General features: G+C 52.9%; 93 protein-coding genes and 1 riboswitch. Of the genes, 45 read left to right on the plus strand and 48 right to left on the minus strand.

Features of this window, described 5'->3' with window-relative positions; genetic code table 11:
* Positions 1-117 precede the first annotated feature (117 nt).
* Positions 118-777, plus strand: a complete 660-nt coding sequence (gene pphA / locus ACLD4K_RS11695; RefSeq protein ID WP_411011926.1) for a protein-serine/threonine phosphatase — start codon at positions 118-120, stop codon at positions 775-777.
* Positions 778-795: 18 nt separating this feature from the next.
* Here the strand turns inward: pphA and ACLD4K_RS11700 are convergent, their stop codons facing one another.
* The 5 genes from ACLD4K_RS11700 to yebS all read right to left on the minus strand — a co-directional run bounded on the left by ACLD4K_RS11700 (position 796) and on the right by yebS (position 6,854).
* Positions 796-987: a YebW family protein gene (locus ACLD4K_RS11700; RefSeq protein WP_000457838.1), complete on the minus strand. Its 192-nt coding sequence runs from the start codon at positions 985-987 to the stop codon at positions 796-798.
* A 110-nt stretch (positions 988-1,097) separates the two neighbouring features.
* On the minus strand, positions 1,098-1,334 hold the full coding sequence (locus ACLD4K_RS11705) for a YebV family protein (RefSeq protein WP_024131167.1): 237 nt from the start codon (positions 1,332-1,334) through the stop codon (positions 1,098-1,100).
* Positions 1,335-1,451: 117 nt separating this feature from the next.
* Entirely contained in the window at positions 1,452-2,891 is a 1,440-nt protein-coding gene (gene rsmF / locus ACLD4K_RS11710; RefSeq protein WP_411011903.1) for a 16S rRNA (cytosine(1407)-C(5))-methyltransferase RsmF, read from the minus strand.
* A 77-nt stretch (positions 2,892-2,968) separates the two neighbouring features.
* Positions 2,969-5,602, minus strand: coding sequence for an MlaD family protein (locus tag ACLD4K_RS11715; protein ID WP_411011904.1), 2,634 nt, complete (start codon positions 5,600-5,602; stop codon positions 2,969-2,971).
* Positions 5,571-6,854 carry a membrane integrity lipid transport subunit YebS gene (gene yebS, locus ACLD4K_RS11720; RefSeq protein WP_411011905.1) on the minus strand — a complete coding sequence of 428 codons (1,284 nt, stop codon included), beginning with the start codon at positions 6,852-6,854 and terminating at the stop codon, positions 5,571-5,573. The genes ACLD4K_RS11715 and yebS overlap by 32 nt, the downstream gene beginning before the upstream one ends.
* A gap of 128 nt (positions 6,855-6,982) precedes the next feature.
* Here yebS and ACLD4K_RS11725 point away from each other — a divergent pair, with 128 nt between their 5' ends.
* From ACLD4K_RS11725 to htpX, 4 genes are all read left to right on the plus strand, one after another.
* Complete coding sequence (locus tag ACLD4K_RS11725; protein WP_002953015.1) at positions 6,983-7,480, plus strand: GAF domain-containing protein; 498 nt, start codon at positions 6,983-6,985, stop codon at positions 7,478-7,480.
* 97 nt (positions 7,481-7,577) lie between these two features.
* Positions 7,578-8,264, plus strand: a complete 687-nt coding sequence (gene proQ / locus ACLD4K_RS11730) for an RNA chaperone ProQ (protein ID WP_000431401.1) — start codon at positions 7,578-7,580, stop codon at positions 8,262-8,264.
* 19 nt (positions 8,265-8,283) lie between these two features.
* Positions 8,284-10,332 carry a carboxy terminal-processing peptidase gene (gene prc / locus ACLD4K_RS11735; protein WP_411011906.1) on the plus strand — a complete coding sequence of 683 codons (2,049 nt, stop codon included), beginning with the start codon at positions 8,284-8,286 and terminating at the stop codon, positions 10,330-10,332.
* Between the two features lie 192 nt (positions 10,333-10,524).
* Positions 10,525-11,406, plus strand: a complete 882-nt coding sequence (gene htpX, locus ACLD4K_RS11740; protein ID WP_183059767.1) for a protease HtpX — start codon at positions 10,525-10,527, stop codon at positions 11,404-11,406.
* 47 nt (positions 11,407-11,453) lie between these two features.
* Here htpX and ACLD4K_RS11745 read toward each other — a convergent pair whose 3' ends face one another.
* Positions 11,454-12,827 carry an MFS transporter gene (locus ACLD4K_RS11745; RefSeq protein ID WP_183059598.1) on the minus strand — a complete coding sequence of 458 codons (1,374 nt, stop codon included), beginning with the start codon at positions 12,825-12,827 and terminating at the stop codon, positions 11,454-11,456.
* A 175-nt stretch (positions 12,828-13,002) separates the two neighbouring features.
* Here ACLD4K_RS11745 and kdgR point away from each other — a divergent pair, with 175 nt between their 5' ends.
* Positions 13,003-13,794, plus strand: coding sequence for a DNA-binding transcriptional regulator KdgR (gene kdgR / locus ACLD4K_RS11750; RefSeq protein ID WP_411011907.1), 792 nt, complete (start codon positions 13,003-13,005; stop codon positions 13,792-13,794).
* A 212-nt stretch (positions 13,795-14,006) separates the two neighbouring features.
* On the opposite strand, the gene yobH is transcribed toward kdgR, so the two are convergent.
* The gene (gene yobH, locus ACLD4K_RS11755; protein WP_411011908.1) at positions 14,007-14,246 is read right to left on the minus strand and encodes an invasion protein YobH; all 240 of its coding nucleotides are present in this window, start codon (positions 14,244-14,246) and stop codon (positions 14,007-14,009) included.
* Positions 14,247-14,403: 157 nt separating this feature from the next.
* Between yobH and mgrB the strand changes: the two genes are divergently transcribed.
* The 6 genes from mgrB to rlmA all read left to right on the plus strand — a co-directional run bounded on the left by mgrB (position 14,404) and on the right by rlmA (position 18,759).
* Positions 14,404-14,547, plus strand: a complete 144-nt coding sequence (mgrB, locus tag ACLD4K_RS11760) for a PhoP/PhoQ regulator MgrB (RefSeq protein WP_000714547.1) — start codon at positions 14,404-14,406, stop codon at positions 14,545-14,547.
* 70 nt (positions 14,548-14,617) lie between these two features.
* On the plus strand, positions 14,618-14,905 hold the full coding sequence (locus ACLD4K_RS11765) for a YebO family protein (RefSeq protein ID WP_001000660.1): 288 nt from the start codon (positions 14,618-14,620) through the stop codon (positions 14,903-14,905).
* Between the two features lie 648 nt (positions 14,906-15,553).
* The gene (locus ACLD4K_RS11770) at positions 15,554-15,697 is read left to right on the plus strand and encodes a DUF2627 domain-containing protein (protein WP_001537930.1); all 144 of its coding nucleotides are present in this window, start codon (positions 15,554-15,556) and stop codon (positions 15,695-15,697) included.
* A 12-nt stretch (positions 15,698-15,709) separates the two neighbouring features.
* Positions 15,710-15,919, plus strand: coding sequence for a transcription antiterminator/RNA stability regulator CspE (cspE, locus tag ACLD4K_RS11775; protein ID WP_001062678.1), 210 nt, complete (start codon positions 15,710-15,712; stop codon positions 15,917-15,919).
* Between the two features lie 219 nt (positions 15,920-16,138).
* Positions 16,139-17,884, plus strand: coding sequence for a peptidoglycan glycosyltransferase FtsI (gene ftsI, locus ACLD4K_RS11780; RefSeq protein ID WP_000730322.1), 1,746 nt, complete (start codon positions 16,139-16,141; stop codon positions 17,882-17,884).
* Between the two features lie 65 nt (positions 17,885-17,949).
* A complete protein-coding gene (gene rlmA / locus ACLD4K_RS11785) occupies positions 17,950-18,759 on the plus strand; it encodes a 23S rRNA (guanine(745)-N(1))-methyltransferase (RefSeq protein ID WP_183059602.1) in 810 nt (269 codons plus the stop codon).
* Here the strand turns inward: rlmA and mntP are convergent.
* The 5 genes from mntP to manX all read right to left on the minus strand — a co-directional run bounded on the left by mntP (position 18,756) and on the right by manX (position 22,937).
* Complete coding sequence (mntP, locus tag ACLD4K_RS11790; RefSeq protein ID WP_411011909.1) at positions 18,756-19,322, minus strand: manganese efflux pump MntP; 567 nt, start codon at positions 19,320-19,322, stop codon at positions 18,756-18,758. The genes rlmA and mntP overlap by 4 nt on opposite strands.
* A 111-nt stretch (positions 19,323-19,433) precedes the next feature.
* Positions 19,434-19,535, minus strand: a riboswitch (yybP-ykoY riboswitch).
* A 196-nt stretch (positions 19,536-19,731) separates the two neighbouring features.
* Entirely contained in the window at positions 19,732-20,190 is a 459-nt protein-coding gene (locus ACLD4K_RS11795; RefSeq protein ID WP_411011910.1) for a DUF986 family protein, read from the minus strand.
* Positions 20,191-20,248: 58 nt separating this feature from the next.
* Positions 20,249-21,100, minus strand: a complete 852-nt coding sequence (locus tag ACLD4K_RS11800; protein ID WP_001518647.1) for a PTS mannose transporter subunit IID — start codon at positions 21,098-21,100, stop codon at positions 20,249-20,251.
* Positions 21,101-21,112: 12 nt separating this feature from the next.
* On the minus strand, positions 21,113-21,913 hold the full coding sequence (locus tag ACLD4K_RS11805; RefSeq protein WP_079986560.1) for a PTS mannose/fructose/sorbose transporter subunit IIC: 801 nt from the start codon (positions 21,911-21,913) through the stop codon (positions 21,113-21,115).
* Between the two features lie 52 nt (positions 21,914-21,965).
* Positions 21,966-22,937 carry a PTS mannose transporter subunit IIAB gene (manX, locus tag ACLD4K_RS11810; RefSeq protein WP_411011911.1) on the minus strand — a complete coding sequence of 324 codons (972 nt, stop codon included), beginning with the start codon at positions 22,935-22,937 and terminating at the stop codon, positions 21,966-21,968.
* Positions 22,938-23,254: 317 nt separating this feature from the next.
* Here manX and ACLD4K_RS11815 point away from each other — a divergent pair, with 317 nt between their 5' ends.
* On the plus strand, positions 23,255-23,422 hold the full coding sequence (locus ACLD4K_RS11815; protein ID WP_370739650.1) for a protein YoaL: 168 nt from the start codon (positions 23,255-23,257) through the stop codon (positions 23,420-23,422).
* The gene (yoaE, locus tag ACLD4K_RS11820) at positions 23,410-24,969 is read left to right on the plus strand and encodes a CNNM family cation transport protein YoaE (protein ID WP_000421815.1); all 1,560 of its coding nucleotides are present in this window, start codon (positions 23,410-23,412) and stop codon (positions 24,967-24,969) included. The genes ACLD4K_RS11815 and yoaE overlap by 13 nt, the downstream gene beginning before the upstream one ends.
* A gap of 21 nt (positions 24,970-24,990) precedes the next feature.
* Here yoaE and ACLD4K_RS11825 read toward each other — a convergent pair whose 3' ends face one another.
* From ACLD4K_RS11825 to pabB, 4 genes are all read right to left on the minus strand, one after another.
* On the minus strand, positions 24,991-26,592 hold the full coding sequence (locus ACLD4K_RS11825; protein ID WP_411011912.1) for an EAL domain-containing protein: 1,602 nt from the start codon (positions 26,590-26,592) through the stop codon (positions 24,991-24,993).
* A gap of 137 nt (positions 26,593-26,729) precedes the next feature.
* On the minus strand, positions 26,730-28,094 hold the full coding sequence (sdaA, locus tag ACLD4K_RS11830) for an L-serine ammonia-lyase (protein ID WP_411011913.1): 1,365 nt from the start codon (positions 28,092-28,094) through the stop codon (positions 26,730-26,732).
* Between the two features lie 263 nt (positions 28,095-28,357).
* Entirely contained in the window at positions 28,358-28,936 is a 579-nt protein-coding gene (locus ACLD4K_RS11835) for a CoA pyrophosphatase (protein ID WP_000381544.1), read from the minus strand.
* Positions 28,937-28,939: 3 nt separating this feature from the next.
* On the minus strand, positions 28,940-30,304 hold the full coding sequence (pabB, locus tag ACLD4K_RS11840; RefSeq protein ID WP_411011914.1) for an aminodeoxychorismate synthase component 1: 1,365 nt from the start codon (positions 30,302-30,304) through the stop codon (positions 28,940-28,942).
* Positions 30,305-30,384: 80 nt separating this feature from the next.
* On the opposite strand from pabB, the gene ACLD4K_RS11845 reads away from it, so the two are divergent.
* Positions 30,385-30,564, plus strand: coding sequence for a YoaH family protein (locus ACLD4K_RS11845; protein ID WP_000457328.1), 180 nt, complete (start codon positions 30,385-30,387; stop codon positions 30,562-30,564).
* A 5-nt stretch (positions 30,565-30,569) separates the two neighbouring features.
* Here the strand turns inward: ACLD4K_RS11845 and ACLD4K_RS11850 are convergent, their stop codons facing one another.
* Entirely contained in the window at positions 30,570-30,914 is a 345-nt protein-coding gene (locus tag ACLD4K_RS11850; RefSeq protein ID WP_000029550.1) for a RidA family protein, read from the minus strand.
* Positions 30,915-31,044: 130 nt separating this feature from the next.
* On the opposite strand from ACLD4K_RS11850, the gene ACLD4K_RS11855 reads away from it, so the two are divergent.
* The 5 genes from ACLD4K_RS11855 (at position 31,045) to rnd (ending at position 37,451) form a co-directional block, all read left to right on the plus strand.
* Entirely contained in the window at positions 31,045-32,955 is a 1,911-nt protein-coding gene (locus ACLD4K_RS11855; protein ID WP_000128801.1) for an ATP-dependent DNA helicase, read from the plus strand.
* Between the two features lie 57 nt (positions 32,956-33,012).
* On the plus strand, positions 33,013-33,708 hold the full coding sequence (tsaB, locus tag ACLD4K_RS11860) for a tRNA (adenosine(37)-N6)-threonylcarbamoyltransferase complex dimerization subunit type 1 TsaB (RefSeq protein WP_411011915.1): 696 nt from the start codon (positions 33,013-33,015) through the stop codon (positions 33,706-33,708).
* 71 nt (positions 33,709-33,779) lie between these two features.
* Complete coding sequence (locus ACLD4K_RS11865) at positions 33,780-34,361, plus strand: Slp family lipoprotein (RefSeq protein ID WP_410040162.1); 582 nt, start codon at positions 33,780-33,782, stop codon at positions 34,359-34,361.
* Positions 34,362-34,565: 204 nt separating this feature from the next.
* Complete coding sequence (fadD, locus tag ACLD4K_RS11870) at positions 34,566-36,251, plus strand: long-chain-fatty-acid--CoA ligase FadD (protein WP_411011927.1); 1,686 nt, start codon at positions 34,566-34,568, stop codon at positions 36,249-36,251.
* Positions 36,252-36,323: 72 nt separating this feature from the next.
* Positions 36,324-37,451 carry a ribonuclease D gene (rnd, locus tag ACLD4K_RS11875; protein ID WP_001109128.1) on the plus strand — a complete coding sequence of 376 codons (1,128 nt, stop codon included), beginning with the start codon at positions 36,324-36,326 and terminating at the stop codon, positions 37,449-37,451.
* Between the two features lie 121 nt (positions 37,452-37,572).
* Here the strand turns inward: rnd and minE are convergent, their stop codons facing one another.
* Genes minE through minC form a run of 3 tightly spaced genes read right to left on the minus strand, consistent with a single transcriptional unit; the run spans position 37,573 to position 39,386 of the window.
* Positions 37,573-37,839: a cell division topological specificity factor MinE gene (gene minE, locus ACLD4K_RS11880; RefSeq protein WP_001185666.1), complete on the minus strand. Its 267-nt coding sequence runs from the start codon at positions 37,837-37,839 to the stop codon at positions 37,573-37,575.
* 3 nt (positions 37,840-37,842) lie between these two features.
* On the minus strand, positions 37,843-38,655 hold the full coding sequence (gene minD / locus ACLD4K_RS11885) for a septum site-determining protein MinD (RefSeq protein WP_000101047.1): 813 nt from the start codon (positions 38,653-38,655) through the stop codon (positions 37,843-37,845).
* A 23-nt stretch (positions 38,656-38,678) separates the two neighbouring features.
* Positions 38,679-39,386, minus strand: coding sequence for a septum site-determining protein MinC (gene minC, locus ACLD4K_RS11890; RefSeq protein ID WP_411011916.1), 708 nt, complete (start codon positions 39,384-39,386; stop codon positions 38,679-38,681).
* A 125-nt stretch (positions 39,387-39,511) separates the two neighbouring features.
* Here minC and ACLD4K_RS11895 point away from each other — a divergent pair, with 125 nt between their 5' ends.
* The 5 genes from ACLD4K_RS11895 (at position 39,512) to ACLD4K_RS11915 (ending at position 41,907) form a co-directional block, all read left to right on the plus strand.
* Entirely contained in the window at positions 39,512-39,805 is a 294-nt protein-coding gene (locus ACLD4K_RS11895; protein WP_001537109.1) for a YcgL domain-containing protein, read from the plus strand.
* A 49-nt stretch (positions 39,806-39,854) separates the two neighbouring features.
* The gene (locus tag ACLD4K_RS11900; RefSeq protein WP_023196939.1) at positions 39,855-40,514 is read left to right on the plus strand and encodes a fumarylacetoacetate hydrolase family protein; all 660 of its coding nucleotides are present in this window, start codon (positions 39,855-39,857) and stop codon (positions 40,512-40,514) included.
* Positions 40,515-40,606: 92 nt separating this feature from the next.
* On the plus strand, positions 40,607-41,053 hold the full coding sequence (locus tag ACLD4K_RS11905; protein ID WP_001285703.1) for a YcgN family cysteine cluster protein: 447 nt from the start codon (positions 40,607-40,609) through the stop codon (positions 41,051-41,053).
* 351 nt (positions 41,054-41,404) lie between these two features.
* Positions 41,405-41,542, plus strand: a complete 138-nt coding sequence (locus ACLD4K_RS11910; protein ID WP_156010612.1) for a hypothetical protein — start codon at positions 41,405-41,407, stop codon at positions 41,540-41,542.
* Positions 41,543-41,733: 191 nt separating this feature from the next.
* Complete coding sequence (locus tag ACLD4K_RS11915) at positions 41,734-41,907, plus strand: GnsA/GnsB family addiction module toxin (RefSeq protein ID WP_001083583.1); 174 nt, start codon at positions 41,734-41,736, stop codon at positions 41,905-41,907.
* A gap of 71 nt (positions 41,908-41,978) precedes the next feature.
* On the opposite strand, the gene ACLD4K_RS11920 is transcribed toward ACLD4K_RS11915, so the two are convergent.
* From ACLD4K_RS11920 to nhaB, 3 genes are all read right to left on the minus strand, one after another.
* A complete protein-coding gene (locus tag ACLD4K_RS11920; protein WP_000018967.1) occupies positions 41,979-42,320 on the minus strand; it encodes a DUF1971 domain-containing protein in 342 nt (113 codons plus the stop codon).
* 108 nt (positions 42,321-42,428) lie between these two features.
* Complete coding sequence (dsbB, locus tag ACLD4K_RS11925; RefSeq protein ID WP_000943475.1) at positions 42,429-42,959, minus strand: disulfide bond formation protein DsbB; 531 nt, start codon at positions 42,957-42,959, stop codon at positions 42,429-42,431.
* A 141-nt stretch (positions 42,960-43,100) separates the two neighbouring features.
* Complete coding sequence (gene nhaB, locus ACLD4K_RS11930; RefSeq protein WP_076737124.1) at positions 43,101-44,645, minus strand: Na(+)/H(+) antiporter NhaB; 1,545 nt, start codon at positions 44,643-44,645, stop codon at positions 43,101-43,103.
* Positions 44,646-44,864: 219 nt separating this feature from the next.
* Here nhaB and fadR point away from each other — a divergent pair, with 219 nt between their 5' ends.
* Complete coding sequence (gene fadR / locus ACLD4K_RS11935) at positions 44,865-45,584, plus strand: fatty acid metabolism transcriptional regulator FadR (protein ID WP_000234826.1); 720 nt, start codon at positions 44,865-44,867, stop codon at positions 45,582-45,584.
* A 46-nt stretch (positions 45,585-45,630) separates the two neighbouring features.
* Here the strand turns inward: fadR and ACLD4K_RS11940 are convergent, their stop codons facing one another.
* A complete protein-coding gene (locus ACLD4K_RS11940) occupies positions 45,631-47,163 on the minus strand; it encodes a SpoVR family protein (RefSeq protein WP_000190832.1) in 1,533 nt (510 codons plus the stop codon).
* A gap of 322 nt (positions 47,164-47,485) precedes the next feature.
* Here ACLD4K_RS11940 and ACLD4K_RS11945 point away from each other — a divergent pair, with 322 nt between their 5' ends.
* The gene (locus ACLD4K_RS11945; protein ID WP_411011917.1) at positions 47,486-48,784 is read left to right on the plus strand and encodes a D-amino acid dehydrogenase; all 1,299 of its coding nucleotides are present in this window, start codon (positions 47,486-47,488) and stop codon (positions 48,782-48,784) included.
* 13 nt (positions 48,785-48,797) lie between these two features.
* Positions 48,798-49,868: a catabolic alanine racemase DadX gene (gene dadX / locus ACLD4K_RS11950; RefSeq protein WP_411011918.1), complete on the plus strand. Its 1,071-nt coding sequence runs from the start codon at positions 48,798-48,800 to the stop codon at positions 49,866-49,868.
* A 61-nt stretch (positions 49,869-49,929) separates the two neighbouring features.
* Here the strand turns inward: dadX and ACLD4K_RS11955 are convergent, their stop codons facing one another.
* Together ACLD4K_RS11955 and ldcA are read right to left on the minus strand one after the other, a co-directional pair.
* Positions 49,930-51,663 (minus strand): potassium/proton antiporter, encoded by a 1,734-nt coding sequence (locus ACLD4K_RS11955; protein ID WP_000338376.1) that lies wholly within the window; start codon positions 51,661-51,663, stop codon positions 49,930-49,932.
* 96 nt (positions 51,664-51,759) lie between these two features.
* Positions 51,760-52,674 carry a muramoyltetrapeptide carboxypeptidase gene (ldcA, locus tag ACLD4K_RS11960; protein ID WP_000051606.1) on the minus strand — a complete coding sequence of 305 codons (915 nt, stop codon included), beginning with the start codon at positions 52,672-52,674 and terminating at the stop codon, positions 51,760-51,762.
* A 170-nt stretch (positions 52,675-52,844) separates the two neighbouring features.
* On the opposite strand from ldcA, the gene emtA reads away from it, so the two are divergent.
* Complete coding sequence (emtA, locus tag ACLD4K_RS11965; RefSeq protein ID WP_000776974.1) at positions 52,845-53,456, plus strand: membrane-bound lytic murein transglycosylase EmtA; 612 nt, start codon at positions 52,845-52,847, stop codon at positions 53,454-53,456.
* A 13-nt stretch (positions 53,457-53,469) separates the two neighbouring features.
* Here emtA and ycgR read toward each other — a convergent pair whose 3' ends face one another.
* Complete coding sequence (gene ycgR / locus ACLD4K_RS11970) at positions 53,470-54,204, minus strand: flagellar brake protein YcgR (RefSeq protein WP_411011919.1); 735 nt, start codon at positions 54,202-54,204, stop codon at positions 53,470-53,472.
* Between the two features lie 168 nt (positions 54,205-54,372).
* On the opposite strand from ycgR, the gene ACLD4K_RS11975 reads away from it, so the two are divergent.
* The gene (locus ACLD4K_RS11975) at positions 54,373-54,627 is read left to right on the plus strand and encodes a GlsB/YeaQ/YmgE family stress response membrane protein (RefSeq protein WP_000511323.1); all 255 of its coding nucleotides are present in this window, start codon (positions 54,373-54,375) and stop codon (positions 54,625-54,627) included.
* A gap of 62 nt (positions 54,628-54,689) precedes the next feature.
* Here the strand turns inward: ACLD4K_RS11975 and ACLD4K_RS11980 are convergent, their stop codons facing one another.
* From ACLD4K_RS11980 to hyaA, 11 genes are all read right to left on the minus strand, one after another.
* Complete coding sequence (locus tag ACLD4K_RS11980) at positions 54,690-56,402, minus strand: alpha,alpha-trehalase (RefSeq protein ID WP_411011928.1); 1,713 nt, start codon at positions 56,400-56,402, stop codon at positions 54,690-54,692.
* 213 nt (positions 56,403-56,615) lie between these two features.
* Positions 56,616-57,890, minus strand: a complete 1,275-nt coding sequence (locus ACLD4K_RS11985) for a Glu/Leu/Phe/Val family dehydrogenase (protein ID WP_001526439.1) — start codon at positions 57,888-57,890, stop codon at positions 56,616-56,618.
* Positions 57,891-58,284: 394 nt separating this feature from the next.
* On the minus strand, positions 58,285-58,374 hold the full coding sequence (cbdX, locus tag ACLD4K_RS11990; RefSeq protein WP_000270306.1) for a cytochrome bd-II oxidase subunit CbdX: 90 nt from the start codon (positions 58,372-58,374) through the stop codon (positions 58,285-58,287).
* Positions 58,375-58,386: 12 nt separating this feature from the next.
* On the minus strand, positions 58,387-59,523 hold the full coding sequence (gene appB / locus ACLD4K_RS11995; RefSeq protein WP_411011920.1) for a cytochrome d ubiquinol oxidase subunit II: 1,137 nt from the start codon (positions 59,521-59,523) through the stop codon (positions 58,387-58,389).
* An 11-nt stretch (positions 59,524-59,534) separates the two neighbouring features.
* Positions 59,535-61,079, minus strand: a complete 1,545-nt coding sequence (appC, locus tag ACLD4K_RS12000; RefSeq protein ID WP_000263613.1) for a cytochrome bd-II oxidase subunit 1 — start codon at positions 61,077-61,079, stop codon at positions 59,535-59,537.
* 74 nt (positions 61,080-61,153) lie between these two features.
* On the minus strand, positions 61,154-62,002 hold the full coding sequence (locus tag ACLD4K_RS12005) for a hydrogenase expression/formation protein (protein ID WP_411011921.1): 849 nt from the start codon (positions 62,000-62,002) through the stop codon (positions 61,154-61,156).
* Entirely contained in the window at positions 61,999-62,403 is a 405-nt protein-coding gene (gene hyaE, locus ACLD4K_RS12010; protein WP_411011922.1) for a hydrogenase-1 operon protein HyaE, read from the minus strand. Before hyaE ends, ACLD4K_RS12005 begins: the two co-directional genes overlap by 4 nt.
* Entirely contained in the window at positions 62,393-62,989 is a 597-nt protein-coding gene (gene hyaD / locus ACLD4K_RS12015) for a hydrogenase 1 maturation protease (protein ID WP_079834964.1), read from the minus strand. Before hyaD ends, hyaE begins: the two co-directional genes overlap by 11 nt.
* Positions 62,986-63,717 carry a Ni/Fe-hydrogenase b-type cytochrome subunit gene (gene hyaC / locus ACLD4K_RS12020; RefSeq protein WP_000147031.1) on the minus strand — a complete coding sequence of 244 codons (732 nt, stop codon included), beginning with the start codon at positions 63,715-63,717 and terminating at the stop codon, positions 62,986-62,988. Before hyaC ends, hyaD begins: the two co-directional genes overlap by 4 nt.
* 18 nt (positions 63,718-63,735) lie before the next feature.
* Positions 63,736-65,529, minus strand: a complete 1,794-nt coding sequence (gene hyaB / locus ACLD4K_RS12025; RefSeq protein ID WP_000070982.1) for a Ni/Fe-hydrogenase large subunit — start codon at positions 65,527-65,529, stop codon at positions 63,736-63,738.
* Positions 65,526-66,644 carry a hydrogenase 1 small subunit gene (gene hyaA, locus ACLD4K_RS12030; protein ID WP_001058312.1) on the minus strand — a complete coding sequence of 373 codons (1,119 nt, stop codon included), beginning with the start codon at positions 66,642-66,644 and terminating at the stop codon, positions 65,526-65,528. Before hyaA ends, hyaB begins: the two co-directional genes overlap by 4 nt.
* Positions 66,645-67,138: 494 nt before the next feature.
* On the opposite strand from hyaA, the gene ACLD4K_RS12035 reads away from it, so the two are divergent.
* Positions 67,139-68,404, plus strand: coding sequence for a DUF4427 domain-containing protein (locus ACLD4K_RS12035; protein ID WP_411011923.1), 1,266 nt, complete (start codon positions 67,139-67,141; stop codon positions 68,402-68,404).
* A gap of 480 nt (positions 68,405-68,884) precedes the next feature.
* Here ACLD4K_RS12035 and ychF read toward each other — a convergent pair whose 3' ends face one another.
* The gene (ychF, locus tag ACLD4K_RS12040; protein WP_000505850.1) at positions 68,885-69,976 is read right to left on the minus strand and encodes a redox-regulated ATPase YchF; all 1,092 of its coding nucleotides are present in this window, start codon (positions 69,974-69,976) and stop codon (positions 68,885-68,887) included.
* 116 nt (positions 69,977-70,092) lie between these two features.
* Complete coding sequence (gene pth, locus ACLD4K_RS12045; protein ID WP_080186409.1) at positions 70,093-70,677, minus strand: aminoacyl-tRNA hydrolase; 585 nt, start codon at positions 70,675-70,677, stop codon at positions 70,093-70,095.
* 275 nt (positions 70,678-70,952) lie between these two features.
* On the opposite strand from pth, the gene ychH reads away from it, so the two are divergent.
* A complete protein-coding gene (ychH, locus tag ACLD4K_RS12050) occupies positions 70,953-71,231 on the plus strand; it encodes a stress-induced protein YchH (RefSeq protein ID WP_000823879.1) in 279 nt (92 codons plus the stop codon).
* Positions 71,232-71,275: 44 nt separating this feature from the next.
* On the opposite strand, the gene dauA is transcribed toward ychH, so the two are convergent.
* The 4 genes from dauA to lolB form a co-directional block, all read right to left on the minus strand.
* Positions 71,276-72,961 carry a C4-dicarboxylic acid transporter DauA gene (gene dauA, locus ACLD4K_RS12055; protein ID WP_001037181.1) on the minus strand — a complete coding sequence of 562 codons (1,686 nt, stop codon included), beginning with the start codon at positions 72,959-72,961 and terminating at the stop codon, positions 71,276-71,278.
* A gap of 124 nt (positions 72,962-73,085) precedes the next feature.
* Positions 73,086-74,033, minus strand: coding sequence for a ribose-phosphate diphosphokinase (gene prs / locus ACLD4K_RS12060; protein ID WP_001518537.1), 948 nt, complete (start codon positions 74,031-74,033; stop codon positions 73,086-73,088).
* A gap of 265 nt (positions 74,034-74,298) precedes the next feature.
* Entirely contained in the window at positions 74,299-75,150 is an 852-nt protein-coding gene (ispE, locus tag ACLD4K_RS12065) for a 4-(cytidine 5'-diphospho)-2-C-methyl-D-erythritol kinase (protein ID WP_115285961.1), read from the minus strand.
* A complete protein-coding gene (gene lolB / locus ACLD4K_RS12070) occupies positions 75,147-75,770 on the minus strand; it encodes a lipoprotein insertase outer membrane protein LolB (RefSeq protein WP_000174484.1) in 624 nt (207 codons plus the stop codon). The genes ispE and lolB overlap by 4 nt, the downstream gene beginning before the upstream one ends.
* A gap of 313 nt (positions 75,771-76,083) precedes the next feature.
* Between lolB and hemA the strand changes: the two genes are divergently transcribed.
* From hemA to kdsA, 6 genes are read left to right on the plus strand one after another with little or no spacing between them, the layout of a single operon-like run.
* Positions 76,084-77,340, plus strand: coding sequence for a glutamyl-tRNA reductase (gene hemA / locus ACLD4K_RS12075; RefSeq protein WP_000173208.1), 1,257 nt, complete (start codon positions 76,084-76,086; stop codon positions 77,338-77,340).
* 40 nt (positions 77,341-77,380) lie between these two features.
* Complete coding sequence (gene prfA, locus ACLD4K_RS12080) at positions 77,381-78,463, plus strand: peptide chain release factor 1 (RefSeq protein ID WP_000804703.1); 1,083 nt, start codon at positions 77,381-77,383, stop codon at positions 78,461-78,463.
* Complete coding sequence (gene prmC / locus ACLD4K_RS12085; RefSeq protein ID WP_000347310.1) at positions 78,463-79,296, plus strand: peptide chain release factor N(5)-glutamine methyltransferase; 834 nt, start codon at positions 78,463-78,465, stop codon at positions 79,294-79,296. Before prfA ends, prmC begins: the two co-directional genes overlap by 1 nt.
* Positions 79,293-79,682: an invasion regulator SirB2 gene (gene sirB2, locus ACLD4K_RS12090; protein ID WP_000150667.1), complete on the plus strand. Its 390-nt coding sequence runs from the start codon at positions 79,293-79,295 to the stop codon at positions 79,680-79,682. Before prmC ends, sirB2 begins: the two co-directional genes overlap by 4 nt.
* A 3-nt stretch (positions 79,683-79,685) precedes the next feature.
* On the plus strand, positions 79,686-80,495 hold the full coding sequence (gene sirB1 / locus ACLD4K_RS12095) for an invasion regulator SirB1 (protein ID WP_001257065.1): 810 nt from the start codon (positions 79,686-79,688) through the stop codon (positions 80,493-80,495).
* Between the two features lie 37 nt (positions 80,496-80,532).
* Positions 80,533-81,387 (plus strand): 3-deoxy-8-phosphooctulonate synthase, encoded by an 855-nt coding sequence (gene kdsA, locus ACLD4K_RS12100; protein ID WP_000811046.1) that lies wholly within the window; start codon positions 80,533-80,535, stop codon positions 81,385-81,387.
* Between the two features lie 53 nt (positions 81,388-81,440).
* Here kdsA and chaA read toward each other — a convergent pair whose 3' ends face one another.
* Positions 81,441-82,541 (minus strand): sodium-potassium/proton antiporter ChaA, encoded by a 1,101-nt coding sequence (chaA, locus tag ACLD4K_RS12105; RefSeq protein WP_000148418.1) that lies wholly within the window; start codon positions 82,539-82,541, stop codon positions 81,441-81,443.
* A gap of 266 nt (positions 82,542-82,807) precedes the next feature.
* On the opposite strand from chaA, the gene chaB reads away from it, so the two are divergent.
* Positions 82,808-83,038, plus strand: coding sequence for a putative cation transport regulator ChaB (gene chaB, locus ACLD4K_RS12110; protein ID WP_023176685.1), 231 nt, complete (start codon positions 82,808-82,810; stop codon positions 83,036-83,038).
* 79 nt (positions 83,039-83,117) lie between these two features.
* Here chaB and ACLD4K_RS12115 read toward each other — a convergent pair whose 3' ends face one another.
* Positions 83,118-83,471: a DsrE/DsrF/TusD sulfur relay family protein gene (locus tag ACLD4K_RS12115; protein ID WP_001179794.1), complete on the minus strand. Its 354-nt coding sequence runs from the start codon at positions 83,469-83,471 to the stop codon at positions 83,118-83,120.
* 177 nt (positions 83,472-83,648) lie between these two features.
* Here ACLD4K_RS12115 and ACLD4K_RS12120 point away from each other — a divergent pair, with 177 nt between their 5' ends.
* Complete coding sequence (locus tag ACLD4K_RS12120) at positions 83,649-85,073, plus strand: YchO/YchP family invasin (RefSeq protein WP_080079130.1); 1,425 nt, start codon at positions 83,649-83,651, stop codon at positions 85,071-85,073.
* On the opposite strand, the gene narL is transcribed toward ACLD4K_RS12120, so the two are convergent.
* Together narL and narX are read right to left on the minus strand one after the other, a co-directional pair.
* Positions 85,074-85,724: a two-component system response regulator NarL gene (gene narL / locus ACLD4K_RS12125; protein WP_001064598.1), complete on the minus strand. Its 651-nt coding sequence runs from the start codon at positions 85,722-85,724 to the stop codon at positions 85,074-85,076. It lies immediately after the preceding gene.
* On the minus strand, positions 85,717-87,513 hold the full coding sequence (gene narX / locus ACLD4K_RS12130) for a nitrate/nitrite two-component system sensor histidine kinase NarX (RefSeq protein WP_080108496.1): 1,797 nt from the start codon (positions 87,511-87,513) through the stop codon (positions 85,717-85,719). Before narX ends, narL begins: the two co-directional genes overlap by 8 nt.
* Positions 87,514-87,851: 338 nt before the next feature.
* On the opposite strand from narX, the gene narK reads away from it, so the two are divergent.
* The 5 genes from narK (at position 87,852) to narI (ending at position 96,299) form a co-directional block, all read left to right on the plus strand.
* Positions 87,852-89,249: a nitrate transporter NarK gene (narK, locus tag ACLD4K_RS12135; RefSeq protein WP_411011924.1), complete on the plus strand. Its 1,398-nt coding sequence runs from the start codon at positions 87,852-87,854 to the stop codon at positions 89,247-89,249.
* 387 nt (positions 89,250-89,636) lie between these two features.
* Complete coding sequence (locus ACLD4K_RS12140; RefSeq protein ID WP_411011925.1) at positions 89,637-93,380, plus strand: nitrate reductase subunit alpha; 3,744 nt, start codon at positions 89,637-89,639, stop codon at positions 93,378-93,380.
* Positions 93,377-94,915, plus strand: coding sequence for a nitrate reductase subunit beta (gene narH, locus ACLD4K_RS12145; RefSeq protein WP_000702614.1), 1,539 nt, complete (start codon positions 93,377-93,379; stop codon positions 94,913-94,915). Before ACLD4K_RS12140 ends, narH begins: the two co-directional genes overlap by 4 nt.
* Entirely contained in the window at positions 94,912-95,622 is a 711-nt protein-coding gene (gene narJ / locus ACLD4K_RS12150) for a nitrate reductase molybdenum cofactor assembly chaperone (protein WP_094897214.1), read from the plus strand. Before narH ends, narJ begins: the two co-directional genes overlap by 4 nt.
* A complete protein-coding gene (gene narI, locus ACLD4K_RS12155) occupies positions 95,622-96,299 on the plus strand; it encodes a respiratory nitrate reductase subunit gamma (RefSeq protein WP_000545594.1) in 678 nt (225 codons plus the stop codon). Before narJ ends, narI begins: the two co-directional genes overlap by 1 nt.
* Positions 96,300-96,525 lie beyond the last annotated feature (226 nt).

The raw sequence follows: 96,525 nt of genomic DNA on the forward strand, positions 1-96,525 counted from the left end.
CTGTCCGTGTCCAAACTGGCTGCGCCAATAACGCCTGGTGGGATAGGCTCTAAGCAAAAAAAATCTGCACACGCTATCTTTTTATATCTGTCCTGGGTAATGAACGACAGGAAAAACATGATGCGGCCTGAAGAGATTTATCAGCGAATAGAGGCAAAGAATTGGCGGCATGTCTGGGTGGTCGGCGATATTCACGGCTGTTTTTCAATGTTAATGAAAAGGTTACGTGAGTGTCGATTTGATCCGCAACAAGACTTGTTAGTTTCTGTGGGCGATCTCATTGATAGAGGCCCGGACAGCCTGGGTTGCCTGGGTTGCCTGGCTTTACTGCGTGAGTCCTGGATGACGGCGGTTCGCGGCAATCATGAACAAATGGCGCTGGATGCGCGGGCCTCATTGCCGTCAACGCTGTGGTTGATGAATGGTGGCGACTGGTTTACCCGCCTGACGGCTGAACACGCTGCGCAAGCTGAAGCGCTTTTTATCCTTTGTCAGCGGCTGCCCTGGATACTGGAAATTCGCTGCCGCCATAGCACGCATGTGATCGCTCATGCAGATTATCCAGCGTCAACCTATCAATGGCAAAAAAAGGTCGATTTACATCAGGTTCTCTGGAGCCGCGAACGACTCATAAATAAGCGCGGCGGGATTAGCGGTGCCGATCATTTTTGGTTTGGCCATACGCCGTTGCGTCGGCGCATGGATTTCGCCAACATACACTATATTGATACGGGCGCGGTATTTGGCGGGCAATTGACGTTAGCGCGGATACAATAGCGGTATCAGCGACCAGGGTTAAAAATCGCTATATTGCTGCGCAGGTCGCCAGAAGCCGTCGATAAAATCCTCTACCGGAAAACAGCCGCCATGGCGAATCCGTTGATCGTCCATCGAATAAAGACATTGCTGCTCGGTATCGTAGATGTCCACGACAATATCCTCGCATCCTCCATCCAGGTAACATACAAAAAGTACCAGTGCGAACATTACATCCTCAATGTTAACTACTTTACACGATAGTGTAGGAGAGGTTAGCGCAGGGGGGAAATGAGAAAAGGAAGAATAAATAACCCGCCTGGCGACGGGTTCTTTTTGAGTCAGGCAAGACGCATAACCCAGGCATCAGATTTAGGATCGTAATGATTACGGAACAAAACGGAATGTTCCCCGTTGAGAATGGCGGGAACGCTGGTTTCGGCATCCCAGGCGTCCAGTTGCATACATAAATCCGGATCGGATTTACAGGGAATAGTTAACGTTCGCTCCCCCGGCGATTCGCCATGTAATTCGGCATCGTCGATTTCAAAAGCGCCAATGCGCACACTGGTTTTCATCATCGTGCTCTCCGTTAATACGCTAATTGTGGTACGACCAGTTTAGCCGTCCATTTTTCAGCGTAGTCAACGTACGCAAAAGCGCCAGTCAAAAAGTGCGGTTTTTTTGTGCGCCTTTTAGCTGTTATCAGTAAAGAGTTTGCCATCACGTACCAGTTCACGCGGGTAACTGTTCTTTATTCTGGCGCCGATACGTTTTGCCAGACCAAGAGGCTGATGCTGGAACGTCACCAGGACATCATCAGCGGCAGGAGGTGTTTGCGGATAAATATCCCGACCGCGATACCACTCCTCCGCCTCTTGCGCAGAAAGTTCGAACGCGTGAGCATGAGTCGGGCAGGCAAGGGCTATCGTTGCCTCATGTTGCCAGCGATAGCCTTTATTATGACTTTCGGCCAGCTTAATGCCGAGCCGGGAAAAACGGACTTTTCCGATCAGTGATTCAATCTCTGCCGGGAACAGCCAGACCTCTTTTTCACGCTGCCAAAGATGGAGATTTTCATCCCATAGCAGTCCGACGGCGTTGGCCGCTTGGGTAACGTGTAATGCTTCACGGCCTTTGAGGGGGGTAAAAGGAAACGTCCCCACTTTATACCCCGGTGCGGGCATGGCTGGAAGGGATGACATTTTACGCAGACGTGCGACAAAGAATCCTTCGCAGTCGTAAATTTGCGGGAAGACGTGCAGGAAGCCCTCCGGGGTGAGGGCGCGGTCAGCGTCAGAAAACAGATCACCCAGCGGCAAAAATTCAACGGCGTCGGCGTAGGTCTCTTTCAGCCAGAGGCAGACCTCTTCGTTTTCCTGGCGATTTAACGTGCAGGTGGAGTAGACCAGCGTGCCGCCGGGTCGTAAAGCATGAAAAGCGCTGTCGAGCAGTTCCCGCTGTGTCGCCGCGATATCCAGATTGCTTTCTGGCGACCAGTTTTTTAGCGCATCAGGATCTTTACGTACTACGCCTTCGCCAGAGCAGGGCGCATCCAGCAGGATAGCGTCAAACATCTCCGGTAACGCAGCGCCAAATACGCGGCCATCGAAATGCGTCAGTGCGGTATTGGCGATTCCACATCGGCTGATATTAGCGTGCAGAACTTTGACGCGGCTGGCCGAAAATTCGTTGGCCAGAATGGCGCCGCGGTTCCCCATGCGGGCAGCGATCTGCGTGGTTTTGGAGCCAGGCGCCGCTGCCATATCCATGACCCGCTGCGGATGATTACCATCGGCGAACAGAGCCGCGACCGGCAGCATCGAACTGGCCTCCTGAATGTAAAACAGGCCGCTTAAATGCTCAGCGGTACTGCCAAGCGGCAATGCCTCTTCATCATCGCGCTCGATCCAGAATCCTTCATGACACCACGGAATTGGCGTGAGTGACCAGCCGTAGGGCGCGATTAGGGCAAGGAAATCAGCCACGGATATTTTAAGCGTATTGATGCGTATACTGCGGCGCAACGGGCGTTGGCAGGCCGAAATAAATTCATCAAAAGAGAGCGTGGAAGGCATTGCTTCACGCATTTGCGTCAGAAAAGCGTCAGGAAAATAGACAGCGTGTTGAGCCACAGGTGTATCGCCGGCAAAAAAACAGGCGCGCAGTGTAGCATAAAACGCTCCGGCGCGAGTACGCCGGAGCCTGGTGTTTAACGTGGCAGAGCGGTGCCCCATTCACGCCACTCTTTCGGTTCGCTCTCTTGTAACAGGAAATGCTTACCGGCTTGTGCTTTTGGCGCCAGCGGCGTACCAGGTGGAGTAGCGAAGGCGATACCGCCACGGATGAACTGATTAAATGTCCCCGTTTTCACCACGCCGCCTGTCAGACCAAAGTCGAGACTATAGCCGGAGGCAAGCCAGAATACGGAGTTATTACGCACCAGATATTGGTAACGCTTACTGATGCGCAAGGTGATCATCACGCGATCGGAGAGCGACCCCAGAGACATTCCGGTGACGGTTCCCACTTCGATACCGCGGAACAGGACGGGGGTGCCAATATTAAGCGAGCCTGCTTCTGGCGCCTCCACGACGATGCTTAACCCATCCAGATAGCGTGAGTCGGTAATCGTGGCTTCCTGCAGTTCAAAGTCGCGCCGCGCCGCGCCGCGTCCTGGCTCAACGTTAATATAGGGCTGGAGAATCGTATCCAGATGCTCGACGCCCGCCGCGGAAATTTGTGGCGTAATAACGGAAAAACGTGTCCCGGCGCGGGCAAATGTCTGTACGTACTCCGGATAAAGTACGGCTTTTGCCTGCACTTCATTACGTGCGGTGATCAATTCCAGCGTCTGGATCTGGCCGATATCAATACCGAGGTAACGAATTGGCATCCCTTCCGCCAGTTTTCCGGCGTCGAACGCGTGCAGCGTAATTTGTCCGCCTACCGCGCGAGCGGAAGTTTCTGAAGCATAAAGAATGCGTTTATCGCCTTTGTGCCGGCTGGCGCTGGCGCCGCTCAGGTTATCAAAACTAATAGCCCCTTTCAGCGCGCGGGAGAGTGGCGAGGCCTGTACCGTTAGGCCGCTGCCGTTAAGTTGCACTTTCGCGCCGCCTTCCGCCCAGAACACGCTATTGCTGGTTAACAGGTGGCGATACTCCGGCTTAATATGCAGGTCGATGTCAAAGGTATTGGCGCGTGGGCGAACGGTGATGACTTCGCCTACTTCAAATTTTCGATACAGCACGACGGAACCTGCCTGGACATCCGGCAACGTTTCGGCCGTCAGCGTCAGGGTGGTAGTCGGTAAGTCACTAAGGCTATTTTCAAGCGCTTTTTCCAGGTTAGCATAGAGCGGGTAGGTGGATTTCATCTTCCCGCCCGTACCGGGTAAAATACGAATTCCGCCGTCAATCCACTCGCGGGCGCTGGCGCCGAGGAACTCTACGCCGTCAAGGCCGACTTTGACATCCACCCGGCTGTTGACCACGAATTTACTGTCGCCCTGCACCAAATCCCGGTGCTGCGGTTCAATCGCGACGGTGAATGACACGCCTTTACTGGATAAGTTGCGCTCAATGACCTGGCCAATTTTTACACCATGTAAAATTAACGGCTGGCCCGGTTCGATGCCGTAACTTTCCGGGGCTGTCAGCGTCAGGGTTAAGGCATTCGCCTCATGCAGCAGGGCTTTTTCACCCGGCACCACCACAAATTCACTGCGCGGTTCGCCGTCGCCCGGCACCAGCTCGAAGGTTTTTCCGGTTAACAACGAACTGATATTCGCGTCGCTCAGCGACAGTTTGGGATTGCGTAACTCAATACGCGTATTTTCCCGCATCAGCGGAACAACGCTGGGATCGACGGTCATCTCTCCGGTGACTTTACCGCCAGGGTTGAGCGTCAGTTTAGAAAGCTCACCCACCTCCAGTCCCTGGTACATGAGCGGCGTAGATTCCGCCTTCAGACCGTCTCCGCTGGGCAGCTCAAGTTTAACGATTACCCCTCGTTGGCTGTGGGCTAAATCTTTATATAAGCCGAACGTGTCATCCTGGGCGGCGGGTTTGGAATTGTCCGGCGAGTCAAACGCAATCGCGCCATTGACCAGGGCCGCGAGGCTTTCCAGTTTCACCTTCGCGCCGCTCAGGCTTAGATCGGCGTCAACGCCGGAGACATTCCAGAAACGACTGCCTTTTTTCACCAGATCGGTAAACCGTCGCTCAATCAGAACGTCAATCGTAACGCCCTGTTTGTTAGGGTTAATCGAATAGTCATACACCCGTCCGACAGGGATTTTACGGAAATAGACCAGTGAACCGCTATTAAGCGAACCGAGATCTGGCGCATGGAGATGAATCATCAGATCGCCGTTGCTAAGCCGGTATTTAGGCTGTGTATCCAGGGCGACGAAATGATCTCTGGGCTTGCCTTTACCTGGCATCATACCGATGTAATTCCCGCCGACCAACGCATCCAGGCCGGAAACGCCCGCCAGCGAGGCTTTGGGCGTCACCAGCCAGAATTGCGTCTCTTCGCGCAACGCATCTTCCATATCTGATTTGATACTGACGCGAACTTCAATTTTGCGCAGATCTTTGCTCAGGCTGACATCTTCCACGGTGCCGACCTCTACTCCCTGATAGCGAACGGGAGTACGGCCTGGTACGATACCGTCCGCCGACATAAAATCGATAGTCACGCTATTGCCGCGATCCTGGTAGCTATCCCACACTAGCCACCCTGCGATCATTAGCGCGATAAGCGGTAGCAGCCAGAAAGGTGAAATACGGCGTTTGGTTTTAATTTGCGCTTCAGTCTTCGAAGCGGGCGTTTCCTGACTCATGTGCATCCCAAAGTAAGCGGCTATCCAGCCATTCCACTGCAAGAATAGTCAAAATTACCGCTGCGCCGAAATAAAACGCAGCCGGTCCCATAGTAAAAGCCAGAATCTGATCGCGATTAATCAGAGACATGGTTAACGAGATAACGAAAAGATCCAGCATCGACCAGCGGCCTATCCATGTCACCAGACGCAGCAACAGAATTCGCGTCCGCAGTCCCTGTTCGCATTTAAAATGGATACTCAACAGTAGCGTAAACATCACGATGACTTTGGTAAACGGCACCAAAATACTGGCGATAAAAACGACGGCGGCGACGGCGATATTGCTGCCGGCAAGCGACATAATGCCCGACAGGATAGTATCTTCCTGACGTCCGCCATTAATGTAGATTACCGAGATAGGCAGCAGGTTTGCCGGCAGCAAAAAGACAATAGACGCCAGCAAGGCCGCCCAACACTTTTGTATGCTCTGTTTTCTGCGTAACCGTAGCGGAATATGACAACGCGGGCAGCGTCCTTTCGCATCCGGATAGCCGCTAAAGTGGCAGCCAAGACAGACGCGCAATCTTTCGTCCGCACGTTGAGCAGGGCGCTGCGGGTAAAATCGTTCCCATAGTTGCTCCACATTCAGATGAATCATAGTCAGAATGCTAAGAACCACCAACGAGACGAACGCTAAAAGCCCGATGCCCGGCTGCAGAAAGGCATAGTCCTGCACTTTGATAGAGGCAACGCCAATACCGACCAGATAGATGTCCAGCATCACCCACTCTTTCAGTTTTTCCAGCATCAGCAGGACTGGACGCAGATTGATGCCGAGAAGGCTGCCAAACCACAGATAAGCAATTGAAAAAACTAGAATAAGCGGCGCGCCCACTACGCAAAAGAGCACCATTGCGGCGGTTAACGGATCGCCCTGTTGCGTCATTTGCCAGATGCCGTGCATCACATTGGCATCAATGCGTACGCCCAACAGGTAGATATGGAGTAACGGTTCGCTCCAGGCAAACGGCATCAATAGCAGCATGGTTACCGCCATCGCGGTCAGCCGCGTCAGCGACCAGTCGCGCCCATCGCGAATTTTGGCCTGGCAACGAGGACAATAAGCGCTTTGATGAGCGCTCATCTCCGGCAAGCTGAACAGCATGTCGCATTCAGGGCAGCGCTGGTAGTGGCTGCGCGGCAGCGCTTCGCTAATTGACCTGATCGTTAGCTTTTTTGTTGGCGTGACGTGCGAAGTGTTCAGAGCCATGTATCGTGAATCAAAGTGTTAGAATAATGTAATCTTAACTCATGACAGGAATAATCTTGAGCAAGAACGCATTTAATGCTTATTTTAATAGCCTGTGTTTAGGAGTAAGACCACGAAGTGATTATATAATGAGCAAAACAGAGCTATACGCGGCGTTAAACCGCGATTTTCAGTCGTTAATGGCAGGTGAAACCAGCTTTCTGGCTACGCTGGCCAATACCAGCGCGCTACTGTTCGAACGTCTTACCGAGGTGAACTGGGCGGGGTTTTATCTCCTCGAAGGCGATACTCTGGTGTTGGGGCCGTTTCAGGGGCGAATCGCCTGTGTGCGGATTCCGGTTGGTCGCGGCGTGTGCGGCGCAGCGGTAGCGCAGAATAAGGTTCAACGTATTGATGATGTTCATGCGTTTGACGGCCATATTGCCTGTGATGCCGCCAGCAACGCCGAAATTGTGCTGCCTGTCACGGTTGGCAAACGGATTATCGGCGTGCTGGATATAGATAGCACGGCGTTTGGCCGTTTTACCGAAGAAGATGAACACGGCCTGCGTACGCTGGTCGCACAGCTTGAAACCGTGCTTGCAACGACGGATTACAAAAAATTCTTTGCGAGCGTCGCAGGATAATCAACGGATAACGTAGCAATTACTGATGGCGTCATTATAATGACGCCTGTTCATGCCTGCTGCTTGTTGGCTACGTCCGTTGTAATCAGGAAATTTCATGGAAAATCAACCTAAGTTGAATAGCAGTAAAGAAGTTATCGCGTTTCTGGCCGAGCGTTTTCCTCACTGTTTTAGTGCGGAAGGCGAAGCTCGCCCGCTGAAAATTGGTATTTTTCAGGATCTGGTAGAGCGAGTTGGGGGCGAAATGAACCTCAGCAAAACGCAACTTCGTTCCGCTTTACGTCTTTATACTTCAAGCTGGCGTTACCTGTACGGCGTTAAGCCGGGCGCAACGCGCGTCGACCTTGATGGCAATCCGTGCGGCGAGCTGGAAGAACAGCATGTCGAACATGCGCGTAAGCAGCTTGAAGAAGCCAAAGCCCGTGTTCAGGCGCAGCGCGCAGAGCAGCAAGCGAAAAAACGCGAAGCTGCCGCGGCGGCTGGCGAAAAAGAAGACGCGCCGCGACGCGAGCGTAAACCTCGCCCGGTAGCGCGTCGTAAAGAAGGCGCTGAACGTAAACCTCGCGCTGATAAACCGACGACGAAAGCGCCGCGTGCGCCTCGCGAAGAGAAGCACACGCCGGTTTCTGATATTTCAGTATTGACCGTAGGGCAGTCCCTCAAGGTGAAAGCGGGTAATAATGCGATGGATGCCACCGTATTAGAAATCACCAAAGATGGTGTCCGTGTACAGCTGAATTCGGGTATGTCTTTGATTGTACGCGCAGAACACCTGGTGTTCTGAAACGGAGGCCAGGCCTGGCATGAACACTTTTTTTAGGCTTACCGCGTTAGCTGGCCTGCTTGCATTAGCAGGCCAGTCCTTCGCCGTGGAAGATATTACGCGTGCCGATCAAATTCCCGTACTAAAGGAAGAGACGCAACATGCGACGGTGAGCGAGCGCGTAACGTCGCGTTTTACCCGCTCCCACTATCGCCAGTTCGATCTGGATGAGGCATTTTCGGCAAAGATTTTTGATCGCTATCTGAATCTTCTCGACTATAGCCACAACGTTTTGTTGGCGAGCGATGTCGAGCAGTTTGCGAAAAAGAAAACCGTGTTGGGCGATGAGCTGCGCACCGGTAAGCTGGATGTTTTTTACGATCTTTATAACCTGGCGCAAAAGCGCCGGTTTGAACGCTACCAGTACGCACTAAAAGTGCTGGAACGGCCAATGGATTTCACCGGAAACGATACGTTTAACCTGGACCGCAGTAAAGCGCCCTGGCCGAAAGATGAGGCTGAGCTAAATGCGCTGTGGGATGGTAAAGTGAAATTCGATGAGCTCAGTCTGAAACTCACCGGCAAGAGCGACAAAGAAATTCGCGAAACGCTGACGCGTCGCTACAAATTCGCTATTCGACGCCTGACGCAGACCAACAGTGAAGATGTGTTCTCGCTGGCGATGACCGCTTTTGCGCGTGAAATCGACCCGCATACGAATTATCTTTCTCCCCGCAATACCGAGCAGTTTAATACCGAAATGAGCCTGTCTCTGGAAGGTATCGGCGCGGTGCTGCAAATGGATGACGATTATACTGTCATTAACTCATTGGTTGCCGGCGGCCCGGCCGCGAAGAGTAAGTCGATTAGCGTCGGCGATCGTATCGTCGGCGTAGGGCAGGCCGGAAAACCGATGGTCGACGTGATTGGCTGGCGTCTTGACGATGTGGTGGCGCTGATCAAAGGGCCGAAAGGCAGCAAGGTCCGACTGGAAATACTGCCGGCTGGTAAAGGGACGAAAACGCGTATCATCACGCTGACGCGTGAACGGATTCGTCTTGAAGATCGCGCGGTTAAAATGTCGGTGAAAACCGTCGGCAAGGAAAAAGTTGGCGTACTGGATATTCCAGGCTTCTATGTCGGCTTGACCGATGATGTCAAAGTTCAGCTTCAGAAGCTGGAAAAACAGAACGTTAACAGCATCGTTATCGATCTGCGTTCAAACGGCGGTGGGGCGCTGACGGAAGCCGTTTCGCTTTCCGGTCTGTTTATCCCTTCTGGTCCGATAGTTCAGGTGCGCGACAATAACGGCAAAGTGCGTGAGGATAGCGACACCGACGGCGTGGTCTACTACAAAGGCCCGCTGGTGGTGCTGGTCGATCGTTTCAGTGCCTCGGCATCGGAAATCTTCGCTGCTGCGATGCAGGATTATGGTCGCGCGCTGATTGTCGGTGAGCCGACCTTCGGTAAAGGGACGGTACAGCAATATCGCTCGCTAAACCGAATTTACGATCAGATGCTTCGCCCGGAATGGCCTGCGCTGGGTTCGGTACAGTACACTATTCAGAAGTTTTACCGTGTCAACGGCGGTAGTACGCAGCGTAAAGGGGTCACGCCCGATATCATCATGCCGACCGGCAATGAAGAGACGGAAACCGGAGAAAAATTTGAAGATAACGCCTTGCCGTGGGATAGCATTGATGCGGCGAAGTACGTGAAATCGGACGATTTGACCCCGTTTGGTCCGGAATTATTGAAAGAACACAACGCGCGTATCGCCAAAGATCCTGAGTTTCAGTACATCATGAAAGATATTGCACGTTTCAATGCCATGAAGGATAAGCGCAACATCGTCTCTCTGAATTATGCGCAGCGTGAGAAAGAGAACAATGAAGAAGACGCTCTGCGTCTGGCGCGTATTAACGATCGGTTTAAACGTGAGGGTAAACCGTTGTTGAAGAAACTGGACGATCTGCCAAAAGATTATCAGGAGCCGGACCCGTACCTTGATGAAACGGTGAAGATTGCTCTGGACCTGGCGCATCTTGAAAAAGAAAAACCAGTGGAGCAGGCGGCAGCCGATAAGTAACGCTAAACAGGCACAAAAATTGTGCCTGTTTTTTTTTAACAAGCGCAGAAGTCGTCAGGATAATGCTACAAAATGTAAAGTTGTGTTTTTCTCGTGACTTACCGCCTGGTGATGCTTGAAAATGGCCATAAGACCCATACGATGTGGGTAATCGCATAGTGCGCTTTGTTAAATTGAGGTTAAAAGAAAATTATGATGCGAATCGCGCTCTTCCTGCTGACGAACCTGGCCGTGATGGTCGTTTTCGGGCTGGTTCTGAGCCTGACAGGGATACAGTCGAGCAGCGTGCAAGGCTTGCTGATCATGGCGCTGCTGTTTGGTTTTGGCGGTTCTTTTATTTCATTGCTGATGTCCAAATGGATGGCGTTAAAATCCGTAGGAGGGGAAGTTATTGAACAGCCTCGCAATGAAAGAGAACGCTGGTTGATGAACACCGTAGCAACGCAAGCGCGCCAGGCCGGTATCGCCATGCCGCAGGTTGCTATCTACCATGCGCCGGACATTAACGCGTTTGCGACGGGCGCACGCCGTGACGCCTCATTGGTCGCTGTGAGCACCGGTCTGTTGCAAAACATGAGCCCTGACGAAGCGGAAGCCGTCATTGCGCATGAAATCAGCCATATTGCCAATGGCGATATGGTGACGATGACGTTGATTCAGGGGGTGGTTAACACCTTCGTTATCTTTATTTCGCGCATTATCGCGCAAGTTGCTGCTGGTTTTCTGGGCGGCAACCGTGATGAAGGCGAAGGAAGTAACGGTAATCCGCTAATCTATTTCGCCGTTGCGACGGTGCTGGAACTGGTCTTCGGTATTCTGGCGAGCATTATCACCATGTGGTTCTCCCGTTACCGTGAGTTTCATGCCGATGCGGGATCGGCGAAACTGGTAGGCCGTGAAAAAATGATTGCCGCGTTGCAGCGCCTGAAAACCAGCTACGAGCCGCAAGAAGCGACCAGCATGATGGCGTTTTGTATTAACGGTAAATCGAAATCGTTAAGCGAGCTGTTTATGACGCACCCACCGCTGGATAAACGCATTGAAGCGCTGCGTAGCGGTGAGTACCTGAAATAATAAACCCACTGGCAAGTATGAAAAGCGCGTCGAATGACGCGCTTTTTTTACGCCTGAACGCGTGGTTGCGTAATACGTAAACCGCTCACTACCGCCGCGAGAGTCGCCAGGATCGCCGCTGCGAGCAGCGAAAGGTGCGTACCGCTATCGCCAAACTGGTTCAACATCAGCGCTACCAGCGCGGCGCCAGTACTTTGGCCTAACAGTCGCGCCGTGCCCAGCATCCCGCTGGCGCCACCGCTGCGCTCACGCGGCGCGGAAGTGACAATGGTGTGATTATTCGGCGACTGGAACAGGCCAAACCCTGCGCCGCAAAGGATCATCGGCCAGATAATATTCAGATCGGAGGGGGAGCCTGGCAACATGACCAGCGCAAACAACCCGGCTGCCATTATCACCATTCCCAGCGCCCCCAGCAAACCGGCATGAAGACGTTCTATCAGGTATCCCGCCAGCGGCGCCATCACCATCGTTGCCAGCGGCCAGGGCGTCAATAACAGGCCGGTTTCTACTTCGCTACGGCCCAGCACGGTTTGCAGATAAAAAGGTAGCGAGACCATGGCTAACATTTGCGCGCAGAACGAGCAAATTGACGTGCCGATCGAGAGTGAAAAAAGCGGAATGCGTAACAAGTCGATGGGTAACAAGGGTACGGGCAAAGAAAGCTGGCGGCGCACGAAGAAAAACCCGACCACGACCAGAACGAGCAGTTCTGCGCCAATCAACATTAGCGACTGTCCCTGGGCAAAGCCGCTCAATGCGGTAATCAGCAGGCCAAATGTGAGCGCATTCATTACCGCGCTCGGTAAGTCAAAGCGCGGCTTAGTGTCATGGGCGATGTTTGCTGGTAAAAAGCGTATGGCCAGAATTAACGCGATGATACCTAACGGGACATTAATCAGAAACAGCCATTTCCATGATGAGATGGACAGGATCGCCGCGGCGATCGTCGGACCTGCGGCGGAAGAGACTGCGACGATAAAAGAGTTAATTCCCATGCCTCGTCCCAGATGGCGCTGGGGGTAGATAAGACGAATCAGCGCCGTGTTTACGCTCATTAGCGCCGCGCCGCCAAATCCCTGCGCGATGCGCGCCAGCGTCAGCATCTGCAGCGAGTCTGAAAGCGCGCAAAACAATGATGAAAGCAGAAATACCACTAAACCACATTTGTAGATCCGGCGATAACCAAACATGTCGCCTAAAAAAGACAGGGAAAGCAGTGAGACGACAATGGCGATTTGGTACGCATTGACAATCCAGATAGAGCTGGCAGGGGAGGCATGTAAATCAGTCGCAATGGTTGGCAGCGCGACATTAGCGATTGCGCCATCCAGAACCGCCATCGAAATACCGATAATAATCGTCAGGATAGCGCCGTATCTCTGCGGGAGGGGCAGGCCATCGGCCCGTGTTTTTTCCATAAGTATTTTGTAATAAGGGGGATTATGAGCTGAATAATAATGTTAGCATCAATACTGAGTCGTTATATCGCAGATTTGTAACGAAGTAAGCAAAGATGGATTGCGGGCGACCTGGCGTGAAATTATAATAAAAACTCGTTCTGAATTTTATAAAACGCTCGTAATGAGGTGATAAATGGCAAACGCAGATCTGGATAAGCAGCCTGATTCTGTATCTTCTGTGCTGAAAGTTTTCGGCATTCTGCAGGCGCTGGGTGAAGAGCGTGAAATAGGGATTACCGAGCTATCGCAGCGCGTCATGATGTCGAAAAGCACCGTTTATCGCTTTTTGCAAACCATGAAAACGCTGGGCTACGTGGCCCAGGAGGGGGAGTCTGAAAAATACTCTCTGACGCTAAAGCTGTTTGAGCTGGGCGCGCGAGCTTTGCAAAATGTTGATCTCATCCGCAGTGCGGACATTCAGATGCGCGAACTGTCTCGTCTGACAAAAGAAACTATCCATCTTGGTGCGCTGGATGAAGACAGCATTGTCTATATCCATAAAATTGACTCTATGTACAATCTGCGGATGTACTCACGTATTGGGCGTCGTAATCCGCTGTACAGTACGGCCATCGGTAAAGTGCTTCTGGCCTGGCGCGACCGTGATGAGGTTAAGCAGATTCTCGACGGCGTAGAGTATAAGCAAAGCACTGGACGTACGATTACCAGCACTGAAGCGTTGCTGCCGCTGTTGGATGAAGTGCGTGAGCAAGGTTACGGTGAAGATAACGAAGAACAGGAAGAAGGGTTACGTTGTATCGGCGTACCGGTATTTGACCGTTTTGGCGTAGTCATCGCAGGGTTAAGCATTTCGTTCCCGACGCTGCGCTTCTCAGAAGAACGCCTACAGGAATATGTGGCTATGTTACACGCCGCCGCGCGTAAAATTTCTGAACAAATGGGTTACAACGATTACCCCTTCTAAGCAACGTTATTAGCATGACGTTAAAAAAAAGCAGCTGCGAAAAATGTAGCTGCTTTTTTTATAACATAGAGCGGGATGAAATCGTAAAAGAAGATAATATCCGTCGGCTTATTTAACGGTTATTAAAATATTATTTAACAGTGCTTATAAACAACAGCCAAAATAGGAGAATTTATTGGTGATAGTTTCACTGTGAAATTATTTATTGCCGCTTAGCCATTATCCACTACGGTGGCGCTTTTTCTGAAAATGGGACAGTCGGAAAAGCCAATAATGCCGCTGTTGGTATGGAGATATTGCGCTGTGCTGGTGCCGCGTGCGGTCAGGTAATGGCACTGTAAACCCAGCCCCGCAGCGTTCACTTTACTTCCCACCAGGACGCCATAGCCGCTCATCAGCAGGCCTATCCACACCAGGGCAAACAATACAATTGCGCGAATGATCAAACGCATTACTACCTCTTTTCTTTTTTAGTTAGAATAAGAGTAGCGTGTACATTGATTGAAACAAGTGAATCATTCCTAAAAACATATAATGCCGCTACAGTTACTCCTGGTTTAAGTAACTCATGATAATTTAGCGACATAAGATGTAAGATCGGAGAGTGGAGTGAAAAAATTTCGATGGGTCGTCCTCGGCATCGTGGTGGTAGTATGCCTGTTGCTGTGGGCGCAGGTGTTTAATATCATGTGCGATCAGGATGTACAATTTTTCAGCGGTATTTGCGCCATCAATAAATTTATTCCCTGGTAAACGTTTTACACCAGAGATTTCCTTCCCGTGTAGCAGTGGTAGAATGACGTCTCTACATTGAGGTGGTGAAATGAACGACGTTTTAAACTCTGGTGCGTTTTCTCTTGCATCTTTAATAGTATCAATGGTGGTTCTGGTGGTGGGGCTGGCGCTCTGGTTCTTTGTCAACCGGGCAAGTTCCCGTGCCAACGAGCAGATAGAACTGCTCGAAGCGTTATTGGATCAACAGAAGCGGCAAAACGCGTTGTTACGCCGCCTTTGCGAAGCAAACGAACCAGAAAAAGAAGCGGAACCCGCAACAGCGGCAAGCGAACCAAAAGAGGATGAGGACATCATTCGTCTGGTTGCAGAACGATAATGCTTACCGGGGCGCAAATGGCGCCAGTGTCATACGCCCCATTTCCCCGTCGGATCTGTCCGCGTTGCCGTTTGCAACTGATACTACAGCATCAACACCTTACATAATATATGGCTTTATATGAAACATAGTTTTATATGTATAACAAATGGATATATGTCAATTTTGTGATACCGCTCATTCTCTATTAAAAGCGAAACGTTTCTCTCTCTTTATGGATTGTCATTGTTTGTTCATTATTTTAAGGCATTCTGTAAAGACGCAGAACATCACAAAAAGCGGTGTCGAAAATCGCTTTTCTTTTCTATTATTTTGATTAAAAGGTGTTTTTTATCATTGTGACAATTTATGCATAACTCAGCATAAAAAGTGATATGAAAAATACAGCTTTTAAATGTGATTTGATGCACTGGAAGAAGCGAAGTTATTGAGCTATGGTAGAAAAATGGCTTTTCAGCAGTGACGTTGTCAGGAGTCCGTCAGCGCGTGAGGATATATCTTTCGCAATTTTGTTGCATAAACGTGCTGTCAATTTGTGAAGGTTCTCGTAATTTGTGCGACGGATCGAGACACGTTTAAAAATGGCTTGCCATAATTAACGTTGTATGTGATAACAGGCTTTGGGTTAAACGAGGTACAGTTCTGTTTATGTGTGGCATTTTCAGTAAAGAAGTCCTGAGTAAACACGTTGACGTTGAATACCGCTTCTCTGCCGAACCTTATATTAGTGCCTCAAGCAGTAATGTCTCAGTTTTATCTATGTTATGCCTACGGGCAAAGAAAACACTCTAAGGAATTTTGCAAATGGCAAAGATTAAAGGTCAAGTTAAGTGGTTCAACGAATCCAAAGGTTTTGGCTTCATTACTCCGGCTGACGGCAGCAAAGATGTGTTCGTACACTTCTCCGCTATCCAGGGCAATGGTTTCAAAACTCTGGCTGAAGGCCAGAACGTTGAGTTCGAAATTCAGGACGGCCAGAAAGGTCCGGCTGCTGTTAACGTAACAGCTATCTGATCGACACCACTGATTTGATGCGTTTGTCGCGTCAGCCTCAGATATAAAGCCTCGCTAAAACCGGGGCTTTTTAATTCAATATCCTTCAAAATGTGTCTGGATGCACTCTCGTTAGCGATTTGTTGCAAAGGCGCGAGGTTATTAGCATTGTTTTTTCTGGTTTTTCCCGCCGTTTCCCGTTAAATCAATCACCTGAAAAATGATTCGGCTGGAGATCAGGTGAAAAAGAAAAGCGACGGCGATACCCGTAATTTTACGCCCATACGTTTTGCACTACTTTGCACTGCCATTCTGCTCAGTATGGCATTGTTGTTAGGGCGGGTGGCATGGTTGCAAATTGTTACGCCGTCGAAACTGGTGAAACAAGAAGATATGCGCTCGCTTCGTGAAGTGACTACGGCCTCTCCACGCGGCATGATCACCGACAGAGAAGGGCGGCCCTTAGCGGTGAGCGTTCCGGTTAATGCTGTCTGGGCCGATCCGAAGACTATCATAAGCAAAGGCGGCGTTGGCTACAATGAGCGCTGGCAGGCGCTGGCCAGCGCCTTACATCTGTCGCTCAGTACGCTTGCGGAACGGGTAAACAGTAACCCGGCAGGCCGTTTTATCTACCTCGCGCGCCAGGTTTCACCCCAGCAAGCCGAATGGATAGATAAACTGAATCTACCGGGTATTAACCTGCGGGAAGAGTCGCGCCGTTTTTACCCTGCCGGACACGTAGCGGCCAATTTGATCGGCTTTACCAATATCGACGGGCAGGGAATAGAAGGTATTGAAAAGAGCTTTAACGCGCAACTGACGGGAAAACCGGGCTCCCGGCTGGTGCGTAAAGATAAATTTGGTCACGTTATTGAGAACATTACGGAAGTGAATCCGGTTCCTGCTCATGAACTTCAGCTTAGCATTGATGAACGTCTGCAAACGGTTACCGAAGATGCGCTGGATAACGCCGTCATCTGGAACAAAGCGGAATCCGGCGCTGCCGTATTGATTAACATCCCAACGGGTGAAATTCTCTCGATGGCGAGTTACCCGGATTTCAACCCGAACAACCGTGAAGGCGCGCAGTTGGACGATTTTCGTAACCGCGCGATTAGCGATACTTTCGAACCTGGTTCTACTGTGAAGCCATTGGTCATTATGACTGCGTTACAGCAGGGCATCGTGCAGCCGGACAGCGTTATCGATACCCATCCTTTTACTCTCGATGGACACCGTATCCGCGACGTCGGTTACTATCCGGAACTGACATTAACCGGCATTTTGCAAAAATCCAGCGATACCGGCGTTTCTCACCTTTCTCTGGCGATGCCGGTGCAGAAATTAATGGATACTTATAAAAGCTTTGGTTTCGGCGTGCCTACCGGACTGGGTCTCACCGGAGAGAGCAGCGGGTTATTACCGAAACGCCGTTACTGGAGTGATTTAGATCGCGCTACCTTCGCTTTTGGCTATGGATTAATGGTGACGCCGCTGCAACTGGCGCATGTTTATGCCACGATTGGCAGCTTTGGTATCTACCGTCCGTTATCGATCACCAAAGTTGATCCGCCCGTGATCGGCACGCGGGTAATGCCGGAAGAACTGGTGCACGAGGTGGAACATATGATGGAGAGCGTCGCGTTGCCTGGCGGCGGCGGAACAAAAGCCGCAGTAAGAGACTACCGTATTGCGGTCAAAACCGGGACGGCGAAAAAAATTGGCGATGATGGTAAATACGTCGATAAGTATGTGGCATATACCGCAGGCGTCGCGCCGGCAAGTAACCCCAGGTTTGCGCTGGTGGTGGTGATTAATAATCCACAAAATGGGGCTTATTATGGCGGCGCGGTATCTGCGCCCGTATTCAGCCAGATCATGGGCGATGTGCTGCGGCTGGAAAATGTTGAGCCAGACGGTATGCCAGCCGATTCAGATCACCTTCTGGTGATGCATGGCAGCCACGTTGCGGTTCCGGGCTCGTAAAGGATTTTCCCGGGGCGCAATTCGCGTTACACTTGCGCCCTTTAGCGCCCCAGTCCGGAGTTGTCATGTCGTTTACCTGTCCGCTTTGCCATCAGCCGCTTACGCAGATGAATAACAGCGTTATATGCCCACAGCGCCATCAGTTTGATGTGGCGAAAGAGGGCTACATCAATCTGCTGCCGGTACAGCATAAACGTTCGCGCGATCCGGGCGACAGTGCCGAAATGATGCAGGCGAGGAGAGCGTTTCTTGATGCGGGCCATTATCAGCCGCTGCGCGACGCGGTGATTAACCTGTTGCGCGAGCGGCTGGATCAGTCGGCCACGGCGATTCTGGATATCGGCTGCGGCGAGGGGTATTACACTCATGCTTTTGCCGAGGCGTTGCCGGGAGTCACCACGTTTGGACTGGACGTTGCTAAAACGGCGATCAAAGCGGCAGCGAAGCGCTATTCGCAGGTGAAGTTTTGTGTGGCGTCAAGCCATCGACTGCCCTTTGCCGATGCGTCAATGGATGCGGTGATCAGAATCTACGCCCCGTGTAAGGCGCAGGAATTGGCGCGTGTGGTGAAACCTGGTGGTTGGGTCGTTACCGCCACGCCGGGGCCGCATCATCTGATGGAACTAAAAGGGCTCATTTATGATGAGGTGCGTTTACATGCGCCGTATACCGAGCAGCTCGACGGATTCACATTGCAGCAGAGTACCCGCCTTGCTTATCACATGCAGCTCACCGCCGAAGCGGCTGTAGCACTGTTGCAAATGACGCCATTTGCCTGGCGCGCCAGACCAGAAGTGTGGGAACAACTGGCTGCCAGCGCCGGACTTAGCTGCCAGACGGATTTCAACCTTCATCTCTGGCAGCGTAACCGTTAACCGTGAAAATGCGTCCAGAGGATCTGGACGCCAATTCCTATCAGTACGACCCCGCCGAGAATTTCAGCACGCTTACCCAACATTGGGCCGATAAAGCGACCGATCATCATTCCGAGGGTGGACATGATAAGCGTGGCGCAACCGATAGCTAATGCGGTAGCGATGATGTTTACCTGCAAAAACGCCAGACCGACGCCAACCGCCATCGCATCAAGACTGGTCGCGATAGCCGTCGTGACTAATAGCCAAAAGCTGTGGCGGCGTAACGGTGTTTCATCTTCATCGCTACCGCCGCGGATACCTTCGATGATCATGCGTCCGCCCAGAAAGATCAGCAGAACAAAGGCTATCCAGTGGTTCCATTCCAGAACGAATTTACTCGCCAATATCCCCAGCCCCCAGCCGATTAACGGGGTCAGCGTTTCAACCGCGCCAAAGATAAGACCGGTACGCAATGCTTCTGAGAATTTGGGTTTATGTAGGGTGGCGCCTTTGCCAATTGATGCCGCGAAAGCATCCATCGACATGCCGAAAGCGAGAAGAATAGTAGCAGTAAAGTGCATGACAACGTCCTGACCGGGGTATCCATTAAACACATCACTGCCCCCAGCAAACATGCATGTCGCCATTCTGTGACGAAATACACAGCAGTTGATGCGCCTATGGTCTCGCCTGACCAGCGGCGGCTGGTCCGTACGCGCCACGTTTTGCAACGAGTATGTTGACGCGTACATTTCCGGAGTCTGGAAATCGGCTACTCCCCAATTGACGGCGCAACATTAACATATTTTTAGAATATAAAACAACAGCGATAAAATATTATTTGCCTTCTAATTGAAAACGATTTTCATTTAGATTTATTCATCAATAAAACGTTAAATTAAATAACAATTGGTCAATAGAAAATATAGCCTTAGCTATATTATGATTCGAAATAAAATTCGAAAAACATAGTTGAGGCTATATCTTAGATTATTGATTTTCAATAAGAAGCTTATATATTTTTTCCAGATCGTCGATATTGCGTACACGGATAAGTAAGCGTCGTTGTTCTAATTGCATCACCAGTACGCCGTCCTCCGATAAATTCATCTCTTTAATACGGTTATATTCTATCCAGACATTGGCGAAGAAAAAGCCACGTTGTTTAAAGATGATCCGTGGCGTGCGGATCCAGAATATATAAAACCCCATTAACGCCAGCGCACTTAATAACCATGTGGTCATCTGCGCTCCGTGGCTGGTTACGTTGTTATAAATAAGGATGGCGACCAGCCCAACGAAGATAACGCTGTCTACGCGACCACGGCGAAGCAGGGCTATAGAAAGCAGAGTGGGGCCATTGCGACGGGGCATGATGAACTGATCGTAGAGAGCGTAAGCCAATAATGCGGCAACAAAGAGAATCAGCACCAGGTCCGTGATAGTCATTTATCCTCCAGAGAAATAAAAAAACGGGGCCGTTTGGCCCCGGTAGTGTACAACAGTCTTACTGGCCCAGCAGTCCTACGGAGTAGCCGGCGATACCGATGACGAAGAAGCCCACGATAATCCACAGCGGGTTAACTTTCTTACGCAGCAGCCACATACAGGCAAAGGTCAACAGTAACGGAACCAGACCCGGCATCAGCTGGTCGAGTATGGTTTGCACGGTGGTAACGCGTGTCTGACCATCCTGACCGGTGATGGTGGAGACCACCAGCGGGATATTCACATGCGTCCACTTGTTAACCAATGCCCCCATGACAAACAGGCCGAGGATTGACGCCCCCTCAGTCAGTTTTTGCAGGAAGCCGCCGCCCATATCTTTAACGATATCGACGCCTTTGCGGTAGCCATAAGCCACGCCATAATAACGGGTCGCCAGACGCACCAGGTTAAACAGGATGAAAAACAGCAGCGGACCAAGCAGGCTGCCGCTCATTGCAATACCTGCGCCCAGCGCCGCGAATACCGGACGGACGGTACCCCAGAAGATAGGGTCGCCGACGCCTGCCAGCGGTCCCATCAGACCGACTTTGATACCGTTGATAGCACCATCGTCAATCTCTGCGCCGTTCGCACGCTTTTCTTCCATTGCCAGGGTCACGCCCAGTACCGGCGCCGCAACGTAAGGGTGGGTGTTAAAGAACTCCAGGTGACGTTTAATCGCCTGTTTACGCGCGTCATTATTCTCCGGATACAGGCGACGAATCGCTGGTACCATAGAGAAACAGAAGCCCAGCGCTTGCATACGTTCGAAGTTCCATGACCCCTGGAACAGGTTAGAACGAAGAAATACGCCGCGAATATCGCTCGGAGTGAGTTTTTTCTCGGTGGTAGTTTTAGTCATATCAACCATTTCGCTCACCTGTTAGTCCAGTTCGTTATCGAGATCGTTATTGCCAGCAGCCGCTGCAGGCGCGCCCGTTACACGGTTGTATTTCGGGCTCAGCTGGATGTAAAGGATAGCCATCACTGCGCCGATGACACCCAGTGCGACCAGGTTGAAGTTTGTGAAAGCCGCGGTGACGAAACCGAGGTAGAAGAACGGCATCAGGTAGCCTGCGCGCATCATGTTGATAACCATCGCATAACCAACCACGACGATCATGCCGCCGGCGATGTTCAGACCGCCTGTGACGACTTCAGGAATCGCATTCAGCATTCCCTGTACTTCGCTGGTGCCTACGGAGATGGCAACGATAACCGCCGGGATAGCGATACGCATTGCCTGCAGGAACAGAGAAGAAACGTGCAGCCAGGAGAGCGCCGTCAGGTTGCCGTTTTCAGCCGCCTTGTCCGCCGCGTGCTGGAATGCCACGGTGATGGTACGAACGATAATGGTCAGTACCTGGCCTGCTGCCGCCAGCGGAATCGCCAGCGCGATACCGGCGCCAATGCTTTGATGCCCGGCGATGACCAGAACGGTAGAGATGATGGACGCCAGTGCGGCATCAGGCGCAACGGCAGCACCGATGTTCATCCAGCCCAGAGCGATCATTTCCAGAGTACCGCCGATGATAATACCGGTTTTCATGTCCCCCAGAACGGCACCGATTAAGGTACAGGCGATCAGCGGACGGTGGAACTGAAATTCATCAAGTACCGACTCCATACCCGCGATACATGCGACGATGAACACCAGCACAATCTGAAGAGTGGTAATCTCCATTGTACTTCTCCTATTGCTATCTTAAGTGTGAAAGCTAATTAAATGCCGGCGGTTATTTCGCCACTTTGGCAATTAAATCCATCATTTTCAGTTTCGGATCGGTGGAAACTTTACGCACCTCAAGCTCGATGCCGCGCTCGTTGAGCTTTTTAAAGGCTTCGATATCCTTTTCATCGACGGAAACGGCGTTGTTCACCTGCGTTTTACCTTGACGATAGGCCATACCGCCAATGTTCACGGAAGTGACTTTCACGCCGCCCTCAACGATGCGCTCGACGTCGGTAGGATTGGTAAACAGAAGCATCACGCGTTCGCCGGCGTATTTCGGGTTATTGTAGACGCGAATCATCTTCGCGACGTCAACCACATGCGCCGTAACGCCCGGCGGCGCAACTTGCGTCAGCAGCGTTTTACGTACGGTATCCGCCGCGACTTCATCGCTCACAACAATAATACGGCTGACATTGGTCTCTTTGGTCCAGCGGGTAGCGACCTGACCGTGAATGAGGCGGTCATCAATACGGGCAAGCCCGATAACCATATAATCATTCGGGCCCATCGGTTTTGCCGGCGTGGCCGCTTTTGGCGCGGCGGCGGCGGCTGGCGCTGGCGCGGCTTTTTCTACCGGTTTCGCTTTCAGCGCTTTTACGCCTTCACGACCGGTTTCTACCGCCAGTGCGACCAGCTCGTCAAAGCTCGGATCGTCGTCACGAGCCATAAACGTTTCGACCAGCATCGGGATGTTGACGCCGGCAATAACTTCATAGCGCTCTTTATCGACGACAATGCGGCTGGCAGCATTAAACGGACTGCCTCCCCATGTATCAACGAGAAATAGCACACCTTTACTGGTATCGAGTTTAGCCAACTGAGCGTTGTACTTTTCGATCAGCGTTTCGGCATTTTCGCCTGGAACGAAATCGATCCAGCCGACGTTTTCCTGCTCGCCTAACAGCATTTCGGCTGTTTTAAGTAACTGCTCTGCAGCCCAACCATGTGTGCCTATAACAATAGCAATGGTCACTTGCTACCTCCTTTATTATTGTCAACACATCAACTTGACAGATGTATTTTTTGAATCGCCGTCCGCAAGCGAATCGATTCAGATAAGGGTTACAACGAAAAACGCATGATTTTCGTGAATTATTTTAGATATCGAAAAAAATATTTTGTGTGATGGAGATCCGTAATTTTGTTTTCGATAATGAGAAATTTCGAAGTGTAAAATATCCCGGTTACATCTCTTTGCAAAGGAAGGTAAATCTTTGCCAAAAACCAGTTGTCTCTGTTATGTTTAGCTTCCGTTTAATTAGAATGGGGTATAGGGCAGCAGCCCGTTGTATGGATCGTCACCGACGTCATTTCACTCTTTGGCCGTTTTGCGCCTGTCAATCTGGCATATCTTGCCATAGCCTTACTTTGTTTATTGCGTTACCGCCTGCATCCTTTGAGATGTTGTGGGCGCCGTTTAGTCATTCCTTAAGCAGGAGCTTGTCATGGAATTATTAATGGATCCCTCAATTTGGGTGGGTTTACTCACGCTCGTCGTCCTGGAAATTGTCCTGGGTATCGATAACCTGGTCTTTATCGCGATCCTCGCCGATAAATTGCCGCCGAAGCAGCGTGACAAAGCGCGTCTTATCGGGCTCTCGCTGGCGCTGATTATGCGTCTGGCGCTGCTGTCCATTATTTCGTGGCTGGTGACCTTAACAAAGCCGCTCTTTACCGTCTGGGATTTTACCTTCTCCGGCCGCGATTTAATTATGCTGCTGGGCGGTATATTCCTGCTGTTTAAAGCGACCACCGAGCTGCATGAACGTCTGGAAAACCGCGAGCATGACACCGGACACGGTAAAGGCTATGCGAGCTTCTGGGTGGTAGTCACGCAGATTGTCATCCTGGATGCGGTCTTCTCGCTGGACGCCGTGATTACGGCGGTAGGTATGGTAAACCATCTGCCGGTTATGATGGCGGCGGTGGTGATTGCGATGGCGGTGATGCTACTGGCGTCAAAACCGCTGACCCGTTTTGTCAATCAGCATCCGACGGTAGTGGTGCTCTGTCTGAGTTTCCTGCTGATGATCGGCTTGAGCCTGGTGGCGGAAGGGTTTGGTTTCCATATTCCGAAAGGCTACCTGTACGCGGCAATTGGTTTCTCGATCGTTATCGAGGTGTTTAACCAGATTGCGCGCCGCAACTTTATTCGTCATCAGTCCACGTTGCCGCTGCGCGCGCGTACTGCGGACGCTATCCTGCGTCTGATGGGCGGTAAACGCCAGGCGAGTACGCAACATGAGACGGATAGCCCGGCCGCGATATCGGTGTCGGAAGGCGCCTTCGCCGAAGAAGAACGCTACATGATTAACGGCGTACTGACTCTGGCGTCGCGCTCCCTGCGCGGCATTATGACGCCGCGAGGCGAAATTAGTTGGGTGGATGCGAATCTCAGCGTAGCTGAAATCCGTCAGCAGTTACTCTCTTCTCCGCATAGCCTGTTCCCGGTATGTCGGGGCGAGCTGGATGAAATTATCGGTATCGTTCGGGCGAAAGAGTTGCTGGTGGCGCTGGAAGAGGGCGCGGACGTTGCGGCTATCGCCGCGTCTTCCCCGGCGATAGTGGTGCCGGAAACGCTTGACCCTATCAATCTGTTAGGCGTTTTGCGTCGCGCGCGCGGCAGTTTCGTTATCGTCACTAACGAGTTCGGCGTGGTGCAGGGGCTGGTTACGCCGCTGGATGTGCTGGAAGCGATTGCCGGTGAGTTCCCGGATGCCGATGAAACGCCGGAAATCGTTGCCGATGCCGAGGGCTGGATAGTGAAGGGCGGCACCGATCTCCATGCGCTACAGCAGGCGCTGGAAGTTGACCATCTGGTGAACGAAGAGGGCGATATTGCGACGGTCGCGGGGTTAGTGATCGCCGCTAATGGCCATATTCCTCGTGTAGGCGATGTCATTGATGTTCCGCCACTGCGGATCACCATTGTCGAGGCCAACGACTATCGTGTCGATCTGGTTCGGATTGTTAAAGAACAGCCTGCCCACGACGAAGAGGAATAACGTCACACGCAGGAATCAAGTCTATAGATGCGGCATCGCGGACATAATCTGTCCGTTATGCCGGGCGGGCGGCGGCGCGCTGCCCGCCAGCCACTGTGGAAATTCGCTAATGGGCATCGGCTTCGCATAGAGATAGCCCTGTAACATTTGCACACCATGCTGGCGCAAATGCTGTGCCTGTGTCTGGTTTTCGACCCCTTCCGCAACCAGTTCAATATTCAGTCTCTGCCCCAGCGCGATAATAATATCGGTCACCGTTGAATTGACCGCATCGGTACCGATGGCGGCGGTGAAGGATTTATCGATTTTCAAAATATCCGGCCGCAGTTTTTCCAGCCAGGAGAGCGAGCTGTTTCCTGTGCCAAAATCATCGATGGCTAACTTCACGCCTTTACGATGCAGCTCGCGCACCAGGCGGTAATCAACGTCAAGCAACGCGTCGCGTTCCGTGAGCTCCAGCACCAGTTGCTGAACAGGTTCCGCACTAAACCAGTACTGATTAAGATCCTTGAGAAGCACGCCGTGTCGGAAATGGCTTGCCGCCACATTGATACCGATATGAAACTGATGGTTGATGGGGAAGTAGTGCCGCTGCCGAATGGTTTCCGCAATCACATAGCGGGTCAGCGGCGCTATCAGGTTATGCTCCTCGGCGATAGGAATAAAAACATCCGGTGAGATCCAGCCCTGGCGCGGGTTATTCCAGCGTAACAGGATCTCAACGCCGGTACACTGCTGCGTGCGGGCATTAAGCAACGGCTGACAAAATAGCTCAAACTCCCGTTCGGCAAGGGCCAGATTAATCTCCCAGGAAAAGCTCATTCTGCTGGCCGTTGCCAGCCAGGCGATATAACCGATCAACAGGCTAAGCAATACGGCCAGCGGTAACTGTGTCGGGAGATGTTTGAACGCCAGTACACCTGCCGACGGCCCGCTGACGCTGATAGTAAAAGGGAAATGCCGCGATGAAAGCTGGTAACGCTCTTCATCTTTTTTTAATTCCGGAAGAGTATCGACCACGCCCCGACCATATAACAGGTGCCGTTTGCCGACCGTCAGGCTGGCGCTGGTAATTTGCGGCTGCTGTGGCTCAAGTAGCATGGTCGTCAGCAAGCCAATATTCACAATTTCCATCACGCCATCCTGACCATCGGCAGAGGCGGGATACCACTGAATGAGGATCGGGCTTCCCTTGAGTAACGATTGATCCGTGGAAAGTAGCAGCAGATCGCCGGCTGCGGGAAGATCGGGCTGAAGCTGGCGTATGGGAGTATTACGGGCGCCAAAAATGCTTGAGCAGTAGAGAATTCCTTCTTTCACCAGCCCGATAGAACGAATGGTTTGCAGGCGGGCGGCTTGCTTACGCAACGGCAAATGCGCGGTCGCGCACGGAAGCTCAAGCAAGGGTAGCAGTATGTTTCGTCCGACCAGGAGAGGATGCAGCACATTGTCCAGCGCATCAACGGCATGATTCGCGAATGCAACCGTGCGATGGTGATTTAAGTTCCGCTCCGAAATAAATCGGATGCTCAGCGTAAGAATGAGCGTGACCAGTGCACAAATCGTGCAAACAATGAAACGATTACGGCGATAATGATTGATGATCCGTTGTGCTGTTTGCATGCGGGCCGCCCAATAAGCGTTGGCGACAAAAGCCAACCGCGACACAGCAAGTGTAGTGGGGAAACGTGGAGTCGACGAGGAAGAGATAAAAATTTCGCCCATCCGTAGCAGATGGGCGAAGGGAGGGAAAACGGCGTTTAATCACACTGGACTTTAATGGCCAGCCCGCCGCGCGACGTTTCACGGTATTTGGCGTTCATGTCTTTTCCGGTCTCGTACATCGTTTCGATGACTTTATCCAACGAGACGCGCGGCGCGCTGGTTCGACGCATGGCCATACGCGCAGCGTTGATCGCTTTAACCGAAGCAATGGCGTTACGCTCGATACACGGCACCTGCACCTGACCGGCAACCGGGTCGCAGGTCAGCCCCAGGTTATGCTCCATGCCGATTTCAGCGGCAACGCAAACCTGTTCCGGGCTGGCGCCCAACAATTCAGCAAGGCCTGCCGCCGCCATCGAACAGGCGACCCCGACTTCGCCCTGACAGCCGACTTCCGCGCCGGAAATAGACGCGTTCATCTTATACAGCGCGCCAATAGCGCCTGCCGCCAGGAAGTAGCGGGTGTAAATATCCGGGCTGACTGATTCAATAAAATGGTCGTAGTAAGCCAGTACCGCAGGAACGATGCCGCACGCGCCATTGGTTGGCGCCGTCACGACGCGGCCGCCTGCGGCGTTCTCTTCGTTCACCGCCAGAGCAAACATGTTCACCCAGTCAATGACGTTCATCGGATCGCTGGAAAGCTTATCGCTGGAAACCAGCATACGACGCAGCGCAGAGGCGCGACGCGGTACGCGCAGCGGCCCCGGCAGCACGCCTTCGGTATTCATACCGCGATCAATACAGGCCTGCATGGTCTGCCAGACGTGACCGAAATATTCTTCAATTTCTTTCTTGCTATGCAGCGCCAGTTCGTTTTGCATCACCATGCCGGAGAGGGAAAGGCCGGTGCTGTTGCAATACTCCAGCATTTCTTTCGCCGATTTAAACGGATAAGGTACAGTAACCTCATTCGTCGCTTCCTGGCCGAAATGCGCTTCATCAACGATAAAGCCGCCGCCGATGGAATAGTACGTCTTGCTATAAATGACCGTGTCGTCATGCAAGGCGTGGATCTGCATCCCGTTTTCATGCAGCGGCAAATTGCCGTTGTGAAAACGCATTCCGTCATCTTTCGGGAAGTCGACTTCGTGACGTCCCTGGGCCAGTAACAGACGCTCGCGCGTTTCGACGTCGCGAATAAAACCGGGGATACTATCAATATCCACGGTAGCGGGTTCATTACCCGCCAGACCCATAATAATGGCGATATCGGTATGGTGACCTTTCCCCGTCAGCGACAGCGAGCCGTAGACATCGACAGCGACGCGGGTAACGTTATCCAGTAATCCTTTTTCGACCAGGTCATCGACGAACTGTTTACCGGCTTTCATCGGGCCAACAGTGTGGGAAGAGGAGGGACCAATCCCTACCTTAAACATGTCGAATAGGCTAATCACGATAATACTCCTGACAGGGCAACCGGGGCTTCCGGTTACGATGTTATAACTGCGCATAGTGTAAGAGGGAACGCTGGCATCAGCTTAACTATTCACATGAATTAAACTAATGAATAACCGCGTTTTTACTAATATTGCGACAGTAATCTCAAGTCGTGTCTTGCGCGCGTAAAGTTTAGTATATACACGTTGCCCTTCAGGCTGCCTCTTTGGGGGAGGCGATTGTTACCGCCTTGAGGCAACGTGAATGGCGTTGTGTACAGTCAGGGCTTTACGCCGATTTGCAGTGCCAGCTCACGAAGAATGTTTGCGGTCATGCCCCAGACGAAATAATGCTCATACCAGGAGAGCCATACGCGGTGCGAATTGCCGCGACGGTAAACATCAAGCGGGTGATATCGACCCAGTTGCAACGCTTGCGCCAGCGGCATTTCAAACACCGCAGACACTTCGTCTTCACTGGCGCGCCAGGGGAGATTTGGCGGAATAATGCCGACCACCGGGGTGACCTGAAAACCGGTCACGCTGTCTACCGGCGGTAAAACGCCAATCACTTCCACGGCTTGCGGCGGGATGGCGACTTCCTCCTGCGCTTCGCGAAGGGCTGCGGCGATAAGCGAAGCATCGGTACTGTCCACGGCCCCGCCGGGAAAGGCGACCTGTCCGGCGTGTTTGCGCAAATGAATAGCCCGCTGGGTCAACAGCAGCCCCGGTTGGGGGCGGCGAACCACAGGGATCAGTACGGCGGCCTGACGTTGATTCAACGTTTCATGAGTCATCTGCGGGCGCAAAAGCTGAAAGCGCGATAAGAAATGATCGAGCGTCAGACGGCTGGTATCCACGTATTAGTTCTCCAGTGGGTGCAGGATACGATTAACTTTATCAAAAGTTTCCTGATATTCCGCTTCTTCCTTGCTATCGGCCACGATACCGCCGCCGGCTGAGCAATAGAGTTGGCCCTGCGTTGCCGTGACGGTGCGGATAGTAATACTGGTATCCATCTTGCCGCAGAAACTCAGATAACCGATGCTACCGCACCAGGCGTTGCGTCGCTGCGGCTCCAGTTCGTCGATAATTTCCATCGCCCGCACTTTAGGCGCGCCGGTAATGGAGCCGCCGGGGAAAGCCGCGCGCAGCAGATCGGTGGCATGAAGCGAGTCCGGTAAACGGGCGGTAATGGTGCTAACCAGATGGTGAACGGCAGGAAATGGTTCGACGACGAACAGTTCCGGCACTTTCACCGAACCCGGTACGGCGACCCGGCCAATGTCGTTACGCATCAAATCGACGATCATCAAATTTTCAGCGCGATCTTTCATTGAATTAGCCAGTTTCTGCGCCTGCTGACGATCCGCCTGCGGATCGTTAAGCCGTGGAAGCGTACCTTTGATCGGGCGCGTCTGGATATGACCGTTCTCCAGTTGGATAAAACGCTCGGGAGAAAGGCTCAATATAGCGCCGTCATGTAAACGAAGAAAGGCGCTGAACGGGGCGCGATTTGCGCGGTTAAGGCGTTCGAAAGCCTGCCACTCATCACCCTCGTAGCTCGCCTGAAAACGCTGGGAAAGATTGACCTGATAGCAGTCCCCGCTGTGCAGCCAGGCCTGCACCTGACGAAACTTTTCGCCATACTCGCAACGCGTCATATTGGATTGCCAGGCCGAGGTAAGCCTGAAGGGCGTTCGGGTCGGCGCGCGCTGGCTGGTGAGCCAGCGATATCGGGCGTCTGCATCGTGATAGCTTATCAGCGACACTACCTGTGTATGGTGATCGACAATCAGCGCCCAGTCGTAAAGGCCAATCGCCATATCGGGTAAAGCGATATCGCGCGCGGCAGTATCGGGCAGAATTTCGAAACGCCGCCCTAAATCATAACCAAACAGACCCAGCGCGCCGCCCTGAAAGGGTAAGTCAGGGTCAGGCTGAGGATGAAAAGGCAGCGCCTCCAGTTGAGTCTGCAAAACGTGTAACGGATCGTCGAGAGTGACGGTGGTCGTGCGCGCAGTACATACCGTGGTTTCCTGCGCGCGCGTGGTCAGTGTGGTGACAGGATCGGCGACCAGAATATCAAAACGGTTATAGGGATGAATAGCATCACCTGAATGCAGCAGCATCGCCCAGGGCAAATGGTTTACGGGCGCAAAATAGTGTTCAGCGGCGTCCGGACGCCAGGGTAAGGTGATAACAGTGGGAGATAACGTCTTCATCATTCCTGACTCGTTACAACACTACTGGCTTACCGCCGGGTAGCGTGAAATAATTAGCGCTAACAATTTAGCAGGAGTTAATCATGTTTGCAGGTTTACCTTCACTCAGTCATGAACAACAGCAAAAAGCCGTAGAACGTATCCAGGAATTGATGTCGCAAGGTATGAGCAGCGGAGAAGCGATTGCCCAGGTGGCGGGCGAACTTCGCGCCAACCATACCGGCGAACGGATAGTGGCGCGTTTTGAGGATGAAGACGAATAACCGGCTTATACCGCCGCGACAATCTTAATCTCAACTTTATATTTCGGATTCATCAACCCGGCCTGTACGGTACAGCGTACCGGCGCATGGCCTGCGACGACCCACGCATCCCACGCCTTATTCATGGCGGCAAAATCCGCTTTATCGCTCAGGAAAATAGTGGCATCCAGAATACGTGACTTACTGGAGCCCTGTTTTTCCAGCACCGCATCAATCTGCGCCAGAGTATTCGCCGTTTGCTCAAAAGCATCGGCGTCGAGGTTTTCCGGCACGCCGGTATACCACAGCGTATTATTGTAGATCACCACGTCTGACCAACGATCTTCGGCATCAATACGCACGATAGACATCACTTATTCCTCATTTGCTTTCCATTTGAATGGCTCAAGACTGCCACAATGTGGCGTCGCCGTCACCTCTGTAACTGGCGTAAGCCTTTCTACCCTGACATAATCCCTGTGTAAATTAACAGGGGGCAGTGTGACGGACGATTTTGCAGCAGATGGCCAACTGGCCAAAGCGATAACCGGCTTTAAACCGCGCGAACCACAGCGACAAATGGCGGTTGCCGTGACACAAGCGATTGAAAATGCGCAGCCTCTGGTTGTTGAAGCCGGCACCGGAACCGGGAAGACCTATGCTTACCTCGCTCCGGCGTTGCGCGCCGGGAAAAAAGTCATTATTTCGACCGGGTCGAAAGCGTTGCAGGATCAACTCTACAGCCGCGATCTGCCGACGGTAGCAAAAGCGTTGGCGTTTACCGGTAAGACGGCCCTGTTGAAAGGACGTTCAAACTACCTCTGCCTGGAGCGTCTGGAACAACAAGCGCTGGCGGGCGGCGATTTACCGGTACAAACGTTAAGCGACGTGATATTGCTGCGCTCCTGGTCAAATCAGACGCGGGATGGCGATATCAGCACCTGCGTCAGCGTGGCGGAGGATTCCCAGGCCTGGCCGCTGGTCACCAGTACCAACGACAACTGCCTTGGCAGCGATTGCCCGCTCTACAAAGAGTGCTTTGTGGTGAAAGCGCGTAAAAAGGCGATGGACGCGGATGTGGTGATTGTAAACCACCACCTTTTTCTTGCGGATATGGTGGTTAAAGAGAGTGGGTTTGGCGAACTTATCCCTCAGGCTGAAGTAATGATCTTCGATGAAGCCCACCAACTGCCTGACATCGCCAGCCAGTATTTCGGACAATCGCTCTCCAGCCGTCAGTTGCTGGATTTAGCAAAAGACATCACCATCGCCTACCGGACGGAACTGAAAGACACTCAACAGTTGCAAAAATGCGCCGATCGCCTTGCCCAGAGCGCCCAGGATTTTCGTCTGCAACTGGGGGAGCCCGGCTACCGGGGAAATTTGCGTGAACTGTTAGCCGACCCACGTATCCAACGGGCATTTTTACTGCTGGATGATACGCTGGAGCTTTGTTACGACGTGGCGAAGCTGTCGCTGGGCCGTTCGGCGCTGCTGGATGCGGCTTTTGAACGCGCCACGCTATACCGTTCACGGCTGAAACGCTTAAAAGAGATCAATCAGCCGGGATACAGCTACTGGTATGAGTGCACCTCGCGCCATTTCACCCTGGCGCTGACGCCGCTCACCGTGGCGGACAAATTCAAAGAGGTGATGGAACAGAAGCCCGGTAGCTGGATTTTTACCTCGGCCACGTTGTCGGTAAATGATGATCTTCACCACTTTACCGCCCGTCTGGGAATTGAACAGGCAGAATCCATGCTACTGCCCAGCCCATTCGACTATACGCGCCAGGCGTTACTCTGCGTACCGCGTAACCTACCGCAAACCAACCAGCCCGGCGCGGCGCGACAGTTGGCGGCTATGCTCAGGCCGATTATCGAAGCCAATAACGGGCGATGTTTTATGCTGTGCACCTCGCACGCCATGATGCGCGATCTGGCGGAGCAGTTTCGCGCCACCATGACGCTGCCGGTATTGTTGCAAGGGGAAACCAGTAAAGGCCAACTGTTACAGCAATTTGTTAGCGCCGGCAACGCGCTGCTCGTCGCCACCAGCAGCTTCTGGGAAGGGGTGGACGTGCGCGGCGATACGTTATCTTTGGTGATTATCGACAAATTGCCGTTTACCTCCCCGGACGACCCGTTGTTAAAAGCGCGAATGGAAGACTGTCGTTTGCGCGGCGGCGATCCGTTTGATGAGGTTCAACTGCCCGACGCGGTGATTACGCTGAAGCAGGGAGTAGGGCGGCTGATTCGCGATGCGGACGATCGCGGGGTGTTAGTGATTTGTGATAACCGGCTGGTGATGCGGCCCTATGGCGCCACGTTTCTCGCCAGCCTGCCTCCTGCGCCGCGCACGCGTGATATCGCCCGTGCCGTTCGCTTTCTTGCGATTCCATCCGCCGAGTAATTTGTTACGGAGTATGGTAAGATGCGCGCTATTTTATTGATCTAAGCACGAAACCTCATGCGAATTCTGGCTATCGATACCGCCACAGAGGCCTGTTCTGTCGCCCTGTGGAACAACGGTACTATCAATGCTCACTTTGAGCTTTGTCCACGAGAACACACTCAACGTATCCTGCCCATGGTGCAGGAGATTCTGGCCGCCAGCGGCGTCTCGCTCAATGAGATAGATGCGCTGGCGTTTGGGCGCGGTCCGGGCAGCTTTACCGGTGTGCGTATCGGCATTGGTATTGCGCAAGGGCTGGCGTTAGGGGCAAATCTGCCGATGATCGGTGTTTCGACGCTTGCCACGATGGCGCAGGGAGCGTGGCGTAAAACCGGCGCGACCCGCGTACTCGCCGCGATTGACGCGCGGATGGGTGAAGTGTACTGGGCGGAATACCAGCGTGATGCGCAGGGCGTCTGGCGGGGCGAAGAGACGGAAGCAGTGCTGAAACCGGAACGGGTCGGCGAGCGGTTGAAACAGCTTTCCGGCGAGTGGGCGACGGTCGGAACGGGTTGGTCCGCGTGGCCCGATCTGACGAAGGAGTGCGGCCTGACGCTTCATGATGGGGAAGTGTCGCTCCCGGCAGCGGAAGATATGTTGCCCATCGCCAGTCAAAAGCTGGCGGCAGGAGAGACCGTTGCCGTGGAACATGCCGAGCCGGTTTATTTGCGTAACGAAGTGGCGTGGAAGAAACTTCCCGGCAAAGAATGACTCTCACTACTATTACCCCCCATACTTTATGCTGTGGGGTGGAATAGAGGTCGAGAAAAAGGAGTCGCATCATGGCGGTTCAAAAACGGTTAATAAAAGGGGCGCTGGCGTGCGCTTTTGCGCTTATGCTGAGCGGTTGCGTGACTATCCCGGATGCCATTAAAGGTTCGAGTCCGACGCCGCAGCAGGATTTGGTGCGGGTGATGAATGCGCCGCAGCTCTATATCGGGCAAGAGGCGCGTTTTGGCGGCAAAGTTGTGGCGGTACAAAATCAGCAGGGAAAAACCCGGCTTGAAATCGCGACCGTACCGCTCGATAGCGGCGCGCGTCCTATTCTGGGCGAAGCCTCGCGCGGCAGAATTTTTGCCGATGTGAACGGTTTTCTGGACCCGGTGGACTTCCGTGGCCAGTTAGTTACCGTTGTCGGCCCGATAACCGGCACGGTTGACGGTAAAATCGGCAATACGCCGTATAAATTTATGCTGATGCAGGCTACCGGCTATAAACGCTGGCATCTTGTTCAGCAGGTCGTCATGCCTCCACAGCCGATCGATCCGTGGTTTTACGGCGGACGCGCCTGGCCTTATGGCTATGGCGGTTGGGGATGGTATAACCCTGGACCCGCAGAGGTTCAGACGATAGTAACAGAGTAACCCTTTGTTTTATCAATAAAAGAAACAGCGGCTGGTCCGCTGTTTCTGCATTCATAGAGACATAATAAAAATAAATAGTGACGCGCTTCGCAACCTTTCAGTTGTGTAATTAATAAACTGGTACGCTGAGTTAATATAATGTTAACGACTTGTTTATTAACTGGGGTTGTGATGACGACGAACACTCATTTTAGAGGTGATGCATTGAAGAAGGTTTGGCTTAACCGTTATCCTGCTGATGTTCCGGCGGAGATCAACCCTGACCGTTATCAATCCCTGGTTGAACTGTTTGAACATGCGGCGACGCGCTATGCCGATCAGCCTGCGTTCGTCAATATGGGGGAGGTAATGACCTTCCGCAAATTAGAAGAACGTAGTCGGGCATTTGCGGCTTATTTACAACAAGGGCTGGGACTCAAAAAAGGCGACCGTGTGGCGCTGATGATGCCAAACCTGTTGCAGTATCCCGTCGCGCTATTTGGTATTTTACGCGCCGGCATGATTGTGGTGAACGTTAACCCGCTTTACACGCCGCGCGAACTTGAGCATCAGCTTAACGATAGCGGCGCGGCGGCAATCATTATTGTTTCTAACTTTGCCCATACGCTGGAAAAAGTAGTCGAGAAAACGTCGGTACAGCACGTTATTCTGACGCGGATGGGCGACCAGCTTTCTACCGCCAAAGGTACGGTTGTTAACTTTGTCGTGAAATACATCAAGCGTCTGGTGCCAAAATACCACTTGCCAGATGCGATCTCGTTTCGTAGCGCGCTACAGCATGGCTACCGTATGCAGTATGTCAAACCCGAGGTTGTCGCTGAAGATCTGGCTTTCCTGCAATATACCGGCGGTACGACGGGCGTGGCGAAAGGCGCGATGTTGACCCACCGCAATATGCTGGCGAATCTGGAGCAGGTGAAAGCGACCTATGGGCCGCTGCTGCACCCGGGGAAAGAGCTGGTAGTGACCGCGCTGCCGCTGTATCACATTTTTGCCTTAACCATGAACTGTCTGCTTTTTATCGAGCTGGGTGGGCAAAACCTGCTGATTACCAATCCGCGTGATATCCCCGGCCTGGTCAAGGAGCTGGCGAAATATCCATTTACGGCGATGACTGGCGTTAATACGCTATTCAACGCCCTGCTCAATAATAAAGAGTTTCAGCAGTTGGATTTTTCTTCGCTGCATCTGTCAGCCGGCGGCGGGATGCCGGTGCAAAACGTCGTTGCGGAACGTTGGGTAAAGCTGACCGGGCAATACCTGCTGGAAGGCTACGGGCTGACCGAGTGCGCCCCGCTGGTGAGCGTCAACCCGCATGATATTGATTATCACAGCGGCAGTATCGGCCTGCCAGTACCGTCAACAGAAGCCAAACTGGTGGATGACGATGATAACGAAGTCGCGCCGGGTGAGGCCGGAGAGCTTTGCGTGAAAGGCCCGCAGGTTATGCTGGGATACTGGCAGCGTCCTGACGCGACGGATGAAATCATTAAAGATGGCTGGCTGCATACGGGCGATATTGCGGTTATGGATGAAGACGGCTTTCTGCGGATTGTCGATCGTAAGAAAGATATGATTCTGGTTTCTGGTTTTAACGTTTATCCAAACGAAATTGAAGATGTGGTGATGCAGCATTCTGGCGTGCAGGAAGTCGCGGCGGTTGGCGTGCCTTCCGGTAGTAGCGGCGAAGCGGTGAAGCTTTTTGTGGTTAAGAAAGATCCGGCATTGACTGAGGATGCGTTGATCACCTTCTGCCGCCGCCATCTGACCGGATATAAGGTGCCCAAACAGGTCGAGTTTCGCGAGGAATTACCAAAATCTAACGTTGGGAAAATTTTACGACGAGAACTGCGTGACGAAGCCCGTGGCAAAGTAGACAATAAAGCCTGAGCGTTAAGTCAGCTAACGAGAGACGCCGGTTAAGCCGGCGTTTTTTTTGGCGCGAACCTAAGAGAACACGATTTGAATTACCAAATGATTGAAACGGACGATGCGCTGGCGAGCCTGTGTGAGGCTGTCCGCGCATGTCCGGCTATTGCTTTAGATACGGAATTTGTCCGTACCCGCACCTATTACCCGCAGTTAGGATTGATCCAGTTATTTGACGGGGCAAATGTCGCCCTGATCGATCCGCTCGGCATCAGCGACTGGTCGCCGTTAAAAGCGGTGCTGCGCGATACGGGAATCACCAAATTTCTGCACGCGGGTAGCGAAGATCTGGAAGTATTTCTGAATGCGTTTGGCGAACTGCCGGAACCCCTGATTGATACGCAAATTCTGGCAGCGTTTTGCGGGCGCCCGCTGTCGTGGGGGTTTGCGTCGATGGTAGAAGAGTATACGGGCGTGGCGCTGGATAAAAGCGAGTCGCGTACCGACTGGTTAGCCCGGCCTTTAAGCGAACGTCAGTGTGAATACGCGGCGGCGGATGTCTGGTATCTGTTACCGATCGCCAAAAAGCTGATGATTGAAACTGAAGCCGCAGGATGGCTGCCTGCCGCGCTTGATGAGTGCCGATTGATGCAGCAGCGCCGTCAGGAGATTCAGGCGCCGGAAGAGGCATGGCGGGATATCACCAATGCCTGGCAACTGCGTACCCGCCAGTTAGCCTGTCTACAACTTTTAGCTGACTGGCGGCTGCGTAAGGCGCGTGAGCGCGATATGGCGGTGAACTTTGTTGTGCGTGAAGAAAACCTGTGGGCGGTCGCGCGTTATATGCCGGGCAGTCTCGGTGAGCTGGATAGCCTGGGGCTTTCCGGCAGCGAGATTCGTTTTCACGGCAAGACGTTGATATCGCTGGTGGCGAAAGCACAGGCGTTACCGGAAGAGGCATTGCCGGAACCCCTGTTGAATCTGATGGACATGCCGGGCTATCGCAAAGCGTTTAAGGCCATCAAAGCGCTGGTGGCGGAGGTGAGCGCGTCGCATCACGTCAGCGGCGAGCTACTGGCATCGCGTCGGCAGATTAATCAGTTGCTTAACTGGCACTGGAAATTAAAACCGCAAAATGGGCAACCGGAATTGATTTCCGGCTGGCGTGCCGAACTGATGGCGGAGAAGTTAACTCTTCTGTTGCAGGAGTATCCGCGTTAACGACGGTAATTGCCGGGAAAACGGCCAGTGAAATAAATGTCCGTATTCGGAATAATGTAAAAAAATAAAAAAGGCAGAAGAATCTGCCTTTTTTAATCCAGGAATTTTCCCATAAAAGAGCTTATTTTGACTCTTCGGCTTCCGGCAGCGTTACGTTAAGTTCAAGGATGGAGATATCACCATCTTTTTGCTCAAGCTGGACGGTAACCATTTCCGGATCGATTTGTACGTATTTACAAATGACCTCAAGAATATCTTTACGTAACTGCGGTAAATAATGCGGTTCGGCATCGCTACGGCGACGTTCCGCGACAATGATTTGCAACCGCTCTTTTGCAATATTAGCGGTACTCTTTTTCCGCGAGAGAAAAAAATCCAGTAATGCCATAATTTATCCTCCGAACAGGCGTTTGAGGAAACCTTTCTTCTCTTCTTCAATGAAGCGGAAAGGACGTTCTTCTCCCAACAGACGATCTACGGTATCTGCATAGGCTTTACCCGCATCCGCAGTGGCGTCAAGAATCACCGGTTCGCCCTGGTTAGATGCGCGCAGTACGGATTGATCTTCCGGGATCACCCCGACGAGTTTAATACGCAGAATCTCCAGTACATCTTCCATGCTGAGCATGTCGCCTTTATTTACGCGGCCTGGATTGTAGCGCGTCAACAGGAGATGTTCTTTAATCGGTTCTTCGCCATTTTCTGCGCGACGAGATTTCGATGCCAGAATACCCAGAATACGGTCCGAGTCACGGACAGAAGAGACTTCCGGGTTGGTCGTAATGATCGCTTCATCGGCAAAATAGAGCGCCATCAGCGCCCCGGTTTCGATACCCGCCGGCGAGTCGCAAACGATGAACTCAAAGTCCATCGCTTTCAGTGAGTCCAGTACCTTAGCGACGCCTTCGCGCGTTAGCGCGTCTTTATCCCGGGTCTGCGACGCCGGAAGAATGAAGAGATTTTCAGTACGCTTATCTTTGATCAGCGCCTGATTCAGTGTCGCATCGCCCTGAATGACGTTTACAAAATCGTAAACGACACGACGTTCGCACCCCATAATCAGATCGAGGTTACGCAGTCCGATATCAAAATCAATGACGACAGTTTTCTTTCCCTTCTGGGCCAAACCTGTAGCGATGGCCGCGCTGGAGGTGGTCTTGCCAACGCCCCCTTTACCCGAAGTAACAACAATAATGCGTGCCATAAAAATTCCTTGTTAAAAAGGGATCAATTCAACGGTTGAACTGTCAAAGCGTTGTCTGCTAAACGCAGGCGCGCCGCTTTGCCATAAAATTCTGCCGGGATTTTATCACTCAGCCAGTAAACACCTGCGATAGAGACCAGTTCTGCCGTCAGATGGGTACAAAAAATTTGCGCTTCCCGATCGCCGCTCGCCCCTGCCAGCGCGCGACCTCTCATCATGCCATAGACATGGATATTGCCGTCAGCGATAAGCTCTGCGCCAGCGCTGACGTGACTTGTAACAATCAGATCACATTGTGGAGCATAAATGCGCTGACCGGAACGAACCGGAACATCAATTAATCGCGTTTTTGTGATGGGATTAGCGTTTTGCGGCGGTTTGCTGGGCGTTGCCGGCTCAACGGGCGCAGGCCGAACCGCTTTCTCTTTACCTTCAGTCAGTAAAGGAAGACCCATCCGATCGATTTCTACTTTCAGGCTGGCGTCTTTACAGCCGCTCACGCCGATAATGCGTAAGCCGGTTGAGGTCACGATCTTATGCAGTTCCGGCCAGTTTACCGGGCTTTCAAGACCGCTAACGTTAATAACGACAGGGGCGTGTTTTAAAAACGCAGGAGCCTGCGCTATTTTGTCTTCTAACGCCTGACGAATAACCTCTGGTTCCGCTTCATGCAAATGAACCACTGATAAGGTGAAGCTACTGCCTTTAAGCTCGATTGGCGTGTTTGACATCCTGGCCTTACTCAATTTGCTATTTATCATCTCCGATACGGAGTGATATTCCGAAGTCCAGAAGGCATGTTATAGTCAGTATTATATTGAGGCAAGTCACCATCCCGTTAATTCAGAGTAAAAGTATGTTTTGTGTGATCTATAGAAGTAGCAAGCGCGATCAAACCTATTTGTATGTCGAAAAAAAAGACGATTTTTCGCGGGTGCCTGAAGCATTGATGAAAGGATTCGGTCAGCCGCAGTTAGCGATGATGCTGCCGCTTGATGGACGTAAAAAATTAGTCAATGCCGAGCTCGAAAAAGTAAAACAGGCGTTAAGCGAGCAGGGCTATTATTTACAATTGCCGCCGCCGCCGGAAGATTTGCTGAAACAACATCTTTCTTCGGTAGGACAAAATACGTCGCACGCTGACCGTTAAACGGTATTCGGCGCCGCGCCTGAATTCCATCATGATCTTAGGGGAAAATATGTATCAACATCGTAACTGGCAAGGTGCCTTGCTTGATTACCCGGTAAGTAAAGTGGTCTGCGTGGGCAGTAATTACGCAAATCACATCAAGGAGATGGGCAGCGCGACGCCGGAAGAACCCGTGCTTTTTATCAAGCCGGAAACCGCATTGTGTGATATTCGTCAGCCGCTGGCGATTCCGGCGGATATGGGCGCTGTTCATCATGAAGTTGAGCTTGCCGTGTTGATTGGCGCAACGCTCCGCCAGGCGACCGAAGATCATGTACGTAAAGCGATAGCCGGTTATGGCGTGGCGCTTGATTTAACCCTGCGCGATATTCAAGGGAAAATGAAAAAGGCCGGACAGCCCTGGGAAAAGGCCAAAGGTTTTGATAACGCATGTCCGATTTCAGGCTTCATTCCTGTCGCGGCCTTCTGCGGCGATCCGCAAAATACGCTTATCGGACTTAACGTTAATGGCGAGGTTCGCCAGCAAGGGTCGACCGCGGATATGATTCATCCTATTGTGCCTCTTATCGCCTATATGAGCCGCTATTTTACGCTCAAAGCCGGGGACGTGGTGCTAACCGGCACGCCGGCAGGCGTGGGGCCATTATTAAGCGGCGATGAGCTGGACATTCGTTTTAATGGCGAAACGTTGTCTACCCGCGTTCTGTAAAATCTGCTTGCCGCCTTCAGCGGCGGTAAAACTTGCATCTGCAGGCCAGACTGGTTATAAGGTGCAGCTTTAGTGCAATGGCGGATACTTTAATGAGCGATACACCTTTCTGGCAACGTAAAACCCTGGATGAAATGACCGATGCCGAGTGGGAGTCGCTGTGCGATGGCTGCGGTCAATGCTGCCTGCATAAGCTGATGGATGAAGATACAGATGAAATCTACTTCACCAACGTGGCGTGCAGGCAATTAAATATCAAAACGTGCCAGTGCCGTCATTATGAACGCCGTTTTGAATTTGAACCCGACTGTATCAAACTCACTCGCGAAAACTTGCCAGACTTTGAATGGTTGCCGATGACCTGCGCCTACCGTTTGTTAGCGGAAGGTAAGCCCTTGCCGACGTGGCATCCGCTGCTGACTGGATCGAAAGCCGCTATGCATGGCGAGCGAATTTCTGTCCGTCATATCGCGGTTAAAGAATCTGAAGTACGGGACTGGCAGGATCATATTTTAAATAAACCGTCGTGGGCAGAATAAGTCTTCGGCAAAACGGCTGATTGTTTACAATTCTTTAATTTACGCCGGGCGACCCCTGAAACCAGGAATTACGTGCAAATTCCGTCACCTGGCGTTATCACCGCCTTCTATTCTTCCCTGACGCGCCTTGTCGCTGCGCTCGCGCACGTATGGCGGCGACTCTATACTTTCAAAGCAGTATATCGCTGCCTATCCTGAGGAGTTACCCCATGAATAACCAACCGTTGCGCGTTTCAAAGGATCAGCCCAGGAAGCCTGATAAGACACCCGAAGACGAAGGAAAAAATCCAAAGAAAAACCAAAAGTAGTGCTGTAGGGTATCTTTAATAACTATGGTTCGTTGGAGGCTTTATGTCTGAACGTCCTGATTTAGTCGATCCATTACCAGAGGATGAGCAGCTTCCTGGTGAAAATATTCCGGATACGCCAGAGGGAGACGATCCTCTCGACCCGGATACCCAGAATGAGGTTGAAGATCCTCGTAGATAGCGTCTTGTGCTATTAACCAACCGCCTGAGGCACCGTCTGTGCCAGGCGGTTTTTTGCATCTTCTAAAGCGAAACATCCTGATAATCCTCAGAAAGATAGCCTATAATTTTTTGTACGTTAAAATAGTAGCGCGTCCATGACGACACTGTCTTATTGCGCTTAGCCGTTTGCGAGTTCAAAGGAGGAAATCAATGAACAGCGAAGAGTTGACACATAAAGCAGAAGAGGAAATCGCGGCACTCATTAGCAAAAAGGTCGCCGAACTACGGAAGAAAACCGGGCAAGAGGTTTCCGAAATAGAGTTCGTGCCGCGAGAAACGATGAAAGGGCTTGAGGGATACCACGTTAAAATTAAACTACTCTAGCGTTTAATTAGCGCCATTAATCACCTGGCTACTGGGCGGGACGCCGCCCAGTGGTGACGGATTTACCGATGTCAGGCTTTTTTCTGTTGATACATTTCCTCGCCCTGATGGTCTTCCTCTACCCAAAAATGAATGTTGAACCGCGCATCATCGCTCAGCTCTACCCGATGCCAGTATTGCGGCGGACTGGTGGCGAATTGCCCGGCATTAATCACCACTTTCACTTCGGGTTCTGTCGCGGTTTCATTCGCAAAGCCATAGTAGGTCACGGTGCCTTCCATCACGCAGAGTTGTCCGAAAACGCCTGCCGCTGTGTTGTGATGAGAGAGCAGTGCCGCCGGAACATTCTCTTTGGTGAAAAAGGGGGTAGAGCGTTTAACTTTCCAGTTTGCCGGGATGCGTAAGTGGGACATAAGACATCTCCCTGATGTGGTGATTAAAAGATGTATTTAATATACACCTTTTAATCACTGGCAAACAACGCTTCGGGCAAAAAAAACGCTCCCGAAGGAGCGTGTGTATCAACGACCGAACAGGTCGCGTTTTTTAGGCTTAAATGCCTGGGCTATGACGACGGCTATCGCCACCACAAGGTAAGCGGCAAAGATCCCCAACAGCCATTGCGGCATCTCCAGCGTTAAAAACGACCACTGGCGTTCGGCGCAATCACCGGATGCCACAAACACCTGCGGCAGCCATTTACCCAACGGCAACCAGTCTGGAAAGCGCGCCATAAAGTCACAGGTCATGAACGGCGAGGGATGCAACTGAATCATCGTATGTTCATACGCCAGTTGTAGACCCCGCCAGGCGCTGTAAATCCAGATAACCATTGCCACGTATCGCAGCGGCGTTTTCGGCGCTATTGCGCCGACCAGACCCGCGCCCATCACGCCAAACAGGGCGCAACGTTCGTAAATACATAGCACGCAAGGTTTAAGTAACATGACGTGCTGGAACCACAGCGCCACCATTTCCAGCGCCAGGGCGGTAAACGCCATCAGTAACCATGCGCCCCGACCCCGTGAGCACTGGTTTAAAAATCGCAACATAATAATTTCCCTGCAACATGCGTAGAGACCGCAGTGTAAACCAATTCAATTCATGCGCCACTAGCGGGAAATGAAATAATGTGTAATTGGATAATTATCAGGCAAAAATCGGAGCCGGGCGGTGTATTGCCCGGCCAAACGTTACGAAAGCGTTGCTAACCATCCTGCCTGAGTCATCCATTCGGTGACCGGCGCAAGAGTGAATTCGACGCACAGTAGCCCTATCAGGGTCAGTACGATAGTGTACGGTAACGCCATCCAGACCATACGGCCATAGGAGAGACGGATTAACGGCGCCAGCGCGGAGGTCAGCAGGAATAAGAATGCCGCCTGACCATTTGGCGTCGCTACCGATGGCAGGTTAGTACCGGTATTGATGGCCACGGCTAACAGCTCAAACTGTTTTAAGCTGATAGCGCCGTTTTCCATTGCCGCCTTCGCTTCGTTGATATAAATGGTGCCGACAAAGACGTTATCTGAGATGGAAGACAACAGGCCGTTAAAGAGATAGAACAGCGTTAGCTGCGCGTGTTCAGAGGCTTGCAAGACAAACTGAATAATCGGCGCGAAAAGATGTTGATCGATAATAACCGCCACAATGGAGAAGAAAACGGTTAACAGCGCAGTAAACGGCAGCGACTCGGTAAACGCTTTGCCGATGGCGTGTTCATCGGTGACACCCGTTAACGCGGTGGCCAGAATAATAACCGACAGACCAATCAGCCCCACCTCCGCGAGATGGAGGGCGAGGGCGGTAACCAGCCAGACGCCAATAATTGCCTGGACTATTAGTTTAATTTTATCCTGGCGGGTGCGCTTCTTACGGCTTTGATCGTCGAATTGCTGCAAGACGTCGCGGACTTTTTCGGGCAACGTTTCGCCATAGCCAAACCAGCGCATTTTCTCGACCAGCATACAGGTTAACAGTCCACATACCAGTACCGGGACGGTGACAGGCGACATCCGTAAAAAGAAGTCGCCGAAATGCCAGCCAGCCGCTTTAGCGATGATCAGGTTTTGCGGCTCCCCGACCATGGTCATGACGCCGCCCAGCGCCGTCCCCACGCCTGCATGCATCATCAGGCTACGCAAGAATCCGCGGAATTGCTCCAGCACCGTTTTGTAATGCGGATCGATATGGCTGTCGTCCAGCATATCGTTCTCTTCGCCGCGCGATGAGGCCACACGATGGTAAATTCCGTAAAAACCGACGGCGACGCTGATCACCACCGCAACGACGGTAAGCGCGTCAAGGAAAGCTGACAAGAACGCGGCGGCGACGCAAAAGGCCAGCGACAGAACCATCTTCGAGCGGATACTGAGTAACAGACGGGTAAAAATAAACAGCAATAATTGCTTCATAAAGTAGATGCCTGCCACCATAAACATCAGCAGCAGCAAGACTTCCAGGTTGGCGGCAACCTCTTCACGTACATGGGCGGCGCTGGTCATGCCGATGATGACGGCTTCAATGGCCAGTAACCCGCCGGGCAGCAGGGGATAACACTTTAACGCCATCGCCAGGGTGAAGATAAACTCTGCCACCAGCAGCCAACCGGCAATAAAGGGATTAGCTAAGAAAATGAATGGGTTAACAATTAAAAAGACAAGTAGTGCCAGTTTGTACCAGTCGGGCGACTGGCCTAAAAAGTTGCGCCACATGGCGCGACCCCATGAGATCTCCATGAAATTTTTCCTTACCTAGAAAAATGAAATAGCGTTTTTATGTTTAAACACAGAGAGTAGCGAGCGCGACGAATGCAAGCAAGTCCTTAACGATATTGGCAGGCAATATCAGAAATGGTGCCTTGATCCCCTTTTTCTTCATTGCGTCCGCTATCAGGTGTTACGCCCGTCTGGTATGATGAGTACAACTATGTTTTGCTGTGTAATGGAAATCTCACTATGGTCATTAAGGCGCAGAGCCCGGCGGGTTTCGCGGAAGAGTATATTATTGAAAGTATCTGGAATAACCGCTTTCCTCCGGGCACGATCTTACCGGCAGAACGAGAACTCTCCGAACTGATCGGCGTGACGCGCACGACATTACGCGAAGTGTTACAGCGGCTGGCGCGAGATGGCTGGTTGACCATTCAGCATGGCAAACCGACAAAGGTTAATAATTTTTGGGAAACGTCAGGGCTGAATATCCTTGAAACGCTGGCCCGCCTTGATCATGAAAGCGTTCCGCAACTGATCGACAATTTGTTGTCGGTGCGTACCAATATTTCTACTATCTTTATTCGCACCGCGTTGCGTCAACACCCGGATAAGGCGCAGGAAGTGCTGGCCACTGCCCACGAAGTGGCCGACCATGCCGATGCATTCGCCGATCTGGACTATAACATCTTTCGTGGTCTGGCATTTGCCTCCGGCAATCCTATTTACGGCTTGATCCTGAACGGCATGAAAGGGTTATACACCCGCATTGGTCGCCACTATTTCGCCAATCCGGAAGCGCGCAGTCTGGCACTGGGTTTCTATCATAAATTATCGTCGTTATGCGAGCAGGGCGCGCACGACCAGGTGTATGAAACGGTGCGGCGTTACGGGCATGACAGCGGCGAGATTTGGCATCGGATGCAGAAAAATCTGCCCGGCGATTTAGCGATTCAGGGACGATAATCCCGCGATGCCCGGTAAGCGCAAACACTACCGGGCAGCATCTCGATTACAGCGTGTTCATCCGCGGCGGACAACGCTCCAGCAGTTCTACGCTGCCATCTTCATTTTGTTGCTCCAGCATCACATCAAAGCCCCATAACCGATGCACATGTTTCAGCACCTCTTTGCGGCCTTTATCCAGCGGCGCGCGGTTATGCGGGATATAACGCAACGTCAGCGATCTGTCGCCGCGTAAATCCACATTCCAGACCTGAATATTCGGCTCCAGGTTGCTCAGGTTATACTGTGACGACAGTTTTGATCGAATCTCCCGATAACCTTCTTCGTTATGAATGGCGGAGATCTCCAGATAATTATGCCTGTCATCATCAAGTACCGTGAAAAAACGGAAATCACGCATCACTTTTGGCGACAGGAACTGGCTGATAAAGCTTTCATCTTTAAAATCGCGCATGGCGAAGTGCAGCGTTTCCAGCCAGTCGGAACCAGCAATATCCGGAAACCAGTATTTATCTTCATCCGTGGGCGACTGACAAATACGCTTGATATCCTGGAACATGGCAAAGCCGAGCGCATAGGGGTTAATTCCGCTATACCAGGGGCTATTATAGGGCGGCTGAAATACGACATTGGTATGGCTGTGTAAAAACTCCAGCATAAAGCGTTCCGTCACTTTGCCTTCATCATACAGATGGTTCAGGATGGTGTAGTGCCAGAAGGTCGCCCAGCCCTCGTTCATGACCTGCGTCTGTTTCTGCGGATAAAAATACTGGCTGACTTTACGCACGATGCGCAGAATTTCGCGCTGCCACGGCTCGAGCAACGGGGCGTTTTTCTCCATAAAATAGAGCAGGTTTTCCTGCGGTTCAGCGGGAAAGCGGCGTGCTTCGGCGACAGTTTTTTCTTCCTCGCGTTTTGGCAGCGTGCGCCACAGCATATTCACCTGGCTTTGTAGATACTCTTCCCGGCTTTTTTGTCGCGCTTTCTCTTCCTGCAACGAGATTTTCTGCGGGCGCTTATAGCGATCGACGCCGTAATTCATCAGCGCGTGGCAGGAGTCGAGCAGTTTTTCTACTTCATCCACTCCGTAGCGTTCTTCACAGCGGGTAATGTAATTTCGGGCGAAAATCAGGTAGTCGACGATAGAGCTGGCATCCGTCCAGCTCCGGAAGAGATAATTATTTTTAAAAAAGGAGTTGTGGCCGTAACAGGCGTGCGCCATGACCAGCGCTTGCATGGTGATGGTGTTCTCTTCCATCAGGTAGGCAATGCAGGGATTAGAGTTGATCACAATTTCATAAGCCAGTCCTTGTTGACCATGCTTATACAGACGTTCCGTCTCAATGAACTTTTTGCCAAACGACCAGTGCGGATAGTTGATCGGCATCCCGACGCTGGAGTAGGCGTCCATCATCTGTTCGGAAGTGATGACTTCAATTTGGTGCGGGTAAGTATCCAGTTGGTAGAGTTTCGCCACGCGGTCTATCTCTGCCAGATAGACATCCAGCAGATCAAATGTCCAGTCGGGTCCATCGCTCAAACGTGTGGTGTCCTTGTTCATGGAATCAATCGTTGCCATTCGCGCACCCTCATTGTTGGCGACGCTCTCTGTATGGAGCGCCTCCTTTCAAGCATAGAACACCATGTTAAAAAACGACTTGATCGTGAAAACTTTTCTTTGCGATTTCCTCCACTCTGAACGCCAAAAAAACGGGTATTGGCATCATTTTATGCTGTATAGCCATGCCGCGTAGCAGGAGATCCCAAACCAGTGGGATCGCTTGCCTTTAGGGTATATGTGAAGCACGTCACCATAAAAAAGTCATATGTTGAATAATGTTTTCATCTGAGTTATCAAGATGTAATCAGAAGATTGTTCTTTTACTATTAACGGAGTGGCTATGCGAGTTGTCATCCTGGGGAGTGGCGTAGTTGGCGTGACCAGCGCCTGGTATTTGAGTCAGGCGGGGCATGATGTCACCGTCATCGATCGCGAATCCGGCCCGGCGCAAGAAACCAGCGCGGCGAATGCCGGACAAATTTCACCGGGATATGCGGCGCCCTGGGCGGCCCCTGGCGTACCGTTGAAGGCGATAAAATGGATGTTCCAGCGCCATGCGCCGCTGGCGGTGCGTCTGGATGGCACCCCATTTCAACTGAAGTGGATGTGGCAAATGCTGCGTAACTGCGATACCCGGCATTATATGGAAAATAAAGGCCGCATGGTGCGCCTGGCGGAATATAGCCGCGACTGTCTGAAAACGCTACGCGCCGTGACCGGTATCGAGTATGAAGGCCGCCAGGGGGGAACGCTGCAGCTCTTTCGCACCGAGCAACAGTATGAGAACGCCACCCGTGATATCGCCGTGCTGGAAGATGCCGGGGTGCCGTATCAGCTCCTGGAAGCCAGCCGACTGGCGGAGGTTGAACCCGCTCTGGCTGAGGTTGCGCATAAATTAACCGGCGGGCTGCGCTTACCGAATGATGAAACCGGGGACTGTCAGCTCTTTACCCAGCGTCTGGCACGCATGGCGGAGCAGGCGGGCGTAACCTTTCGCTTTAATACTCCCGTGGAAAAATTACTGTACGAAAATGAACAGATTTACGGCGTGAAATGCGCCGATGAGATCATTAAAGCAGATGCGTATGTCATGGCGTTTGGATCGTATTCGACGGCGATGCTTAAAGGCATTGTTGATATTCCGGTGTATCCGCTGAAAGGCTATTCATTAACCATCCCAATCGTCGAGCCAGACGGCGCGCCGGTATCGACGATTCTTGATGAAACCTACAAAATCGCTATTACGCGTTTTGATAAGCGTATTCGCGTGGGGGGAATGGCGGAAATCGTGGGCTTTAATACCGACTTACTGCAACCGCGCCGCGAGACGCTGGAGATGGTTGTGCGCGATCTCTTTCCGCGCGGCGGTCATATTGAGCAGGCCACATTCTGGACCGGCCTGCGCCCCATGACGCCGGACGGCACGCCGGTAGTAGGACGCACCCGTTATAAAAATCTGTGGCTTAATACTGGACACGGCACATTAGGCTGGACGATGGCCTGCGGTTCAGGCCAGTTGTTAAGCGATATCTTGTCGGGTCGTACGCCAGCGATACCCTACGACGATCTGAGCGTGGCGCGATACCGTTCCGATTTTATGCCCACCCGCCCGCAACGTTTGCATAGCGCGCATAACTGATAAAGGAAGTGAAATGACCCGCCCTATACAGGCCAGCCTTGATTTACAGGTAATGAAACAAAATTTGGCTATTGTGCGCCGGGCGGCCCCAGAGGCGCGCGTCTGGTCGGTAGTGAAAGCCAACGCCTACGGCCACGGTATTGAACGCGTCTGGAGCGCGCTGGGCGCCACAGATGGTTTCGCTATGCTCAACCTTGAAGAGGCGATTACCCTACGTGAGCGCGGATGGAAAGGGCCGATATTGATGCTGGAGGGGTTTTTCCATGCGCAAGACCTGGAGGCGTATGACGCTTATCGGCTGACCACCTGCATCCACAGTAACTGGCAGTTGAAAGCGCTGCAAAATGCGCGGCTTAACGCGCCGCTGGATATCTATGTCAAAGTCAACAGCGGCATGAACCGACTCGGTTTTCAGCCTGAGCGGGCGCAGACCGTCTGGCAGCAATTGCGGGCAATGCGCAATGTCGGTGAAATGACCCTGATGTCACATTTTGCTCAGGCCGATCATCCGGAAGGTATCGGGGAGGCGATGAGGCGTATTGCGCTGGCGACAGAAGGTCTGCAGTGTGCATACTCGTTATCAAATTCGGCAGCGACGCTGTGGCATCCCCAGGCGCATTATGACTGGGTCAGGCCGGGCATTATTTTGTACGGCGCGTCGCCGTCAGGAGAGTGGCAGGATATTGCCGATACCGGACTAAAACCCGTGATGACGCTGAGTAGCGAAATTATTGGCGTGCAGACGCTGAGTACGGGTGAAAGGGTAGGCTATGGCGGAGGGTATTCTGTGACTCAGGAACAACGCATTGGCATCGTCGCGGCGGGTTATGCCGATGGCTATCCACGCCATGCGCCGACCGGGACGCCCGTGCTGGTGGACGGTATCCGTACCAGAACAGTAGGCACCGTTTCAATGGATATGCTGGCGGTGGATTTGACGCCGTGTCCGCAGGCGGGAATCGGCACGCCGGTTGAATTATGGGGCAAAGAAATTAAGGTCGATGATGTCGCCTCTGCGGCAGGCACGCTGGGCTATGAGCTACTGTGCGCCGTAGCGCCGCGCGTGCCGTTTGTGACAACGTAACCTAACTCAGGCTAAGGCGTCGACCGGTCCACCGGGGGCGGGTCGACGTTGTCCGGCGACCTTATTCTGCTTCGTCTTCGGCGACGCGTACCCCAATCTTGCGTACCACGTTATCTTCTTTTTCAGCTACCGTCCAAATCATGCCGCCAAACTCCACCTGATCGCCGACGACCGGCGCAGCGCCCAGCAGTTGCTGTATGATTTCACCCAGGGTTTGTTGTTTATCCCGGTATTCCGTTCCTTCCTCCAGCCCGTAGATAAGCGCCACGTCGGCGAATTTCGCATTCGCTTCGAGGATAAAATCGCCAAAGAAACGCTGATCTAACGAAACCGGCGGCGACTGGCTGAACAATTTGCCCAGCGCTGGCAGATCGCGCTCCCGGCCAATCACGCAGAGTACGTCGCCTTCCTGCAGGCGAGTGCTACCCGTGGGGTGAAACAGTTCATTATTGCGAAATAGCGCGGCAATGCGGGTTTCGTTCGGCATATGCAGGTCGCGCAACGCCGCGCCGACGCACCATTTGTCGGCGCTCAACTGATAGATGAATTGCTCCCACGGATTATCAGGATGGATGTCAAGCCCCACGCGCGATACTGGCCAGCCAACCGGAGGCACGACCACTTTGGCTCTCTTCGCCGCCCATGACAGCGATGTTCCCTGCAGGAGCAGCGACACCAGTACCACAAAGAAAGCGACATTAAAGAACAGGCGAGCGTTTTCAAGCCCGGCCATCATCGGGAAAACGGCGAGAATAATCGGCACCGCGCCGCGCAGTCCGACCCAACTGATGAAAATGCGCTCCCGAAGATTGAAGCCGCGAAAAGGCAGCAGGCCGGTAAACACCGACAATGGGCGGGCGAAGAAAATCATCCAGATAGAGAGAATAAGCGCAGGGACGGCAATCGGCCACAGATCGGAAGGCGTCACCAGCAGTCCCAGGACCAGGAACATGGCGATCTGCGCCAGCCAGGCCAGTCCGTCAAAGTTTTGCAGGATGCCGTAACGGTTGCGAATCGGACGGTTTCCTAACAGGAATCCGCACAGATAGACCGCGAGAATGCCGCTGCCTTCAAGCGCGGTCGTCAAAGCAAAAATCAGAATACCGCCGCTGAGCGCCAGCATCGGATACAGGCCGCTGGGCAGAGAAATACGGTTGATCATCTGCTGTAGCAGGTAACCGCCGCCCAGGCCAAAAACAATACCGAGACCGAACTGCTGGATAATATGGACGGCAAACATCCAGTCCAGACCGGTTTCATGTTTCTGGATCATCTCAATTAATGTAATGGTCAGAAAAACGGCCATCGGGTCGTTACTTCCCGATTCGATCTCCAGCGTGGAGCCTACACGTTCGTTTAGCCCTTTGCCGCCAAGCAGAGAAAAGACCGCTGCGGCGTCAGTGGAACCGACTATCGCGCCGATAAGCAGACCTTCGATAAGATCCAGATGAAACAGCCAGGCGGCCATCATACCTGTTAACCCCGACGTGATCAGCACGCCGAGCGTCGCCAGCGACAGCGCGGGGCCCAGCGCTACCCGGAAAGAGCTGGCCTGGGTGCGCATGCCGCCATCGAGTAAAATAATCGCCAGCGCCAGGTTACTGACCATATAAGCGAAAGGATAATTATCGAAAGGAATACCGCCAATGCCATCCACACCCGCTAACATCCCAATGGCGAGGAAAATGACCAGAATCGGGATACCCAGTCGCGATGAGAATGAACTTAACAGGATACTGCTGGTTACAAGGATGGAACCTAAAATAAATAGACTAATAATTGTTGCAGCATCCAACGTTTTATATCTCCTGACTCACACGACTTCGTATTATTTAACATTAACATAATAACGGCCAGGGCAGCGTTTTACTTAGCCTGTCGGGGACTTTTTTTACAATTGCAGCGTAGGATGGCCAGATAAAGTGAGTTGAGTCCCCTGGCGCGTATTTTTAAGCGTCGCGTTTGCCCCGATAGGGAGCGTCACCGTACGCTGTTCATGCCCGAAGTCGAGACCGGTAATCAGCGGAACGGACAGACGGGAACGTAAAAACGCGTAGACGCTCTCCAGAGAATAGCCGGCGTCATACTCGTTGGGCGCCGCGCCGCTAAAGCTGCCGAGAACGATGGCGCTCTGGCGGTTTAAAATTCCGGCGTACTCCAGTTGCAAAAGCATACGCTCCACTCGGAAAGGATGCTCATTGACATCTTCCAGCACTAAAATTCCTTTATCGATAGTCGGCATCCAGGGCGTACCGATAAGGGAAATCAACATCGCCAGATTTCCGCCCCATAAGGTGCCTTGTACGTCGCACTGAGGGCCGTCGCCTTGCCACTCTACGGTAAATTGCGCCTTGCGTAGCGCCAGCCAGAAATGTTGCTCGGTGAACGTATTCAGCGTTTCGGCGCCAAAATTTGCCGCCAGCATAGGACCGCTAAAGGTGATGACATTGGCCTGCGCCAGGAGTCCAGCCTGAATCGCCGTAAAATCGCTATGACCGCAAATCAGTAAGGGATCGCACTGTTGCCGGGAGGCGAGCGCCTGCCAGTCGATACGATCCAGCAATCGGCTGGCGCCATAGCCGCCGCGAACCGGCATGACGATCGTATCCGGCGAAGTTAGCGAGGCCAGCGAATTAACATCGGCCAGCCGTTCCGCGTCCGTACCGGCAAAACGCTGATAGCGGCGACGAATCACCTCGTCATTCTCCACCTGATGACCCGCGTCAGTCAGGCGCTGAACGCCGCGTAACGCGGCCTGTTGGTTAATACAGTAGCCCGAGGGGGCGATTAAATGAAACAGAGACATGGTAATTCCTTGCTGACAATAGAATGCAAATGTATATCATGCCGCATATATTAGGCGATGTCCCTCGTTGTGCGACGTTTCTGGATGCGCACCAGGGAGGCAACCTAAGTGCCTGGCCGGGGCGGTATGACCTCTTCGGCAGATAAGTTACGGCTATAAGGATAGATGACGTGAAATTAAGATGGTTTGCTTTTTTGGTAGTAATACTGGCTGGCTGTAGCTCAAAACAGGATTACAGGAATCCGCCGTGGAATGCCGAAGTGCCTGTAAAGCGTGCGATGCAGTGGATGCCCATCAGTGAAAAAGCCGGGGCGGCATGGGGGGTTGATCCGCATTTAATCACCGCGATTATCGCCATTGAATCCGGCGGCAACCCTAACGCGGTCAGTAAATCCAATGCGATTGGCCTGATGCAGTTAAAGGCGTCGACCTCCGGGCGCGACGTTTACCGTCGTATGGGCTGGCGTGGCGAACCGACCACCAGCGAGCTGAAAAACCCTGAGCGTAACATCTCAATGGGCGCGGCGTATCTGAGCATTCTGGAAAATGGGCCGCTGGCCGGCATCAAAGATCCGCAGGTGATGCAATATGCGCTGGTCGTCTCTTATGCTAACGGCGCAGGCGCGTTATTGCGTACTTTTTCATCCGACAGGAAGAAGGCGATAGAAAAAATTAACGATCTGGATGCGGACGAGTTTTTTGAACATGTTGTTGATAATCATCCCGCGCCGCAGGCGCCGCGCTATATCTGGAAGCTTCAGCAGGCGCTGGACGCCATGTAGTTTAGTGTGAAGATTATTCTCGCACTTTATTCGCTCTTTCTCGGGCCTCGCGCTCAAGCGAAAAAATAATCCGCTGCAACTCCCGCTCCACCGCCGGGCTAACGTTAAGGAAACGAAAGCTCAGGCGGGGAGTGGTGATCGTTTCATTTTTCCCATCAATCACTTTACGCTCGCTGATGGCGATAAGCTGGGCGTCAACGTGAAGAATCCCCCATGGCCCCATGTTCAGTTCAACCTGCGAAAAGCGTGCGCCTTCGATTAGTCCGTCGGGGATGGCGGATTCCAGTAGCGCGCCCATGCCGCCCAGGGAAAGATCAAACAGGCGAAAATGTAACGTACGGGTGTCCGGTAGCGTGGTGACGCCGTAATAAGGCGGATACAGCGGCGCGCCAATGCGAAAATACTCCCGGCGCTGGATAAACCACAGTGACGACGGCAGGGGCGTGATAAAGGCCGGCAGCCGCTGATATTCGCCTGTAACGAGTTGCGGCAACGTGAACTCGACTTTTGCGCCCTGCGTTTCTGCGATAATGGCTACCTGCCCGGCGCGTAATACGGCGCTATTTTCATATTCCTGGCTGCCGTAATCCACGATGAGTTTTTCCGGGGCTACCACCAAAATTTTACTGATGAATTGACCATGCGCCCATGAAATACGCAGTGGAACCTGATTTTTATTTAAATCCCGTAGCACGCCTAATATCGCTAATGGATTTTTTTTCAGGAACTGCTCATTGTAACCACTCACACGAAATAACCCCTGATACGCAGACTATCGTTGGGTTATCGGCATCGGTAGAAAGAACTTAATAGCGATAAATAAATTTTTATGTCCGCGAGATAAATCAGTGTTCAGAAATGCGACGCTCGACTTTGCCTATACTTAAAACGTTTTTACTGGAAAGAGGATTTGCAAATGGGAATTATCGCCTGGATTGTTTTTGGTTTGATTGCCGGCGTTATCGCCAAATTGCTTATGCCAGGGCGCGATGGCGGGGGATTTATCCTGACCTGTATTCTCGGTATTGTCGGGGCGGTCGTTGGCGGATGGCTGGCGACGATGTTTGGTATTGGCGGCAGTATCAGCGGCTTTAATCTGCACAGTTTCCTGGTCGCCGTGGTGGGCGCGATCGTGGTGCTGGTGATTTTCCGCCTTCTGCGACGCGGCTAACCGCTGCAAAACGTTTAAGCGTTGACCCGGTCAGCGCCGGGTCAACCTACTATAAACACGCGTTACTGCGTCGCTGCAGACGGCGTTTTTATCGGCGTTGCGCTTAACGATGCCGGACGAGTAGACGGTACGCTATCACACGGTTTTTCCTGCGGACAAATCAGATCGAGCATTTTCAGCGTCACGCCGTTGGTCCAGCCAAAGCCGTCCTGAAGGGGATATTCGCCGCCGCCACCGCCGGTTCCGGTACTGCTGACGTCATATTTTTCGACCAGTTTTTTCTCGCGATCGTAGGTGTGCTGCACATTGGTTAAAAAGCGCCAGGTGACTTCCATTGCCACGTCATCCTGCCCATAATTTTGTAATCCTTCGGCAGCGACCCATTGTAACGGCGCCCAGCCGTTTGGCGCATCCCACTGCTGTCCGCTTTTAACCGAGGTGGTAGCCAGCCCGCCAGGCTGTAGCAGATGCGCCTGGGCCGCCGCTGCCACTTTCGCGGCGCGATCTTTCGCGGCGGCGTTTACATAGAGCGGGAACAGCGCGGCAGCGGTGAGTTGGTTACGGATTTTATTGTTCTGCAGATCGTAGTCGGCATACCAACCCTCTTTGTTATTCCACAGATGCATTTCAATGGCTTTTTGCCGCGCGTTGGCCAGCGCGTCATATTGCGAGGCTTTGGCCCGATCGCCCGCCGCAGCGCTGGCGCGGGCGAGGGTTTTCTCCAACTGATACAGCAGAGCGTTAAGATCGACAGGGACAATCGTGGTGGTACGAATGGTACTGAGCTGCTGCGGATTATCCATCCAGCGGGAGCTGAAATCCCAGCCGGAGGCGGCGGCAGATCGGAGGTCCCGATAGATCTCCGTTGCCGGGCGGTTGGGGTTGCTTTTGGCGGTAGCGATATCTTCAACCCAGGATTCAGGGCGGGGCGTATCCCGATCGTCCCAGTAGCGGTTGAGAACGCTGCCGTCTTCCAGTTTGACGACGCGTTGGTTTTGTTGCCCTGGCTGCAATGTCTCAACGCCCTCCATCCAGTAGGCGTACTCTTTTTGCAGTTGCGGCAGGTATTCTTTCAGCGCATCGTCACCTTCATGTTGCGCCAGTAACTCAACCATAAACGCAAAGAAAGGCGGCTGCGAACGACTCAGGTAGTAGGTACGGTTGCCGTTGGGAATATGCCCCCAGGCGTCAATTTCGTAACCAAAGTTCGCCACCATATCCGCCACCTTATCCCAGTGCCCGCTTTCCGCCAGCCCCAGCATCGTAAAGTAGCTGTCCCAGTAGTAAATCTCTCTGAATCGCCCACCCGGCACGACATAGGATTCAGGCAACGGCAAGAGCGAGTCCCACTTTTCGACGTTTTTAGTTGAACGGGTCAGCACTGGCCACAGGCCATCAATATGTTCACGCAATGACTGCCCGGCAGGCGGGACATATTTTTCACCCGCTTTCGGCAGGGTGAAGTTAACATCAACAAAATGACGCAAATCGAAGCCGGACTGGTTCCGCTGCATACGATAATCCGCAAGAATCATGAGCGGATCGCTATTAGGTATGGCATCAGCAAAGGTTTTCTGATCGGGGAAGAGTTTTGCATTCTGGACATCATTAAAGAGCGGGCCAAGCAAAATATCCGGCGGCTGCGGAGTTTCAGTGTCGGAAGACGGGTCTGCGGCAGTTGCCGAAAACGATGCAAACGTCAGCAGCGTCCCTGCCAGCGCCAGTTTTATGGCTTTCTGCAGTAGAACAGAACGGCGAATCTCTGGGGGTATCATCAAGTTATCTCCTTAGCGGTGAGCCAAAGCCAACGGCATTTACCATGACAAAACCTTAGTCTACGATGACCAGATACGCGTGATTGAACCGCTATTTTGCGAACAAACAGACATTTTATTGAGACAGAGTTTATAGGCGCGCGCGTGGAAAACGGGGTATACAGACAAAAAATCCACGCCGGGACGTGGATTTTAGCGTAATGATTTGTCGCCTTAACCCGGATAGATACCGCGATCTTTACGGGCCAGCAGAATGCGCTCACAGGCGACAATATAGGCTGCGGTGCGCAGAGAACAGGATTTCTCAGCCGCTTTCTCCCAGACATGGACGATCGCGTCGGTCATGATTTTGTCCATGCGCGCGTTGATCTCTTCTTCGCTCCAGAAGAAGCTGGCCATATCTTGTACCCATTCGAAGTAGCTGACGGTTACGCCGCCTGCGTTACAGACCACGTCAGGCACCACAAGGATACCACGGCTGGCCAGAACATCATCAGCATCCGGATAGGTCGGGCCGTTAGCCCCTTCCAGCACCAGCTTACACGTCAGGGCTTCCGCGCGCTGACGAGTTATCTGGCCTTCAAGCGCCGCCGGGATCAGAATATCCATCTCCAGACGCCAGAACGCATCGCTGGCGATAGTTTCCGCGCCCGGGAAACCGGCAATCTGTTTGTGTTCTGTCTGCCATGCCGTGAGCGCTTTCATGTCAATACCGGTGGCGTTAAACAGCGTCGCGGTATGATCCTGAATCGCCACGACACGGGCGCCAGCGCCTGCAAACAGACGCGCGGCTTCGCTGCCGACGTTACCAAAACCCTGAACCGCAACGCGAGCGCCTTCAACGGCGATATTCGCCCGACGCGCGGCTTCCAGCCCGCTGACGAAAACGCCGCGCCCCGTCGCTTTTTCACGGCCCAGCGAACCGCCAAGATGGATAGGCTTACCGGTGACGACGCCAGTGACCGTCGTGCCATGATTCATGGAATACGTATCCATCATCCAGGCCATCACTTTACCGTTAGTGCCGACATCCGGCGCAGGAATATCTTTCTGCGGCCCGATGATAATGCCGATCTCGCTGGTATAGCGGCGGGTCAAACGCTCCAGTTCACCTTCCGACAGCGAGAACGGATCGACGCGGATGCCGCCTTTGGCGCCGCCGTACGGCAGATTCAGCGCGGCACATTTGATGGTCATCCATGCTGACAGGGCCATCACTTCATTGAGATCAACGTCAGGATGGTAGCGAACACCGCCTTTACCCGGACCTCGGGAGAGGTTGTGCTGCACGCGATATCCTTCGAAATGACGAATAGTGCCATCATCCATTTGTACCGGAATATCGACGATCAGAGCGCGTTTTGGGTGGCGCAGAGTATCCACCCAGGGGGATAACTCGCCCAGATAAGGGGCCACACGCTCGATTTGTTGCAGGTAGGTATTCCAGGCAGATGTGCTGCTATCTGAAGCGTAAGATAACTTATCCATGATAAACCTTAGTGATAAAAGTAATATGTTCTTTAATTGACCGTGGTACATAGTAGATCACACCATGTAGCGATAAATTTAACACTTTTTTAAACAATTAACTCAGATCAAAAATGGCAGGCAGTTGGATTTTCGTTATGATTTTGGATGAGAAGTGGTTAACTATCCGCTATAAGAGGTGATATATCGCTAATTATGCAATTAATTGCTTAAATATGCGTAATATGTGCAAGGCGGCTATTTGTCATAATTATGACGCACCTCTAAAAGTAAACATTATGATAACGACATGTATCAATGTTATGTCGTTCTGTCGGCGGGGAAACGTCTTCGCCAGGCGCGTAAAAAGATAAAAATAACCGGAGTCAGACGGCGCTGGCCCCGGTTTACCTCTTTATTGTTGACGCGACTCAAGCCACACCAGCACCAGCGTCGACAGTGAGCACATCAGCAGAATGCCGACAAACCACAGTAAATACCACATCGCTCTCGCTCCCTAATAAAGTTCATGATCGTTGCGGCGGAGGGTCTCCAGGTTGATACGCCCCAACATTTTGTAATAGCTCCATAGCGTATAGAGCAGTACGATCGGCAGAAAAATCAGCACAATCACCAGCATGATTTCGAGCGTCATCTGGCTGGAGGTGCTGTCCCACACCGTCAGGCTGGAGAGAGGACTAACACTCGACGGCATCACAAAAGGAAATAGCGTTATGCCGGCGGTAAAGATGACGCAGGCCTGGGTCAGGGAAGCGAACAGAAATCCACGAATAGTCTGACCGCGAAGGCAGGCATAGAAAGCCAGAATCGGCAGGATCATACCGAGCAACGGGATGATGAGCAGTAGCGGCGAGCGTATAAAGTGGTTCATCCATGCGCCAGGGAGTATCGCCACGCCTTTTAAGAGCGGATTGGAAGGACCGTTGGCATCTTGCGTGAGTAAGACAAAGCCATCAACGCCGGCCCACAGCCAGTAACCGGCCAGCAGGAAGCAGATCACGATCAGCAGCGCGCTGTGGCGGGTGGCCGACAGAGCCCGTTGACGAATAACGCCCTCCGTTTTCAACTGTAACCAGACGCCTCCTTGCATAATCACCAACGACAGGCTCAATAATCCACACAGTAGGGCAAAGGGCGAGAGTAACTGCCAGAAGGTACCAAAATAGTCAACATGAAGCTGCGGCGTGAAGGCAAACGGCACGCCTAAAAACAGGTTGCCGAACGCGATGCCGAATACAACTGGGGTAACCAGGCTGCCGATAACCAGACCGGTATCCCACAGCGCGCGCCAGCGGGCATTGGCGATTTTACCCCGATAATCAAAGGCCAGCGGGCGAAAGAAGAGGGCACACAGCACCAGGATCATCGCCACATAAAAACCGGAAAACGCGGCGGCATAGACCCGTGGCCAGGCGGCGAATAATGCCCCGCCCGCGAGAATCAACCATACCTGGTTTCCTTCCCAGTGGGCGCCCACGCTATTGATCAATACCCGGCGTTCGTCATCGTTGCGCGCTATCAGCGGGAGCAGGCAACCGACACCCATATCAAATCCGTCAGTTACCATAAATGCCACCAGGATGACGCCGATCAGCAGCCACCAAATGAACCGCAACGTTTCATAATCCAACATGATTGTCTCCTTTATCCCTGTTGTTGCGCTTGTTGTTGATGTTGCATGGCGCTCGGCCCAAGACGCGCGTACTTCTGCATCAGATAGACTTCCGCGATTAAAAACAGGGTGTAAAGTCCGAGGATAAGCCCCATTGAGAAGGCCAACTGGCCCGGCGTCAGCGCGGAGTGAGCGTACCAGGTCGGCAGAATGTCCTGAATCGCCCAGGGCTGACGGCCAAACTCCGTCATAAACCAACCGGCTTCAATGGCAATCCACGGTAACGGCAGGCTCCAGAGCGTCATACGCAATACCCAGCGATGCTGGTCGATACGCATTCGCAGCGTCTGTATCAACGCAATCAACATCACCACTAACAGCAGCGAACCGCAGCCGACCATAATACGGAAACTCCAGAACACCGGCGCCACCTGAGGAATAGCGCCACGCTGGGCCGCACGATATTGCTCCGGCGTCACATGGTTCATATCCGGGGCATATTTCGCCAGCAGAATGCCGTACCCCAGATCGCCCTCAACGGCGTGAAACGCATTCAGTACCTGCGGCGAGCGATTGCCTTGCGCTATCTCCTGCATGAGCAGCCAGGCCTCCCGGCCACGCTTCAGGCGCGGCAGAGCGTCGTCCATCAGGTTTTTTAACCCCGGAACCGGCGTATCCAGCGAATGGGTGGCCAGAATACCCAGCAGAGCAGGGATCTTCACGGCAAACGCATTACGCTCCTGTTCCTGCTGCGGCCAGGCAATCAGATGAAACGGCGCGGGCGCGGGTTCGGTTTGCCATTCGCCTTCCATCGCCGCCAGTTTCACCGGCTGAATTTGGGCGACTTCGTAGGCCGAACTGTCCCCCAGTTGCAGGGTTCCCAGAATGGCCAGGGTGCCGAATACTGAGCCGATAGCAAACGAGCGCAAGGCCACCTCACGCTCGCGGCCACGTAGCAGATACCAGGCGCTGATGGACATAATAAACATGGCGCCGGTGACATAACCGGACATGACGGTATGGACGAATTTCACCTGGCTCACCGGGTTAAAGACCAGATCGCTGAAGCTGCTCATTTCCATCCGTAATGTATCGATGTTGAAATGAGCGCCGGTAGGATACTGCATCCAGCCATTGGCATTCAGAATCCATAATGCTGAAATATTGGAGCCGAAGGCCACCAGCCAGGTGACCAGCAGGTGTTGGTATTTATTCAGCCGCTGCCAGCCGAAAAAGAACAGGCCGACAAAAGTGGATTCGAGAAAGAAGGCCAGTAACGCTTCCATCGCCAGCGGCGCGCCGAAAATATCGCCCACATAGTTGGAATAGAGCGACCAGTTAGTCCCGAACTGAAACTCCATGGTCAGGCCGGTAGCCACACCGAGAGCAAAATTGATCCCGAAGAGCTTGCCCCAGAAACGCGTCATATCGCGGTAGACGGTTTTCCCCGTCACCACATAGATCGTCTCCATGACGGCCAGCAAAAAAATCAGCCCAAGCGTAAGAGGAACAAATAAAAAGTGATACAGCGCGGTCAGCGCAAACTGCCAGCGCGATAAGTCAATGACATCCCACATGCTAACTCCTGTAGGCAGAAAGAGAGTAAAAAGCTAATCAGTACCGGACACCGGTGACGTTCCTGTTGAGAGCGTTAGCGCGTCTCCAGCCATCGGCAGACTTCATCCAGGCGCTGGCGCGAATCGGCCAGATCTTCCGGGGCCGCCAGTACCAGCTCCGGCAAAGGACAAATCTCATAGCTATCGAGCAACGGCCCTTTAAGGGCGTCCAGACAGCGCACATGCCAGAGATGGCGCAATGCTGTGGCGTTGATTTGGCTTTCGCCATACCCGGAGATGCGAATCTGGATGTTCCCGTGTCCGCATAAACGCGCCAGAAAAAGACGATCGGCCTCGCTGAGCGGCAGTTGGGTCAAATTGATGCTGTGAGGTTGCGACGCCGGATCGCGTACGTGCGCCAATAATTCATGGGCCAGCGGCAGTCCATTCATCAGGCCAGCGACAGGCGGAGGCAGCAGAGAGTCGTCAGGCAATGTATCGGCGGTAGCCGTTTGCCATAATGTCAGGGGCGCGCTACCTGCTTCCAGACGATCCGTCAGCAGACGTCGGTTATGCAGATGGCGTACCCGCCACAGGCCGCAGAAGATGGTCTCCTGGATCTCGCTTTCACTCCCGTCCGGATGCTGAATGCGTACCGAGACTTCGCCTTCGCCCAATAACGTATTGAGGAATGAGAGATCATCGGCATTCAGGGGAGATAACTCCCATCCCAGCACGTCGCCGACTTCCGGGATGCGCCGGGCAAGCTGACCTCGCAGATCGGTCAACAATGCCATCACCGCCGGGCTGTGAGCGCAGCGCTCCAGCGCCGCCATACTTGGGTCGCCATTGACCTGACAGGTGAGCGGTAAGGGATTCATCGAGAAACTGGCGTCATCAGGCTGCGTACCTGGCCCCAGCAGATGAAAAAAGGCGTTGCTCATTGTGCTGTCTCCTGCGCTGCGGGAGTGTCAACCATCGAACGCATCAGCGTGAGCAGTTCAGCCCAGGGATGAATGCCGCTGAGCGCGCCGCGCAGCTCGCCGTCTGTAAAAACCAAGGTCGCCGGAAACCGACGCACATTAAAACGATCGCCGATAGCTTCGCTTTGTTCAAGGTCGGCCACCGCCACCTGCCAGTCAAACTGCGGGAACTCACGCAGGAGCTCGGCAATCATCACCGGGTTATCGCTGACTTCCGGCGTACGCCGCGGATCGCTACTTAACAGGATGACGCCATCTCCAACCCGTTTGAGCCAGTCGTCTACCGTGGAAGCCTCTACCGGTTGCCATCCCCGGGTTAACAGGCGTTGCCATAGCGCAGAGAACGGGGTGTCATTCGCCACTTCTCTTGCCCTCCAGACGTGTCTGATACTGACGTATGCGCACTCCCTCATAATTTTCCATCGACAGGCATTTATAGTTCAGGCAGCGTGCGACCTCATTTGCCTGCGGTACGATCCCCCAGGCGGCCAGTTGCGCCAGGGCGGCCAGTTCCGCCGCCGGTAGCTGGCCGCGAGCTATTTCGCTCAGGCTACCGCCGTAGTCGTCCAGTAGCGCCGGTTGCAGGCCGACCAGCGCAATGTGACAGGGCAGATGCCCGCGGATGTCGGCCAGCGCCAGAACTTCGGAAAAACTGTTTTGATGCAGGCTCATTTTTTTGGCGCTGAGATACGCGGGGATTTTCTCGCCGGCATAGGTTCGCAGGCTGCCCGGCGCCAGACCGTAATCGATCGCATCAAGGAGCAGGAGATGGCTGGCTTGCTCTACATAACCTAACAGATTTAGCCCTTGCGTACCGCCGTCCACAATTTCTACCTCTTCAGGCCAGTGATATCGGGCATACAAACGCTCCGCGACCCGGATACCGAATCCTTCATCGGCCCACAGCAGGTTTCCTAACCCCATCACCACTATGCGTTGCGCATTCATGAGGGCTCCTTGTCGTGCGGTTTGGGGAATTTATGGCTGCGATAGCCATTGATCATGGTGGAGATCACCGTATCGTCGGACATAATGTCTTCCCGGATAGCGAGGTAAACGTGCCCGACGATGAAGGCGGCGATCAGCCACATGCCCAGTCGGTGCCAGCTGTGAATATCGATGGAGTTGCCGCCGGTCCAGTAGAAAAATTCAACCACATAGCGGAACGGCGCAAAGATGGCGTACTGGCTATGCTCGCCAAACAGAGCGAAACCGGTGAGGATCATAAATACCGATAACAGGAAATAGCCGAACATCGCGGCCTGCGCGACAGGGTTATGTCCGATGTCGCTCCCCGGTTTTTTCTCCAGAAACAGATACCAGCGAACCACGGAGAAAGCGCCTTGCCACCAACTGCGACGCCAGACCGGGACGATAAACAGCTCTCGCGAATAGCGGTTGCCGACACAGGCCCAATAAATTCGCCCCAGCAGTAACACGGTAAAGATCATCGCGGCGGCAAAGTGGATCAGCCGGATATAGCCCATATAAAACAGATAGGTCGCCTCGCCACTCACCGACGGCAGCGGTCGGCCAATGAAGTAGCCTGTTACCATCAGTACCAACATGCAGGCCACCGTTAGCCAGTGCCACAGGCGTACCGGCGCTTCAAACACATAGTGGCTGACGGCAGTATCACGCGCCTCCCCGACGCGTGGAGATAGCTTTCCAGTCATCGTTCTTTTCCTTAACGCTTAGCGTACCTGGACGGCAATCAGTTCGCTGCCGTCGTCGCCGAGCACGTGGGTTGAGCAGGCGAGGCAGGGGTCGAAGCTGTGCAGCGTCCTCAGGATTTCTAACGGTTGGTCGGGAATCGCCATTTGTGTTCCCATCAATGCCGCTTCATAGGCGCCGATCTGTTTTTTAGGATCGCGCGGGCTGGCGTTCCAGGTGGTGGGAACCACGCACTGATAGAGTTCAATCTTCTGATCGCGTATTGACGCCCAGTGTCCCAACGCTCCGCGAGGCGCTTCGGTAAAACCGATGCCGCGGCAGTGCTGCGGCCAACTGGCCGGTTCCCATTTCTCGGTATTGGCGGTGGCCAGGTCGCCGTTTTTCAGGTTGGTCATAAGCCTGTCGAAAAAATACTGCAGCTTACCGACGGCCCATTGCGCTTCGTGCGCGCGGCATAAAATACGGCCAAGCGTAGACTGGATACCGGAGAGCGGCAGTTTAAGGGCGGACATCATGCGATCTACCGACTCTATGGTGGCGGCGTCCCCTTTGTGGTACGCGATAAGCGTTCGGGCAAGCGGGCCGACTTCCATGGCATGACCCCGCCAGCGCGGCGCTTTAATCCAGGAGTAACGTTCCTGCTCGTTGAGCTGCTGGATATGCGTATCGCTGCCTTTGACATCACCCGGGTTGTACCAGGGATCGGTAATGCCGTCAAAAGGATGACGCCCCAGCCGATCGTCCGGATAGCGGTACCAGGCGTGATCCACAAACTCCTGTATCTGCTGCGGATCGGCCAAATCTACCGGCATGACATTTTTAAAATCGCCATTGACCACCGCGCCGCCCGGCATTAACAGGCTTTGCTGGCTGAAGTCGTTGGCAATGTCCGGAAATGCGCCGTAGCTCAGCACGCATTTATCCGACAGACCGGTGCCAATTTGACTCCATGCTTTATTGAACTGGCCGATAGCCAGCGCGTCCGGAACCATCACGTTGTTAATGAAGTCGGCGGTGCGGGTGATGATCGACTGCACCAGGTTGAGGCGCTCCATATTGATAGCCCCGACCGCGCCGCTTTGATCGAGATTGATCGCGCACGGCATTCCGCCGACGATCCAGTTAGGATGGGGGTTCTTACCGCCAAATATGGTATGGATTTTGACGATCTCGCGCTGGAAGTCGAGGGCTTCAAGATAGTGGGCAAACCCCATCAGATTAGCCTCTGGCGACAGTTTGTACTGTGGATGTCCCCAATAGCCGTTACGGAATATCCCAAGCTGGCCGCCATCGACAAATTTCTTTAATCGATTTTGTACGTCAAAGAAGTAGCCCGGCGATGACATCGGCCAGGCGGAAAGGCTTTGCGCCAACTGCGAGGTGGCGCGCGGATCGGCTTTCAGCGCATTCAGAACATCAATCCAGTCCATGCCGGCTAACTGATAAAAATGGACCAGATGATCGTGACACCACAACGTAGCCAGCATGATGTTACGTATAATATTGGCGTTATCCGGTACCTGGATACCAATCGCATCTTCGATAGCGTACACCGATGCCAGAGCATGTACCCCGGTACAGACACCACAAATACGCTCAACAAACGCCCAGGCGTCACGCGGGTCACGGCCTTGCAGAATGATCTCCAGCCCGCGGAACATTGTGCCGCAGGAAACGGCATTGGTAATGACGTTTTGCTCATCAATGTTCACTTCGCAGCGCATATGCCCTTCGATGCGGGTAATCGGGTCCACGATCAGACGACGACCGGCGTCGTTAACGGTATAACCCTGGGTTTGATACTGGTTACTCATGCCTGTTTATCCTCATTGTCCGGCTGTTGTTCGGCTTGCGCTAACTGTTGTTTGTGGCGTTTACGTTGGTTGAGCGCGCTGGCGACAGCGTGACCGCCAACGCCCGCCGCGACCACGCCCAGCGCGGTCAGCCCCACCGTATCGGCGGTTGAATGGGTACCCATCTGGGGAATATCCACCACGCGGCTATAAAACGAGCCGCGATCCCAGAAACCATTTTCTGAACATCCCAGACATCCGTGACCGGACTGGATAGGAAAGGAGACGCCGTCATTCCAGCGTGTGGAGGAGCAGGCGTTATAGGTGGTTGGCCCTTTACAGCCCATCTTGTACAGACAGTATCCCTTGCGGGCGGCGTCATCATCCCAGCTCTCGACAAATTCACCGGCGTCAAAATGGGCGCGACGGTAGCATTTATCGTGGATACGCTGACCGTAGAACATCAGTGGACGGCCCATGCGATCGAGTTCCGGCAGACGATCAAACGTCACCATATAGGTGATAATGGCGCTCATGACATCCGGGATTGGCGGACATCCAGGGACTTTCACGATCGGCTTGTCGGTGATCACTTTATCGATAGGCGTTGCCTGGGTTGGATTGGGGCGGGCGGCCTGGACGCAACCCCAGGAGGCGCAGTTTCCCCAGGCGATAATAGCGCTGGCGCCCGCGGCGGCTTTCTTCAGTTTTTCAATAAACGGGCGGCCGCCGCTGATACAGAACATCCCTTGTTCTCCTAACGGCGGATTGCCTTCCACCGCCAGAATGTATTTCCCGGCGTAGCGAGTGGTAATATCGTCGAAGACTTCTTCGGCCTGTGCGCCGGCGGCGGCCATCAGGGTGTCGTCATAATCGAGGGAAATCAGCGAGAGGATCACATCTTTGGCTAGCGGGTGCGAGGAACGGATAAAGGATTCGGTACAGCAGGTGCATTCCAGTCCATGAATCCAGACCACCGGAATCCGCGGTTTATTCTCCAGCGCCCAGGCGATCTTTGGCGTCATTCCGGCGCCCAGACCCAGCGATGTGGCGGCAAGGCTACAGAATTTGAGAAAGCTGCGTCGGGTCACTCCCTTACGACGCATGGCTTGATAAAAGGTCTCCTCGTTATTCATAACGCGTATTTTTTCTCCTTTTTGCACCACGCTCCGCCAGGGGCATAAGGCGCTTTTGCGGGTCCGTTGACGTTCCGCCAGCAAGGTAAATCATTGTGTTACGCGAGAGCGCGGAAACGAGCCCGATTCACTTTGCACCGGCGTATATCGCCAGAAATAATGTGAAAAAAGCGTATCTGATTAACGATAAGAAACAATGTGAAGTGTGTGGGTATAGCTTATAGCGGTATATTTATACCCATTATCGGTTTTTCGGCGAAAGGGCCGTGGCGGGGAAGGACGGTTGAGCTTGTTCCAGGATGAGGTTTTCAGCGAGCAACCTCGGGTAGATTTAGCCTGGTCTCGCCATTTCAGGGATACGTAAGTTGACGCAAAAGGAGGGAGGATTTGATGTCATCGTTAAAAGAAGCATACTTCGTGATGATTTTTATATAAAATGGTGGTGCTGGTTTTAAAGGAATGCAAAAAAGAGACTGTTTGAAAGAGGGCGTCCCATGAAAAATAACATCAGATTTGACTTGTCCGATTATTTGATTCATTTTTTTCGGGACGTTGATTTAGAGACCGGTAGCCATATTTATTTGCCTGAACACTGTGGTTTTAATAATCAGCACCACGCCTGTTTCATTGATGCTAAATATTTACTTCGATTATCTTTACGCAGTCATAAAATTTTCTCGTCCTGGTCATACCGAAATGGGCAACGAACCGTATATGGTGACTCCCCGGTGGTATGCTTTACAGATATGCCGATTGCAGCTTATTTAGAGACTGGTGTTCGCCGATTAGAACGAAATGAAAAAATCGGTTTATATGCAATCGTTTTACCTAAAGAGCAAATGTTTAATTATGGGGCAAGGCCAGTCATATATGGGTTGGATCAGCATAACAATGCTCGATACTCGCAAGGCAGAAACGGGGAACGTATTCTTGATGAAACTGTTCTTCCTTTGATTGAGCAATATAGATATGTTACTTATGTTCCGGGTAAGGTTGACTGGACGCATGAGCGCGAATGGCGATGGCCATATCGTGGTGATATTAAAGGTTTCCTTAATCATATTAAAGAGTATGGTATTCCGGAAAACATTGAAAGCACTCCAGGGTTTGATTTTAAATCAAGCGAAATAAATGGTGCGGGAATAATCGTCCCGTTTGCAGAAGATATCCCTACCGTAGCTCACGATATTTTAACTTTAATTGACCGGGGTATCATTGGAAGAAATACTTTCAAATTCATTATAGCTGTAGAGAGTTTACAATCATGGACCCAGCTCTCGGAACCGGGTGCGTTACTGTCCTGTATTAATGATAATACATTTGAATTTGAATCTTTTTTTGATTTATCTGCATCTAAAGTAAAAAATTATGCTGATTCTATCAATGATTATGTAAATGAATTATATTCAAAAAAAGATTTTTTAAATGATAATTATGCAATGGAATTTGGAAATGCCTGGGTCTGGATTCATGATAACCAATCCCAGGTGGTACGGGCGTTACTGCAGGCTGGAATGATCGAGGTTAATAAAGAAGGGCGGTACTTATTAGATGTTAATTTGGCTTCTGTTGATTGGCCATTAAGAAGAAAAGAAGCTTTCGCAAGTCATGTTGCGGGATGGCTCAAACATCGTTTTGACATCGAAGCGGGAAGGTATTCCGTTCAGGGAAAAGATCATTATGATGCGCTCCCAAGTTATGAGACGCCGCTAAAGGACCAGCATCCTTTTTATAATCATACAGTGAATGTCGACTGGTAATTAAGAAAAGAACTTACCCTGTTAGCTCTGCGTTAATTTAACGCATTGATTTTACAGATGAATGAAAGACATTAGAGGCTATTATAAAATGATTATTTAGCTCATCGTATAAGAGCCTGTCCCATTAGGCTATTTTATTCGCCATTTTGGGACCGGGCAGTGCTCAAAATCCTCACGTACTACGTGTACGCTCCGGTTTCTGCGCGCTGGCCGGCCCCAAACTGGCTTCAGCAATTACGCCTACTGGGATAGGCTCTAAGTAACTTACACAACTGTCGTGAGTTGCATTACTTTCAGCGCTATCTAACCTTTTATCGAAAGATGAATTTCCAGCTCTTCTAAAAGGCTCATTGTTAGCCGCGTTTCTACGCTCTCATCTGAGATACTATAAAAGATAAAATCCACGCAATGGCGTGGATTTTATAGGGTTTTACCGCTGTTATGAGATTCAGTAAAACCTCATAAGACAACAAATGTTATTTAGACGTTGAACAGGAAGTTCATTATATCGCCATCTTTAACGATGTAATCTTTGCCTTCCGCTCGCATCTTACCGGCTTCTTTCGCGCCTTGTTCACCTTTATAGGTAATAAAGTCGTCAAAGGCGATAGTTTGGGCGCGGATAAAGCCTTTTTCGAAGTCGGTATGGATTTTACCTGCTGCCTGCGGCGCGGTTGCGCCAACCGGAATGGTCCATGCGCGAACTTCTTTCACCCCGGCGGTAAAGTAGGTCTGGAGGTTCAGCAGGCGATAACCCGCGCGAATAACGCGGTTCAGCCCCGGTTCTTCCAGACCCAGTTCAGCCATAAATTCGTCGCGCTCGTCATCGTCCAGCTCAGCAATATCAGCTTCGACGGCGGCACACACCGGAACCACGACCGAACCTTCTTTCGCGGCGATTTCGCGAACCTGGTCCAGATACGGGTTATTTTCAAAACCGTCTTCATTGACGTTAGCGATATACATTGTCGGCTTCAGCGTCAGGAAGCTTAAATAACGGATAGCCGCTTTATCTTCGTCCGTCAGGTCCAGCGAACGCAGCATCCCCGCTTCGGCCAGGTGCGGCAGGCATTTTTCCAGTGCGGCCAGTTCCGCTTTGGCGTCTTTATCGCCGCCTTTGGCTTTCTTCTGTACGCGATGGATAGCGCGCTCGCAGGTATCGAGGTCAGCCAGCGCCAGTTCGGTATTGATAACATCAATATCTTCTGCCGGATTTACTTTACCCGCCACGTGGATGATATTGTCGTTCTCAAAGCAGCGAACCACGTGACCGATAGCTTCGGTTTCACGGATATTGGTCAGGAACTGGTTACCCAACCCTTCGCCTTTGGATGCGCCTTTTACCAGACCGGCGATATCCACGAACTCCATCGTGGTTGGTAGAATGCGTTGCGGTTTAACAATCTCAGCCAACTGGTCCAGACGCGGATCGGGCATCGGCACGACACCGGTATTCGGTTCGATAGTGCAGAACGGAAAGTTTGCCGCTTCAATACCGGCTTTTGTCAGCGCGTTGAACAGGGTGGATTTCCCGACGTTGGGCAGACCGACGATACCGCATTTGAATCCCATGATTTAACTCACCTTAATATCTTAATAATCAACCTGTTATAGAAAACAGATTGCAGAAATGGAAATAACTTCGCCTATTATACACGGCGTGCGGCAAAAATGCCGCACATCACTGGTTATTGCGCCTTAAAGGTATGCAAACGGCTTGTTGCTTTGGCCAGACCCTCTTTGAACCACAATTCCGTACAGCGTGCCGCTTCGTCAATGGCCTCATCAATTAATTTTTGTTCAGAAACAGGGGGTTTACCCAGCACGAAACCAACAACTTTATTTTTATCGCCTGGATGACCAATTCCAACACGTAAGCGGTGAAAGTTGGGATTATTACCCAGCTTGCTGATGATGTCTTTCAGACCATTGTGGCCGCCGTGGCCGCCGCCAAGTTTAAATTTCGCGACGCCCGGAGGGAGATCCAGCTCGTCGTGAGCGACCAGAATTTCTTCCGGCTGAATACGGTAAAAACTGGCCATTGCGCCAACTGCTTTACCACTGAGGTTCATGAACGTGGTGGGTACCAGCAGGCGAACATCTTCCCCTTCCAGCATGATGCGTGAGGTATAGCCAAAGAATTTAGGCTCTTCACGCAACGGCGCGCGCAGGCGCTCCGCCAGTAAATCGACGTACCATGCGCCTGCATTGTGTCGCGTCGCGGCATATTCCGCACCGGGATTCGCCAGACCAACAATCAATTTAATTGCCACGTTTTTTGTCCTGAGTAGATCCATAACTGGCGCGTAGTTTACTGTCTGTCTGCCCGCTTGACAAAACACAGCGACACTCTGGAGTAAATTAAATAATTGCCAGCATTGATTATTAAAAATGTAAACTGTTCAGTGTGTTATTTGTAAAGTTTTGTTAAATGAAACTTTACATTTGTGATCACAGCCGCACTTACAAATGGAAGTGTTGTCTATACTTTACACATAAAGTTTAGGGGGATTTCCTAAAAACAACCCAAAAGTTCCGGAGGTGACATATGAAACGCAAAAACGCTTCGTTATTCGGTAACGTGCTGATGGGGTTGGGGCTGGTCGTGATGGTTGTCGGCGTGGGTTACTCTATTTTAAACCAACTGCCGCAGTTTAATTTGCCGCAATTTTTTGCGCATGGCGCAATACTGAGCATTTTTGTCGGTGCAGTTCTTTGGCTGGCGGGGGCTCGTGTAGGGGGGCATGAGCAGGTGAGCGACAAATATTGGTGGGTACGTCACTATGACAAACGTTGCCGCCGTAGCGACAATCGTCGTCATAGCTAACCGGTTCAGGCCCGGTAAGCGTTATCGCCACCGGGCATTGTCCATTAACTGAGTAAATCCGCTAACGCCTCCGTCCTGTTCGGGAAGAAGGTCAGACGCCCAGGAATAGGTTTGATACCGGCACGCGCCATTGTGCGCAGCGGTTGGAACTCCAGATTACTGATACGCAATTCGCAACCCTCCGGCAGACGCTTCACAAAACGCTGAAAAGCATCAAGCCCGCCTGCATCCAGCACTGGTACTGCGTCCCATTTCAGAACGACGATACGTTTGCCCTTAATACGTGATTCAAGGTCGGTAAACAGCCCTTCCGCCGCGGCGAAAAAGAGTGGACCGATAACACGCAGCACCAGCACATCATCAGGCACATCGACATTGACCGGCGCAAGTCGAGTCATTCGCGCAATACGGCGCATAAACAGCAGGGAAGCAAGGACAATCCCCACGCTGATGGCGATGACCATATCAAACAGAACCGTTAATGACATGCACAGCAGCATAACGATGATGTCGTCTTTCGGCGCATGGCGTAACAGATCCACCACTTTATGGGCTTCACTCATATTCCATGCCACCATCAGCAGTAGCGCCGCCATCGCGGAAAGCGGCAGCCAGGAGAGTAGCGGGGCCAAGACCAGTAGCGCCAGAATGACCAGGATAGCGTGAATTACCGCCGAGATGGGAGAGGTCGCGCCAGCGCGGACGTTGGCGGCAGAGCGGGCAATCGCGGCGGTGGCGGTGATGCCGCCAAAGAACGGCGCGACCATATTCCCCAGTCCCTGGCCGATAAGTTCGCTGTTAGCTTTATGTTTGGTGCCGGTCATGCCGTCCAGCACGACGGCGCAGAGCAATGATTCGATTGCCCCCAGCATTGCCATCGAGAAGGCCGCTGGCAGCAGCGCGCGCAGTGAATCCCAGCTTAGCGTGAAATCGGAGCCAGGAAGACTCCACGGCAGCATCAGTTGCGGCAGGAGCTGCGGGATGCCGTTGCCCTGAGTGCCGTCAGCCAGAACATAATGGAACTGTGAGCCGATAGTCGCCACATTGCCGCCCAGCAGATTAACGATCCCCATCACGGCGCAACCAGCCAGCAGCGCGGGAAGATGTCCTGGCAGACGAATACCGAGACGCGGCCAGAAAATCAACGTTCCCAGCGTTACCACGCCAATGGCGGCATCGCCAATATTGACGGTGGGCAACGCCATAAACAGCGCGCCGACTTTCTGCAAATAGTGCTCTGGCACATGGGCCATCTGCAGACCAAGAAAATCTTTAATCTGCATGGTACCGATGGTAATACCAATCCCTGAGGTAAAACCCAACGTGACCGACACCGGGATATATTCAATCAATCGCCCCAGTCTCGCCAGGCCGAAAAGGATCAGGAAGAAGCCCGACATCAGCGTGGCGACCAGTAGGCCCGCCAGACCAAACTGTTGCGATACCGGATACAAAATCACCACAAACGCGGCGGTAGGGCCGGAAACGCTAAAGCGCGAGCCGCCGGTTAGCGCGATCACGATCCCGGCGACAGCGGAGGTATAGAGGCCATACTGCGGCGCAACGCCACTGCCAATTGCCAGCGCCATCGCCAGCGGGATAGCAATAATCCCGACGGTGATCCCGGCTATCACATCACGGGTGAACCGGGAGGCGGTATATTTTTCTTTCCAGCAAGCATCGATGAGAGCGCGGAAAGGCATCACATGTGAGGAAAATAATTTGTTCACAATAATGTTTCATCCATGAGCGCATCATCTGTCAACTAAATGGCAGGTGAAGGAGGCATAAGTCATACAAAAGGGTGTTACAGACAAAAAAACCCGCCGCAGCGGGTTTCAGATCCGGGTTCGATCAATGCTCGAACATGGCGGAAATCGATTCTTCGTTGCTGATACGGCGAATCGCTTCGGCCAGCATACCTGACAGGGTCAAAGTACGCACGTTCGGCAGCGCTTTGATTTCGTCGGTCAGCGGAATGGTGTCGCAGACAACGACTTCATCAATGACGGAGTTGCGCAGGTTGTTTGCCGCATTGCCTGAGAAGATCGGGTGCGTCGCGTAGGCAAACACGCGTTTAGCGCCACGTTCTTTCAATGCTTCTGCTGCTTTGCACAGAGTACCGCCGGTATCGATCATATCATCAACCAGCACGCAGTCACGGCCAGCGACGTCGCCGATGATGTGCATCACCTGAGAAACGTTCGCGCGCGGACGACGTTTATCAATGATAGCCATATCGGTATCGTTCAGCAGCTTAGCGATAGCGCGGGCACGAACCACGCCGCCAATATCCGGGGAAACCACGATCGGGTTATCCAGATTCAGTTGCAGCATATCTTCGAGCAGGATTGGGCTACCGAACACGTTATCAACCGGAACGTCAAAGAAGCCCTGGATCTGTTCAGCATGCAGATCTACGGTGAGAACGCGGTCAACGCCGACGCTGGACAGGAAGTCAGCGACAACTTTTGCGGTAATCGGCACACGGGCGGAACGTACGCGACGGTCCTGACGTGCATAGCCAAAGTAGGGGATAACGGCGGTGATACGACCTGCGGAAGCACGACGCAGGGCATCAACCATAACGACCAATTCCATCAGGTTGTCGTTGGTTGGGGCACAAGTGGACTGGATGATGAAAATATCACCACCGCGTACATTTTCGTTGATTTGTACGCTGACTTCGCCGTCGCTAAAGCGACCTACGGCGGCGTCGCCGAGAGAAGTGTACAGGCGGTTGGCAATACGTTGTGCTAGTTCCGGGGTGGCGTTACCAGCAAAAAGCTTCATATCAGGCACGAGAAGAACCTCAGGCATGCGTCCATTGGTGGAAAGAATCTGCCGAAAACTGTGCGGGCCAGGCAAAATCCTATCCAGGCGGTGTATTAAAGAGCGCGATGCAACGTCTGGAACAAGGTGACGTTGTCACCGAAGCTCAGCTTGCCCGGCTTACTCGTCTTCATTCACGTTTCATGTGCGCTGGCATCGATGCCTCACACCGGTCAAATACGGCATATATGACCGGCGACTCGTCATTTCGCCATCTTCCTGAAACCCGAATGCGTTAGAGTAACTCTCGATGCAATGGGGAGAGGTTGACACCCTTCGCCACAAAAGCATTGAGCCATTCCGGGGCTTGCTCAAGCACCTGGCGAGCACAAGACTCTGTATCGAATTCAGCAAAGACACAGGCCCCTGTCCCAGTCAGGCGCGACGGCGCGTATTCTAACAGCCAGGAAAGCGCCGCATCAACCTCGCGAAAACGTTTTCTTGCGATAACCTCGCAATCATTGCTGAATTCACATTTTAGTAACGTATCTATTGACCTTTTTGGCGTATTGCGCGGCAATTGAGGATCTTTAAAGATAACCGGTGTCGGAATGCTTACGCCAGGGTGCGCGACCAGATACCATTTTTCCGGCGGGTTCACTGGCGTTAATATTTCGCCTACGCCTTCGGCAAACGCGGCGTGGCCACGAACAAAGACCGGGACGTCGGCGCCGAGCGTCAGGCCGAGCGTCGCCAGTTCATCAATGGAAAGCCCGCATTGCCAAAGATGATTGAGCGCCACCAGAACGGTCGCGGCGTTAGATGAGCCGCCGCCCAGACCGCCGCCCATGGGAAGGCGCTTCTCAATGCTGATATCCGCGCCGCTTCCGGCGGGCAGGCGTCCACTCTCCGAGGCGGCTTTCATCAACAGCCGCGCGGCGCGGACGATCAGATTGTCTTCATTTTCAACGCCGGTTACCGGCGTTAATAAATGGATTTCGCCATCGTGACGCGGTTTGATGTGGAGTGTGTCGCCATAATCCAGAAACTGAAACAGCGTCTGCAGCGTGTGGTAGCCGTCTGCACGCTGTCCGGTGATATATAAAAACAGATTTAATTTTGCCGGAGAAGGCCAATGGGTCATCATTTCACAATCCAGTTATCCATTTTCAGCTTAATGCGCTGACTGCCGTCTGAAAGCTCCATATTGGCAGGCATGGCAGGCTGCGTTTTGCTGTCATAGCCACCGTAAACCACTTTCCAGTTTTTACCATCCTGGCGGTAGTTCACTTCGCTCAGGCGGTACTGGTCGTCCAGTTTGTAGTCGGTGGCATCGCCAGGCAGACCGAGGATCCACTGCCGCAGGCTGTTTAACGGAATCGGCATCCCGGTGAGTTTGCCGATCATCTCTTCGGCGTCATCGGCGGTATAACGCTGGCCTTTGTTATCCACCAACTGGACGTTGCCCGGCTGGGCGTTAAGCTCCAGCTCGGTGCTGCCCAGCGGGTTGGTAAGCAGCAGGCGGTAGCGATCCTGTCCGGTCTGTTGCCAGAAGAAGCGCGCATAGACTTTCTGATCATCTGAGATGTAAGCAAAGGCGCCGCGCGTCTGGTATTGATTCAGATGACGCACCTCTTGCTGATGCTGGCGCCACTGAGGGGAATCCGGGCTCTTGCCCGGGCCTTTATGCCCAGGAAGCGTACAGGCGGTGAGAACCAGGCTTGCTAACGGCAGTAGACGAATCAGGCGAAAATCGGGCAGGGTCATAGTGATGACGAATCCTTGTGATACGGTGCAATAATTGCCTGATGGCGTTACGCTTATCAGGCCTGAAAACTGAACCTGCAGGCTGTAAAAACGTTCGCGCCGCGATTCGGCAAATTTTTGCTATCGGTTACAGTTATAGCCTTTAATGCTAGCGCCGCCTGGTGACATCGTCTACTTTCAAGTTGTCTTAAATCATCAAATTAGCGAGCGCTGCCAATTACTCCAAAAGGGGGCTCTCTCTTTTATTGACCACGCGCATCCTGTATGATGCAAGCAGACTAACCATATCAACGCTGGTACTACTCCCGCAGACATGACCCTTTTAGCGCTCGGTATTAACCATAAAACGGCACCTGTATCGCTGCGAGAACGCGTAACGTTTTCGCCGGACACGCTTGATCAGGCGCTGGACAGCCTGCTTGCGCAGCCAATGGTGCAGGGCGGGGTCGTGCTGTCAACCTGTAACCGTACAGAGCTGTATCTGAGCGTGGAAGAGCAGGATAACCTGCAGGAAGCGCTGATCCGCTGGTTATGCGATTACCATAACCTGAACGAGGACGATCTGCGCAACAGTCTGTACTGGCATCAGGACAATGACGCCGTCAGCCACCTGATGCGCGTCGCCAGCGGTCTGGATTCACTGGTGCTGGGCGAACCGCAAATCCTCGGTCAGGTGAAAAAAGCGTTTGCGGATTCGCAGAAAGGCCACCTTAACGCCAGCGCGCTGGAGCGAATGTTTCAGAAGTCGTTTTCCGTCGCCAAGCGAGTGCGGACTGAAACCGATATCGGCGCCAGCGCCGTCTCCGTCGCGTTTGCCGCCTGTACGCTCGCCCGCCAAATCTTTGAATCGCTCTCGACGGTCACTGTACTGTTAGTTGGCGCGGGTGAAACTATTGAACTGGTGGCGCGTCACCTGCGCGAGCATAAAGTACAAAAGATGATTATCGCCAACCGAACCCGCGAGCGCGCGCAAGCCCTGGCGGATGAGGTTGGCGCTGAGGTTATCTCGCTCAGCGATATCGACGCCCGTTTGCAGGATGCCGATATTATCATCAGTTCGACCGCCAGCCCGCTGCCGATTATCGGTAAAGGCATGGTGGAGCGCGCATTAAAAAGCCGTCGCAACCAGCCGATGCTGCTGGTGGATATCGCCGTACCGCGCGACGTTGAGCCGGAAGTCGGCAAACTGGCGAACGCTTATCTTTATAGCGTCGATGATTTACAGAGCATCATTTCGCATAATCTGGCGCAGCGTCAGGCTGCGGCGGTGGAAGCGGAAACGATTGTTGAGCAGGAAGCCAGCGAGTTTATGGCCTGGCTACGCGCCCAGGGGGCCAGCGAGACCATTCGGGAATACCGTAGTCAGTCGGAGCAGATTCGTGACGAACTGACTACCAAAGCGCTGTCGGCCCTTCAACAGGGCGGCGATGCGCAAGCCATCTTGCAGGATCTGGCATGGAAACTGACCAACCGCCTGATTCATGCGCCAACGAAATCACTTCAACAGGCTGCCCGTGACGGGGATGACGAACGCCTGAATATTCTGCGCGACAGCCTCGGGCTGGAGTAGCAGCACACACCACACTTTTTTACAGGGTGAATTTACGCCTATGAAGCCTTCTATCGTTGCCAAACTGGAAGCCCTGCACGAACGCCATGAGGAAGTTCAGGCGTTGCTGGGCGATGCGGGAATTATCGCCGACCAGGACCGCTTTCGCGCATTGTCGCGCGAATATGCGCAATTAAGCGACGTTTCTCGCTGTTTTACGGACTGGCAACAGGTTCAGGACGATATCGAGACGGCTCAGATGATGCTCGACGATCCTGAAATGCGAGAAATGGCGCAGGAAGAACTGCGCGAAGCGAAAGAAAAAAGCGAACAACTGGAGCAACAGTTACAGGTACTGCTGCTGCCGAAAGATCCGGACGATGAACGAAACGCGTTCCTTGAGGTTCGCGCCGGCACCGGCGGCGACGAAGCCGCGCTGTTTGCCGGCGATCTGTTCCGCATGTACAGCCGTTATGCCGAAGCGCGCCGCTGGCGCGTGGAGATCATGAGCATGAGCGAAGGCGAGCATGGCGGTTATAAAGAGATCATCGCCAAAATCAGCGGCGATGGCGTGTATGGCCGGCTGAAATTTGAGTCCGGCGGACACCGCGTACAGCGTGTTCCGGCGACCGAGTCGCAGGGGCGTATCCATACCTCCGCCTGTACCGTCGCCGTGATGCCGGAGCTGCCGGAAGCCGAGCTGCCGGATATTAACCCGGCGGATCTGCGCATTGATACGTTTCGTTCTTCCGGCGCGGGCGGTCAGCACGTTAACACCACCGACTCCGCTATCCGTATTACCCACTTGCCGACCGGCATCGTGGTGGAATGCCAGGACGAACGTTCGCAGCATAAAAACAAAGCGAAAGCGCTCTCGGTGCTCGGGGCGCGCATTCACGCCGCCGAAACGGCAAAACGCCAGCAGGCCGAGGCGTCAACGCGCCGCAACCTGCTTGGCAGCGGCGATCGCAGCGATCGTAACCGGACCTATAATTTCCCGCAGGGGCGCGTGACCGATCATCGTATTAATCTGACGTTATATCGCCTTGATGAAACGATGGAAGGTAAGCTGGATATGCTGATTGAGCCGATTGTTCAGGAACACCAGGCTGACCTGTTAGCCGCCTTATCCGAGCAGGAATAATGGATTTTCAGCACTGGCTGCATGAGGCGGTAAACCAGCTCCGGGACAGCGACAGCCCCCGGCGCGACGCCGAGATCCTGCTAGAGTACGTTACGGGCAAGGGGCGGACGTATATCATGGCCTTTGGCGAAACGCCGCTTACCGACGTCCAGCAACAACAGCTCGCGGATCTGCTGCAGCGGCGTAAACAGGGCGAACCTATTGCGTACCTGACGGGCTTACGCGAATTTTGGTCGCTGCCGCTCTTCGTTTCTCCCGCCACGCTAATCCCGCGCCCGGATACCGAATGTCTGGTGGAACAGGCGTTGGCGCGATTGCCGGTCAAAACCTGTCGTATTCTGGATTTAGGCACCGGAACCGGCGCGATTGCGCTGGCGCTGGCCTGCGAGCGACCGGATTGCGAGGTGACTGCGGTCGATCGTATGCCTGATGCGGTTGCGCTGGCGATACGCAACGCGGAACATTTGGCTATCCGGAATGTGCGTATACTGCAAAGTTGTTGGTTCAGCGCGCTATCGGGGCAGCAGTTCGACATGATTGTCAGCAATCCGCCCTACATTGACGCGCAGGACCCGCACCTTAGCGAAGGCGATGTACGCTTTGAACCGCGCTCGGCGTTGGTGGCGGACGAAAACGGTATGGCGGATCTTACGCATATTATCGATAACGCCCGCCAGATGTTAACGCCCGGCGGCTTCCTGCTGCTGGAACACGGCTGGCAGCAGGGCGAAGCGGTAAGAGCGGTTTTCAGGCGGTCTGGTTACTCGGATGTAGAAACGTGTCGTGATTATGGCGGTAATGAACGCGTGACCTGCGGACGTTTTACGCCATGACAATTGCAATGTTGCTCACGCTCCATCTTATCTGTGTTGCGCTCTCCGTCAGTTTGTTTGTCGCTCGTTACTGGTGGCGCTATTGCGGCCATGCGTTGGCCGCCGCGCGCTGGACACGAATCGTGCCTCCCGTCATAGATACCCTGTTACTGCTTAGCGGTATTGGGTTAATCGTTAAAACGCACATCCTGCCATTCACGGAGTCGGGCTCATGGCTGACTGAAAAACTGTTTGGCGTTATCATCTACATCGTTTTGGGTTTTATTGCGCTTGATTATCGTCAGGCGCGCAGCCAGCAGGCGCGTTTTATCGCTTTCCCGCTGGCGCTGGTGGTGCTGTACATCATCATTAAACTCGCCACCACAAAAATACCGTTACTGGGGTAAGTCATGAGGTCGTTAGCTGATTTCGAATTTAACAATGCGCCGCTGTGTGATGGCATGATCCTGGCATCAGAGATGATTCGCCTGGATTTTCCCACGCAGTTTGTCTACGACGAACTGGAACGTCTGGTCAGTCTGGCGCAGGAAGAAATTAGCCAGCTCCTGTCTCAGGATGAGCAACTGGAAAAATTGCTGGCACTTTTTTACGGCGAGTGGGGGTTCACGGATTCCCGCGGCGTCTACCGTCTTTCTGATGCTTTATGGCTCGATAAAGTCCTGAAAAAACGCCAGGGGAGCGCGGTATCGTTGGGCGCTATTTTATTATGGATAGCAAACCGTCTTGATTTGCCGTTGGTGCCCGTTATCTTCCCAACGCAGTTGATTTTGCGTATTGAATCGCTGGAAGGGGAAATGTGGCTGATTAACCCGTTCAACGGTGAAACGCTTGATGAACATACTCTGGAAGTCTGGTTAAAAGGCAATATTAGTCCGGTCGCCGAGTTGTTTAACGAAGATTTGGACGAGGCGGATAACGCCGAAGTGATTCGTAAGCTACTGGATACGCTGAAATCCTCGCTGATGGAGGAACGGCAAATGGAGCTGGCGCTGCGCGTTAGCGAAGCATTGTTGCAATTTAACCCGGAAGATCCTTACGAAATCCGTGACCGCGGGTTGATCTACGCGCAGCTTGAGTGTGAACACGTTGCGCTGACTGATTTAAGCTACTTCGTTGAACAGTGTCCGGAAGACCCGATCAGCGAAATGATTCGTGCGCAGATCAACACCATTGCGCACAAGCAAATTGTTCTACATTAATTAACCGACATTTTACCTATAAGTGTAAGGCGATCCTATGAAACAAAAAGTGGTTAACATTGGCGACATTAAGGTGGCAAATGACCTGCCGTTTGTGCTGTTTGGCGGTATGAACGTGCTGGAGTCACGCGATCTGGCAATGCGCATTTGTGAGCACTACGTAACCGTTACCCAGAAGCTGGGTATTCCTTACGTGTTCAAGGCCTCTTTTGATAAAGCCAACCGTTCCTCTATTCACTCTTACCGCGGGCCGGGTCTGGAAGAAGGGATGAAAATCTTCCAGGAGCTCAAACAGACATTTGGCGTAAAAGTGATCACTGACGTCCATGAAGCCAGCCAGGCGCAGCCTGTTGCTGATGTGGTTGACGTGATTCAGCTTCCGGCGTTTCTGGCGCGCCAGACCGACCTGGTGGAAGCGATGGCGAAAACCGGCGCTGTGATTAACGTGAAAAAGCCGCAGTTCGTAAGCCCGGGTCAGATGGGCAATATCGTGGATAAGTTCCATGAGGGCGGTAACGATAAGGTGATTCTGTGCGATCGCGGCGCGAACTTCGGCTATGACAACCTGGTGGTGGATATGCTGGGCTTTAGCGTGATGAAAAAGGTCTCTGGCAACTCGCCGGTGATTTTCGACGTTACCCATGCGTTGCAATGCCGCGACCCATTTGGCGCCGCCTCGGGTGGTCGTCGTGGTCAGGTGACCGAGCTGGCGCGCGCCGGTATGGCTGTCGGTCTGGCGGGCCTGTTCCTGGAGTCGCATCCGGACCCGGCTAACGCGAAGTGCGACGGTCCTTCCGCGCTGCCGCTGGCGAAACTGGAGCAGTTCCTGACCCAGATAAAAGCGATTGATGATTTGGTGAAAAGCTTCGACGAGCTGGATACCGAGAACTGATTGCGGTTTTTAGCTTGTGTAGGCCGGATAAGATACTATCCGGCTTTTTTATATCAGGCAAAAATCGTCATCAGATAGGCGGCAAATAAAGCCAGATGCGCCGCGCCGTTTAGCACGTTGGTGCGTCCGGTAGAGAACGAAATATGGCACAGCACTAACGAGGCCACCATCACTACCATTTCCGGCGCGCCTAAACCAAACACCAGATCATTACCTGTCGCCCAGGCGATGAGCGTGACGACCGGCACGGTTAATGAAATCGTCGCCAACACCGATCCGAAGAACAGATTCATTGCCCGCTGAACCTGATTATTCAGTACCGCCTTCAGCGCACCCAGTCCTTCCGGCGAGAGAATTAACAGCGCGACCAGGAAACCGGTAAAGGCGACCGGCGCGTTCATGCTGGTCAGCAACGCCTCCAGCGGGCTGGCATTCATTTTGGTAACGGCAATGACCGCAATTAAATGAATGAGTAACCAGACCGTATGCCAGCCGCTACTGTGCGCGGAGGGTTTACCGTGGTGTGGATTGTCATCATCGCCTTCATCTTCATGTTCATAGATAAATAAGCTCTGATGCGTTTTGGTTTGAATCAATAAAAATACGCCGTACATCGCGGCGGAAATTAACGCGACCAATAATGCCTGACCGGTAGAGAAATTGGCTTGCGGCAATGCCATTGGAAAAACCAGCACAATAATCGCCAGCGGAAACAGCGCGATAAGATACTGCTTAATCCCAAATAAATTCATATATTGCGTTGCGAATTTACGCCCGCCCAACAACAACGAGAAACCGACCAGTCCCCCGGTGACAATCATAATAATAGAGTAGAGCGTATCGCGCATAAGCGTTGGCGCAGCATCGCCGGTAGCCATCAGCGCTGAAATTAAACTCACCTCAAGAATAACGACGGACAGGCTTAAAATAAGCGATCCGTAGGGTTCGCCGAGTCGGTGCGCTAATACATCGGCATGACGGACCACGCTAAATGCGCTGCTTAAAATACCAATAAGTGCAAGGATATTGATGCCAATAACCACTGGTAGTGACTGGCTGCTTCCCCAAAGGAACAGCACTACCAGCGCAAGAACCGGGAAAATAAGCGAAGTCTCCTTATGGCGGGTTTTCACCGCCTCACAGGCATGTGTCATGAGGGTCTCCCTTGTGCAGGTGTTAATATTTTGGAAAGAGTAAAGAAGGTAAAAATAGCAGAAATTTGTATTTTTTTAGTGGTTTTTTACGTAGTTTTACGGCGTAGACGATTTTTTTCTTTCAAGGTCAGTAAAACAAGCATCTTGTTTTAACAGTGTTTAAATAACAAAAAGTTAATTTCCGTAAAAAGCAAAAATCCTCCTCGACTGGCGTAATAACGCATTGTTTACCACACTTAATGTTTTCCCTGAAGACGGAGGCGCTGATGCCGTATAAAGCCAAAAGTGATTTACCCGATAATGTGCGGAATGTTCTTCCAGCCCATGCCCAGGAAATTTACAAAGAAGCGTTTAATAGCGCCTGGGAGCAATATAAAGATAAAGCCGATCGTCGTGATGACGCCAGTCGCGAGGAAACCGCACACAAAGTCGCCTGGGCGGCGGTTAAAAACGATTATGAAAAAGGCGAGGATGATAAATGGCATAAGAAAAAATAAACGCGGTATTACTCACGTGTTAGCCTGATTTTCTTGCCGGAAGTCTATCCTGACGCGGGAGCTTTTCCCGCGTACAGATTCAAAATGTCAGCACTTTGTCCGCCGCCAGCGTCCATTGCGCCAGCTCGACCAGCGTTCCGATTTCCACACCGTCAATCAGCGGCAGGGGAGTGATACCACGTCCGTCCGCACAGGTTTTGCATAATTTTACCGGTACGTTTTGCGCGGTCAGAATTTCCAGCATTTGCTGAATATTGTAGCCTTCGGCTGGTTTTTGACCGCGTAACCCTGCGGTTACGGCATCTGACATCAAAAACAGGCGTAAATCGAGATGGCTTTCCTGCTCGCGCAGCGCAATGGCCAGACGCAGGCTATTAAATAATGATTCGCTGCCGTAGGCGGCGCCGTTAGCGATAATGACGATATTTTGCATGAATAACCCTTCTCCTCGAGAAATTTTGTCGGCAATGGCGTTATGTTACCTCGGGAACCGGGTGCCGCCAAATGCGTGGATAAAATCCCGGGACGCTCTGCGGAAAAAAATAAGGATATTCCTGGAAGCACGAGAAAAGGCTGCAAAACCTGTCCGGACACGTTATGGTTTACTCTGATGCCATTCCTCTTATCTTTTGTTGTAGAAGTTGCCGACACGTTGAGCCGTATTGTTTTTCGTTCATTCTCACTCTCGCTTCTCTTGCTGGCTGCCAGCGGTACGATCCGTGCGCAGGCGCAAGACCCTTTCACGCAAAACCGTCTGCCGGATTTAGGCATGATGCCGGAATCCCACGAAGGGGAAAAGCATTTTGCCGAGATGGCCAAAGCGTTTGGCGAAGCCAGCATGAAAAATAACGATCTGGATACCGGTGAACAGGCGCGGCAATTCGCTTTCGGACAGGTACGCGATGTGGTCAGCGAGCAGGTTAACCAGCAGCTTGAAAGCTGGCTATCAGCCTGGGGCAGCGCCAGCGTGGATATTAACGTCGATAACGAAGGTCATTTTAACGGCAGTCGCGGAAGCTGGTTTATCCCTTTACAGGATAAACAGCGCTATCTGACCTGGAGCCAGCTTGGTCTTACGCAACAGACTGACGGTCTGGTAAGCAACGTTGGCATAGGACAGCGCTGGGCGCAGGATGGCTGGCTTCTTGGCTATAATACCTTTTACGATAATCTGCTGGATGAAAATCTGCAGCGCGCCGGCTTTGGCGCGGAGGCGTGGGGAGAATATTTGCGTTTATCCGCCAACTATTATCAGCCTTTTGCCGACTGGCAGACGCATACGGCGACCTTAGAACAGCGAATGGCGCGCGGGTATGATATCAACGCGCAAATGCGGCTGCCGTTTTACCAGCATATCAATACCAGCGTTAGTCTGGAGCAGTACTTTGGCGATAGCGTGGATCTGTTTGACTCCGGAACGGGGTATCACAATCCTGTCGCGTTAAAACTGGGTCTCAACTATACGCCAGTACCTTTGCTTACCGTGACCGCCCAGCATAAACAGGGCGAGAGCGGGGTCAGTCAAAATAACCTGGGGCTGACGCTTAACTACCGCTTCGGCGTGCCGCTCAAAAAGCAGCTTGCCGCCAGTGAAGTGGCGCAAAGCCAGTCATTACGCGGTAGCCGCTATGATACGCCGCAACGTAACTCGCTGCCGACAATGGAGTATCGGCAGCGTAAAACGTTAACGGTTTTTCTGGCGACGCCGCCCTGGGATCTTACGCCTGGTGAGACGGTTGCGTTAAAATTGCAGGTGCGCAGCGTGCACGGTATTCGTCATTTGAGCTGGCAGGGCGATACACAGGCATTAAGTTTGACGGCAGGAACGGACACCCGCAGTACCGAGGGCTGGACAATCATTATGCCGGCCTGGGATCACCGCGAAGGCGCGGCAAATCGCTGGCGTTTATCGGTGGTGGTTGAGGATGAAAAAGGTCAGCGTGTCTCTTCCAATGAGATCACGCTCGCGCTGACTGAACCGTTTATCACGATGCCGGACGATAATCCGCATTGGCAACCGTTCCAGGAGCAATAATTAAAAGATGCGTTCCTGATGCACCCAGACGGCGGCCTCCACGCGCGATTTCAGCTTCATTTTCTTGAGCATATGTTTCACGTGCACTTTGACCGTACTTTCGGTGATATCCAGACGTCGGGCAATCATCTTATTTGGCAATCCCTGCGCGATGAGCTTCAGAATATCGCGCTCACGCGGGGTGAGTTGCGTTACATCGCGATCGGTGGTGGCGCGGTTGGCCCGCAGGCTGGCCGCCAGTACCGGCGTTAACGCTTCACTTAATACCATTTCGCCGGCGGCGGCCTGTTGTAACGCTTTGAGCAAGTCCTCAGGCTCCATGTCTTTTAACAGATAACCGTCCGCGCCGCGCTTTAGCGCCGTGACGACATCTTCTTCATGGTTGGATACGCTGAAAACGACAATACGTCCTGACAGCGCTTTTTCGCGTAATTTATCCAGCGTTTCGAGACCATTCATTCCCGGCATATTCAAATCAAGGAGGATCAGATCGGGATCGAGCGATTCCGCCAGGTCAATACCCTGCTCACCGTTGCTGGCTTCTCCGACCACGCTGATATCGGGCGCCATACTCACAAGCTGCTTTACACCCGTGCGTAGCATCGGATGGTCGTCAATTAACAGGATGGTTGCCGGTTCCTGATTATTCATGGGTATCTCCCTGGGTTTCTGTGAAGTTTGTTTCTGGAATAAAAGTAACAGTGACCTCTGTTCCGCCAGTCTCGCGTCGGCGTACCTGGCAATCGCCGCGCAAACTTTGCGCTCGATCGCGCATGATGATCATGCCGTAGTGATTACTGCGTTCGGCGTTTTCCGGGACGCCGCAGCCATTATCCTGCACTTTTAGTTTGACCTGTTTGCCACATTGCGTCACTGTCACCACCACATCGTCGGCATGAGAGTGTTTAAGGGCGTTGCTGAGGGCTTCCCTGGCAATTTGCAACAGGTGTATCGCCTGGTGTGAAGGCACCAGGCGGGGGGGAAGCTGATAATCCAGTTTTACCGTAAAGCCAAACCGGGCGCTGAACTCCTGGCAGCTTGCCTCCAACGCCGGACGTAGCCCGGGTTCCGTCAACTGTAACCGGAAAGTGGTTAACAGTTCGCGCAGTTGCGCCCAGGAGCAGTTCAGCTCATTGCGAATTTGGCTGAGTAACTCACGGCTGCTTTCCGGTAACACGTCGCCCTGCATTTGCAGGCAGCTCACCTGCATCTTCATACAAGAGAGCGACTGGGCAATAGAATCATGCAGTTCGCGGGCAATGGTGGCACGCTCTTCCATGACAATCAACTGCTGCTGGCGCTCCTGATGCCTGTCGAGCGCCAGAGTCGCGGTAAGCTGTTCAACCAGCGTGTCCACCAACTGTTGCTGATCGTGGCTGAGATGGCGTCCATAGGGCAGCGTCGCCAGCAAAATACCGTATTGGGTGTGAGCATCGGTGAGCCGCCATTTTAAAGTGGTGCCGCCGTTAATCATCGGCAGGGCGCTACGTGGGCAAAGGTGGCAGCCTTTATCATCGCAACTGATGTCCGACTGACAAGTAAATTCCTGGTGATTATCTTCATCTTCCAGGTCATAGACTCGCAGCTCAATATCATGCAACTGGGTTAAATTTTGCAGGCCATTCAGTACCGGTGAAAGACGCTCACATAGCGGAGCCTGTGAATGCAGTCGGCGGTTGGCTTGCCACAAAAACGAGAGAATCTGGTTTTTATGTTCCAGACCGGCTGTTTTTTCCTGTACGCGCTGTTCCAGTACCGCATAACTTTCGGCCAGCTCTTCAGACATGTTATTGAGCGCAGAACCCAACGCGGCCATCTCATTGCGTCCACTGATATTGGCACGTTGGGTAAAGTCGCGCTGACTGACGGCGCGCGCCATTGATAATAACTGTTTCCAGGGCTGCAAAAGGCGAACACGTAGCCAGATAATCGTAAATACCAGCAATAGCGCCATAAAGATCGCCATTACCCGGTGAACTAATACCACGCGTTCGATACGCAATTCAGTAGTATGGTCGAACGACGTCACCAGGCGATCCAGGCCCGCCACAAAGCGCGTGACATCTTCTGCGACCGCGTGCGCGTTTTGCGCGTGCTGTAGCCCTGGCGAGAGTTCGTTATGCCAGTAATCCTGCAACGCTTTAAGCTGCTTCTGCTGCCCGTCTCGCTCAGCGGCGCGGGTCAGTTCAGGGCTGAATGCCGTTTGCTCCATCTCATCCAGCAGCTTTTGATCTTTAGCATCCAGCGGGACAGCGGCCAGTAGTCGATAGCTTTGCATACGCAATGAGCCCGCTTTATTAATCGCATGAGCGCTACCCTGCACGCCCTGAACCAGCCAGCCGGAAACCGCCATCCCCGCCACGCCGATAGCGGTAGAGAGCATGACAATCAGCGCCAGTTGGTTAACCAGCGTAAGAGGAGAGAAACACCGTTTAAACATGTTACCTTCTTTCTTCGGGGTAATGTCGCCGAAAAAACGTAGCAAAAAAGGGGCGTCAATCGGCTGTGCCGCTATTCTCAACGATACAGCGGAGTATACCCATACCTATAACGAGTTACTCCTTAATTGCCGCCGTAGAGAGGTATCTGCGACGGGAAGGAGTAGACAGACACAGCATGGTGAAAAACCACAGCTTTTTTACCAAAATAGCCTACTCATTAAGGATAATAACGCTTTTTAGTCGCCGGTGATGACGACTTTTCCTTTGATTTATATCAACTTACCTTCGGCAGTAAACCCTAATGTGGCAGACATCAAATCAAGAATCAGAGGTGTCTATGAGTCACTCATCCGCCCCGGAAAGGGCAACTGGCGCTGTTATCACGGAATGGCGTCCGGAAGATCCGGCGTTCTGGCAGCAGCGCGGCCATCGTGTCGCCAGCCGTAATTTGTGGATTTCTGTCCCGTGTTTACTGCTGGCGTTTTGCGTCTGGATGCTATTTAGCGCAGTGGCGGTAAACCTGCCGAAAGTGGGATTTAATTTTACGACCGATCAGCTCTTTATGTTGACTGCGCTGCCATCTGTTTCCGGCGCGCTGCTACGGGTGCCTTACTCCTTTATGGTGCCGCTATTTGGCGGACGTCGCTGGACAGCGTTCAGTACCGGTATCCTCATCGTGCCTTGCGTATGGTTAGGCTTTGCCGTTCAGGATACCAGTACGCCATTTAGCACTTTCATTATTATTTCCTTGCTGTGTGGTTTTGCCGGCGCGAACTTTGCCTCCAGTATGGCGAATATCAGCTTTTTCTTTCCTAAACAAAAGCAGGGTAGCGCGCTGGGTCTGAACGGCGGTCTGGGTAATATGGGCGTGAGCGTGATGCAGCTGGTTGCGCCGCTGGTGGTTTCGCTCTCTATCTTTGCCGCCTTTGGCAGCAACGGTGTAGAGCAGCCGGACGGTTCTCAGCTCTATCTGGCGAACGCGGCCTGGATTTGGGTGCCTTTCCTGGCCATTTTTACGCTGGCGGCGTGGTTCGGCATGAACGAACTGGCGACATCTAAGGCCTCGCTAAAAGAGCAACTGCCGGTGCTCAAACGTGGTCATCTGTGGATCATGAGTCTGCTATATCTGGCGACCTTCGGATCGTTTATCGGTTTCTCCGCGGGGTTCGCTATGCTGTCTAAAACGCAATTCCCGGATGTGCAGATCCTGCATTATGCGTTTTTCGGTCCGTTTATCGGCGCGCTGGCGCGTTCGGCAGGCGGCGCAATTTCTGACCGTCTGGGGGGGACTCGCGTCACGCTTATCAACTTTGTCCTGATGGCGATTTTCAGCGGTCTGCTGTTCCTGACATTACCTACTGGCGGCGTTGGCGGTAGCTTTATCGCGTTCTACGGGGTATTTCTGGCGCTGTTCCTGACGGCGGGGTTGGGGAGTGGTTCTACCTTCCAGATGATCTCCGTTATCTTCCGTAAACTGACGATGGACCGGGTAAAAGCGGAAGGCGGGTCGGAAGAAAGAGCCATGCGTGAAGCGGCGACCGATACGGCGGCGGCGCTGGGCTTTATTTCCGCGATTGGCGCGATTGGCGGCTTTTTTATTCCGAAAGCGTTTGGTTCATCTTTAGCATTAACCGGTTCGCCAGTCGGCGCGATGAAAGTCTTTCTTATTTTCTATATCGCCTGCGTCGTTATTACCTGGGCGGTATATGGACGTCATTCTAAAAATAAAAAGTAACTTTTGATTATCCTTTGCGCGGCGTTAGACCGCGCTTTTTTTTACCTGCATTTAGTTACAACATACTTATAGTCAAAAAGAGAGACGCGACAGGGCTAACCACGCACATCTTTATCGGTCATTCAGGGGGATACCCCTTAATACCCACTTGTTGAAAATTTAACATTCACGTTGTGCGTAAATTTAATTTTATGTATTTAAATCAGTAAGATATATAAATAAAACTCCTCCTCCAAAAGGAGTATGCAGGAGGTTTGCGCGCCATTTGCATCCCTGTCCGCCTTGATCGTTATCAATTCTCACGCCCATTCAGCGCGTTACCTTCGCCCTTAGTTAAGCAATGTCGATTTATCAGAGAGCCGTGAGGCTCCACACAGGAGAAACCCGATGAGTAAATTCCTGGACCGGTTTCGCTACTTCAAGCAGAAGGGCGAAACCTTTGCCGATGGGCACGGCCAGCTTCTCGAAACAAACCGGGACTGGGAGGACGGATACCGCCAACGTTGGCAGCATGACAAAATTGTGCGCTCAACCCATGGGGTGAACTGCACCGGTTCTTGTAGCTGGAAAATTTATGTCAAAAATGGTCTGGTGACCTGGGAAACACAGCAAACCGATTACCCGCGCACCCGTCCTGATATGCCAAACCATGAACCTCGCGGCTGCCCGCGCGGCGCAAGCTACTCCTGGTATCTCTACAGCGCTAACCGACTGAAATATCCGCTGATGCGCAAACGTCTGATGAAGATGTGGCGCGAGGCGAAAAAACTAAATCGCGATCCGGTAGAGGCATGGGCCTCCATCATTGAAGATGCCGATAAAGCCAAAAGCTTCAAACAGGCGCGTGGTCGTGGCGGCTTTGTTCGCTCCTCATGGCAGGAAGTGAACGAGCTGATCGCCGCCTCCAACGTGTACACTGTGAAAACCTATGGCCCTGACCGCGTCGCGGGCTTCTCACCCATCCCGGCGATGTCGATGGTCTCCTACGCTTCCGGCGCACGTTATCTTTCGCTGATTGGCGGCACCTGCCTGAGCTTTTACGACTGGTACTGCGACCTGCCGCCAGCCTCCCCGCAAACCTGGGGCGAGCAGACCGACGTGCCGGAATCCGCTGACTGGTACAACTCCAGCTATATTATCGCCTGGGGCTCTAACGTGCCGCAAACCCGTACGCCGGACGCCCACTTCTTTACCGAAGTACGTTACAAAGGCACTAAAACCGTCGCGGTGACGCCGGACTATGCTGAAATCGCCAAACTGTGCGATCTGTGGCTGGCGCCGAAGCAGGGGACTGATGCGGCGATGGCGCTGGCGATGGGCCACGTCATGCTGCGCGAATTCCACCTCGACAACCCGCGCCAGTACTTCACCGATTATGTCCGCCGCTATACCGACATGCCAATGCTGGTGATGCTTGAAGAGCGTGATGGTTATTATGCCGCAGGTCGTATGCTGCGCGCTGCCGATCTCGTTGATTCGCTGGGGCAGGAAAATAACCCGGAATGGAAAACCGTCGCTATCAACAGCAACGGTGAAATGGTGGCGCCAAATGGCTCCATCGGCTTCCGCTGGGGTGAAAAAGGCAAATGGAACCTCGAACAGCGCGACGGGACTACCGGTGCAGAAACTGAATTGCAGCTCAGCTTGCTGGGCAGCCAGGATGAGATTGCTGACGTGGGCTTCCCGTATTTCGGCGGCGAAGGTTCAGAGTACTTTAATCATGTGGCGCTGGATAACGTCCTGCTGCATAAACTGCCGGCAAAACGTCTGCAACTGGCCGATGGTTCTACCGCGTTAGTCACCACCGTGTATGACCTGACTATGGCGAACTATGGTCTGGAACGCGGCCTGAACGATGAAAATTGTGCCGCCAGTTATGACGATACCAAAGCATATACGCCAGCATGGGCCGAGCAGATCACCGGCGTGCCGCGGGCGCAGATCATCCGTATCGCACGGGAGTTCGCCGATAACGCGGACAAAACGCACGGGCGTTCAATGATTATCGTTGGCGCCGGTCTGAACCACTGGTATCACCTCGATATGAACTATCGCGGGCTGATTAATATGTTGGTGTTCTGTGGTTGCGTTGGTCAGAGCGGCGGCGGCTGGGCGCACTACGTCGGCCAGGAAAAACTGCGTCCGCAGACCGGCTGGCAGCCGCTGGCGTTTGCCCTTGACTGGCAGCGTCCGGCGCGTCACATGAACAGCACCTCTTACTTCTATAACCACTCCAGCCAGTGGCGCTACGAGACGGTGACCGCCGAGGAGTTACTGTCGCCTATGGCGGACAAATCCCGCTATAGCGGGCATCTGATTGACTTCAATGTGCGCGCCGAGCGTATGGGCTGGTTGCCGTCGGCACCGCAGTTAGGCACCAACCCGCTGTACATTGCGCGTGAAGCGGAAAAAGCCGGTATGACGCCGGTAGATTATACCGTCAAATCCCTGAAAGAGGGTTCGATTCGCTTTGCCGTCGAGCAGCCGGAAAACGGTAAAAACCACCCGCGTAACCTGTTCATCTGGCGTTCTAACCTGCTTGGGTCTTCCGGTAAGGGCCATGAGTACATGCTGAAATATCTGCTGGGTACTGAGCATGGTATTCAGGGGCTGGATCTGGGTAAACAGGGCGGTGTGAAGCCGGAAGAAGTGGAGTGGCGTGACAATGGCCTGGACGGCAAACTGGATCTGGTGGTGACGCTGGACTTCCGCCTGTCGAGCACCTGCCTGTACTCCGATATCGTACTGCCGACGGCGACCTGGTATGAAAAAGACGATATGAATACCTCGGATATGCATCCGTTTATTCATCCGCTGTCTGCCGCCGTAGATCCGGCCTGGGAATCGAAAAGCGACTGGGAAATCTACAAAGGCATTGCGAAGAAATTCTCCGAAGTCTGTATAGGCCACTTGGGTAAAGAGACTGACGTCGTGACGCTGCCGATCCAGCACGATTCTGCCGCTGAACTGGCGCAGCCGCTGGACGTGAAAGACTGGAAAAAAGGCGAATGCGATCTGATTCCAGGAAAAACCGCGCCGCACATCATGACCGTCGAGCGCGATTACCCGGCGACTTACGAACGCTTTACCTCTATCGGCCCGCTGATGGAGAAAATCGGCAACGGCGGGAAAGGGATTGCCTGGAACACGCAGAGCGAAATGGACTTGCTGCGTAAGCTCAATTACACCAAAGCGGACGGTCCGGCGAAAGGCCAGCCGATGCTCAACACGGCGATTGACGCGGCAGAGATGATCCTGACCTTAGCGCCGGAAACCAACGGTCAGGTGGCGGTGAAAGCCTGGGCGGCGCTGAGCGAGTTTACCGGTCGCGACCATACGCATCTGGCAACCAATAAAGAAGAAGAGAAAATCCGCTTCCGCGATATTCAGGCCCAGCCGCGCAAAATTATCTCCAGCCCGACCTGGTCTGGTCTGGAGGATGAGCACGTTTCTTATAACGCCGGTTATACCAACGTTCACGAGCTGATCCCGTGGCGTACGCTGTCTGGTCGCCAACAGTTGTATCAGGATCACCAGTGGATGCGCGACTTCGGCGAAAGTTTGCTGGTGTATCGCCCACCGATCGATACCCGCTCGGTGAAAGCGGTGATGGGGCGTAAATCCAACGGTAATCCGGAGAAGGCGCTCAACTTCCTGACGCCGCACCAGAAATGGGGTATCCACTCGACCTACAGCGATAACCTGTTGATGCTGACCTTGTCGCGTGGCGGCCCGATTGTATGGATGAGCGAAACCGACGCCAAAGAGCTGGGCATTGAAGATAACGATTGGATCGAAGTCTTCAACAGCAACGGCGCATTGACCGCACGCGCAGTGGTCAGCCAGCGTGTACCGGCGGGTATGACCATGATGTACCACGCGCAGGAACGTATCGTAAACCTGCCGGGGTCGGAAATTACCCAGCAGCGCGGCGGTATTCATAACTCGGTGACGCGCATTACGCCGAAACCGACCCATATGATCGGCGGCTATGCGCAGTTAGCCTACGGCTTTAACTACTACGGTACCGTCGGCTCCAACCGCGATGAGTTTGTGGTGGTACGTAAGATGAAGAACATTAACTGGTTGGATGGCGAAGGCAATGACCAGGTACAGGAGAGCGTAAAATGAAAATTCGTTCACAAGTCGGCATGGTGCTGAATCTCGATAAGTGCATCGGCTGTCATACCTGTTCAGTCACCTGTAAAAACGTCTGGACCAGTCGCGAAGGTATGGAGTACGCGTGGTTCAACAACGTAGAAAGTAAGCCTGGCGTTGGTTTTCCGAATGACTGGGAAAATCAGGAAAAATGGAAGGGCGGTTGGATCCGTAAAATCAACGGCAAACTGCAGCCGCGCATGGGCAACCGGGCGCTGCTGCTGGGTAAAATCTTCGCTAACCCGCATCTGCCGGGCATCGACGACTACTACGAGCCGTTTGATTTCGACTATCAGAATCTGCACACCGCGCCGGAAGGCAGCAAAGCGCAGCCGATTGCCCGTCCACGCTCGCTGATTACCGGCCAGCGGATGGACAAAATTACCAGCGGGCCAAACTGGGAAGAGATTCTGGGCGGCGAGTTCGAAAAACGCGCTAAAGACCAGAACTTCGAAAACATGCAGAAGGCGATGTACGGCCAGTTCGAAAACACCTTCATGATGTATCTGCCACGCCTGTGCGAGCACTGTCTCAACCCGGCGTGCGTGGCGACCTGCCCGAGCGGCGCGATTTATAAGCGTGAAGAAGATGGCATCGTGCTGATCGACCAGGACAAGTGCCGCGGCTGGCGGATGTGCATCACCGGTTGTCCGTACAAGAAAATTTACTTCAACTGGAAGAGCGGCAAGTCCGAGAAGTGCATCTTCTGCTACCCGCGTATCGAAGCCGGTCAGCCGACCGTTTGCTCCGAAACCTGCGTGGGCCGTATCCGTTATCTCGGCGTACTACTGTATGACGCAGATGCCATTGAAAGCGCCGCCAGTACGGAAAACGAAAAAGATCTGTACCAGCGTCAACTGGACGTGTTCCTCGATCCAAACGATCCGGCTGTCATTGAGCAGGCGCTGAAGGACGGCGTGCCGCAGAGCGTGATCGATGCGGCGCAGCAATCGCCAGTGTACAAAATGGCGATGGACTGGAAGCTGGCGCTGCCGCTGCATCCGGAATACCGCACGCTGCCGATGGTCTGGTACGTACCGCCTTTGTCACCGATTCAGTCTGCCGCCGACGCGGGTGAACTGGGCAGCAACGGTATTCTGCCGGATGTAGACAGTCTGCGTATCCCGGTGCAGTACCTGGCGAACCTGTTGACCGCTGGCGACACCCAGCCGGTACTGTTGGCGCTGAAACGGATGCTGGCGATGCGTCACTACAAACGTGCGGAAACCGTAGACGGTAAAGTGGATACCCGCGCGCTGGAAGAGGTGGGTTTAAGCGAAGCCCAGGCGCAGGAAATGTATCGTTACCTGGCAATTGCTAATTATGAAGATCGCTTTGTGGTGCCGAGCAGCCATCGTGAACTGGCGCGTGACGCATTCCCGGAGAAAAGCGGTTGTGGCTTTACCTTCGGCGATGGTTGCCACGGGTCTGATACCAAATTCAATCTGTTCAACAGCCGCCGCATCGACGCTGTTGATGTGACCAGCAAAACGGAGCCGCACGCATGATTGAACTCGTCATTGTTTCGCGTCTGCTCGAGTACCCGGATGCTGCCCTGTGGCAGCATCAGCAGGAGCTGTTCGATGCGCTCGCGTCATCTGAGAACCTGGATAAAGAGGATGCCCAGACTCTGGGCGTTTTCCTGCGCGATTTAACCGCGCAGGACATGCTGGATGTACAGGCCGCCTACAGTGAACTGTTTGACCGCGGTCGCGCCACATCGCTGCTGCTGTTTGAACATGTTCACGGGGAATCCCGTGACCGCGGTCAGGCGATGGTTGACCTGATGGCACAGTATGAGCAGCACGGTTTGCAGCTCGACAGCCGCGAACTTCCCGATCATCTGCCGCTGTATCTGGAATACCTTGCGCAGTTGCCGAAAAGCGAAGCGTTAGGGGGTTTACAGGATATCGCGCCGATTCTGGCGCTGCTCAGCGCACGTTTGCAACAGCGTGACAGCCGTTATGCGGTGCTGTTCGATCTGCTGTTAAAACTGGCGAATACCGTTATCGATAGCGGTAAAGTGGCTGAAAAAATTGCGAATGAAGCACGTGATGATACCCCACAGGCGTTGGATGCGGTCTGGGAAGAAGAGCAGGTGAAATTCTTCGCCGATCAGGGGTGTGGCGAGTCGGAAATCTCCGCTCACCAGCGTCGTTTTGCCGGGGCCGTGGCGCCGCAATATCTGAATATCACCACCGGAGGACAGCACTAATGCACTTCCTGAATATGTTCTTCTTTGATATCTACCCGTACATTGCCGGATCGGTATTTCTGATCGGTAGCTGGTTACGTTACGACTACGGCCAGTACACCTGGCGGGCGGCTTCCAGTCAGATGCTGGATCGCAAGGGAATGAACCTGGCGTCAAACCTGTTCCACATTGGGATTCTGGGCATTTTCGCCGGTCACTTCCTGGGCATGTTAACGCCGCACTGGATGTATGAAGCTTTTCTGCCGGTCGACGTGAAGCAGAAGATGGCGATGATTGCCGGCGGCGCCTGCGGCGTGCTGACACTGGTTGGCGGTATTTTACTGCTCAAGCGTCGCCTGTTTAGCCCACGTGTCCGCGCCACCACTACCGGCGCAGATATTTTGATTCTCTCATTGCTGGTGATTCAGTGCGCGCTGGGCCTGTTGACCATTCCGTTCTCCGCCCAGCATATGGACGGGAGTGAAATGATGAAGCTGGTCGGGTGGGCGCAGTCAGTTGTGACCTTCCACGGTGGCGCATCCGCACATCTGGACGGTGTGGCCTTTATCTTCCGTATGCACCTGGTACTGGGGATGACGCTGTTCCTGTTATTCCCATTCTCGCGCCTGGTGCATATCTGGAGCGTGCCGGTCGAGTACCTGACCCGCAAATACCAGATTGTACGTGCGCGTCACTGATTTTCTCTCGATGCCCTAAACTCCGCTTCGGCGGAGTTTTTTTATGGCTGTTTGCCGGATGGCGGCATAAATGCCTTATCCGGCCTACGCAGGCGTCAACTCTCCTGTAGGCCTGATAAGCGCAGCGCATCAGGCATATTGCGGGCAAGTATCGAGGGCAGAATATAGGACATTAAGAGCCTATCCCATTAGGGCTATTTTACTTGCCATTTTGGACCTGGGCAGT

Source organism: Salmonella sp. 741265055_HSA (assembly GCF_046569525.1).
In the GTDB taxonomy this organism is placed as follows: domain Bacteria; phylum Pseudomonadota; class Gammaproteobacteria; order Enterobacterales; family Enterobacteriaceae; genus Salmonella; species Salmonella enterica.

Coding starts and splice junctions, on each gene's coding strand:
- pphA (WP_411011926.1), top strand. CDS start 118: ATGATGCGGCCTGAAGAGATTTATCAGCGAATAGAGGCAAAGAATTGG.
- ACLD4K_RS11700 (WP_000457838.1), bottom strand. CDS start 987: ATGTTCGCACTGGTACTTTTTGTATGTTACCTGGATGGAGGATGCGAG.
- ACLD4K_RS11705 (WP_024131167.1), bottom strand. CDS start 1,334: ATGAAAACCAGTGTGCGCATTGGCGCTTTTGAAATCGACGATGCCGAA.
- ACLD4K_RS11715 (WP_411011904.1), bottom strand. CDS start 5,602: ATGAGTCAGGAAACGCCCGCTTCGAAGACTGAAGCGCAAATTAAAACC.
- yebS (WP_411011905.1), bottom strand. CDS start 6,854: ATGGCTCTGAACACTTCGCACGTCACGCCAACAAAAAAGCTAACGATC.
- ACLD4K_RS11725 (WP_002953015.1), top strand. CDS start 6,983: ATGAGCAAAACAGAGCTATACGCGGCGTTAAACCGCGATTTTCAGTCG.
- proQ (WP_000431401.1), top strand. CDS start 7,578: ATGGAAAATCAACCTAAGTTGAATAGCAGTAAAGAAGTTATCGCGTTT.
- prc (WP_411011906.1), top strand. CDS start 8,284: ATGAACACTTTTTTTAGGCTTACCGCGTTAGCTGGCCTGCTTGCATTA.
- htpX (WP_183059767.1), top strand. CDS start 10,525: ATGATGCGAATCGCGCTCTTCCTGCTGACGAACCTGGCCGTGATGGTC.
- ACLD4K_RS11745 (WP_183059598.1), bottom strand. CDS start 12,827: ATGGAAAAAACACGGGCCGATGGCCTGCCCCTCCCGCAGAGATACGGC.
- kdgR (WP_411011907.1), top strand. CDS start 13,003: ATGGCAAACGCAGATCTGGATAAGCAGCCTGATTCTGTATCTTCTGTG.
- yobH (WP_411011908.1), bottom strand. CDS start 14,246: ATGCGTTTGATCATTCGCGCAATTGTATTGTTTGCCCTGGTGTGGATA.
- ACLD4K_RS11765 (WP_001000660.1), top strand. CDS start 14,618: ATGAACGACGTTTTAAACTCTGGTGCGTTTTCTCTTGCATCTTTAATA.
- ACLD4K_RS11770 (WP_001537930.1), top strand. CDS start 15,554: ATGTGTGGCATTTTCAGTAAAGAAGTCCTGAGTAAACACGTTGACGTT.
- cspE (WP_001062678.1), top strand. CDS start 15,710: ATGGCAAAGATTAAAGGTCAAGTTAAGTGGTTCAACGAATCCAAAGGT.
- rlmA (WP_183059602.1), top strand. CDS start 17,950: ATGTCGTTTACCTGTCCGCTTTGCCATCAGCCGCTTACGCAGATGAAT.
- mntP (WP_411011909.1), bottom strand. CDS start 19,322: ATGCACTTTACTGCTACTATTCTTCTCGCTTTCGGCATGTCGATGGAT.
- ACLD4K_RS11795 (WP_411011910.1), bottom strand. CDS start 20,190: ATGACTATCACGGACCTGGTGCTGATTCTCTTTGTTGCCGCATTATTG.
- ACLD4K_RS11800 (WP_001518647.1), bottom strand. CDS start 21,100: ATGGTTGATATGACTAAAACTACCACCGAGAAAAAACTCACTCCGAGC.
- ACLD4K_RS11805 (WP_079986560.1), bottom strand. CDS start 21,913: ATGGAGATTACCACTCTTCAGATTGTGCTGGTGTTCATCGTCGCATGT.
- ACLD4K_RS11815 (WP_370739650.1), top strand. CDS start 23,255: ATGGATCGTCACCGACGTCATTTCACTCTTTGGCCGTTTTGCGCCTGT.
- yoaE (WP_000421815.1), top strand. CDS start 23,410: ATGGAATTATTAATGGATCCCTCAATTTGGGTGGGTTTACTCACGCTC.
- ACLD4K_RS11825 (WP_411011912.1), bottom strand. CDS start 26,592: ATGCAAACAGCACAACGGATCATCAATCATTATCGCCGTAATCGTTTC.
- pabB (WP_411011914.1), bottom strand. CDS start 30,304: ATGATGAAGACGTTATCTCCCACTGTTATCACCTTACCCTGGCGTCCG.
- ACLD4K_RS11845 (WP_000457328.1), top strand. CDS start 30,385: ATGTTTGCAGGTTTACCTTCACTCAGTCATGAACAACAGCAAAAAGCC.
- ACLD4K_RS11850 (WP_000029550.1), bottom strand. CDS start 30,914: ATGTCTATCGTGCGTATTGATGCCGAAGATCGTTGGTCAGACGTGGTG.
- tsaB (WP_411011915.1), top strand. CDS start 33,013: ATGCGAATTCTGGCTATCGATACCGCCACAGAGGCCTGTTCTGTCGCC.
- ACLD4K_RS11865 (WP_410040162.1), top strand. CDS start 33,780: ATGGCGGTTCAAAAACGGTTAATAAAAGGGGCGCTGGCGTGCGCTTTT.
- minE (WP_001185666.1), bottom strand. CDS start 37,839: ATGGCATTACTGGATTTTTTTCTCTCGCGGAAAAAGAGTACCGCTAAT.
- minD (WP_000101047.1), bottom strand. CDS start 38,655: ATGGCACGCATTATTGTTGTTACTTCGGGTAAAGGGGGCGTTGGCAAG.
- minC (WP_411011916.1), bottom strand. CDS start 39,386: ATGTCAAACACGCCAATCGAGCTTAAAGGCAGTAGCTTCACCTTATCA.
- ACLD4K_RS11895 (WP_001537109.1), top strand. CDS start 39,512: ATGTTTTGTGTGATCTATAGAAGTAGCAAGCGCGATCAAACCTATTTG.
- ACLD4K_RS11900 (WP_023196939.1), top strand. CDS start 39,855: ATGTATCAACATCGTAACTGGCAAGGTGCCTTGCTTGATTACCCGGTA.
- ACLD4K_RS11905 (WP_001285703.1), top strand. CDS start 40,607: ATGAGCGATACACCTTTCTGGCAACGTAAAACCCTGGATGAAATGACC.
- ACLD4K_RS11910 (WP_156010612.1), top strand. CDS start 41,405: ATGTCTGAACGTCCTGATTTAGTCGATCCATTACCAGAGGATGAGCAG.
- ACLD4K_RS11915 (WP_001083583.1), top strand. CDS start 41,734: ATGAACAGCGAAGAGTTGACACATAAAGCAGAAGAGGAAATCGCGGCA.
- ACLD4K_RS11920 (WP_000018967.1), bottom strand. CDS start 42,320: ATGTCCCACTTACGCATCCCGGCAAACTGGAAAGTTAAACGCTCTACC.
- dsbB (WP_000943475.1), bottom strand. CDS start 42,959: ATGTTGCGATTTTTAAACCAGTGCTCACGGGGTCGGGGCGCATGGTTA.
- nhaB (WP_076737124.1), bottom strand. CDS start 44,645: ATGGAGATCTCATGGGGTCGCGCCATGTGGCGCAACTTTTTAGGCCAG.
- fadR (WP_000234826.1), top strand. CDS start 44,865: ATGGTCATTAAGGCGCAGAGCCCGGCGGGTTTCGCGGAAGAGTATATT.
- ACLD4K_RS11940 (WP_000190832.1), bottom strand. CDS start 47,163: ATGGCAACGATTGATTCCATGAACAAGGACACCACACGTTTGAGCGAT.
- ACLD4K_RS11945 (WP_411011917.1), top strand. CDS start 47,486: ATGCGAGTTGTCATCCTGGGGAGTGGCGTAGTTGGCGTGACCAGCGCC.
- dadX (WP_411011918.1), top strand. CDS start 48,798: ATGACCCGCCCTATACAGGCCAGCCTTGATTTACAGGTAATGAAACAA.
- ldcA (WP_000051606.1), bottom strand. CDS start 52,674: ATGTCTCTGTTTCATTTAATCGCCCCCTCGGGCTACTGTATTAACCAA.
- ACLD4K_RS11975 (WP_000511323.1), top strand. CDS start 54,373: ATGGGAATTATCGCCTGGATTGTTTTTGGTTTGATTGCCGGCGTTATC.
- ACLD4K_RS11980 (WP_411011928.1), bottom strand. CDS start 56,402: ATGATACCCCCAGAGATTCGCCGTTCTGTTCTACTGCAGAAAGCCATA.
- ACLD4K_RS11985 (WP_001526439.1), bottom strand. CDS start 57,890: ATGGATAAGTTATCTTACGCTTCAGATAGCAGCACATCTGCCTGGAAT.
- cbdX (WP_000270306.1), bottom strand. CDS start 58,374: ATGTGGTATTTACTGTGGTTTGTCGGCATTCTGCTGATGTGCTCACTG.
- appB (WP_411011920.1), bottom strand. CDS start 59,523: ATGTTGGATTATGAAACGTTGCGGTTCATTTGGTGGCTGCTGATCGGC.
- appC (WP_000263613.1), bottom strand. CDS start 61,079: ATGTGGGATGTCATTGACTTATCGCGCTGGCAGTTTGCGCTGACCGCG.
- ACLD4K_RS12005 (WP_411011921.1), bottom strand. CDS start 62,002: ATGAGCAACGCCTTTTTTCATCTGCTGGGGCCAGGTACGCAGCCTGAT.
- hyaD (WP_079834964.1), bottom strand. CDS start 62,989: ATGAATGCGCAACGCATAGTGGTGATGGGGTTAGGAAACCTGCTGTGG.
- hyaC (WP_000147031.1), bottom strand. CDS start 63,717: ATGACTGGAAAGCTATCTCCACGCGTCGGGGAGGCGCGTGATACTGCC.
- hyaB (WP_000070982.1), bottom strand. CDS start 65,529: ATGAGTAACCAGTATCAAACCCAGGGTTATACCGTTAACGACGCCGGT.
- hyaA (WP_001058312.1), bottom strand. CDS start 66,644: ATGAATAACGAGGAGACCTTTTATCAAGCCATGCGTCGTAAGGGAGTG.
- ACLD4K_RS12035 (WP_411011923.1), top strand. CDS start 67,139: ATGAAAAATAACATCAGATTTGACTTGTCCGATTATTTGATTCATTTT.
- ychF (WP_000505850.1), bottom strand. CDS start 69,976: ATGGGATTCAAATGCGGTATCGTCGGTCTGCCCAACGTCGGGAAATCC.
- ychH (WP_000823879.1), top strand. CDS start 70,953: ATGAAACGCAAAAACGCTTCGTTATTCGGTAACGTGCTGATGGGGTTG.
- ispE (WP_115285961.1), bottom strand. CDS start 75,150: ATGATGACCCATTGGCCTTCTCCGGCAAAATTAAATCTGTTTTTATAT.
- lolB (WP_000174484.1), bottom strand. CDS start 75,770: ATGACCCTGCCCGATTTTCGCCTGATTCGTCTACTGCCGTTAGCAAGC.
- hemA (WP_000173208.1), top strand. CDS start 76,084: ATGACCCTTTTAGCGCTCGGTATTAACCATAAAACGGCACCTGTATCG.
- prfA (WP_000804703.1), top strand. CDS start 77,381: ATGAAGCCTTCTATCGTTGCCAAACTGGAAGCCCTGCACGAACGCCAT.
- prmC (WP_000347310.1), top strand. CDS start 78,463: ATGGATTTTCAGCACTGGCTGCATGAGGCGGTAAACCAGCTCCGGGAC.
- sirB2 (WP_000150667.1), top strand. CDS start 79,293: ATGACAATTGCAATGTTGCTCACGCTCCATCTTATCTGTGTTGCGCTC.
- sirB1 (WP_001257065.1), top strand. CDS start 79,686: ATGAGGTCGTTAGCTGATTTCGAATTTAACAATGCGCCGCTGTGTGAT.
- kdsA (WP_000811046.1), top strand. CDS start 80,533: ATGAAACAAAAAGTGGTTAACATTGGCGACATTAAGGTGGCAAATGAC.
- chaA (WP_000148418.1), bottom strand. CDS start 82,541: ATGACACATGCCTGTGAGGCGGTGAAAACCCGCCATAAGGAGACTTCG.
- chaB (WP_023176685.1), top strand. CDS start 82,808: ATGCCGTATAAAGCCAAAAGTGATTTACCCGATAATGTGCGGAATGTT.
- ACLD4K_RS12115 (WP_001179794.1), bottom strand. CDS start 83,471: ATGCAAAATATCGTCATTATCGCTAACGGCGCCGCCTACGGCAGCGAA.
- ACLD4K_RS12120 (WP_080079130.1), top strand. CDS start 83,649: ATGCCATTCCTCTTATCTTTTGTTGTAGAAGTTGCCGACACGTTGAGC.
- narL (WP_001064598.1), bottom strand. CDS start 85,724: ATGAATAATCAGGAACCGGCAACCATCCTGTTAATTGACGACCATCCG.
- narX (WP_080108496.1), bottom strand. CDS start 87,513: ATGTTTAAACGGTGTTTCTCTCCTCTTACGCTGGTTAACCAACTGGCG.
- narK (WP_411011924.1), top strand. CDS start 87,852: ATGAGTCACTCATCCGCCCCGGAAAGGGCAACTGGCGCTGTTATCACG.
- ACLD4K_RS12140 (WP_411011925.1), top strand. CDS start 89,637: ATGAGTAAATTCCTGGACCGGTTTCGCTACTTCAAGCAGAAGGGCGAA.
- narH (WP_000702614.1), top strand. CDS start 93,377: ATGAAAATTCGTTCACAAGTCGGCATGGTGCTGAATCTCGATAAGTGC.
- narJ (WP_094897214.1), top strand. CDS start 94,912: ATGATTGAACTCGTCATTGTTTCGCGTCTGCTCGAGTACCCGGATGCT.
- narI (WP_000545594.1), top strand. CDS start 95,622: ATGCACTTCCTGAATATGTTCTTCTTTGATATCTACCCGTACATTGCC.